The organism is Paenibacillus sp. JNUCC-31 (assembly GCF_014844075.1).
Lineage (GTDB): Bacteria > Bacillota > Bacilli > Paenibacillales > Paenibacillaceae > Paenibacillus.
On sequence record NZ_CP062165.1, the window covers coordinates 5,765,016 to 5,880,358 of the forward strand.

112 protein-coding genes, 2 tRNA genes, 1 other RNA gene and 5 pseudogenes (1 of these 120 only partly in view) are annotated in these 115,343 nt (G+C 46.5%); 80 read left to right on the forward strand and 40 right to left on the reverse strand.

The features are described 5' to 3' along the window. Positions 1 to 42: 42 nt before the first annotated feature. From JNUCC31_RS25410 to JNUCC31_RS25445, 8 genes are all read left to right on the forward strand, one after another. A complete protein-coding gene (locus JNUCC31_RS25410; protein ID WP_192265806.1) occupies positions 43 to 1,221 on the forward strand; it encodes a methyl-accepting chemotaxis protein in 1,179 nt (392 codons plus the stop codon). A gap of 240 nt (positions 1,222 to 1,461) precedes the next feature. Next, positions 1,462 to 2,217 (forward strand): phosphate ABC transporter ATP-binding protein PstB, encoded by a 756-nt coding sequence (pstB, locus tag JNUCC31_RS25415; RefSeq protein ID WP_192265808.1) that lies wholly within the window; start codon positions 1,462 to 1,464, stop codon positions 2,215 to 2,217. A 63-nt stretch (positions 2,218 to 2,280) separates the two neighbouring features. Next, the gene (phoU, locus tag JNUCC31_RS25420; protein WP_192265809.1) at positions 2,281 to 2,940 is read left to right on the forward strand and encodes a phosphate signaling complex protein PhoU; all 660 of its coding nucleotides are present in this window, start codon (positions 2,281 to 2,283) and stop codon (positions 2,938 to 2,940) included. Between the two features lie 218 nt (positions 2,941 to 3,158). Continuing rightward, a complete protein-coding gene (gene polA / locus JNUCC31_RS25425; protein WP_192265810.1) occupies positions 3,159 to 5,813 on the forward strand; it encodes a DNA polymerase I in 2,655 nt (884 codons plus the stop codon). A gap of 115 nt (positions 5,814 to 5,928) precedes the next feature. Further along, positions 5,929 to 6,759, forward strand: a complete 831-nt coding sequence (mutM, locus tag JNUCC31_RS25430) for a DNA-formamidopyrimidine glycosylase (protein ID WP_192265811.1) — start codon at positions 5,929 to 5,931, stop codon at positions 6,757 to 6,759. Between the two features lie 153 nt (positions 6,760 to 6,912). Beyond that, positions 6,913 to 7,686, forward strand: coding sequence for a manganese efflux pump (locus tag JNUCC31_RS25435; RefSeq protein WP_192265812.1), 774 nt, complete (start codon positions 6,913 to 6,915; stop codon positions 7,684 to 7,686). A gap of 9 nt (positions 7,687 to 7,695) precedes the next feature. After that, the gene (gene coaE, locus JNUCC31_RS25440) at positions 7,696 to 8,292 is read left to right on the forward strand and encodes a dephospho-CoA kinase (protein ID WP_192265813.1); all 597 of its coding nucleotides are present in this window, start codon (positions 7,696 to 7,698) and stop codon (positions 8,290 to 8,292) included. After that, on the forward strand, positions 8,289 to 8,852 hold the full coding sequence (locus JNUCC31_RS25445) for a lytic transglycosylase domain-containing protein (RefSeq protein ID WP_192265815.1): 564 nt from the start codon (positions 8,289 to 8,291) through the stop codon (positions 8,850 to 8,852). The genes coaE and JNUCC31_RS25445 overlap by 4 nt, the downstream gene beginning before the upstream one ends. A 156-nt stretch (positions 8,853 to 9,008) precedes the next feature. Here JNUCC31_RS25445 and JNUCC31_RS25450 read toward each other — a convergent pair whose 3' ends face one another. Then, on the reverse strand, positions 9,009 to 9,230 hold the full coding sequence (locus JNUCC31_RS25450; RefSeq protein WP_017689472.1) for an alpha/beta-type small acid-soluble spore protein: 222 nt from the start codon (positions 9,228 to 9,230) through the stop codon (positions 9,009 to 9,011). 114 nt (positions 9,231 to 9,344) lie between these two features. On the opposite strand from JNUCC31_RS25450, the gene nrdR reads away from it, so the two are divergent. The 9 genes and pseudogenes from nrdR to JNUCC31_RS25495 all read left to right on the forward strand — a co-directional run bounded on the left by nrdR (position 9,345) and on the right by JNUCC31_RS25495 (position 20,376). Next, entirely contained in the window at positions 9,345 to 9,812 is a 468-nt protein-coding gene (nrdR, locus tag JNUCC31_RS25455) for a transcriptional regulator NrdR (protein ID WP_024629154.1), read from the forward strand. A gap of 180 nt (positions 9,813 to 9,992) precedes the next feature. Next, positions 9,993 to 10,068 (forward strand) — tRNA-Ala (locus JNUCC31_RS25460). A gap of 255 nt (positions 10,069 to 10,323) precedes the next feature. Continuing rightward, positions 10,324 to 10,527 carry a winged helix-turn-helix domain-containing protein gene (locus JNUCC31_RS25465; RefSeq protein WP_192265817.1) on the forward strand — a complete coding sequence of 68 codons (204 nt, stop codon included), beginning with the start codon at positions 10,324 to 10,326 and terminating at the stop codon, positions 10,525 to 10,527. A gap of 369 nt (positions 10,528 to 10,896) precedes the next feature. Further along, positions 10,897 to 14,238 (forward strand): IPT/TIG domain-containing protein, encoded by a 3,342-nt coding sequence (locus tag JNUCC31_RS25470; protein ID WP_228469243.1) that lies wholly within the window; start codon positions 10,897 to 10,899, stop codon positions 14,236 to 14,238. Between the two features lie 391 nt (positions 14,239 to 14,629). Next, the gene (locus tag JNUCC31_RS25475; RefSeq protein WP_192273323.1) at positions 14,630 to 15,439 is read left to right on the forward strand and encodes an alpha/beta hydrolase; all 810 of its coding nucleotides are present in this window, start codon (positions 14,630 to 14,632) and stop codon (positions 15,437 to 15,439) included. Between the two features lie 59 nt (positions 15,440 to 15,498). Beyond that, positions 15,499 to 16,020: a MarR family winged helix-turn-helix transcriptional regulator gene (locus JNUCC31_RS25480; RefSeq protein WP_192265821.1), complete on the forward strand. Its 522-nt coding sequence runs from the start codon at positions 15,499 to 15,501 to the stop codon at positions 16,018 to 16,020. A gap of 172 nt (positions 16,021 to 16,192) precedes the next feature. Further along, a pseudogene (locus JNUCC31_RS25485) lies at positions 16,193 to 16,330 on the forward strand (BBE domain-containing protein); the annotation flags it as partial. Between the two features lie 304 nt (positions 16,331 to 16,634). After that, positions 16,635 to 19,331 (forward strand): winged helix-turn-helix domain-containing protein, encoded by a 2,697-nt coding sequence (locus tag JNUCC31_RS25490; RefSeq protein ID WP_192265824.1) that lies wholly within the window; start codon positions 16,635 to 16,637, stop codon positions 19,329 to 19,331. Between the two features lie 124 nt (positions 19,332 to 19,455). Beyond that, on the forward strand, positions 19,456 to 20,376 hold the full coding sequence (locus JNUCC31_RS25495) for an NAD(P)-dependent alcohol dehydrogenase (RefSeq protein WP_192265825.1): 921 nt from the start codon (positions 19,456 to 19,458) through the stop codon (positions 20,374 to 20,376). Between the two features lie 443 nt (positions 20,377 to 20,819). On the opposite strand, the gene JNUCC31_RS25500 is transcribed toward JNUCC31_RS25495, so the two are convergent. Beyond that, the gene (locus tag JNUCC31_RS25500) at positions 20,820 to 21,203 is read right to left on the reverse strand and encodes a LysM peptidoglycan-binding domain-containing protein (RefSeq protein ID WP_192265826.1); all 384 of its coding nucleotides are present in this window, start codon (positions 21,201 to 21,203) and stop codon (positions 20,820 to 20,822) included. Between the two features lie 151 nt (positions 21,204 to 21,354). Here JNUCC31_RS25500 and JNUCC31_RS25505 point away from each other — a divergent pair. The 8 genes and pseudogenes from JNUCC31_RS25505 to JNUCC31_RS25535 form a co-directional block, all read left to right on the forward strand. Further along, a pseudogene (locus tag JNUCC31_RS25505) lies at positions 21,355 to 21,522 on the forward strand (SUMF1/EgtB/PvdO family nonheme iron enzyme); the annotation flags it as partial. A 226-nt stretch (positions 21,523 to 21,748) separates the two neighbouring features. Further along, complete coding sequence (locus JNUCC31_RS25510) at positions 21,749 to 23,395, forward strand: helix-turn-helix domain-containing protein (protein ID WP_192265829.1); 1,647 nt, start codon at positions 21,749 to 21,751, stop codon at positions 23,393 to 23,395. Positions 23,396 to 23,510: 115 nt separating this feature from the next. Beyond that, positions 23,511 to 24,482, forward strand: coding sequence for an iron-hydroxamate ABC transporter substrate-binding protein (locus JNUCC31_RS25515; protein WP_192265830.1), 972 nt, complete (start codon positions 23,511 to 23,513; stop codon positions 24,480 to 24,482). Between the two features lie 12 nt (positions 24,483 to 24,494). Then, positions 24,495 to 25,499 carry a FecCD family ABC transporter permease gene (locus JNUCC31_RS25520; RefSeq protein WP_192273325.1) on the forward strand — a complete coding sequence of 335 codons (1,005 nt, stop codon included), beginning with the start codon at positions 24,495 to 24,497 and terminating at the stop codon, positions 25,497 to 25,499. Continuing rightward, a complete protein-coding gene (locus JNUCC31_RS25525; RefSeq protein ID WP_228469244.1) occupies positions 25,499 to 26,509 on the forward strand; it encodes a FecCD family ABC transporter permease in 1,011 nt (336 codons plus the stop codon). The genes JNUCC31_RS25520 and JNUCC31_RS25525 overlap by 1 nt, the downstream gene beginning before the upstream one ends. Before the next feature lie 343 nt (positions 26,510 to 26,852). Then, entirely contained in the window at positions 26,853 to 26,975 is a 123-nt protein-coding gene (locus tag JNUCC31_RS33890) for a hypothetical protein (RefSeq protein ID WP_267132487.1), read from the forward strand. Continuing rightward, entirely contained in the window at positions 26,972 to 27,247 is a 276-nt protein-coding gene (locus JNUCC31_RS33560) for a helix-turn-helix transcriptional regulator (protein ID WP_228469245.1), read from the forward strand. The genes JNUCC31_RS33890 and JNUCC31_RS33560 overlap by 4 nt, the downstream gene beginning before the upstream one ends. A 60-nt stretch (positions 27,248 to 27,307) precedes the next feature. Continuing rightward, positions 27,308 to 27,624 (forward strand): annotated as a pseudogene (locus tag JNUCC31_RS25535) (NAD(P)/FAD-dependent oxidoreductase); the annotation flags it as partial. Between the two features lie 112 nt (positions 27,625 to 27,736). On the opposite strand, the gene JNUCC31_RS25540 reads toward JNUCC31_RS25535, so the two are convergent. From JNUCC31_RS25540 to JNUCC31_RS25550, 3 genes are all read right to left on the reverse strand, one after another. Further along, entirely contained in the window at positions 27,737 to 28,033 is a 297-nt protein-coding gene (locus tag JNUCC31_RS25540; RefSeq protein WP_192265831.1) for a putative quinol monooxygenase, read from the reverse strand. Between the two features lie 83 nt (positions 28,034 to 28,116). Then, entirely contained in the window at positions 28,117 to 28,767 is a 651-nt protein-coding gene (locus tag JNUCC31_RS25545) for a nitroreductase family protein (protein ID WP_192265832.1), read from the reverse strand. A 28-nt stretch (positions 28,768 to 28,795) separates the two neighbouring features. Beyond that, positions 28,796 to 29,215 carry a MarR family winged helix-turn-helix transcriptional regulator gene (locus JNUCC31_RS25550; RefSeq protein ID WP_192265834.1) on the reverse strand — a complete coding sequence of 140 codons (420 nt, stop codon included), beginning with the start codon at positions 29,213 to 29,215 and terminating at the stop codon, positions 28,796 to 28,798. Between the two features lie 334 nt (positions 29,216 to 29,549). Between JNUCC31_RS25550 and JNUCC31_RS25555 the strand changes: the two genes are divergently transcribed. The 9 genes from JNUCC31_RS25555 to JNUCC31_RS25595 all read left to right on the forward strand — a co-directional run bounded on the left by JNUCC31_RS25555 (position 29,550) and on the right by JNUCC31_RS25595 (position 39,022). After that, positions 29,550 to 30,071 (forward strand): TetR/AcrR family transcriptional regulator, encoded by a 522-nt coding sequence (locus JNUCC31_RS25555; protein ID WP_192265836.1) that lies wholly within the window; start codon positions 29,550 to 29,552, stop codon positions 30,069 to 30,071. Between the two features lie 120 nt (positions 30,072 to 30,191). Next, positions 30,192 to 31,145: an SDR family NAD(P)-dependent oxidoreductase gene (locus JNUCC31_RS25560; protein WP_192265838.1), complete on the forward strand. Its 954-nt coding sequence runs from the start codon at positions 30,192 to 30,194 to the stop codon at positions 31,143 to 31,145. Between the two features lie 139 nt (positions 31,146 to 31,284). Continuing rightward, positions 31,285 to 31,521 carry a DUF896 domain-containing protein gene (locus JNUCC31_RS25565; RefSeq protein WP_192265840.1) on the forward strand — a complete coding sequence of 79 codons (237 nt, stop codon included), beginning with the start codon at positions 31,285 to 31,287 and terminating at the stop codon, positions 31,519 to 31,521. Positions 31,522 to 31,952: 431 nt separating this feature from the next. Beyond that, positions 31,953 to 33,380: an NAD(P)-binding domain-containing protein gene (locus JNUCC31_RS25570; protein WP_192265842.1), complete on the forward strand. Its 1,428-nt coding sequence runs from the start codon at positions 31,953 to 31,955 to the stop codon at positions 33,378 to 33,380. Between the two features lie 177 nt (positions 33,381 to 33,557). Then, positions 33,558 to 34,046, forward strand: coding sequence for a hypothetical protein (locus tag JNUCC31_RS25575; protein ID WP_192265845.1), 489 nt, complete (start codon positions 33,558 to 33,560; stop codon positions 34,044 to 34,046). Between the two features lie 214 nt (positions 34,047 to 34,260). Further along, complete coding sequence (locus JNUCC31_RS25580; RefSeq protein WP_192265847.1) at positions 34,261 to 35,007, forward strand: DeoR/GlpR family DNA-binding transcription regulator; 747 nt, start codon at positions 34,261 to 34,263, stop codon at positions 35,005 to 35,007. Positions 35,008 to 35,009: 2 nt separating this feature from the next. Beyond that, entirely contained in the window at positions 35,010 to 35,921 is a 912-nt protein-coding gene (pfkB, locus tag JNUCC31_RS25585; RefSeq protein WP_192265849.1) for a 1-phosphofructokinase, read from the forward strand. Positions 35,922 to 36,057: 136 nt separating this feature from the next. Next, on the forward strand, positions 36,058 to 38,025 hold the full coding sequence (locus JNUCC31_RS25590) for a PTS fructose transporter subunit IIABC (protein ID WP_192265851.1): 1,968 nt from the start codon (positions 36,058 to 36,060) through the stop codon (positions 38,023 to 38,025). 214 nt (positions 38,026 to 38,239) lie between these two features. Next, entirely contained in the window at positions 38,240 to 39,022 is a 783-nt protein-coding gene (locus tag JNUCC31_RS25595; protein WP_192265854.1) for a class I SAM-dependent methyltransferase, read from the forward strand. Positions 39,023 to 39,024: 2 nt separating this feature from the next. Here the strand turns inward: JNUCC31_RS25595 and JNUCC31_RS25600 are convergent. The 3 genes and pseudogenes from JNUCC31_RS25600 to JNUCC31_RS25610 form a co-directional block, all read right to left on the reverse strand. Continuing rightward, a pseudogene (locus JNUCC31_RS25600) lies at positions 39,025 to 39,270 on the reverse strand (glutathione-dependent formaldehyde dehydrogenase); the annotation flags it as partial. 14 nt (positions 39,271 to 39,284) lie between these two features. Further along, a complete protein-coding gene (locus tag JNUCC31_RS25605) occupies positions 39,285 to 40,448 on the reverse strand; it encodes an oxalate decarboxylase family bicupin (protein ID WP_192265858.1) in 1,164 nt (387 codons plus the stop codon). A gap of 110 nt (positions 40,449 to 40,558) precedes the next feature. Next, the gene (locus JNUCC31_RS25610) at positions 40,559 to 41,428 is read right to left on the reverse strand and encodes an SDR family NAD(P)-dependent oxidoreductase (protein WP_192265859.1); all 870 of its coding nucleotides are present in this window, start codon (positions 41,426 to 41,428) and stop codon (positions 40,559 to 40,561) included. 205 nt (positions 41,429 to 41,633) lie between these two features. Here JNUCC31_RS25610 and JNUCC31_RS25615 point away from each other — a divergent pair, with 205 nt between their 5' ends. Next, the gene (locus tag JNUCC31_RS25615) at positions 41,634 to 42,068 is read left to right on the forward strand and encodes a MerR family transcriptional regulator (RefSeq protein ID WP_192265860.1); all 435 of its coding nucleotides are present in this window, start codon (positions 41,634 to 41,636) and stop codon (positions 42,066 to 42,068) included. 64 nt (positions 42,069 to 42,132) lie between these two features. On the opposite strand, the gene JNUCC31_RS25620 is transcribed toward JNUCC31_RS25615, so the two are convergent. After that, positions 42,133 to 43,065 carry an AraC family transcriptional regulator gene (locus tag JNUCC31_RS25620; RefSeq protein WP_228469246.1) on the reverse strand — a complete coding sequence of 311 codons (933 nt, stop codon included), beginning with the start codon at positions 43,063 to 43,065 and terminating at the stop codon, positions 42,133 to 42,135. A gap of 165 nt (positions 43,066 to 43,230) precedes the next feature. On the opposite strand from JNUCC31_RS25620, the gene JNUCC31_RS25625 reads away from it, so the two are divergent. From JNUCC31_RS25625 to JNUCC31_RS25645, 5 genes are all read left to right on the forward strand, one after another. Continuing rightward, the gene (locus JNUCC31_RS25625) at positions 43,231 to 43,506 is read left to right on the forward strand and encodes an Atu4866 domain-containing protein (RefSeq protein WP_192265861.1); all 276 of its coding nucleotides are present in this window, start codon (positions 43,231 to 43,233) and stop codon (positions 43,504 to 43,506) included. A 25-nt stretch (positions 43,507 to 43,531) separates the two neighbouring features. After that, on the forward strand, positions 43,532 to 44,269 hold the full coding sequence (locus JNUCC31_RS25630; RefSeq protein WP_192265862.1) for an SDR family oxidoreductase: 738 nt from the start codon (positions 43,532 to 43,534) through the stop codon (positions 44,267 to 44,269). A gap of 147 nt (positions 44,270 to 44,416) precedes the next feature. Continuing rightward, positions 44,417 to 45,319, forward strand: coding sequence for a LysR family transcriptional regulator (locus tag JNUCC31_RS25635; RefSeq protein ID WP_062322223.1), 903 nt, complete (start codon positions 44,417 to 44,419; stop codon positions 45,317 to 45,319). A 49-nt stretch (positions 45,320 to 45,368) separates the two neighbouring features. Continuing rightward, positions 45,369 to 46,112 (forward strand): spermidine synthase, encoded by a 744-nt coding sequence (locus JNUCC31_RS25640; protein ID WP_192265863.1) that lies wholly within the window; start codon positions 45,369 to 45,371, stop codon positions 46,110 to 46,112. Between the two features lie 192 nt (positions 46,113 to 46,304). Next, on the forward strand, positions 46,305 to 47,921 hold the full coding sequence (locus tag JNUCC31_RS25645; RefSeq protein ID WP_192265864.1) for a sensor domain-containing diguanylate cyclase: 1,617 nt from the start codon (positions 46,305 to 46,307) through the stop codon (positions 47,919 to 47,921). Positions 47,922 to 48,000: 79 nt separating this feature from the next. On the opposite strand, the gene JNUCC31_RS25650 is transcribed toward JNUCC31_RS25645, so the two are convergent. The 4 genes from JNUCC31_RS25650 to JNUCC31_RS25665 all read right to left on the reverse strand — a co-directional run bounded on the left by JNUCC31_RS25650 (position 48,001) and on the right by JNUCC31_RS25665 (position 51,239). Next, a complete protein-coding gene (locus JNUCC31_RS25650; RefSeq protein ID WP_192265865.1) occupies positions 48,001 to 48,360 on the reverse strand; it encodes a winged helix-turn-helix transcriptional regulator in 360 nt (119 codons plus the stop codon). Between the two features lie 205 nt (positions 48,361 to 48,565). Further along, a complete protein-coding gene (locus JNUCC31_RS25655; RefSeq protein WP_192265866.1) occupies positions 48,566 to 48,961 on the reverse strand; it encodes a DoxX family protein in 396 nt (131 codons plus the stop codon). 66 nt (positions 48,962 to 49,027) lie between these two features. Further along, positions 49,028 to 50,020: a Gfo/Idh/MocA family protein gene (locus JNUCC31_RS25660; RefSeq protein WP_192265868.1), complete on the reverse strand. Its 993-nt coding sequence runs from the start codon at positions 50,018 to 50,020 to the stop codon at positions 49,028 to 49,030. 34 nt (positions 50,021 to 50,054) lie between these two features. Next, positions 50,055 to 51,239 carry an adenosylhomocysteinase gene (locus tag JNUCC31_RS25665; RefSeq protein WP_192265870.1) on the reverse strand — a complete coding sequence of 395 codons (1,185 nt, stop codon included), beginning with the start codon at positions 51,237 to 51,239 and terminating at the stop codon, positions 50,055 to 50,057. A 232-nt stretch (positions 51,240 to 51,471) separates the two neighbouring features. Between JNUCC31_RS25665 and JNUCC31_RS25670 the strand changes: the two genes are divergently transcribed. Further along, positions 51,472 to 51,555 (forward strand) — tRNA-Leu (locus JNUCC31_RS25670). A 255-nt stretch (positions 51,556 to 51,810) separates the two neighbouring features. Here JNUCC31_RS25670 and JNUCC31_RS25675 read toward each other — a convergent pair. Next, entirely contained in the window at positions 51,811 to 52,584 is a 774-nt protein-coding gene (locus JNUCC31_RS25675; RefSeq protein ID WP_192265872.1) for a DJ-1/PfpI family protein, read from the reverse strand. 550 nt (positions 52,585 to 53,134) lie between these two features. On the opposite strand from JNUCC31_RS25675, the gene JNUCC31_RS25680 reads away from it, so the two are divergent. Then, positions 53,135 to 53,977 carry a sialate O-acetylesterase gene (locus tag JNUCC31_RS25680; protein WP_192265874.1) on the forward strand — a complete coding sequence of 281 codons (843 nt, stop codon included), beginning with the start codon at positions 53,135 to 53,137 and terminating at the stop codon, positions 53,975 to 53,977. Next, complete coding sequence (locus tag JNUCC31_RS25685; RefSeq protein ID WP_192265876.1) at positions 53,974 to 54,513, forward strand: PadR family transcriptional regulator; 540 nt, start codon at positions 53,974 to 53,976, stop codon at positions 54,511 to 54,513. Before JNUCC31_RS25680 ends, JNUCC31_RS25685 begins: the two co-directional genes overlap by 4 nt. A 103-nt stretch (positions 54,514 to 54,616) precedes the next feature. Here JNUCC31_RS25685 and JNUCC31_RS25690 read toward each other — a convergent pair whose 3' ends face one another. Then, the gene (locus JNUCC31_RS25690) at positions 54,617 to 54,823 is read right to left on the reverse strand and encodes a hypothetical protein (RefSeq protein WP_192265878.1); all 207 of its coding nucleotides are present in this window, start codon (positions 54,821 to 54,823) and stop codon (positions 54,617 to 54,619) included. Positions 54,824 to 54,980: 157 nt separating this feature from the next. Here JNUCC31_RS25690 and JNUCC31_RS25695 point away from each other — a divergent pair, with 157 nt between their 5' ends. Continuing rightward, complete coding sequence (locus JNUCC31_RS25695) at positions 54,981 to 56,135, forward strand: sn-glycerol-1-phosphate dehydrogenase (protein ID WP_192265880.1); 1,155 nt, start codon at positions 54,981 to 54,983, stop codon at positions 56,133 to 56,135. 377 nt (positions 56,136 to 56,512) lie between these two features. Here JNUCC31_RS25695 and JNUCC31_RS25700 read toward each other — a convergent pair whose 3' ends face one another. Then, entirely contained in the window at positions 56,513 to 57,109 is a 597-nt protein-coding gene (locus tag JNUCC31_RS25700; RefSeq protein WP_192265883.1) for a helix-turn-helix domain-containing protein, read from the reverse strand. Between the two features lie 425 nt (positions 57,110 to 57,534). Between JNUCC31_RS25700 and JNUCC31_RS25705 the strand changes: the two are divergent. The 10 genes and pseudogenes from JNUCC31_RS25705 to JNUCC31_RS25750 all read left to right on the forward strand — a co-directional run. Further along, a pseudogene (locus JNUCC31_RS25705) lies at positions 57,535 to 57,939 on the forward strand (phage holin family protein); the annotation flags it as partial. A gap of 285 nt (positions 57,940 to 58,224) precedes the next feature. Then, complete coding sequence (locus JNUCC31_RS25710; RefSeq protein ID WP_192265887.1) at positions 58,225 to 58,512, forward strand: Dabb family protein; 288 nt, start codon at positions 58,225 to 58,227, stop codon at positions 58,510 to 58,512. Between the two features lie 173 nt (positions 58,513 to 58,685). Then, positions 58,686 to 59,147, forward strand: a complete 462-nt coding sequence (locus tag JNUCC31_RS25715; RefSeq protein WP_192265889.1) for a DUF86 domain-containing protein — start codon at positions 58,686 to 58,688, stop codon at positions 59,145 to 59,147. Positions 59,148 to 59,158: 11 nt separating this feature from the next. Continuing rightward, the gene (locus tag JNUCC31_RS25720) at positions 59,159 to 60,064 is read left to right on the forward strand and encodes a DUF4261 domain-containing protein (protein ID WP_192265891.1); all 906 of its coding nucleotides are present in this window, start codon (positions 59,159 to 59,161) and stop codon (positions 60,062 to 60,064) included. Between the two features lie 187 nt (positions 60,065 to 60,251). Further along, the gene (locus JNUCC31_RS25725) at positions 60,252 to 60,638 is read left to right on the forward strand and encodes a YtxH domain-containing protein (RefSeq protein ID WP_192265893.1); all 387 of its coding nucleotides are present in this window, start codon (positions 60,252 to 60,254) and stop codon (positions 60,636 to 60,638) included. 222 nt (positions 60,639 to 60,860) lie between these two features. After that, positions 60,861 to 61,670 (forward strand): glutamate racemase, encoded by an 810-nt coding sequence (gene racE / locus JNUCC31_RS25730; protein ID WP_282189460.1) that lies wholly within the window; start codon positions 60,861 to 60,863, stop codon positions 61,668 to 61,670. Positions 61,671 to 61,894: 224 nt separating this feature from the next. After that, a complete protein-coding gene (locus JNUCC31_RS25735) occupies positions 61,895 to 63,109 on the forward strand; it encodes a M14 family metallopeptidase (protein ID WP_416234330.1) in 1,215 nt (404 codons plus the stop codon). A gap of 229 nt (positions 63,110 to 63,338) precedes the next feature. Continuing rightward, positions 63,339 to 63,596 (forward strand): hypothetical protein, encoded by a 258-nt coding sequence (locus JNUCC31_RS25740; protein ID WP_062322197.1) that lies wholly within the window; start codon positions 63,339 to 63,341, stop codon positions 63,594 to 63,596. Positions 63,597 to 63,738: 142 nt separating this feature from the next. Continuing rightward, a complete protein-coding gene (locus JNUCC31_RS25745) occupies positions 63,739 to 64,041 on the forward strand; it encodes an iron-sulfur cluster assembly accessory protein (RefSeq protein WP_192265894.1) in 303 nt (100 codons plus the stop codon). 20 nt (positions 64,042 to 64,061) lie between these two features. Then, the gene (locus JNUCC31_RS25750) at positions 64,062 to 64,283 is read left to right on the forward strand and encodes a YuzB family protein (RefSeq protein WP_024629198.1); all 222 of its coding nucleotides are present in this window, start codon (positions 64,062 to 64,064) and stop codon (positions 64,281 to 64,283) included. Between the two features lie 61 nt (positions 64,284 to 64,344). Here the strand turns inward: JNUCC31_RS25750 and JNUCC31_RS25755 are convergent, their stop codons facing one another. After that, entirely contained in the window at positions 64,345 to 64,743 is a 399-nt protein-coding gene (locus tag JNUCC31_RS25755; protein WP_192265895.1) for a hypothetical protein, read from the reverse strand. A 204-nt stretch (positions 64,744 to 64,947) separates the two neighbouring features. Between JNUCC31_RS25755 and JNUCC31_RS25760 the strand changes: the two genes are divergently transcribed. Together JNUCC31_RS25760 and JNUCC31_RS25765 are read left to right on the forward strand one after the other, a co-directional pair. Beyond that, the gene (locus tag JNUCC31_RS25760; protein ID WP_192265896.1) at positions 64,948 to 65,229 is read left to right on the forward strand and encodes a hypothetical protein; all 282 of its coding nucleotides are present in this window, start codon (positions 64,948 to 64,950) and stop codon (positions 65,227 to 65,229) included. Positions 65,230 to 65,402: 173 nt separating this feature from the next. Continuing rightward, a complete protein-coding gene (locus JNUCC31_RS25765; RefSeq protein ID WP_192265897.1) occupies positions 65,403 to 66,233 on the forward strand; it encodes an aldo/keto reductase in 831 nt (276 codons plus the stop codon). A 272-nt stretch (positions 66,234 to 66,505) separates the two neighbouring features. Here the strand turns inward: JNUCC31_RS25765 and JNUCC31_RS25770 are convergent, their stop codons facing one another. From JNUCC31_RS25770 to JNUCC31_RS25785, 4 genes are all read right to left on the reverse strand, one after another. Next, positions 66,506 to 67,240 (reverse strand): DsbA family oxidoreductase, encoded by a 735-nt coding sequence (locus JNUCC31_RS25770; RefSeq protein WP_192265898.1) that lies wholly within the window; start codon positions 67,238 to 67,240, stop codon positions 66,506 to 66,508. Positions 67,241 to 67,400: 160 nt separating this feature from the next. Next, on the reverse strand, positions 67,401 to 67,826 hold the full coding sequence (locus tag JNUCC31_RS25775) for a cytidine deaminase (protein WP_192273335.1): 426 nt from the start codon (positions 67,824 to 67,826) through the stop codon (positions 67,401 to 67,403). An 88-nt stretch (positions 67,827 to 67,914) separates the two neighbouring features. Then, entirely contained in the window at positions 67,915 to 69,915 is a 2,001-nt protein-coding gene (locus tag JNUCC31_RS25780; RefSeq protein ID WP_192265899.1) for an LTA synthase family protein, read from the reverse strand. 213 nt (positions 69,916 to 70,128) lie between these two features. Continuing rightward, a complete protein-coding gene (locus JNUCC31_RS25785) occupies positions 70,129 to 71,280 on the reverse strand; it encodes a THUMP domain-containing class I SAM-dependent RNA methyltransferase (RefSeq protein WP_192273337.1) in 1,152 nt (383 codons plus the stop codon). Positions 71,281 to 71,520: 240 nt separating this feature from the next. Between JNUCC31_RS25785 and JNUCC31_RS25790 the strand changes: the two genes are divergently transcribed. Beyond that, entirely contained in the window at positions 71,521 to 72,153 is a 633-nt protein-coding gene (locus tag JNUCC31_RS25790; RefSeq protein WP_192265900.1) for an O-methyltransferase, read from the forward strand. Positions 72,154 to 72,389: 236 nt separating this feature from the next. Here the strand turns inward: JNUCC31_RS25790 and JNUCC31_RS25795 are convergent, their stop codons facing one another. Then, positions 72,390 to 73,601, reverse strand: coding sequence for an asparaginase (locus JNUCC31_RS25795; protein WP_192265902.1), 1,212 nt, complete (start codon positions 73,599 to 73,601; stop codon positions 72,390 to 72,392). 507 nt (positions 73,602 to 74,108) lie between these two features. On the opposite strand from JNUCC31_RS25795, the gene JNUCC31_RS25800 reads away from it, so the two are divergent. After that, complete coding sequence (locus JNUCC31_RS25800; RefSeq protein ID WP_192265904.1) at positions 74,109 to 75,314, forward strand: cytochrome P450; 1,206 nt, start codon at positions 74,109 to 74,111, stop codon at positions 75,312 to 75,314. Positions 75,315 to 75,418: 104 nt separating this feature from the next. On the opposite strand, the gene JNUCC31_RS25805 is transcribed toward JNUCC31_RS25800, so the two are convergent. After that, positions 75,419 to 76,630, reverse strand: coding sequence for an MFS transporter (locus JNUCC31_RS25805; protein ID WP_192265906.1), 1,212 nt, complete (start codon positions 76,628 to 76,630; stop codon positions 75,419 to 75,421). A 204-nt stretch (positions 76,631 to 76,834) separates the two neighbouring features. On the opposite strand from JNUCC31_RS25805, the gene hemE reads away from it, so the two are divergent. The 6 genes from hemE (at position 76,835) to JNUCC31_RS25835 (ending at position 83,401) form a co-directional block, all read left to right on the forward strand. Continuing rightward, positions 76,835 to 77,899: a uroporphyrinogen decarboxylase gene (hemE, locus tag JNUCC31_RS25810; RefSeq protein WP_192265908.1), complete on the forward strand. Its 1,065-nt coding sequence runs from the start codon at positions 76,835 to 76,837 to the stop codon at positions 77,897 to 77,899. Next, positions 77,892 to 78,842: a ferrochelatase gene (gene hemH / locus JNUCC31_RS25815; RefSeq protein WP_192265910.1), complete on the forward strand. Its 951-nt coding sequence runs from the start codon at positions 77,892 to 77,894 to the stop codon at positions 78,840 to 78,842. The genes hemE and hemH overlap by 8 nt, the downstream gene beginning before the upstream one ends. After that, entirely contained in the window at positions 78,842 to 80,266 is a 1,425-nt protein-coding gene (gene hemY, locus JNUCC31_RS25820) for a protoporphyrinogen oxidase (protein WP_192265913.1), read from the forward strand. Before hemH ends, hemY begins: the two co-directional genes overlap by 1 nt. A 186-nt stretch (positions 80,267 to 80,452) precedes the next feature. Further along, positions 80,453 to 81,871, forward strand: coding sequence for a CapA family protein (locus JNUCC31_RS25825; protein ID WP_192265915.1), 1,419 nt, complete (start codon positions 80,453 to 80,455; stop codon positions 81,869 to 81,871). Between the two features lie 39 nt (positions 81,872 to 81,910). After that, a complete protein-coding gene (locus JNUCC31_RS25830) occupies positions 81,911 to 82,663 on the forward strand; it encodes a glycerophosphodiester phosphodiesterase (RefSeq protein WP_192265917.1) in 753 nt (250 codons plus the stop codon). A gap of 105 nt (positions 82,664 to 82,768) precedes the next feature. After that, a complete protein-coding gene (locus JNUCC31_RS25835; protein WP_192265919.1) occupies positions 82,769 to 83,401 on the forward strand; it encodes a fumarylacetoacetate hydrolase family protein in 633 nt (210 codons plus the stop codon). A gap of 112 nt (positions 83,402 to 83,513) precedes the next feature. On the opposite strand, the gene JNUCC31_RS25840 is transcribed toward JNUCC31_RS25835, so the two are convergent. After that, positions 83,514 to 83,921 carry a hypothetical protein gene (locus JNUCC31_RS25840; protein WP_192265921.1) on the reverse strand — a complete coding sequence of 136 codons (408 nt, stop codon included), beginning with the start codon at positions 83,919 to 83,921 and terminating at the stop codon, positions 83,514 to 83,516. A 321-nt stretch (positions 83,922 to 84,242) separates the two neighbouring features. Here JNUCC31_RS25840 and JNUCC31_RS25845 point away from each other — a divergent pair, with 321 nt between their 5' ends. From JNUCC31_RS25845 to JNUCC31_RS25880, 8 genes are all read left to right on the forward strand, one after another. Beyond that, positions 84,243 to 84,800, forward strand: coding sequence for a MarR family winged helix-turn-helix transcriptional regulator (locus JNUCC31_RS25845; RefSeq protein ID WP_192265922.1), 558 nt, complete (start codon positions 84,243 to 84,245; stop codon positions 84,798 to 84,800). 47 nt (positions 84,801 to 84,847) lie between these two features. Further along, positions 84,848 to 86,296, forward strand: a complete 1,449-nt coding sequence (locus JNUCC31_RS25850; RefSeq protein ID WP_192265923.1) for an aryl-sulfate sulfotransferase — start codon at positions 84,848 to 84,850, stop codon at positions 86,294 to 86,296. Between the two features lie 12 nt (positions 86,297 to 86,308). Next, the gene (locus tag JNUCC31_RS25855) at positions 86,309 to 87,364 is read left to right on the forward strand and encodes an ABC transporter substrate-binding protein (RefSeq protein WP_192265924.1); all 1,056 of its coding nucleotides are present in this window, start codon (positions 86,309 to 86,311) and stop codon (positions 87,362 to 87,364) included. A 28-nt stretch (positions 87,365 to 87,392) separates the two neighbouring features. After that, positions 87,393 to 88,169: an ABC transporter ATP-binding protein gene (locus JNUCC31_RS25860; RefSeq protein WP_192265925.1), complete on the forward strand. Its 777-nt coding sequence runs from the start codon at positions 87,393 to 87,395 to the stop codon at positions 88,167 to 88,169. 53 nt (positions 88,170 to 88,222) lie between these two features. Then, positions 88,223 to 88,960, forward strand: a complete 738-nt coding sequence (locus JNUCC31_RS25865; protein ID WP_416234461.1) for an ABC transporter permease — start codon at positions 88,223 to 88,225, stop codon at positions 88,958 to 88,960. Positions 88,961 to 89,198: 238 nt separating this feature from the next. Continuing rightward, complete coding sequence (locus JNUCC31_RS25870; protein WP_192265927.1) at positions 89,199 to 90,008, forward strand: DUF92 domain-containing protein; 810 nt, start codon at positions 89,199 to 89,201, stop codon at positions 90,006 to 90,008. A gap of 14 nt (positions 90,009 to 90,022) precedes the next feature. Further along, positions 90,023 to 90,601, forward strand: a complete 579-nt coding sequence (locus tag JNUCC31_RS25875) for a TetR/AcrR family transcriptional regulator (protein WP_192265928.1) — start codon at positions 90,023 to 90,025, stop codon at positions 90,599 to 90,601. Positions 90,602 to 90,664: 63 nt separating this feature from the next. After that, complete coding sequence (locus tag JNUCC31_RS25880; RefSeq protein WP_192265930.1) at positions 90,665 to 92,602, forward strand: ABC-F family ATP-binding cassette domain-containing protein; 1,938 nt, start codon at positions 90,665 to 90,667, stop codon at positions 92,600 to 92,602. Positions 92,603 to 93,064: 462 nt separating this feature from the next. Here the strand turns inward: JNUCC31_RS25880 and JNUCC31_RS25885 are convergent, their stop codons facing one another. The 5 genes from JNUCC31_RS25885 to JNUCC31_RS25905 form a co-directional block, all read right to left on the reverse strand. Then, positions 93,065 to 94,105 carry a M42 family metallopeptidase gene (locus JNUCC31_RS25885; protein WP_192265932.1) on the reverse strand — a complete coding sequence of 347 codons (1,041 nt, stop codon included), beginning with the start codon at positions 94,103 to 94,105 and terminating at the stop codon, positions 93,065 to 93,067. Positions 94,106 to 94,224: 119 nt separating this feature from the next. Further along, the gene (locus JNUCC31_RS25890; RefSeq protein ID WP_192265933.1) at positions 94,225 to 94,608 is read right to left on the reverse strand and encodes a LapA family protein; all 384 of its coding nucleotides are present in this window, start codon (positions 94,606 to 94,608) and stop codon (positions 94,225 to 94,227) included. 136 nt (positions 94,609 to 94,744) lie between these two features. Further along, on the reverse strand, positions 94,745 to 96,535 hold the full coding sequence (gene pepF, locus JNUCC31_RS25895; protein ID WP_192265935.1) for an oligoendopeptidase F: 1,791 nt from the start codon (positions 96,533 to 96,535) through the stop codon (positions 94,745 to 94,747). Between the two features lie 200 nt (positions 96,536 to 96,735). Further along, positions 96,736 to 96,921 carry a hypothetical protein gene (locus JNUCC31_RS25900; protein WP_062322137.1) on the reverse strand — a complete coding sequence of 62 codons (186 nt, stop codon included), beginning with the start codon at positions 96,919 to 96,921 and terminating at the stop codon, positions 96,736 to 96,738. 3 nt (positions 96,922 to 96,924) lie between these two features. Then, positions 96,925 to 97,158 carry a hypothetical protein gene (locus tag JNUCC31_RS25905; RefSeq protein WP_017689395.1) on the reverse strand — a complete coding sequence of 78 codons (234 nt, stop codon included), beginning with the start codon at positions 97,156 to 97,158 and terminating at the stop codon, positions 96,925 to 96,927. A 163-nt stretch (positions 97,159 to 97,321) separates the two neighbouring features. On the opposite strand from JNUCC31_RS25905, the gene JNUCC31_RS25910 reads away from it, so the two are divergent. Next, the gene (locus JNUCC31_RS25910) at positions 97,322 to 97,519 is read left to right on the forward strand and encodes a cold shock domain-containing protein (protein WP_017689394.1); all 198 of its coding nucleotides are present in this window, start codon (positions 97,322 to 97,324) and stop codon (positions 97,517 to 97,519) included. Between the two features lie 136 nt (positions 97,520 to 97,655). On the opposite strand, the gene JNUCC31_RS25915 is transcribed toward JNUCC31_RS25910, so the two are convergent. From JNUCC31_RS25915 to JNUCC31_RS25940, 6 genes are all read right to left on the reverse strand, one after another. Beyond that, complete coding sequence (locus JNUCC31_RS25915) at positions 97,656 to 98,825, reverse strand: MFS transporter (protein WP_192265937.1); 1,170 nt, start codon at positions 98,823 to 98,825, stop codon at positions 97,656 to 97,658. 35 nt (positions 98,826 to 98,860) lie between these two features. Beyond that, the gene (locus JNUCC31_RS25920) at positions 98,861 to 100,201 is read right to left on the reverse strand and encodes a multi antimicrobial extrusion protein MatE (protein WP_192265940.1); all 1,341 of its coding nucleotides are present in this window, start codon (positions 100,199 to 100,201) and stop codon (positions 98,861 to 98,863) included. Between the two features lie 213 nt (positions 100,202 to 100,414). Continuing rightward, complete coding sequence (locus JNUCC31_RS25925; protein WP_192265942.1) at positions 100,415 to 101,908, reverse strand: oligosaccharide flippase family protein; 1,494 nt, start codon at positions 101,906 to 101,908, stop codon at positions 100,415 to 100,417. A gap of 80 nt (positions 101,909 to 101,988) precedes the next feature. Then, positions 101,989 to 103,089, reverse strand: a complete 1,101-nt coding sequence (locus JNUCC31_RS25930; protein ID WP_192265945.1) for an amidase domain-containing protein — start codon at positions 103,087 to 103,089, stop codon at positions 101,989 to 101,991. Between the two features lie 20 nt (positions 103,090 to 103,109). Then, the gene (locus tag JNUCC31_RS25935; RefSeq protein WP_192265947.1) at positions 103,110 to 103,724 is read right to left on the reverse strand and encodes a class F sortase; all 615 of its coding nucleotides are present in this window, start codon (positions 103,722 to 103,724) and stop codon (positions 103,110 to 103,112) included. Positions 103,725 to 103,799: 75 nt separating this feature from the next. Further along, positions 103,800 to 104,084, reverse strand: coding sequence for a hypothetical protein (locus JNUCC31_RS25940; protein WP_192265949.1), 285 nt, complete (start codon positions 104,082 to 104,084; stop codon positions 103,800 to 103,802). Between the two features lie 302 nt (positions 104,085 to 104,386). On the opposite strand from JNUCC31_RS25940, the gene JNUCC31_RS25945 reads away from it, so the two are divergent. Both JNUCC31_RS25945 and pfkA read left to right on the forward strand, forming a co-directional pair. Continuing rightward, entirely contained in the window at positions 104,387 to 105,466 is a 1,080-nt protein-coding gene (locus JNUCC31_RS25945; RefSeq protein WP_192265950.1) for a tetraprenyl-beta-curcumene synthase family protein, read from the forward strand. Positions 105,467 to 105,520: 54 nt separating this feature from the next. Continuing rightward, the gene (gene pfkA, locus JNUCC31_RS25950) at positions 105,521 to 106,492 is read left to right on the forward strand and encodes a 6-phosphofructokinase (RefSeq protein ID WP_192265951.1); all 972 of its coding nucleotides are present in this window, start codon (positions 105,521 to 105,523) and stop codon (positions 106,490 to 106,492) included. A 62-nt stretch (positions 106,493 to 106,554) separates the two neighbouring features. Here pfkA and JNUCC31_RS25955 read toward each other — a convergent pair whose 3' ends face one another. From JNUCC31_RS25955 to JNUCC31_RS25970, 4 genes are all read right to left on the reverse strand, one after another. After that, entirely contained in the window at positions 106,555 to 107,919 is a 1,365-nt protein-coding gene (locus JNUCC31_RS25955; protein ID WP_192273339.1) for an MATE family efflux transporter, read from the reverse strand. 217 nt (positions 107,920 to 108,136) lie between these two features. Next, positions 108,137 to 109,318 (reverse strand): putative glycoside hydrolase, encoded by a 1,182-nt coding sequence (locus JNUCC31_RS25960; protein ID WP_192265953.1) that lies wholly within the window; start codon positions 109,316 to 109,318, stop codon positions 108,137 to 108,139. A gap of 161 nt (positions 109,319 to 109,479) precedes the next feature. Next, complete coding sequence (locus tag JNUCC31_RS25965) at positions 109,480 to 109,668, reverse strand: hypothetical protein (RefSeq protein ID WP_029880762.1); 189 nt, start codon at positions 109,666 to 109,668, stop codon at positions 109,480 to 109,482. Positions 109,669 to 109,843: 175 nt separating this feature from the next. After that, entirely contained in the window at positions 109,844 to 110,656 is an 813-nt protein-coding gene (locus JNUCC31_RS25970) for a YitT family protein (RefSeq protein ID WP_416234462.1), read from the reverse strand. A gap of 312 nt (positions 110,657 to 110,968) precedes the next feature. Between JNUCC31_RS25970 and cshA the strand changes: the two genes are divergently transcribed. The 4 genes from cshA (at position 110,969) to JNUCC31_RS25990 (ending at position 114,394) form a co-directional block, all read left to right on the forward strand. Continuing rightward, positions 110,969 to 112,552 carry a degradosome RNA helicase CshA gene (gene cshA, locus JNUCC31_RS25975; protein ID WP_192265956.1) on the forward strand — a complete coding sequence of 528 codons (1,584 nt, stop codon included), beginning with the start codon at positions 110,969 to 110,971 and terminating at the stop codon, positions 112,550 to 112,552. A gap of 184 nt (positions 112,553 to 112,736) precedes the next feature. After that, positions 112,737 to 113,573, forward strand: coding sequence for a YesL family protein (locus tag JNUCC31_RS25980; protein WP_192265957.1), 837 nt, complete (start codon positions 112,737 to 112,739; stop codon positions 113,571 to 113,573). Positions 113,574 to 113,624: 51 nt separating this feature from the next. Beyond that, a non-coding RNA gene (gene ssrS / locus JNUCC31_RS25985) (6S RNA) lies at positions 113,625 to 113,816 on the forward strand. A 185-nt stretch (positions 113,817 to 114,001) separates the two neighbouring features. Next, on the forward strand, positions 114,002 to 114,394 hold the full coding sequence (locus JNUCC31_RS25990) for a DUF1499 domain-containing protein (protein WP_192265958.1): 393 nt from the start codon (positions 114,002 to 114,004) through the stop codon (positions 114,392 to 114,394). Positions 114,395 to 114,468: 74 nt separating this feature from the next. Here JNUCC31_RS25990 and tpx read toward each other — a convergent pair whose 3' ends face one another. After that, positions 114,469 to 114,987, reverse strand: coding sequence for a thiol peroxidase (gene tpx / locus JNUCC31_RS25995; protein WP_192265959.1), 519 nt, complete (start codon positions 114,985 to 114,987; stop codon positions 114,469 to 114,471). A gap of 148 nt (positions 114,988 to 115,135) precedes the next feature. On the opposite strand from tpx, the gene JNUCC31_RS26000 reads away from it, so the two are divergent. Then, a protein-coding gene (locus JNUCC31_RS26000) for a rhomboid family intramembrane serine protease (protein ID WP_192265960.1) crosses the window boundary here: on the forward strand, positions 115,136 to 115,343 show its 5' portion. Its footprint extends 419 nt past the window's final position; the window shows 208 of its 627 coding nt (coding positions 1–208); it begins with the start codon at positions 115,136 to 115,138; its stop codon lies beyond the right edge, outside the window.

Here is a 115,343-nt window from a genome sequence, read left to right on the forward strand (position 1 = left end):
CATCTCAGGACGGAGCTCATACGTAAAGGAGATTGCGCATTTATGCCCATGTTGCTCGAAATGAAGCCTGATCAACGAGAAGAAACGATATATACGCAAGAGGTAATAGCAGCCAGATTGGGTCAAGAGGAAAAGGTAGCAGTTACTTCGAGAAATCAAGTTCACTTAAGGGACTATTGTCGTAAAGTTCCCATGGTTGGGATTCACACAACCTGTGGGGAAGCGGCTGGCATGCTAAATAAGGATCAGGAGTATCCCTGTATTGTATTATGTGACGATCAGATGCATCCGCTTGGTCTATTAATGCGGGAAACATTATACAAGATTTTGAATGGGCGCTTTGCTGCGGATTTGTTTTATCACAAGCCTATTTCGCGTATTTCTGATTCATCCCCAGTTATTGTAGATGTTGGCATGGATGCTTTAGGTATTATTGATATTGCTCTGTCTCGAAGTGAAAAGCAGTTCTACGATTGTTTAATCCTAACGGAAGAGCATAAAGTATTGGGCGTGCTTACGATGCGGGATGTGATGTCCTTGTCTCGCAGACTTCAGCACAAGGCTGGTGAAGAGCGTACACACATCATTAAAGACAGTCGGCAAGAAATTTCCGGAATTAATGATTCGATCACCCATCTCGTACAGGCTGCATGGAATGCAGGAGAAGAAGCCCAACAGATTATGAAATGGTCAGAGCAAGGGGAGAAGAGTCTGCTGCTGGTTGACGCTTCGTATAACCGCGTACATCAGCATATGGAAGGACAACGACAACATGCCAGTGAGATGTTGACTTCGATTGAAACAGGAGCCAAGATGGCGCGTTCCATTCGCTCTCTCGCAGATCAGAGTGGGTTGCTTGCCATGAATGCTTCAATTGAGGCGGCTCATGCGGGTGAGTATGGACTTGGGTTCCAGGTCGTCGCAGGTGAGATTCGTGCTCTGGCCAGACAAACCCGAGAGGTTGCGGGCAATATGTCTTCTTTGCTGGAGAATATAGGTGAATTGACTCAACAGACTGTGGAACTGGTTAGGGCAAGCTCAGCTGAAATCGACGACAGTTCGGTACATGTAACCGCAGGAGAGATGGCATTTAAACAACTGAGCACCTCAGTGGAAGGCATGTCCCGCATTGCAGAGGGGATTGCCACCGAAGGCAAGAAAGCCGGAGAAATGGCGGAACATATTAACAGGAAGCTTCAGGATATGGTAACTGATTCGTAACCATTAATTCCTGCGGGAACGGGTTTAGACATTCCAGACATCATTCATTATCCGTGATTGGATCAATCATGGATGGCTGTGAAAGATGTCTTTTTTACATTCCGTTAACATGAAAGTGATACTGTTTTTACAATGAGAAGGTAGGATGTTATAGATGGCCAAAAGCCAAGTCTGATTATTGGCATCGGTCAACGTAAAGGGAGTCTGGTTGTCCCTGCAGCGAAGGAGAAGTGAACATCCATGAAGGATCTCATTCATATTGATGGACTAAATCTATACTATGATACGCATCACGCGCTTAAAAATATATCGATGGATCTGCCCGAGAGAACGGTTACTGCGTTTATCGGACCATCAGGTTGCGGTAAATCTACCTTGCTTCGTACGCTGAACCGGATGAATGATATGATTCCGGGCGTGCGTGTGGAAGGACAAGTTATGTTGGACGGTTCCGACATTTATAGCAATGAGATTGAAGTGGAGACGCTGCGCAAAAGGGTTGGTATGGTGTTTCAGCAGCCTAACCCTTTTCCAAAATCCATTTACGATAACGTAGCTTATGGACCACGCCTTCATGGGGTGACCAACAAGGCCGAACTGGATCAGCTGGTTGAGCAGAGTCTTGTGCATGCTGCACTGTGGGATGAAGTGAAAGATGTGCTCAAAAAATCGGCACTCAGTCTGTCCGGTGGACAACAGCAGCGTCTTTGTATTGCACGTGCCCTGGCTGTGCAACCTGACGTTCTGCTGATGGATGAAGCGACGTCTGCACTAGATCCAATCTCGACGCTCAAAATTGAGGAACTGGTCAAAGAGTTGCATCATAAGTACACGATTGTGATGGTAACGCACAACATGCACCAGGCAGCAAGGGTATCGGGTCGTACTGTTTTTTTCCTGAATGGGGAAGTGGTCGAGGCAGCTGATACAGAAACTTTATTTTCCACACCGCAGGATTCCCGGACCGAGGATTATATATCCGGACGGTTCGGATAATCAAGCCAAGTTCGAACAATCCCGGTGTGTCCGGAGATGATGGATAAGGAGGACATGAAACCTATGATTCGCAGAAAAGAATTTGATCAAGAGCTGGAGGAACTGCGCACACTGCTTCGGCAAATGGGTGAGCATGTAGGAACGGCACTGGATGGGGCCATTGAAAGTTTACAAACGATGGATGCCGAGAAAGCTCAGGTCATCATCAAGAATGATGCGAATCTGAATGCCCTGGAAGACAAGATTATGGAACTGGGTTCCAAGCTTATCATTACACAACAGCCGGTAGCGAAGGATCTGCGACGTATTATCGTTGCTTTCAAAATCTCAAGTGATCTGGAACGGATGGGCGATCTTGCACTGGATGTAGCGAAGGTGACACTTCGTATGGAGGGACAGCAGCTTATTAAACCTCTTGTAGACATTCCAAGAATGGCGGAAATCGTCAAAGCGATGGTTGATGAATCCATTGAATCCTTCCTGAAGGAAAATACGGACCTAGCCTACAAAATGGCTCAGACGGATGATCAGGTTGACCAATTGTACAGTCATATGATCAGTGACCTCTACTCGTTCATGACAGACCATCCGAATAAAGCGTCCCAGGCCATGCTTCTAATGATGGTTGGACGTTATATCGAACGGATTGGTGACCATGCAACAAACATTGGTGAAAGTACAGTATATCTGGTAACAGGCAAACGCCCGGATCTCAATCAGTAGTTCAACGGAGTACAGTGGTAATTAAAGAATGGTTTGTTTGAAATCAAGGAACTTTCTCCCGGCAGTCTGTGATCAGGCTGTTAGCGGAGGGGTTCCTTTTTTTGCTGGAATTAAATGATGTGAAAAGATGGTTAATCTTTTTGTTGTAACTGGTGTGTATGGTATCATTAGAGTAGATGTAATTGAAGGTTTGACCATACGATACGCGAGGTGCTGGAATGGACAAGTTTATTCTCATAGATGGAAATAGCATTATTTACCGGGCGTTTTTTGCAATGCCGCCGCTGACCAACTCGAAAGGTCTGCATACCAATGCGGTGTACGGTTTTACGACGATGCTGCTGCGATTGCTGGAAGAACACAAACCGACTCATGTGATGGTCGCATTTGACGCGGGGAAAGTCACGTTCCGCCACGAAGGTTACCAGGAGTATAAGGGTGGCCGGGAGAAAACCCCACCGGAGCTGTCTGAGCAATTTCCACTGCTGAAAGAACTGCTGCAGGGTTTTGGCATTGCCCAGTTTGAGCTTGCTGGATTCGAAGCGGACGATATTATTGGAACGTTAACCAAACGTGCCGATGAAGCAGGAAGACAGGTACTGGTTGTATCGGGTGACAAAGATATGCTGCAGCTCGCCTCTGATCATGTTCATATCGGCCTTACACGCAAAGGTGTCACCGACATTGAATTGTATGATCCTGCTCAGATCAAGGAGCGCTATGGCTTGACTCCGTTACAAATCATTGACCTCAAAGGTCTGATGGGCGATACGTCCGATAATATACCGGGCATTCCCGGTGTTGGTGAGAAAACGGCGCTGAAGCTGCTGCACCAGTTCGGATCGGTTGAGGATGTTCTTAACGGCACAAGTGAGCTGAAAGGTAAAATGAAAGAAAAGATTGAGGCTCACGCCGAAGATGCACGGATGAGCAAGCAGCTTGCCACAATCCACCGGGAAGTTCCATTGGAACAAACGTGGGATGATATGCAGTTTGCCGGGTTGAAGGAGGAACTGGCAGGCCCCGCTTTGGCCAAGCTCGAATTCAAGTCTTTGCTCGAACGTCTTTCATTCCGTGGAAGTATAGTCTCTGAACAGGAGGCTGTTCCCGCCGCAGAGGTGCAGTCCTCCATCGCTACAGAGGAAACGATTGGGGAGCTGTTTGGGTCACTTGAATCCATTGATGTGCTGCATGTAGAGACACATGGCGATAACCCGCATCAAGCGAAACTGGTTGGACTCGCGTTAGGTTCAGCTGGAACCTACACATTCCTGTCGCCCGAATTGCTTCAGTCCAGCGCAGCTGCTCCGGTACGGGAATGGCTCGGCAATCCGGAACAGCCCAAGCGCGGCTATGATCTGCATCGTGTCGATTTGGCACTGCATGCGCATGGTATTGAGTTCGCAGGAGCGTCTTTCGATGTGCAGCTGGCTGCCTATTTACTCGATCCAACCGAATCCAATCAGACCATCAGTGGCTTAACCACGAAATATGGCCTGCCTTCCCTTGTGGAGGATGATACAGTGTTGGGCAAAGGGGCAAAATACAAAGTGCCTGACCAGGACATACTAGGTGATTTCCTGTGCCGTAAAGCGGCAGCCGTAGCAGCCATTATTCCACTTCAGGAGCAGGCCTTGGAGAGCAATGAGATGAATGCACTTTTCCATGAGCTGGAGATGCCGTTGTCACGCATCCTCGCAGATATGGAGAAACAGGGAATTAAGGCGAATACGGCAGATTTGAAGGCTTTGGGTAGTGAGTTCGAAGAAAATATCAGCAGATTGATGACGGAAATCTACAAGCTTTCCGGTACGGAATTCAATCTGAATTCACCGAAGCAGCTGGGTGAGATTTTATTCGATAGACTCGGTCTGCCTGTGGTCAAGAAAACAAAGACAGGTTACTCTACAGATGCCGAAGTATTGGAAAAACTGGCTCCATATAATGATGTGGTTAAGCATATTCTGCAATATCGTCAACTTGCCAAGTTGCAGTCCACATATGTAGAAGGATTGCTCAAAGAGATTTCAGACAAGGATGGCAAGGTGCATACGTATTACCGTCAGACGATTGCGGCTACCGGACGTCTGAGCAGTCAATTCCCGAACTTGCAGAACATTCCGATTCGGATGGAGGAAGGCCGCAAAATCCGGAAGGTGTTTGTCCCTTCAGAACCGGGTTGGTCCATTCTGGCAGCAGACTATTCACAGATTGAACTGCGTGTTCTTGCACATATTTCGGACGACGAGCGACTGAAGGAAGCTTTTGTCAACGATATGGATATCCATACGAAAACCGCTTCGGATGTGTTTGGGGTAAAGCCTGAGGATGTGGATGGAGATATGCGTCGTTCAGCCAAGGCGGTAAACTTCGGTATCGTGTATGGAATCAGCGATTACGGTTTGTCCCAGAACCTGCATATTACCCGTAAAGAGGCTGCCCAGTTTATAGATCAGTATTTCGAAGTATTCCAGGGTGTTCGCCGATATATGGACGATATTGTGAAGGAAGCGCGTCAGGATGGTTATGTTAAAACCATGCTGGAACGTCGTCGCTATCTGCCAGAGATTAATGCGAGCAACTTCAACCTTCGTTCTTTTGCAGAGCGTACAGCAATGAATACACCGATTCAGGGAACGGCGGCAGATATCATCAAGCTGGCCATGGTTCAGATGGACGAAGCGCTGCGTGAACGCAAGCTGAAGAGTCGTATGCTGCTTCAGGTACACGATGAACTTGTATTCGAAGTACCTGCCGATGAACTGGAGCTGATGAAAGAGCTCGTACCTTCAGTGATGGAAAAAGCATTAAAGCTGTCTGTACCACTGAAAGCGGAAGTCAGCTACGGTGAAAACTGGTATGAAGCCAAATAGCAGGCCCTGCAAGGCCTTTCCGTTATTTTACAATATGTTTTTCAATTGCTTTTGACACAAGAAGGGTCCCGCTGAGCGCCATCTTCCGTTATAATATAGGGGAGGTGAGAACATCATGCCGGAATTACCGGAAGTCGAAACAGTCAGAAGAACATTGAATCAACTTATTGTGGGCAAGACCATTGACTCAGTTACCGTTAGCTTGCCGCGGATTATTCAGCGGCCGGACGACATAGATGCATTTGCACTAGAACTTGCGGGACATACTGTAATGGGTGTGGAGCGCAGGGGCAAGTTTTTGCGTATTTTGCTGGATGGGCTGGTGCTTGTCTCCCATCTGCGGATGGAAGGAAGGTACGGGGTATACCAACAACATGAGGAAGTGGAGAAGCATACCCATGTTATCTTTCACTTTACGGATGGTACAGAATTACGTTATAAGGATGTACGTCAGTTTGGTACAATGCATCTATTCAGCGCAGGTGAGGAACTGGTATCCAAGCCATTGTTAAAGCTGGGGCTGGAACCGCTCGATCCTGCCTTTACCGTAGATGCATTCCGTGGTGCTGTTGGCAAGCGAACAACCAAAATCAAGGCCGTGCTGTTAAATCAGGCATATGTCGTCGGGATCGGGAATATCTATGTGGACGAGGCGTTATTCCGCGCAGGCATTCATCCAGAGACCATTGCCAAGACGTTAACAGAGGCACAGTTAACCGTTCTGCATGAGGCGATCGTGGCTACGCTTCAGGATGCGGTGGATGCAGGTGGATCTTCCATCAAATCATATGTGAATGGACAGGGCGAAATGGGGATGTTCCAGCATCAGTTGAAAATATATGGACGCAAGTCCGAACCCTGTGTAACGTGTGGTACATTAATCGAGAAGAGCGTAGTAGGCGGCAGGGGAACACATTATTGTCCGAAGTGTCAGCCGCTGCGTTGAATCGGTACCGGGTATGGTAGCATGATCGAAATCGTCAAATTGTAGCACCCTTGGATTCCTCCCTCCATATACTGATATGGCAGAAATAAGCGGGCGTATACCCATACTGGCAACTGCCGGTTGGAACGAGTTCGCACAGGGGAGGAATCCGGGGTGCTGCATCATTTTATTTCATTGCTGGCGCTTGCTTTGGCGCTTAGTTTAGATGGTTTTGGAGTCGGGATTACATACGGGCTGCGGAGAACCAAAATTCCGCTGTTATCCATTGCCGTCATTTCTATCTGTTCGGGTCTGGTTATTGCGTTATCCATGCAGGTGGGTGTGCTTTTGTCTCATGTGGTATCTCCGGACGTGGCTTCGATGGTTGGGGCAGTCATCCTGCTCGGTATTGGCGCATGGTCATTGCTGCAACTCATTCGTAAACAAGGCAAGGAACAGCTGGAGATGGACAATGGAACGGATGAGGGAGCCGAAGCAGGAATAATTCGAAGTGGGAGTAGGGCAGCACCGGAGGCTCTGTCAAAAGGCAGAAATCAGGTGCTTGCGCTTGACCTTGAGCAATCTTCCTCCGGTAGATCTCTGGAACGAATGGTCTTTACAATCGAGCTGAGAAAATTGGGTGTTGTGATTCAGATTCTGCGCAGCCCCTCGAAGGCGGATATGGATAACTCGGGAAGTATATCCGTACAGGAAGCGATGTGGCTTGGCATAGCTCTGTCTCTGGATGCTTTTGGTGCAGGACTGGGAGCGGCATTGTTAGGATTCCCCACGTTGTGGACGGCATTAATTATTGCATTGTTTAGTGGGACATTTCTGTTACTGGGTATGAAGGTTGGCTTGCGCTTCGCTGCTCTGCGTTGGATGCGAAGATTATCTGTACTGCCAGCACTTTTATTAATGATTATGGGAATAATGAAGTTGTTGTGAGGTGAAATAATGAATATTGGCTTAACCGGCGGGATCGCGACAGGCAAAAGCAGTGTGTCCGCCTTTCTCGCCAGTAAGGGAGCGTTGCTCATTGATGCAGATGTTATTGCCCGGGAAGTAATGCTGCCCGGGCATCCCGTTTTGACTGCGGCTGTTCAGCGGTTCGGACAAGCCATTTTAAATGAGGACGGAACACTGGATCGGAAGAAGCTGGGCAGTATTGTTTTTCAAAGTCCGGAAGAACGGAAAGCGTTGGAGGCTATTACGCATCCTGCGATCCGTAAGGAGATGCGCGAGCGTGCTGCTGCATACGAACTGGAGCATCCGGACAAGCTTGTCGTGTCCGATATCCCTTTATTGTACGAGTCAGGGCTGGAGGATGGCTTCGAAGAAGTGATGGTTGTGTACGTCCCGAGGTCTATACAACGGGAACGGCTAATGAGCCGGGATGGAATGACGGCGGAACAGGCTGAGGCCCGAATGGACACGCAGATGGACATTGAAGATAAGAAGCAGCGTGCTGACATTGTCATCGATAACAGCGGCTTATGGTCAGAGACGGAGAAACAGATCAATTCATTTTTGCATCGTAAGGGCTTATTATGAGATTGCTGCGTAAGAAACGGGTTTTATTGTTGATGTTTGTGTCTTTTGTTTTGGTCCTGTTCCTGAATACGAATTGGATGGCCTGGTTCTATCCCATTCATTACAAGGAAGAAATTCGCGCCCAATCGCAGAGTTATGAGGTCGATCCGTTTCTCATCGCTTCCATCATCAAGGTGGAGACCAATTTCAAGACAAGCAAGGAATCGAAGAGAGGTGCCATTGGGCTGATGCAGCTCATGCCGGACACCGCGAACTGGATTATGGAACAAGGCAAAATTCCGGGCACATCGCTGGAAGAATTAAAGCATGAACCTGGAAGAAATATTCAGTTAGGTACTTGGTATTTACGCAATCTGTCAGACCAATTCGATGGAAATGAAGTGGCAATGATTGCCGCATACAACGCAGGTCCAGGCAAAGTAAATTCATGGCTGAGGGATGGTGTATGGGACGGCTCATTCGAGACGGTCAAGGATATTCCGTTTGGTGAGACCCGGCACTATGTACAACGAGTCATTTATTATTATAATCAATATGTAAAGATCTATAATACGTTCTAAGGTAGACTCTTTTCAGTAATATAGGTTTGGGTGGATTTTTAAAGGTTCTTATCTTTGTCTGAAAATCGTTGTTTGAAATATGTAGAAGCACAGAGCAGGCCGGTTGTTCACCGGCCGCCCCATGCTCCTCTGTATTACCGTATTACAATGAAGATATTATTGGTATTGACCTGCCAATTGCTGTTCTGCAATTGTTACCAGACGCTTCGTGATGTATCCACCGATCGAACCGTTCTCGTAAGAAGTCATGTTACCTTGGTATCCGTCTTGTGGAATGCTGATTCCGAGTTCTTGAGCAACTTCATATTTCATTTGCTCGAGAGCTGCGGAAGCTTTAGTTACCACCAGGTTGTTGGAGTTACCATTGCTTTGTGCCATTGCTGTTCACCTCCTCGCGGTTGGTAAAAGTATTATGTGTCGGCAATACGATTTTCATAACTATTGATAACAGGGAATTTGTGGTAAAAAGTAAAACATGGGAAGTGATCTGAATTGAAATGTCCTTATTGCGCGTATCTGGGCACAAAAGTGCTTGATTCAAGGCCAGCCAATGAATCGAAATCGATTCGCCGTCGTCGGGAGTGTGAGCAATGTAGCCGTCGATTTACAACTTTTGAAATGGTGGAAGAAACACCGCTGATCGTGATCAAGAAAGATGGCAGTCGGGAGGAATTCAGCCGGGACAAGATTCTTCGTGGACTGATCCGGGCATGTGAAAAACGTCCAGTCTCTGTAGAGACACTGGAGATGATGGTATCGGAAACGGAAAAGGCTTTGCGTAATACAGCCGATGCTGAAGTCGAGAGCCGCCAAATTGGCGAATTGCTGATGGAACAGCTGTTTCCGGTGGACGAAGTAGCCTATGTACGTTTTGCTTCGGTGTACCGTCAATTCAAAGACATTAATATGTTCATGAAAGAATTAAAATCTCTTTTGTCTAAAGAAGACATCGAGGATTAATGGAGCGGAAAAGGAGAAGAGCATTCTGGGTTACGGTCATGTGTTCCAGGTAAAAGGTTGTTCTTCTCCAATTATTTTGGTTTGCAAAAAAAATGTTGACAGCAAAAGCCGTATTTTATATGATATAGGAGTCGCCTGCGAAGCATTGCAGAGTTGGAAAACGTGGTACATTCATAGTTTGGGGCCTTAGCTCAGCTGGGAGAGCGCATCGCTGGCAGCGATGAGGTCAGGGGTTCGATCCCCCTAGGCTCCACCAAAATAGTAAATGCACGCAGTTCCTCGGAACTGCGTTTTTTGTTTTTTGTATGGACATACGCTGATAGAACGAAGAAAGTGCCATACGAAATAATATTCGATATTTACTGAACGAGAACTCATAATGTTATATAATAGCAGATAACTGGACAAGCATTTTCTTGCTACATAATTTGAATTCATAGTTTCTACAAAGTGCTGTACCTCGCCAATACGGTAAAATAAAAAGAGAGTCAACCGAAGGACGGTATAGACAATGACAACAAAATCAAGAACTATAATCGCCGAGACGATTGTCAGCAAGAAACCAGTCGATGTGGGTTTCGAAGCTCGGCATACCTGGACATTAGCTATCTTGATTGCTTGGATCGAGCGACAGTTTGGCCAGTCGTTAGCAGAAAAAGGTGGATCTAAGTTACTTACACGGCTTGGACTACTTATCTACACCAAAGATACATAAATACTTGCCCACCCAAAACCGGCTGAGAAAAGAGCATTTCGTGAGATCACGCTCCCAGCACTGAAAGAGCAGGTCATGCAAAGAAAAACAGATCACTTACTATTTAATAAACGAGTCGACGATTCGTGCATGTTTGGCGCTGCAATACATGGTTTCTTTAAGTGGCAACTCTCCAACCAGAATTTTTGGTCGGTTTCTAACTTGAATATAAAATCTTTAGTTCATCTTATATAAGTTCGACGGAGGTGAGCCTTTTTTCGTGTAAAATTTGTTCGGAACGGTTTTTTACGGTTGAAATTCGCAGTGAATCCTAACTTAGAGAGTGGGTAACAGGATATGTATAAAACAAGAATAATAAGAAAGTTATTTATGGGTGTAATCATTTTAAGTTTGCTGCCATTGTACGTATTTGACAAGGCGTTTGCCGCCACTCCAACAGCCACCATTGTTGTAGCTGACGAAATTCTGACTTCCCCGTCACTGGTAACGTTTACCTTTTCAGAAGCGGTGACTGGATTTGACCTTGGTGATTTGAGAACAGGTAGCGGCATTCTTAGTGAATTAAAAACTTCTGACAATATCACCTATACCGCAACCCTCACGCCGCCTCTAAGCAATCGCAGCGGCCCCTTCCATATTTCGCTCAATCATTCAGGTGTAATTGCCGGAGGCAATGTGGGGAGCGGAACCACCGTATCTAACAATTACTATGTCGACACAGTTATGCCTTCCGTTACAAGTGTATCTGTTCCTAGCAATGGTACTTATGGTGTAGGAGAGGACTTGAGTTTTACAGTGAACATGGACGAGATCGTTGTCGTAACGGGCATTCCAACAATCTCTATAGTCGTAGGAGCAACGACTGTATATGCAACCTATGCAGGCGGTTCGGGGACAAGCGCGTTGCAATTTAGATATACCGTCCAAACCGGACAATCTGATAGTAACGGGATTACCATAGGAGCCTTGTCACTGAATGGCGGATCAATTAGGGATGAAGCAGGTAACGATGCAGTATTAACGCTTAATAGCGTGGGCAGTACGGCGGGCGTGCTAGTAGATGCAATCCCCCCAACAATAATAAGCCTATCGCCGACATCGGGTCCGACGACCGGGGGCACGATCGTCACGTTGACTGGTACGAAGTTCTCTGGGGCCACCGCAGTGATGTTTGGTGCGACGGAGGCGATGTCCTATACAGTGAACTCGGCGACACAAATCACGGCCATCGCCCCGGCGGGTAGTGCAGGAACGGTAGACGTAACGGTAACGACGATGGGCGGTACATCAACGACATCGGCGGCGGATCAGTATACGTATATAGCCGCGATAGCCGCGCCAACGATCGCGAACGTGTCGCCGGCATCGGGTCCGACGACCGGAGGCACGACCGTGACCTTGACCGGTACGAATCTGACCGATGCAACGGCAGTGATGTTTGGTGCGACGGAGGCGACGTCCTATACAGTGAACTCGGCGACACAAATCACGGCCATCGCCCCGGCGGGTAGTGCAGGAACGGTAGACGTAACGGTAACGACGCCGGGCGGTACATCGGCGACATCGGCAGCGGACCAATATACATACCATGCCGCGCCAACGATCGCAAGCGTGTCGCCGGCATCGGGTCCGACGACCGGAGGCACGACCGTGACCTTGACCGGTACGAATCTGACCGATGCAACGGCAGTGATGTTTGGTGCAACGGAGGCGACGTCCTATACAGTGAACTCGGCGACACAAATCACGGCCATCGCCCCGGCGGGTAGTGCAGGAACGGTAGACGTAACGGTAACGACGCTGGGCGGTACATCAACGACATCGGCGGCGGATCAGTATACGTATATAGCCGCGATAGCCGCGCCAACGATCGCGAACGTGTCGCCGGCATCGGGTCCGACGACCGGAGGCACGACCGTCACGTTGACCGGTACGAATCTGACCGATGCAACGGCGGTGATGTTTGGTGCAACGGAGGCGACGTCCTATACAGTGAACTCGGCGACACAAATCACGGCCATCGCCCCGGCGGGTAGTGCAGGAACGGTAGACGTAACGGTAACGACGCCGGGCGGTACATCAACGACATCTGCGGCGAATCAATTTACGCGGTTTGTTGTTACGTACGCGATCAGCCCGTTGTCGGATGAGTCGCTGAATGCGCTGACCGCAGGGTATGCATCGGGGACGCAGGAAACGAAAACGGTCACCTTGACACGAACGGGAACCGGCGACTTGACGAGCTTGGCGACAGCGCTCGGCGGAACGAACGCCGGCAGCTTTACGATTACGCAGCCGACGGTGACAACGCTCAATAGTGGGACTCCGTCGACGACCTTTACGGTAAAAGCGAATGACGGACTGGCCGCAGGGACGTATAAGGCTACGGTAACAGTGTCTGCCGGGGGCATGACGCCCGTTACCTTTACTGTAACGCAGGTTGTTAATAGTAGCAGTAGCAATGGCAGTGGCAGTGGCAGTGGCAGTAGTGGTGGAACTACTCCTGTTACTTCAACCCATTTGGATATTGACCAAAACGGCATTATGATTGACTGGGCTAAAATCGACAGCAGTAAGCCGTCCGTCACTCTTGAAGTTACACCAAAAGACGGCGTAGCCTATGTCAGAATACCGGCAAGCATTTTAACGAGCATTGAGGGCAAGAACGCTACTTTCTTCATTGAGATTAAGACTCCTTACGGTAGCTATCAAGTGCCTGTGAATCTGGCATCGCTCATTCCGGGGCTGAAGGACTTGTTAGCTAAGAATAACGTGAACAACGATGACATTAGCTTTAAAATCACGTTAACCAACAAGTCTGATGATAAGGACTTCCAGGCAGTATTTGCAAACAGCATGCCGAATGGCCAAGCAATGGGTGCAATTGTAGATTTTCATATCGATATCATCAACACCAAGACGGGACAAACAATCGGAACGGCAGATAAGTTCAGCAAGGCGCTTACAAGAGTGATTCCGATGCCCAAGAGCGTGACCGACATGCCTGCTCAATGGGGGGCATTCCGCTATAACGTAACGACAAAGAAATTGGAGTTTGTGGCAGCTGAGAAAAAACAGATTGACGGCGTATGGGTTGTGAAAATCAACTCCTATTCAAATAGTGTCTACGTTGTGGCACAAAACACGGTAAGTTTTGCCGATGTACAGCAGCATTGGAGCAAATCTGATGTCGATCTTGCTGCTGCGAAAGGACTAGTCGAAGGCGTAGGCGGTGGACTGTTTGATCCTAACAAAGTGGTAACAAGAGCAGAGTTTACCGCTATGTTAGTCCGGGCGCTTGGACGCGACACCTCTGATAAGGACATGGCGCCTTATAACGATGTCAAACCAGGTACGTGGTATTCCGGCGAGGTATCCACAGCGAAGGAGCTCGGACTGCTCGCCTTTGTGAAAGGAAACAGCTTTAACCCTAATCAGCCGCTTACACGAGAGGAAATGGCTAGTATGCTGGCGGCAGTGGGCAGACTTGAACAGTTGACGATATCCAAAGAGCCGGTGAGCCTTAATGGCTTCAAGGATATCGGAAACACGGATATAGCCTATCTTGAGGACGTTCGTCTGATGGTCAAGCTTCATATCATGACAGGCAAGAGCGCAAATACGTTCGATCCGAAGGGGGAGACGACGCGTGCGCAAGCTGCGGTTGTGTTCATCAGGATGCTACTGGCGCTGGGTTCAATCGATAGATAAGAATGGAAAACCCGCTTGAGCAGATATAATACTGTTCAGGCGAGTTTTTTATAACCCGGGCCTTAGCCGCAGATGGGAGAGCGTATCGCTGCCAGAACACCAAAACACATTAGAATAACGTGAACCAAGGGCTGTCTCCGTCATTTCATGACTACGGGGCAGTCCTTTTTTATTCTTGATTCACTCATATGAATCTGGACAGCGCGTAAAAGGGATGTTATATTCTTTCTGTAAGAAACAATATTATTCGTGAAGGAAATTATAAATGATAAACTCGTTATGGTTACTTTGCGAATAATGCATATCAAAAGAAAAATGTATATCATATCAACAAAAGGCTCAAGACGATTAGCCTGTGGATGCTTGAGCACAATGAAGGGATGGAATGATGATGAGCCTTATTGAGACAGCAATTAAATCCTTTGACGGAACCCAGCTTTATTTCAGTAAAAATATTGTAAGCGATGCCAAGGCGGCCGTGGTCATTGTCCATGGCTTGTGTGAGCATGCTGGCCGCTATGATTATTTGACGGACAAACTGAATAACCGTGGGTTTAACGTATACCGTTTTGACCATCGTGGTCATGCAAGATCAGAAGGGCAGCGTACATTCTACAGCGATTTTCATCAGATCATTGATGATGTGAATGTAGTTGTTGAAACAGCCTTGCAAGAGAGCGGCGACATTCCGCTTTTTGTCATTGGGCATAGCATGGGTGGCTTTGCATCTTCTTCATTTGGAACGAAATATCCGGGCAAGGTAAAAGGGATCGTTCTATCCGGAGCACTAACTCGTTACCATACACAGGTTGCGGGAGAACTTCCGCTTGATCTTCCCCCGGGTACGTATTTTCCGAATGAACTTGGAAGCGGCGTATGCAGTGATCCTGAAGTTGTATCCGCTTACACAAGCGACACATTGGTAGAAAAGCAGATATCCGTAGATTTATTTAATAGTTTGGGCTACGGAGTAACGTGGCTGAAAGAACATGCGAAGCAATTCGTCGATCCGGTACTTGTACTACATGGAGCGAATGACGGGCTGGTGAGCGAACAGGACTCTCGTGACTTTTACGGGGATATCGCTTCGACGGATAAAACATTGAAAATCTACGCACATCTCATGCATGAGATCTTTAACGAACCAAGTCGCGATGAAGTCATCGAAGAAGCCATCACATGGATTGAAAAACATATCTGATTTCAGTACATTAGATAGAGAGAGAAAGCGTGAGAATATGAAGGTGAAAGGGATTACGCATGAAATTAGATTGGATGGGCGACCATCGGGATCTTATTGAGAAGATCATTAAGTACGGAAATGCATACTCAAACACGTATAAGTTGCAGCGAAGTTACGGAACAGATATGACGTTCTCTGCTTCACAGATTCAGACGCTCGAATATATTCTGGAAGCGGAGGATCAAGAAGAGAAAATGTCCGAAATGGCTGCTCGCCTCGGCGTAAGCCGCAGTACATTCTCCAAAAACGTTAAAAACTTAAAGGAAAAAGGATTGCTTGAGAAATATCATTTAAGCGGTAACCGCAAAGATATCTACGTAAAACCTTCAGACAAAGGTCGGGAGGTATATGCGAATTACACTGAATTTGTCCGCAAGCTTTGTTTTGATGACATTTTTAAACAGGCAGACCAAATCTCAGAAGCAAACAAGGAGAGCTTTATTCGTATCATGGATCTGCTCGCAGATGTGCTCGTCTGGTATGGTGAAAAAGAACAGGAACCACGCAAGCTCATTAAAATGGATGATGGTGATGCGTGAGTGAATTCAGTTTAAATTTACAAGATGATATCATTATAATCATCGCACATCCGAAAGAGTTCGCCCTCAAGCTGAATAGCCTGAAGGTAAACTCTTTTTTATTTCACACATTAGCCCATTCCCTCCGCTGATGTCCTTCATACAGTATATGCTGCTTATGTTGAATTGCTGCCAAGGAATTAAGGATTCCGGGCCAGTGTACTATGGTACTAACTATGCCAGATTGCAGAGAGTAAAAGCCAAATATGATCCGAAAAATGTGTTCAACAATCCTCAAAGTATTACTCCGGCGCGAAGCGCAAAAGGTTAGATAACTTTCTTGCTGGGGCAGGCCGTCCTCGCAAATAAAACGTGACTTCTTAGTCTCATTATGGACTCCGGTTGTGCAGTCAGTCGGTTGTGAGGCGGAACCGAAGTCTGATGGTGGAAGTTAAATATGAAACCACTCTTCGTTCACTGAGTTAATGGAGCCAACACACCGTGCAGAGTTATAAATGCTACTAACCTGCCATAAATTGGACTACGTATAACCAGTGGGTTAAACTGGATGGAAATAAGGACTATGTCTACTATGTTGTGCCACGTGCCGCAATTTTAGAATGGGGGTTTTGGTCTTGCCTGTTCCTATTTTATTTACCAAATTACATTGTCCTATGCTCCGATCCAAACTGGTCGATCGACCGCGTCTGACCGAGCTTCTAGACGAAGGGGTGCAGCGCAAGCTCACTCTGGTCTCTGCTGCTGCCGGCTCTGGCAAAACAACGCTAGTCAGTCAGTGGCTCGAAACTAGTCCCCATTTGATTGCCTGGATCTCACTGGAAGAAGCGGATAACGATCCGGCACGGTTTCTAATGTATCTCTTTGCTGCCATGAATCACATCGTCCCCTCACTTGACGAGGGAATCACCATGTCTATCCAATCCCAGCAGCTACCTCCAACGGATACGATGATGACCTATCTACTGAATGAAGTTTCTGTTATACCAAATTCTATTGTTCTTGTGCTTGACGACTATCACTTTATTCAATCGGAGCAGATTAACGACGTCCTTGGCTATATGCTGGACCATATGCCATCGCATATGCATCTAATCATTACTACTCGTCAGCAGCCGAGAATGTCCCTCTCACGTCTGCGAGCAAGGAATCAGGTAATTGAGATTAGCGATAGTGATTTGCGTTTTACCTCTACGGAAGCCAATATGTTTCTGACTCAGGTCATGGGAGTGATCCTTTCACAGGAGGACACGATGTTACTTGAAGCCCGGACAGAGGGTTGGATTGCAGGCTTGCAATTAGCTGCCTTATCCATACAGCGATCTTCTGATCCAAAGGCTTTCATGGATTCTTTTAATGGCAATCATCCGTTTATTCTGGACTATCTGGTCGAAGAAGTTTTGGAGCTTCAATCGGAAAGGATACAGACCTTTCTGTTGCGAACCTCCATTCTTGATCGATTATGCGGCCCTTTGTGCGATGCTGTATTTCAGACTGGCAATAACAAAGAATCTCTGCCAGTTGATTCATCTGGACAACACATGCTGGAATGGCTTGAGCAATCCAACCTGTTCGTTGTACCGCTGGACAATGAGCGGCGCTGGTATCGGTACCATCATCTTTTTGCAGATTTGCTTAGAAAAAGGCTTCACCAAAGTTCGGTGAACGGAACAGTTGACCCTGAGAATAGTATTGCAGAAATACATAAACAGGCCAGCATCTGGTATGAGGATAATAATTTCGAACTTGAATCTTTCCACCATGCCGCAGCCTCGGGAGACATTGATCGAACCGCACGCTTGCTGGATGGAAAGGGGATGCCACTGCTCTTTCGGGGGGCGATTGCTCCTGCTCTCCATTGGTTACGTTCCTTATCGGCAACAGAGATGAATGCCATGCCCTCACTATGGGTCATGTATGCTTCTGCATTGTTAATGGCAGGCCATCTGGCAGAGGTTGAGCCAAAACTGAAAGCTGCTGAACAAGCCATTCAGCTCAGAGGTCATGACGGGGTTGACCCCGACATGATTGGTCATATGGCCTCCATACGGGCTACACTGGCAGTCAGCAGGCACGAAACAGATATCATTATTGCGGAATCACAACTTGCGCTGAAAAGCTTGCATCCTGACAATCTGCCAGTCCGTGCAGCTACAGCCTGGACGCTGGGTTATGCTTACCAGCTTCAGGGAAAGAGAGAGGAAGCCGGATTATCTTATATGGAGGCTTTGTTGAACAGTGAAAAAATAGGGCATCACATCATTACAATTATGGCTACACTTGGTCTGGGAAATATACAGGAAGCTGATAACCAGTTGCATCTGGCGGCAGAACACTATCGCCGTGTGTTAAACCTGACAGGCAATCCTCCGTTGCCTATTGCTTGTGAGGCTCATCTGGGACTTGCACGAGTGAATTATGAGTGGAACGAATTGGACGCTGCCACGCATCATGCCCAACAGAGCGTACAGTTGGCCCATCAATTCGGGCAGACAGATCGAGTTGTTGCCAGTGAGATAATTCTCGCGAAGGTGATGGTTGCTGCCTCGGATATAAGCAGAGCTGCTGCTATATTGAAAAAAAATGACGTTATTGCCCGTCAGCAAAAATATGTGAAACAGATACCAGGTATTACTGCTGAATATGTTCTTGTATTGATTCACCAGAACAATCTGGAGGAAGCTGAACGATTGTCTCAGGAGAGTGAGCTCCCTTGCAGTCAGGCCAGGGTACTTTTGGCACAAGGAAAGATTTCGGATGCGCTATCGATAATGGAATCCCTTCTTGCAGATACAGAAGCCAGTAACTCTAAGGATGAGCAACTCAAGGCAAAGATTTTCTTGGCAGTTATATTCCATGAACATGGGATGATTGAAAGAGCCAAAAGCCTTCTGGAGGAATCTCTGGTGATAGCTGAGCCGGCAGGCATGATTCGGATGTTTATAGATGAAGGTGTACCCATGTACAACTTGTTAAAGAAAATGATGCCTCATGGAAACGTACAAAGTTATTGGCACCAATTGTGGATGGCTTTTGAAACAGAACGATTGAGGAAGGGACTCACTTCGGATGAGAATCGAAACATGAAGCAATTGCAGTTAAATGTGTCTGAGCTGAAAAATGATCCTTTGAGCGAGCGAGAGCTGGAAGTGCTGAGGTTAATTGATCAAGGACGATCCAATCGTGAGATTAGTGAGAAGCTTCATATTGCACTTCCGACGGTAAAAGGGCATAATCGGGCTATTTTTGACAAGTTACAGGTGAAGCGTCGTACCGAAGCAGTAACTCGGGCACGTGAATGGGACCTTTTGTAAGATAAAAGGGACAAATGTTTGCGAGTATTGGTCGGAGACATATGTTAAAACCATACTTTAGTATCTACGTCCACATACCTCTTTTCGGATATACTGATTCCAAATCAAGGTATGGAGGAGATGTATGAAAGCTATCGTATGTACCAAATATGGATCACCAGATGTCCTTAAGCTCATGGACATTGCCAAAGATTCCCCCAAGAATCGGGAAATACAAATTAAAATCCACGCAACCACGGTAACATCCGGGGACTGTAGGGTCCGAGGTTTCAAGAGTCCGTTATTGTACTGGATTCCCATGCGTCTGTTTCTTGGCATCAGCAAACCGAGGAATTCAGTTCTGGGTGTGGAGCTGGCAGGAGAGGTTGTAGCTATAGGCGAAGATGTCAGAAGATTCAAGAAAGGTGATCAGGTGTATGCATTAAACGGAATGCGATTTGGTGCACATGCGCAATATATATGTCTGTCCGAAGAGGCACCAGTTGCTCTTAAACCAGTTAACGCGACATATGAGGAAGCCGCAGCCATTCCGTTTGGCGGAACAACTGCGCTACATTTTTTGCGAAAAGGAAAGATCCAGAGCGGACAAAAGGTTCTGATTTATGGTGCTTCAGGAGCGGTAGGCACGGCCGCTGTCCAGCTAGCCAACCATTTTGGATCAGAAGTTACTGGAGTGTGCAGCGGAGCAAATGCCGGGTTGGTGAGATCGCTTGGAGCACATCACGTTATCGATTATACGATGGAAAATTTCGCTGAAAAAGGCCAACGTTATGATTTGATTTTTGATGCTGTAGGGAAAATTTCAAAAGCTCAATGCAGGAAATCAATGGAGTCCGGCGGTAGATATGTAACCGTGGATGGGCAAGGCATTGCCAAGGTAAGTGAAAAGGACTTGTTGCTCCTCAAAGAGCTGACAGAAGCCGGAGCCATCCGGTCAGTTATCGATCGACGGTACCCGTTGGAGCAAATTGCCGATGCGTACCACTATGTGGAGAAAGGACATAAAAAGGGGAATGTAATTATTACGGTTGGACATGAGGGCTGAGAATGAAGATAGGTCCAGCATAAGACAACGGCTTAGCGAACACGCCATAGGGCGTGTTTTTGTGTTGAATAGGCCCTATATTTATTCGGTTTGTGACTAGTTCCGGAGACAATCGTTAAGCTATGTTACCCGAAATGCGGGTATTCTGAAAGTTGCAACTTTATTTTTCAAAAAAGTTCAGATCATACATTGTTAATTTGTTCTCTCTTTAGAAAAAAATACCCTTGAGCACTGAAAAACTCAAGGGTATTTGAATTACATTTCGATCTGAGTTTGGGAAATGTTTAAATTGGAACTTTTCTTTGCCAACATTTCATCATGATAAGCAAGATGGAGAAAGAAACGGCAATGGGCATATCGGTAATCATTTGATTGACCTGGTCGGAAATACCACCGGTAGAGCCTGCTTATTCTATCGTGTAGATTAGCGTAACAGGTATAGATTATGCTTTTTGTCCATGCTGCATCGTCTGTTGTTGTATGGAAGTAGGCATCTCTGAATATGTCTTTTGGCACATCATGTTTGATATGCGCGGGATATACACGATTTCTCCTGGGCTCAATTGACTTGGGTTAGCAAGGTGAGGGTTAGCTTCCTCTAGAATGGAATGAGGCATGTTATATTTATGGCCGATCGAGGCAAGTGTGTCACCTGGATGGCAGCTATGTTGCGCGAATAACATGTCGTCTGAATTACCATCCCTAAAGAATGGGAAGAAAAAGGGTGAAAAGAAGAAGAAAGGGAACAAGAAACGACGGGGGAAAAACGGATGGGGAAACGGTCGAAAGAAAGGACGCCCGAACCCTCCTCCAAATCCACGATCCATAAAAAAAACCTCCTAAGAAATAGTCATTTGTCTATTCACTATATGACCCAGATAACAAAACGTTACTTAAATTCTTCTTCGCTACTCTGAGTAAATCATCAGGGCTTGCGATTTTTGGGAACGTATGGAGTCCGGTTAAAGAATTTAGAGTGTCGTCTGTAACTTGGGAGCAGATAGCTATCGTCTTCCTACAGAAGTGGAATGGCAGTATGCATGTAAAGCGGGAACAACCGGGTATCGCGAGCTTGATGAGATCGCTTGGTATGAGAAAAATTCGGAGGGCTTGGTCCGTGAGGTCTGCAAAAAGGAACCCAAAAGTCACAAGATGAGATTGTGAAAGCCGATCACGTTCTGTACCTTTGTCACGGAATATCTAATTCATGATTACGTTTTCTGTTAATAGTTAAGGAGTCAATCCGGGCGGGTTGCTCTGATTGATAGTATTCTGCAGGAAGACACGATGTTAAAATAGTCTTATACATCCGATAACGGAAATATCTATTTGCTACCCGCTAACAGGCATAACAGTCACGGAGGATAAGAAAATGAACAACTCGGAATGGGCAGAGTCCTATTTTCCAATATATACAGCAGACGGCATTCAATCATTGTATAGTACGTCAACCATGCCTATACATAGAATCCACGAGAACCTGACCGTTCTGTTGGCCGTTTCAAGTGGTAAGGGTTCACTTCATCTCGAGAATCACATGTACGAACTCACCGATGGTATGGTACTGCTTATTCCAGCGAAAAGTGATGTTGTTATACAGGGGGATCCGACGCATCCTCTTCATATATACACCCTCTCCATTAGTACGCAAGAACAGAAGGGGTCACTACCCATGGAAGCCATGGGACGGTCTAGTGTGCTTACAGCAGGAACCCATATTGAGTTTTATGAACCTGCGATTGCAGCACAGCTTGAGGAGCTGTATATGTATCGTTTACCTGGCAACGAAGTCAGACATATGCGCAACCAGATTCTGTTTCATCAAGTTCTGATGAGTCTGTTGGAGCGAATGGAAGCAAGATACATTGCGAGTGAGCAGCCATCCATGGAACGCAGCATTGCATTTATGGAGAACCATTTTAGTGAGAAAATAACAACCGAAGGACTTTCCGAAATTGCAGGGGTCAGTCGCTCTCACTACTCCACTCTATTTAAGCAGCTAACTGGATTTTCGCCTATTGAATATCTTTCGCGCCTGCGTGTTCACCGGGCCAAAGAGTTATTGATTAACGAGTCCGCTTCACTTCGTGAGATTGCGCTGAAGGTTGGATACAAGGATGAATTTTATCTCAGCCGCCGCTTCAAGCAGCAGACAGGAGAAAGTCCTTCAGGTTATACGCGCCAAAAGCCATTTCAACGTGTAGCTGTGTGGTGTGCACCGTATGCGAGCCATATGATGTTACTTGGCTTGGAGCCAACGATTATCATCTCGGAAAGCAGCGAATATGTGAGTACAGAGGGGATGCCCTCCCCTCAAACCATACGTTTTATCCATTCCGACAGTTCACCTGAGCTAGTAAAATCTGCTCTGCTGGAAGCTAATATTGAACTCATTATCGCAGCAAATCTGCATCTGACCCTTAATGAATTAAGCCCTGAACGCCTGCGATATATCGCCCCTATTGCCGAAATACCATGGATGGAGCTCGGTTGGAAAGAGCATCTGCGTTTGATTGCACAGGCGATTCAGAGAAGAGAACAGGCAGAACAATGGCTTTCGGAATTTGAAAGGGAGGAACAGCAGGCACGGGAAGCCATTCAACAAAGCCAGATTGTGAATGAGACGCTGACCATTCTTGTCATAAAACCAGATAGCTTACAAATATATGGAATCAGAAATGTCGGATATGTGATGTATCAATCGCTCGGATTACGTCCTCCGGCCAAGATTGCCCAGGAAATACAGAGGTATGGCGATCAATTTCATTCGATCTCTATCCTACTATCCGAACTACAAGATTACGAGGGCACTCGTATGCTCGTCATAGTTTTTCCAGATGAAAAAGGGTCAAAGGCCCACTCAGAAGTTATATTTAACTCGGAACACTGGAAAGGACTCGAGGCTGTGAAGCAAAATCGGATCTATGATCTAGAGCAGGAAGAATGGGTACCCTACAATCCGGTTTCCATTCGTTTGCAGCTCCGACGAGCTGTATCCTTATGGACGAGCATTCAATAATCCAAAGGTTTTCTCAAACAAAAAGGCATGGTTAGGTTCATCCTGCATGCCTATAATTAGCTATTGTAATGAGAATGATTTTCATATTCAAAGAGAAAAGGGAGAGAGTCATCTAATGAGAAAGCTTTTGGTTCCATTAATATTTGTTCTGGTTTTATTGCTTAGCGCCTGTGGAAGCAATTCAGCCAATGATACAACGGAGAATGCTGCTTCCAACGAATCCACTTCTTCGAACACGGATTCAGCAGTTTCTTCATCCGGATCAGATTCGGGCACGTTCACTTATGAATCGGAGACAGGCCCTGTGGAAGTTCCTTCCCACCCTCAACGTGTGGTTGTGCTGACCCGATTCCTGACAGGAAATGTGATGGCACTAGATGTACCACTGGTTGGCGTGGATGAAATGTCCAAGGAGAACCCGAATTTCGAAGAAAAACTGGCGAATACAGAGGCGGTTACCGACGAAAGTCTGGAGAAAATTATTGAGCTGAACCCGGATCTGATTATCGGCCTGTCTGATATCAAGAACGTAGATAAGCTGAAGCAGATTGCACCAACCGTCACCTATACATATGGTAAGGTGGACTTCCTCCAGCAACAACTGGAGATCGGAAAGCTTGTGAACAAAGAAAAAGAAGCACAGGCTTGGGTTGACGATTTTGACGCTCGAAGCAAAAAAGTAGGGGAGGAAATCAAAGCTAAAATTGGCGCCAATGCGACTGTATCCGTTATTGAAACGTTCAATAAACAACTTTATGTGTATGGCGAAAAATTCGGACGTGGAACGGAAATACTGTATGATCAATTCGGTTTAGGCATGCCAGATAAGGTCAAGGAAGCTACCAAGAAAGACGGATTCTTTGCTGTATCGAACGAAGTACTGAAAGACTACATGGGGGATTATGTAATATTCAGTAAAAATGTCGACGAAGACAATTCGTTCCAGAATACCGAAACATACAAAAATATTGAAGCGGTGAAAAATAATCGAGTATTTGAAGCGGATGCCAAGGCATTTTACTTCAATGATCCACTCAGCATGGAATACCAGCTGGAATTCTTTATCCAACATTTTCTTGGCAAGTAAACAATGAATGCGATGAAAAATAAACGACTTCCTTTTCGGTTTGCAACCAAGCTGCTGGGTAGTGTACTCGTACTTATCGTGTGCTTCATCATCGCTATGATGTTTGGTGCAGAAGAAACGACATTCCGCAATCTGTGGTTGACCCTGACCTCTGCGACTAAGAACGATAATATTCTTATTCTGCGAGAGATCAGACTTCCAAGGGAACTTGCTGCCATGCTGATCGGAGCGGCTCTCGCCGTCTCCGGAGGCATCATGCAGGGCATTACTCGCAATCCACTGGCTGATCCCGGACTGCTCGGTCTGACTTCAGGTGCCAATATGGCACTCGCCCTGGCTTTTGTTTTCATGCCAGCACTCGGATATTTTGGGATTATGGTCGCTTGTTTTGTTGGTGCTGCACTTGGAGCGGCATTGGTTATAGTGCTCGGCTCGATGCGGAGGGGAAGTTTATCCCCTATTCGTGTAGTGCTGGCCGGGGCAGCGGTATCCGCTTTTATGTATGCCATCTCCGATGGCATCAGTATCTTTTTCAGAATTTCCAAGGATGTATCCATGTGGACTTCAGGAGGACTCATCGGAACAACATGGGGCCAGATTCAAGCCATTGCACCTGTCATACTGATTGGTCTAGCCATAGTCCCATTCCTATCCAACCAAATCAATATTCTTAGCCTGAGTGATGAGGTGGCGACTGGACTGGGGCAGAAGCTTGTACTCGTCAAAACAGTTCTGTTCCTGCTGGTCATCGTGCTTACCGGAGCGTCGGTTGCATTGATCGGAAATATGGCCTTTGTCGGTTTAATGATCCCCCATATTGTCCGTAAATTGGTGGGCACGGATTATCGGTATATTATACCCGTATCCATTTTTTCCGGAGCATCGTTTATGCTGCTCGCTGAAACGCTGGGTCGAACGATAAATGCACCTTACGAAACTCCTGTGGTTGCCATTGCTTCCATGCTTGGTTTACCTTTCTTCCTGTTCGTTGTGCGTAGAGGGGGCAAAGCGTTCTAATGACGACGATGTCTACGCGAATTCGTAAGCAACGACTAATTCTGTTCGTGTGTTTGCTGCTGATCCTCATCACGGCTGTGGTAGGTATGAGCTGGGGGTATTCCTCATTGTCCTTCAAAAGGGTAATTCCGGTGTTATTCGGCCAAGGTACATTTAAAGAGGATTTTGTTCTGTTTTCGGTCCGATTACCCCGAATTTTTATTACATTACTGGCCGGTATGGCGCTTGCGCTGTCAGGCTCCATTTTGCAGAGTGTTACGCGTAATGACTTGGCCGATCCAGGTATCATCGGGATCAACTCCGGTGCAGGCGTAGCCGTTGCGATCTTCTTTCTGTATTTCCCGATCGAACCTGGTACGTTCGTCTATATGCTGCCGTTAGCTGCTTTTATAGGAGCATTGCTGACTGCGGCGCTCATCTATATGTTCTCCTTTAGCCGGACCAAGGGACTTGATCCCATAAAAATGGTGCTGGTCGGGGTTGGATTCTCAATGGCGCTGTCAGGCATCATGATCGTCATCATATCTTCGGCGGAACGTTCCAAGGTCGACTTTATTGCCAAATGGATATCCGGAAACATATGGGGGGCAGACTGGCCATTCATTTGGGCTTTGCTGCCTTGGCTGATTGTATTAATCCCGCTTACTTTGTTCAGAACAAGAAGACTTGATCTCATGGGACTGAACGAAGAAACAGCGATCGGAGTGGGGTTGAAGCTGGAGCGGGAACGCTTGGTACTCATGGTGATTGCCGTTGCCGCTGCGGCTTCTGCTGTATCGGTAACTGGTGGAATCGCGTTTATCGGTTTGATGGCTCCTCATATGGCCAAAGCGTTGGTCGGTCCACGTAACTCGTTATTCATACCTGTTGCTGTTCTACTTGGAGGCTGGCTTCTATTAATTGCCGATACGGTTGGGCGCAACCTGGTTGATCCTGATGGAATTGCAGCAGGAATTATGGTCTCCTTAATCGGTGTGCCGTATTTTGTCTATTTATTATTGAAGAAATAATCCAAAAAGCTTTAGAGGAATTGAACACCTAGCTAATCAGGCTATCTTTTGTCGTCAAGACAAGGGGTAGCATTTTTTTTGTAGTTTTGATGGGCAGAAGTAAAACTAGGTTGCTCCGTATGACTTGATTCGTGTGATAAGATAAAATAGGCACAGTTTAAACCGTTTCTAAAAAGATAGGTGGAATTACCATGACAGATGTGGATCAATTAGCTTCAATATTTGCAGATAATTCTTTTAAAATAGATGGAATCAATCGTTTAGTTTTGCAGCCTAAAAGTATATTGCGTGAATTCAGAACATTAAATCATGGATTTCTTTTTGTGATACGGGAGAAGCCAGCATGTCAGTGGATGGAGCGGTATACGAATTACAGCCCGGGTCCGTTTTTCATGCAGCACCAGGCATGCAGTTGGACTCACAAGTGAATGGCATATTATTTTATTTTAAGCCAACCCAAGGGTGATTGAATTACTGGTTATGCTGCAGGAACATGGACATTACATGAATCTGCTGACACTCGATGAGTTAGTTGGGTTACATGGCATGAGTTCAAAGCGTTTCTCCTACTTTTTTCACAAATACACGGGATTTCGCCCCATCGACTATGTCATCCATTACCGCATGGAGAGGGCGGGGGAGCTGTTGAGATCAGGTAATTACTTGATTCATGATGTTGCAATTAGTGTTGGCTGTAAATTTGGTGTTTCTCCTTCGGAATACGCTCACCTGTATTAAGCTTCCATTAGACAATAATACATCTCAGATTGGCGATTTGTGCATTCGCAATTTCAATTATTACATTATACAGTCAAATCGCTCTCCAGCTTCAAGGACAAAACGGTTCTGATCTCGGGTGGTGGTAATGCGGCGATTGATTGGGCGATCGAACTCGCCCTTATTGCCAAGCAAGTCTATTTAACGTATCGGAAAGATACGCTCAAAGGCCATGAAGCTGAAATATCACGTCTGGAGAACAGTCCAGTCGAATGCTTGCTAAAAAAAACATTGAGAAGCTGGTTGCTTCAGACGATCATCAACAGATTGAGACGGTTGTGCTGAAACGTAATGAGGACGGATCTTCATTGGAGTTGGCAGTGGATGAGGTCATCATAATGTTTTTCTTTCAATATCAAAAACCGCTCACCCGTCAGTATGACGAGGAGCGGCTTCTGTTTCACAAGCCGACGATGTTGTCGGTCTGCTTAATTAATGCACGGAGTCGTTTTAATGTTTAACCGCTTCTCCAGCGAATACTTCAACGTTCATTGGAGCGGCCATGAATGCTGCTGCTTGTTGTACAAAAGTCTGGAAATGTTCGCTTGTGTTGTGGGAAGCTGTAGCGGCCTCGTCTTTCCATAACTCAATCATCGTGTAATGATGTTCGCGTTCTGTACTTTTAGCGAGATCATAGCTGATGTTGCCTTCTTCCTTGCGTGTTGCAGTGATCAGCACTTTCGTTGCGTCCAAAAAAGCTTGTTCCTGATCTGGTTTAACTTGCAAGTGAGCGTGAATGATAATCATAATATTCAACCTCCATTAGTGTAATTAGAATGTGGTTATTGTTTCTGAACATAAAGGTGCTGGGACGAAAACATTTCCAAATATTATGCCCAAGTCGTAATTTTCTCAACAGGAAGACGGTAGGAAGGATGACCTTCTTTGGCCGATTTACCGATCGAGATTAACATTACTGGTTGGTAACGATCTTTATCCATACCGAAAGTTTCAGCAATGTGATCTTTCTCATAACCACCGATTGGGTTAGTATCATACCCATGAGCACGTGCAGCCAGCATCAATTGCATGGAAGCCAGACCTGCGTCAATCAGATTGACATCGCGAAGAGCAGAAGCGGGCATGTTATCGTAGTAAGGTTTAACAGCTTTCATTTGCATATCTTTGACTTCTTGTGGCATGTAACCAAGCTCAACCGCTTTGCTGAAGATTTCGTCCATATGTTCCGCATTGTTCATGTCAATGAACACACCAATAACAGCGGCAGAAGTCAGTACTTGATTCTGATTGAATTTGGCAAGGGGAGCAAGCTTTTCTTTCCCTTCAGCCGTATCTACGACCAGAAAACGCCATGGCTGCATATTAACCGAAGAAGGTGCGCGTGAAGCTTCTGCCAGAATTTCTGTCATTTCTTCACGGCTGATTTTCACTTCAGGATCGTATAGTTTTACAGACCGGCGGCCGTAGGTAATTTCGTTAAAATCATTTGTTTTTTGAAAAGTGCTTTGGATTGTACTCATGTAATGGTTCTCTCCTTTATATTTGGGTTTAGAAATTGTTTTGCATACGTTCCAGGAAATCAGCAAGCCGATGAATCTCTTCTTCGCTAAAATCCTGTAGAATCTGATGGATAAAGTTGGTTTTCTCTACCTTATAACCTTCGATTTGCTTCCGTCCTTCGTCCGTAAGGCGGACAAAGGTGACTCGGTTGTCTTCCGGATTTTTACGTCTGGTGACCATCGAATCGGCTTCAAGCTGCTTCAGATGGCGAGTGATCGCCGCACTGTCGATATTAATGATCTTTTGCAACATGGACTGATTAATCTCGTCAACCTGATCCAACTCATGCAAAATCTCAAAGCGCGATGAGCTGATGCCCGTACAGCGTTCGAACTTGGGGCTGATCTTGTTGCCCAGCCCGTTAAGCAGATTGATGATCTGCTCTTCCTTTGAAAAAACACGTGTCATGACTAGACCTCCCGGGTGAATCTCGACCATGAACAACGGCTTATGTGAACAAAATACATAAAGTTGCCATTATACAGTGCCATTACCTTAGTCAGTATCAGTAATATCTGCTAAATTAATCATTGACGTATCAATATTTGATGCATCAATCATTGATGGCTCAATTAATATATCACGACTGTTTTGATTTTGCAACAGGGTAGAAATGTGAAGATGAATCCATTCCAAAGCGGGCAGTCTTCTGGTAGCAGAGGTCCCTTTTGCAATGAATTAAAATTTCCTATATACTTCAAGCTATTGATCAATTAATAACTATGAATGGAGGTTGGTTCTCATGGCTAAAGATGCAACAGTTTCCGTTAATCGTCGTGACGATATCATATCCGCTGCTATTGAGGTGTTTGCAGAGATCGGCTATTTCCGCGCGACAACAGCTCAGGTGGCTGAAAGGGCCAAAATTTCGCAACCATATATTTTTCGTTTTTTCAAAACCAAAGAAGCTCTATTGCTAACAGCACTGGAGGTATCCTGGACAAGAGTGATTGATTCGTTCCGAATTGTGGTGGAGACATCTACTCCTGATCAGTTGGAGAACGAATTGATTGAAGCCTATGAAGAGATTCTTAAATCTCACAAGAACGAAATTTTGCTGCAAATGCAGGCGCAGACGGTTCAGGAAGAAGTGATCCGTCAGGCGATGCAAAAAGGATTTGGTGAGGTACGATCCATGGTGTTAGAGGCTTTCACAGCTGCAGGCATTGCCAATCCGACGCAAAGAACGATGATATTTCTGGCAATAGGCATGTTATGTAATGTATCGACTGCGCTGGATATGCCAGAGCTTAAAGATAGATAGAAAGGGAGAAATAGCCCTTTTTGAAATTTAGTTATTGATCAATCACTAATTATGCGTTATATTGTTTTTAAGTTAGTGATTGATCAATAACTATTTGAAAATGAAAGAGGTTGATTTGAGATGAAAAAAGCAATCGTTATTGGTGCCACAGGCGGTACAGGTGCTGCAATTACAGAAGAACTGGTCAAAAAGGGGATTCCAACGATCGCCTTTGGTCGTTCACGTCAAAAGCTATTGCAACTTGCAGAAGAGCTGGGTTTACCGGATCATCTTCAGATTGCTGTTGGTAATGCTTTTCAACCGGAAGATATTGTTGCTGCTGCTCAAGAAGTGGATATGATGTTTCATTGTGCGAATGTACCGTATCACGAGATGGAGAGCAGATTGATCCCGCTGGGTGAATCTGTGATGCAGGCAGCCGAACAATTGGGGCTGAAGATCGTGGTGATTGACGGGATTTATCCTTATGGCAGAGCACAAATGAAAGAGGTAACAGAGGAGCATCCGAAGCAACCCCATACTCGAAAAGGGAAAACCCGACTGGCTTATGAGCAGATGTTATTTGCTAACAAGTGGACTAAAGCTCAAGTGATGATTGTTCGATTACCGGATTATTATGGGCCAACGGCCAATCAGGCTTCCTATTTGGGATCTACTCTTGAAGCGATAGCGAAAGGAAAGATGGCCTTTTTTATCGGAAATATGAAGACTCCACGAGAATATATCTATTTGCCCGATGCAGCTGTTATGGTCGTGAAATTGGCAGGGAAGGACCACGCTTACGGGCAGAACTGGAACATCCCTGGCTCGGGAACGATATCTGGCAAAGAACTTGTACGAATTGCGCAAAAGGCAGCGGGTACATCCAAACCAGTGATGGCCTTAGGAAGGATTGGGCTTTCATTGATTGGCTTGGGGGAGCCAGTGATGAGAGAAATTGTGGAGATGTTATATTTGACACGAGATCCTCTGGTATTAAGCAAAACGAAGTATGAGCGAAGCATCGGTCCGATTGAGGCGACGTCTTTTGAGGATGGAATTACACGAACTATCCAGGAATTACAAAGGAGATAGCTTAATTATTTGCTCGATTGTAATTGATTAATCAATAAATATTAAATAACTTCACAGACAGGGTCCTATTGACATTGGGATGAGAATCAATTAGATTTACGGATATTCCTCATCATTAAATGGCAAGCGAGGTGATTCCATGATTCCTATTTTGGGACGCATTAACGAATTAAGCAGAAAGCAACGCAGCACTGGACTGACAAGCATAGAACAAGCCGAGCAACACGAGCTCAGACAACAGTATTTGAAGGCCATTCGAGGTCAGGTGCTTACAACGATGCTGGGTATGTCCGTTGTGGACCCTTTGGGCAACGATGTTACGCCTGAGAAATTAACGAATGAGAAATTACAGCGTCGTGAACAGGAAGGCAAGTAGATTTCTCTTTTGCGACTTATTCATGAGACGATGTTCATATCGTTTAACCCTCTTCAGACAGAACGGGTTTAGTCCCCGCTCTGTCTTTTTGCATTTTTTATAAAAATGATCGGAGGGGTACATATGTATTGTTAACACCAACCATTTAATATGAGATGTTTCGTTAAGATGAACAAGTATGTTAGTTATTTTTAGATATGATGACAATAAACCTGCCGTTAACTTCAAAATGAGAAAGAGAACTCATATAATAACGCTAATATATCTAACGTAATTCATGGTCAGCATGAAAATAATTGTCTTATTGCTAATTAATTTACACCAATATGACACAAGATTCCGAAACGACCATACAACAAAGCAATCTAATCCACAACCTAAAAAAGAGAATTACTTGATCATATCGTGCATCTTGAAAGGGCTGATGAATAATGAGTCTCGAATCTTTGAACCAACGTGTAGCACAGGATCTCGCTTTTTTGGCGTATGGTGGAGCAGATTGGATACGCCCGCGAGAACATGCTGAAGGTCACATCTATGATGTTGTTATCGTAGGGGGTGGGCAGAGCGGGTTGGGAGCTGCTTTTGGATTCCTGCGTGAGCGAATCTCCAACATTCTGGTCATCGATGAAAATGCCGCGGGGTTGGAAGGACCTTGGGAAACTTACGCCCGAATGGTAACGTTGCGTACACCGAAACATCTGACCTCCATAGATTTGGGAATACCATCTCTAACGTTCCGTTCGTGGTGGGAAGCGAAAGCTGGTTCTGAGGGATGGGCAGAGGTTGATAAAATACCGCGAAGCGAATGGATGAACTATCTGCGTTGGTACAGGCAAGTGCTCAATCTGCCAGTGTTGAATGAAGTGAAACTAACATTGATTGAACCTGCGGATGAAGGGATACACAGACTGCACATCTCCGGTGCAGGGGCTCCATCCAATGAACTGCTGGCTCGCAAGGTGGTCTTGGCCACTGGCATTCAGGGAGGTGGAGAGTGGCATGTACCGCCTCTGATTGCAGAGAAGCTCTCTAAACATCTGTATGCACATACGTCGGAAATAATCGATTTTGAACAGTTGAAAGGTAAAAGAATTGCCATACTTGGTGGTGGGGCTTCTGCCTTTGATAATGCGAACCATGCACTTGCGGCAGGTGTATCTGAGGCTCACGTATTTGTACGGAGAGAACGATTGCCAAGTGTAAATCCAATTCGTCAGATGGAACAATCCGGTATGATTGAGCGATTTCATGTTCTCTCGGACGAGGATAAGTACGCAGCCATTTCACATTTTTTCAAGTATAATCAGCCACCTACGAATGATACCTTCAATCGGGCAGCTGCATGGTCCGGTTTCCAATTACATCTTCAAGCACCTTGGCTGGACGTGGAAATGAAAGATGGAAAACCGGTCGTGACTACACCGAAGGGCCGTTTTTCCTTTGATTTTCTGGTCATAAGTACAGGCATAGTGAGTGATCCGGCTCTCCGTCCTGAGCTTCGGATGGTCGAAGCGCACATTGCACGCTGGGCGGATCGTTATGAGGCCCCGACTGAACAACGGAATGACTTGCTGGACGCACACCCATATCTTAGTCCCGGATTCGCATTGACCAGCCGAGATGAAGAAGGAGAACATAAGTTGCGAGGCTTGTTTGTTTTCAACTACTCTGCACTTGCGAGTTGCGGTCTGTCCGCTTCAGCGATATCGGGGACACGTAATGCCGTGCCGAAATTGGTTTCGGCTGTAGCAGACCAATTGTTTCTGGACGATCGTGAGCAGATTATGCAGCAATTTTTCGAGTATAATGAGCAGGAATTTACCGCAACCTGGACAAAGAGCGGAGTTGGAATTTGAAAATAAAGAAACAAAGTACTCGAATGAAGGATGTACCTTCATATTGAGTTCCATAAATGACCGTACAGCACGTTAATACGCTGTACGGTTTTATTTTTATCGATGTACATTTACGGTTGCTTGCATAATGTTGTAAAATGTCGAATTATACAGTGTTAAGGCAGGCGATAGATTATTGTGAGAATCATGGATTATGAGGGGTTTAGAACTCATCTGAAGAAAGCATCACGTCAACGAAATGAACCTTTGATCAAAATTGTGGCTTTTCAGGAAAGGTATATGAAGATTGAAGAAATCCAATATTATGATGTAGAGCAGAACTACATGAGCATTCAGGCATGTAATACACTATGGATGAATCTTAAAAATAAATCTTTCCGCAATCTGGTGTCTCATGATTTGAAGTACTTTCAAACCATGGACAACCTTGGACGTCATTCATTGGAAAATCTAATCAGGGAACTGTATGACACGGCTGTTCCTATTTTTCTGGATTACGATCCAGACGACTATTATAATCTACAGCAATTGTCCGAGATTCTAGTAATGGATGAGAACAAGCTAATCGAACAATTGGAGATGGGACGTTTCAAGGGGGCGTTCATCAATGAAGAAGGAAATTGGATAAAACCTAAGCCGGATAAGGTTGAACTATTCTATAATTGAACGTATGAATGCTTGCCAAATAGCGAACGAATATTCATTCTGCAATGGTACGCCGAATAGGGCCGTTGCAGTTTTTTTCTTTAACTGATTGGTTAACGGAGTACCGTTAAAAGTCAGGTGTTGACTGTTTTTGGAGGTTTGTAAATTATTTTGAATGAAAATGATTGTTTTTTGTGGATTATGTGGTACTATAGAAGCAGTTGGAGGAATGAATATGCTGACTGAAGAACGATATGCTGCAATTATAGAGCGCTTACAACAAAGAGGGATTGTGAAACTGCAAGAGCTTGTCGATGTAATTGGAGCCTCTGAATCAACGATTAGACGTGATTTGATTGACCTGGAAAGTCGACAGATGTTAAAGCGTATACATGGTGGTGCTTCTCTGGTGAATGAAAAGACACCGGAACCAGGCATGGAAGAAAAAACGTTCAAAAACATTCAACAAAAAACGACCATTGCTCGTTTAGCAGCACAGGAGATCAACAATGGCGAATGTATCTATCTGGATGCGGGGACAACTACATTAGCGATGATTCCTTTTATTGAAGCTAGGGATGTTACAGTTGTGACGAATGGTCTTTCACACGTAGAGGCACTGGTGAGCAAACGAATACGCAGTTACTTGCTTGGCGGAATGATGAAAATTCACACCAAAGCAGTGATTGGCAGTATTGCATTACAGAACATGGATAATTTCCGTTTTGATAAATGTTTTATTGGAACCAACGGGGTGGATGCCGAAATGGGGTATACGACTCCTGATCCAGAGGAAGCCTTGATTAAAAGACGTGCACATCAATTGTCCGGGAAATCTTATGTACTGGCTGATTCCAGCAAGATTGGGGAAATAACTTTTGCCAAACTGTTTGACCTGGAGGAGGCGGACTTGATCACCGAGCATATGCCGGAACATTGGCGTTCTGTAATCACCCAGAAAACTAAAATAATTGAGGGATAACCATGATATATACCGTGACACTTAATCCTTCCATCGATTACATCGTGGAAGTGGATGATCTGAAGCTAGGTGAATTGAATCGCATGAACCGGGACCTGAAACTTCCCGGAGGAAAAGGAATTAACGTATCAAGAGTGCTTAATCAGTTGGGGGCAGATAACACTGCACTTGGGTTCCTGGGAGGATTTACGGGTCGTTTCATTAATGACAAGTTGCAGGAAGATCAGATCCAGACGGACTTTATTACCATTGCAGATGATACCCGCATTAACATCAAGCTGAAGCATGGAGACGAGACGGAGATTAACGGGCTGGGGCCAGCCATTCGTCCAGAGGAAGCTGAGCAGTTGCTAAACAAGCTGTCTTCATTGCAAAAAGGAGATATCGTCATTCTTTCCGGAAGTATACCGCCTTCGCTTGGAGCAGATTTCTACGATCGTCTCATTAACGTATGCAAGCGAACGAGTGCGGAATTTGTAATCGATACGACGGGACCTGCATTAATGGATGCTCTGGTATATGAACCGCTGCTGGTGAAGCCGAACCATCATGAACTGGCTGAGCTGTTCGGAGTAAGCATCGAGACACAGGAAGAACTGGTGACGTACGGTCGCAAGCTCTTGGAAGCGGGAGCCAAACATGTGCTGATTTCCATGGCTGGAGAAGGTGCGCTGTTGATTACCCAAACGGATGTGTATCACGCGAACGTACCAAAAGGCGTCGTGAAAAACTCCGTTGGTGCAGGAGACTCCATGATCGGCGGATTTGTTGGAACATTTGTATTGAACGAAGATTTGCTTGAAGCCTTCCGCACAGGAGTTGCTTCAGGGAGTGCGACAGCTTTCTCGGATGATCTGGCAACACGGGAGCTGATCGAAGGGCTGCGTACTCAAGTTACCATAACCAAAATATAGTTTCGTGCAAATGGATTTGAAGAAAGCCCCCTTTTTGGAAGAGGGGATGAATTAGATCGCAGATAACAGCGTAACAAGTCAATTATAATCCGGTCTGCATCATGCAGACCGACTGAACTTAAGGGAGTGTACCAAAATGAGAATAACAGACCTGATGATCCAGGATACGATGATCATGGACCTGCAAGCCACAACGAAAGAAGAGGCTATCGATGAACTCATTGCAAGTCTGAACCGAAGCGGACGCATAAATGACCCGGTGCTGTTTAAGGAAATGATCTACAAACGCGAAGCTGAATCAAGCACAGGAATTGGTGGCGGTATTGCCATGCCTCATGCGAAGACCACAGCCGTGAATGAACCTACAGTTGTATTTGCGAAGAGTAGAAAAGGACTTGATTTTGAAGCGCTAGATGATGAGCCGGCTCATATATTCTTTATGATTGCAGCGCCTGAAGGGGCTGCCAATACACATCTGCGCACGCTTGCGGCTCTTTCCAGGCTGTTGATTGATAGCGATTTCATATCTCAGCTGATGAGTACGGATACGCCGGCAGAAGTGACTGCATTATTTGATGCCAAACAGGCTGAGGAAGAAGAAAAGAAAGCAGCCAAAGAGAAAGCGGAAGCGGAGAAGGCGAGTAGTGCTTCCGGTAATACGAATGGTCAGAAACAGAATACATCAGGCGTTATTGTTGGCAATGCAGCATCAGAAGATTTTGTCGTTGCGGTTACTGCATGTCCAACAGGGATTGCTCACACATTTATGGCTGAAGACGCTCTCAAAAAGAAAGCGCAGGAAATGGGCATCAATATTCGAGTGGAGACCAATGGTTCGGAGGGAGCACAAAACGTTCTGACTGCTGATGAAATTGCTCGGGCCAAGGGAGTCATTATTGCCGCAGATAAAAATGTGGAAATGGCCCGTTTTGATGGCAAACCGGTTCTGCAAAGACCAGTCAGCGACGGTATCCGCAAATCCGAAGAGCTGATCCGCAAAGCGGTTAACGGAGATGCTCCCATCTATCGCAGCCAGGAGGGCGGCGGTGGCAAGGCCGAAGGGGAAAGCCAAGGCAAAATGAACATAGGCAGCAAAATTTATAAAGATTTGATGAACGGGATCTCCCACATGCTTCCATTTGTTGTGGGTGGCGGTATTTTGCTGGCGATCTCCTTCTTGTTTGAGCAGCTTGCTAGCCCCGATAATCCGATTGTTCAATTGTTGCAGACCATTGGTGGCGGAACCGGTGCGTTCCACTTCCTGATTCCTGTCCTTGCCGGATTTATCGCAATGAGTATTGGTGATCGTCCAGCACTGATGCCGGGTATGGTCGGTGGATTGATGGCCGTGAATTCGAACGCGGGTTTCCTTGGTGGTCTGGCAGCCGGTTTCCTGGCCGGTTATGTTGTTATCGGTCTGCGCAAACTGTTTAAAGGATTGCCTAAAGCCATTGATGGTTTGAAACCGATCCTGTTGTATCCTGTGTTCGGATTGCTTATCGTTGGTGCTATAAGTTTCTATGTCTTCGATCCAATCTTCGGTTCCCTGAACACATGGCTTGTGGATGCGCTTGGAAACCTGGGTACTGGAAATGCCGTGCTGCTTGGGTTGCTGCTTGGCGGTATGATGTCCATTGATATGGGTGGACCGTTTAACAAAGCGGCCTATACATTTGCGATTGGGGTATTCACATCCAGCGGTAACACAGATGGTGCTTGGATGGCAGCTGTTATGGCAGGCGGTATGGTTCCGCCACTGGCCATTGCGTTGGCTACGACGTTCTTCAAATCCAAATTTACGGAGCAAGAACGTAAATCAGGTTTGACGAATTACGTGCTCGGGTTTTCCTTTATCACCGAAGGTGCCATTCCATTCGCTGCAGCTGACCCGCTGCGTGTTCTGACTTCCTGTATTCTGGGTTCGGCTGTGGCTGGCGGATTGACTCAATTGTGGAGCATTAATGTACCAGCACCGCACGGTGGAATTTTCGTTGCAGCACTCGCCAATCACGCTTTGCTCTTCCTGCTTGCTGTAGCGATCGGTTCGGTAATCTCGGGTCTGGTTCTGGGCCTGTGGAAAAAATCACCTTCCCTCGTGAAATAAATTATGAATGTTTGATCCTGAGGATAATAAATCAGGCTAATCCACATCGCTTCCCCAATAAAGCAGGGCATCTTCTGAGTGAAATTCACTGAGAGGATGCCTTTTTTATTTTGCTTTATGCAGATCTGTGGTAGGATCAATACTATACTAATTAATGAAACTATGTTCCATTTAATGAAACTTAACCCACACTTCATTACAAGGAGGATGTAGAATGTCGGATGTGATTAAAGATGAGGTGCAGAAACAGTTTGCCAAAAATGCACAAAAATATGTAACGAGTGCCCGTCATGCCAAAGGAGAAGACCTAGCTTTGCTTGTCGCTTCGTCACAAGCAAGTCCGGATATGACCGTACTGGATATTGCCACTGGCGGGGGACATGTTGCCAATGCTCTGGCACCGCTGGTTAAGCAGGTGATAGCTTTGGATTTAACGGAGAAAATGCTGGAGGTGGCCGAACGCTTTATTCAGGGTAATGGGCATCTGAATGTAGAGTTTGTCGCGGGTGATGCGGAGAGGCTCCCGTTTAGTAACGATTCCTTTGACCTTGTTACTTGCCGGATTGCCGCACATCATTTTCCGGACGTACCATCTTTTATATCCGAAGCGCTGCGAGTAACGAAGCCGGGTGGCAGATTGTTGCTGATTGACAACGTGGCGCCTGAACGTGATGAGAATGACCGGTTTTACAACGAGATAGAGAAGCGTCGTGATGCAAGTCATGTTCGTGCATGGCGCAAATCAGAATGGATTCGAATGGTGGAGCTTACAGGATACCGGATCGAAGGGATGATTTCCTTCGAAAAACCGTTTTTGTTCGAAGATTGGTGTGAGCGGGCAGGGATGTCAGAGGAGGAGAAGAGAGCACTTGAGGCAAGCATGCTAAGCGAATCGAATGAGATCAAAACCTACTTTAAACTGGAAGAGAGCGGGCGTGGCAGAATTCTTCGTTTTGAGGGAGAGAGTATATTCATTCAGGCAGTAAAATCCAGATAACGCTCGGACAGGAACAATAGGGCTTTATCCTCCAGCTCACATGATTCGGGGATAACAAACGTCATGAAATTCCCATAAGGAACACGCAAAAATTCAGCCTGACTGCCCGGATAATTGCCATAATGTTCTGTAGAGCCGAAATAACCGCCAGTATAAATCTCCGGATTGCGGTTCGAGTTATCGCACTGGCTTTCCATCTCGTGATTGCAATAAAAGCACTCTCCGCAGGAGATGTTAAAAGGCAACACCGAGGTGCATACGATTAAACGACTGGCCATTTTTCTTTACGCAATGCATGAAGCAGTTCGGGAGAAGCATTCAGATTCTCGCGCACCAGATCTTCCGGGGTTAATGCCATCCATTGATTTAGAGAAATATCTTCAAAGCGGTCACTTCTGAAAATTTCCAAAAACCATAATGTGTCTGTGCCTGTATTCTCAATATAATGGCCCATGGCTACAGGTACGTATCCAACATCTCCCGCCCGATAGTCGAAAGTGCGCGCAATGCCGTTCCCTCCAAAAACCGTCATTCGTCCTTGACCAGTCAAATAGTATTGCCACTCATCCGCATTGGGGTGCCAGTGCAGCTCACGCATGCCTCCTGGTTTTATTTCCACCAGGGCTGCGGCAACCGTTGTAGAGATCGGGAAGTTGGTGGAGTCCACAATGCGCACACTTCCTCCTGGTGTAATGGTCGGTTTCTGGGCTAGTAATCGATGCTTGAAGGAGAGAGGCACCGTACCGTAGGGGGACTGGACTTCCTGACTTGCAAGGGAACCAGGGACTTGATCCTGAAACATGTAAACCTGTTCCGTTGGCATGGATTGGAATGCAGATTCGGGTATGCCAAAATTGACTGAAAGTACTTCCGGTGGTGTATGAGCGAACCAATCGGAAATGGACAACGTATTCAGATCGGAGAAAGACCCGTCATCAAATACAAGCAAGAACTCACATCCATCAGCAAGTCCCTGAATGGAATGGGGCAAACCTTTGGGGAAGAACCACAGATCACCCGTTCCTACATCTGCAATAAAATTGCGACCCTGCTGATCCACGGACGTAATACGTGCCGTACCCCAGATCATATACGCCCATTCGGATTGCTGATGCCAGTGCAGTTCACGCACGCCTCCTGGTGTAAGACTCATATTCACCCCAGCAAGTGTTGTGGCGATGGGCAGATCCCGCACTGTGATTTCGCGGGACCAACCTCCATGGTTCAACTGCATATGTGTATCGGAAAAAGACATTCTCAGATTGGGTAATAACCCGTTGTCGGTTACCGGAGGTACCAGCATATCTGGATTTTGTAAATCTCTCATCACGTCACGAGGGCCCAGATCGGGTCCGCCAGCACCGTCTTTTCGGATCGGTTGGGGAATAATTAACGGTTTGCCATTATTGGTGTTTTCATTTTTCATATGTAGACTCCTCCAATTCATCACTTCATCCTATAACTGAAGTCGATATAGAGAAGATTATGAACCAGAGCCTGACCATTATGAGGGACAGGAAAGACAAACGTGATCCTTCACAACGGGGCGACCTTGGAGTCAAGTTGCAAAAACTGCTGCTCATAGATCTCATGTACTCTGCGCAGAATGGCGGGTCCTTGCTCCGTAAAACGCAGGTCTGTGGCCTTATTTTTAATCAGGAATGTACCCGATTTAAAACGGGTTGGGGAAAACGCGGCTTTGTAAAGCAGAGAAGCCCCGTGACTTGGAGGCGGGAAGAACATTCTCATGACCGGCTTTATATAAAACGGCAGTCCAGATTGTTTATTGCCTCGGAGTGTGTTATTGCCCCCGGGATCCACACTCAGCAGTCGAATTCCTTCAGCTCCGGGGCCAGAAGCAACTTCGTATGTCCATAAGGAGAGTGCGAGCTTCGAAGTGGCATAGGGACCGAACAGCTTTTTGAACTTGGCTGGGTGTTCCAAGATGTCCAGATTAAACTGTTTGACCATATTCAACGCGCTCGTGGACGTGTTAATAACCGTTTTGAGGGTACCATTATGGAGAAGATCCTGTAGTTCCATATAAATGATATACGGCACCACAGTCTGTAATTCAAAGTGCATCTCATGCCCCTGATCCGACCACTGAAGATCGTAACCGCTGCCTCCGGCGTTATTAAATAATACATCGATGGCATCTGTTTCGGCCTTAATCTGATTCAAGGCTTTTCTCAGACTGCCATACTGGGTAAGATTAGCCTGGACCCAGCGGAGTTGACCGGAGCGCAGAGCGTTCTGAATACCATGATCCTCCTCTGGAAAAGCGGAACGGTTAAGACCGATGACTTGCCACCCTTCGGCTAACAAGGTGCGAGTTAGTTCAAGGCCAATTCCCGAGGTTGAACCTGTAATTAAGGCTGTACGAAGTGTATGATTTGAACGCATATAAATACCTCCTGGGTGAATGGATTGACAGAACCAATCTGTCTAATGCGCTCATTCTATAATTTGGAGTCGACTCCAAGTCAAGCGTACTGATGACGTAAATTTTTTTTAGTAAGAGGAGTATTTAAACCCATGACAATCTTGACTTGGAGCTGACTCCAAGTTGTAAGATAGAGATAAACGAAGGCAAAGGAGGCCGATGCGGATGAGTGATCATGTCATGTTCTCCATTAAAGAGACGTCAGAACAGGCCGGTCTATCGGAAGATACCATTCGTTATTATGAGAAGATTGGACTTCTCCCCCGGGCTGAACGAAAGCCTAATCGTCATCGGGTATACCGACCGGAGGATATCCAGACGATGAAGCTCATTACGTGTCTGAAAAAAACAGGCATGTCTCTGGATGAGATGAAGCCTTATCTGCAGATGTCGATGGATTCGGATCTGGATGATTTCCCGGATGAGCGTGAATTGCTGATCAACCATCGGAAGAAGATCGAAGCACAGATCGCATCTTTGCAACAGATTGTCGATTTTATCGATGAGAAGATGGAGAAACGAAGTATGTTTCCGGATGAATGTCCGATAATCGAAGAGAATCAGATGTCTGTTTTTGAAAAAAAGAACATGTTCTCCTGATCATTAGAGGAATGAGTTGAACTGAAAAACCCACGTCCATATGACGTGGGTTATTCGCTTCTAATCAGCATTCGATATGGAGTGTATGGCGAAGTCGTTTGATGTCACTTTTTGGGGGGAGACCATACATACGAGCATACTCCCGGCTGAATTGGGAGGGACTCTCATAGCCAACCTGGAATGCAGCATCGGCTGCATCGGTTGACCCTGCAAGCAGCAATCGTCTTGCTTCCTGCAATCGAATCTGTTTTTGATATTGCAATGGGCTCATGGCTGTAACCGCTTTGAAATGATGATGCAATGAAGAAGTACTCATGTTAATCATGGCAGCGAGCTGCTGGATACGAAGGGGGTGGGCATATTCCGATTGAATCACTTCAATGACCTGTGCGATGTGCTGTGCGTGACTGTTCTGAACGGCAAACTGCCGGATGGAATATCCGTGTTCATCCTGAATCATGCGATAAAGAATCTCACGAATCATGAGCGGAGCAAGTACAGGGATATCTTCGGGTGTATCCATGAGTCGAACCAATCGAATGACGGCCTCGAGAAGCGGAGGCTTGGTTGAACTTACAAACAATCCCCTTCGCGTTGAAGGTTCAGGTCTGATATGCGTGGAAGGAAGATTTTGAATCAGATCGAAAATCTGGCCTGAATTAAAATCAAGTCGCAGACATAGATAGGGCCGCTCTGCTGTTGCTTGTACAACCTGACCTGAAATAGGCAAGTTTATGGAAGCAACTAAATATTGGGAAGGGTCATAGGTATAGCTCTCCTGCCCAAGAATAACGAGCTTGGACCCCTGGGCAACAATGCAAAGTGCGGGTTCATGCACGGCATGAATGGGCTGGGAAACCTGGGAAGCACGAATAAATGCAAGCGAAGGAATCGCTGTGGGATAGGACCCCTCTTCAGGGGTAAAACGCTCGATCAACCGGGCCAATTCCTGCTGCTGCTGAATAATGGTTAGGTCCGGTTCCATTTTTGAAAGCATGGATACAGATCCTCCTTTCATCGTACTGGTGTAACCATTTTAGAATGTGTTGGACAAATAGGCAAGAATACTGTGGGTTTATTCTATCGTATAGAGACAGATCCCCTACATAATGAGGGTAAGCCATTGAATCATATGGACAACAGAAAGGAGCTTGGTGGATATATGGAACGGAATATAACAGATGGCAGACAAGGGGGGCAGCACCCTTATGTAGGAATGTGGGTGACGAAGGATGGGTACATCAGGCATGAGCTTCTCCCTGACGGTCGATATGATGAAGCGCGGGGGAAAAGGCAAAGTGCATATCAAGGTCACTATGTAGTCGATGGAGACCATATTGAATATGTGGATGATACGGGCTTTACAGCAGATGGTGATTTTAAGGACGGCGTTCTGTACCATGCAGGCATGGTGTTGCACAGAGTGAATACACGTTAAAAAAACAAGAAGGAGCGAATGTAACATGTCTAACGTAAAAGGAAAAGTAGTTATGATTACCGGAGCAAGCAGCGGAATTGGGGAGGCAACTGCCCGTGTGTTGGCAGAGCAGGGTGCACATGTTGTCATTGGCGCAAGACGTCTGAAGCGTCTGGAAGCACTGGCGACCGATATTCGCTCGGAGGGTGGTTCGGTCGAGTATCAATCGCTTGATGTTACAGAACTGGAAGAGATGAAAGCGATCGTGGAGTTAGCGCTTACTCGTTTTGGACGTCTGGACGTTATTTTAAATAATGCCGGAGTTATGCCGCTTTCTCCCCTAGATTCATTAAAAGTGGATGAGTGGAACCGGATGATTGATGTTAACATTCGTGGTGTTCTTCACGGCATTGCAGCTGGGTTACCCGTCATGAAAAAGCAGGGGTTCGGTCAGTTTATTAATATCGCCTCCATTGGAGCTTACGCTGTGTCACCCACCGCAGCGGTATATTGTGCAACAAAATACGCAGTCCGTGCGATCTCGGAGGGTCTGCGGCAAGAAGTAGGCGGTGACATTCGTGTAACCCTCGTATCTCCTGGTGTGACTGAATCGGAACTGGCCGAATCCATCACTGATGATGAAGCACGCGAGCTAATGAAAGATTATCGAAGCCTATCCATCCCGGCTTCGGCTATTGCCCAAAGTATCTTGTATGCTATCAGCCAGCCAGCCGAGGTGGATGTAAATGAAATCGTAGTGCGACCGACGGCAAGCATGGCTTAGATCTGGGTAATAGACTTAGATGATGTTCCCAATCATTTATTCGGGTTGGGTTTCTTTTTGTATTCTGAAATGGAACTCGCCCAGGTTGCAATATGGTATAGTAATGATCAAAGTAGTGTAGTGCACCAGAGAGAGGGGAATCATGCTTTGACACTGCAACAGTTAAAATATGTGATTGAGGTCGCCACCCGTGGCTCGATGAATGAGGCAGCCAAACGGCTGTTTATTTCCCAGCCCAGTCTGTCGAATGCCATCCGGGACCTGGAGCAGGAACTGCGTATTACTATTTTTGAGCGTACGAATAAAGGAATTACCTTGTCCAAGGAAGGCGTCGAATTTCTGAGTTATGCGCGTCAGGTGGTGGAACAGGCGGAATTGCTGGAGAACCGTTACTTGAATGCGAAGCCGTCCCCACAGCATTTCTCCGTCTCCACACAGCACTATGCTTTTGCCGTGAATGCCTTTGTGAAGCTTGTGCAGCAATATGGACAGGATGAGTATGAACTGGCCTTGCGGGAAACGAAGACGTATGAGATTATCCAAGATGTAAAAAGTCTGCGCAGTGAGATCGGCATTCTTTATCTGAACGAATTTAATGCCAAGGTTATTAATAAGCTGCTCAAGGATGCGGGTCTGGTGTTTAACAGTTTGTTTATCGCCAAGCCGCATATCTTCATTAGTGTGCAAAATCCACTCGCGAAGCAGGAGTCGGTTGCCATTGAACAGCTTCAGGATTATCCGTACCTCTCCTTTGACCAGGGAGAATATAACTCCTTTCATTTTTCCGAGGAGATTCTCAGCACACTTTCTCATCCCAAAAGCATACAGGTTAATGACCGGGCAACGCTGTTTAATCTGCTGATCGGTTTGAACGGATATACCATCTCCACAGGTGTGCTTAGTGCTGACCTGAATGGGAACGAGATTATCCCTGTCCCGCTGGAGTGTGAGGAGTCCATTAATGTCGGCTGGATCAGCCATAAAAATGCTTCGCTTTCCAATCTGGGCATGGAGTATATTGAGGCCCTGCAAGAGGCCATTCAATCATAAATGGATCAAATATATCATTTTGCGTAAAAGTACGAAGGGAGAACAGTTATTGCGAGTTTTATACCGAAATAAAAGTGAGCAGCATGAATTGACGATATATGACACATCCAGGCTTTATGGGGAAAAGGGCCGATTTCGCGTATTGGAGTTCTCAAACGCGGCTGTTCAGGGAGCAATGGATCTGGACGAACCCTCCCGCATGGTGCTGGAGTATCCGAGAGCGATGGTTCACCTGATGGAACGAAATCATCCCGATTATGAATCGGTTTTTGTGATAGGACACGGCATTGGAACTTTATCGACTTACCTGTCTAACCGTCAATTAAAAGTCGCCGAACTCGATGCGGAAGTCGTTGAACTGAGCCGAACTTTTTTTGGATATAGTGGAGGTGAGGTACTGATTGGTGACGGTCGTGAACGATTGCAGCTGGAAGCCCTTGGATCATACGATTATATCATTGTGGATGCTTTTACGGCTACGGGGACACCTTCACAGTTTACATCCAGTACCTTTTTTGCGATGGTGAAAGAAAGGCTGCGGGCTGGTGGAGCGGTACTGTTAAATGTATTCGGGCGTGCGGGCAACGACAGACTTGTGAATGCCATTCACACCACGTTACAGGAGCAATTCACGTACACACGTTCATTCGCTCTGCCCACCGCAACCGAAGCTGTGGATGAGGTCCAGAATCGTATCCTTGTCGGGAGTGACAGGCCTGTTTTAGCTCAAATGAGTCATATGGCAGGTTTTGTAGAACAGCAGCCTGAAGTAGGGTATGTCATTGTGGATTAGTTGAAACTGATTTTTAAAGTGCGATTTGGATACCGTTCAAAAAAAAGTACCATTCCATGTGAGAAATTGTCATCAAATCGTCAATCTTCCGATTTATTTTTCTTAACTTCATAAACTATTTATTTCTTCTTAACAAATTTCGTATAAAATAGAAGGAATATGCCTTGTCATGAAAAACCGGGGGAAGCAATAATGATCGCAGAGAATAAAACATCCAGAGTAAGAAGGAAAGTAAGGGAGATCAAAAAAATCAGCCTTACCGCTCTGTTGAGTGGATTGGTCACCATTGCCGTTTTGATGACATTGACCATCATGTTTATTTCATCTTATACATACCAGAAGCAATCGCTGATTGATAAAACGCTCTCACTTAATTATTCGAGTGCCGTGCAAGTGAGTCAAACGCTGGATTCGTTGTTTCAATCCATGCAGGGCAGTTTGAAATATTCTGCCGACTATTTTCGTGATCTGGACTATTCAGACACCTATAAACTGGGTTCCACACTGAATTTGATTCGTAACAGCAGTAATTATTTCAATGCAGTTACTCTGGTCGATGCATCAGGAATCATTCGAGGCTCTTCGCCTTATTCGGAGAAAAGTCTGGGTCAGCCTATAACTTCCGATGCAGCCAAAAAAGCGTTTCAATCCAGAGAACCCTACATCTCTGAAGCGTACCGCGGACCATATTCGAAACGAAGAATCGTTTTTGTGAGTGAACCGATCTTCAGTCAATCTGGTGAATTTAAAGGTTTGGTTAGCGGGGGAATCTATCTACAGGAAAACAACGTCTTGAATCTGTCATTTGGCAGTCAGTTGAAGACGAGCAATGGTTCTTATTTTTTCATTGTGGATACCAAGGGAACACTGTTATTTCACCCAGACACGCAACGAATCGGTGAAAATATATCCAAAAACAAGGTTGTGCAGAAGTTGCTAAACGACCAGACGGGTAAGGAACAATATAAAAATCTGGCTGGTGTGGATTCACTTGCAGGTTATTACAAGGTGCCGACAACAGATTGGGGAGTTGTCGTTGTATCTCCCGCGCAGATCGTATACGATCAGTTGAATCAACATATTCGCATGCTGCTGCTGTACACCTCTGTCCCGTTTATCATCCTGACGCTTATTGTCATCCGCGTAGCGCGGAAGCTGGCCAGTCCGTTTGTTTACCTTGCGGATTTGGTTAACCAGGTGAATCAGGGCAAAGTGGACCTGCCGGTAATGAAGCCGCATTGGAACAGGGAAGCTGACTTGTTGACGCGCACCGTGCTGAGTGCTTTGGCCAACTTTCGAAGGCAAACAGACCAGCTTACCTATGACGCCAGAACGGATGTATTGACCGGAATGACCAATCGAAGAACGTTTGAAGAAGTCATTGAGCAATGGATTGAAGAAGAAGTTCCTTTTTCCATCGTGGTGCTGGATATTGACCGTTTCAAATCCATAAACGATACGTATGGGCATCACGCAGGCGATCAGGTTCTGAAGCATATCGCGAACATTATCAAGTTGTCGGTTCGTACGCAGGATATATGCTCCCGATTTGGCGGCGAGGAATTTGTCGTGTTATTGAGACATACTGAATCCAAAACAGCATTTCAGATTGCTGAGCATATCCGTGTATCTGTGGAGGAAAGCGTATTGCCCATTGATCGTTCGGTAACCATTTCAGCTGGTATTGCCGAGTATCCGCTGCATTCCACAACAGCGACAGAGTTGTTTCATTTGGCGGATAATGCGTTATACCAAGCGAAGGAAGAAGGGCGCAATCGTACCGTTACGATTCAAACTGTTATGAAATAAAGAGGTTTACGTTCCTCTATATGAAATAAAAAGAAGCTAATCCCGTCTGAGGAAGGGATTGGCTTCTTTGGTCTTTTGTTCAAACCTCATGTGATCTGGCCAAAACCTCATTTGTATACTGTTCTCCCCAGTCACGCATGCTGTAGATAATGGGACGCAGGGTTTCGCCAAACGGGGTAAGGGAGTATTCCACTTTAGGCGGAACCTGAGGATATATTTCCCTGTGCACAATTCCGCTGCTCTCCAGTTCTCTTAGTTGGAGTGTGAGCATTCGCTGGGTGATGTCAGGGAATAATTTTCTGAGCTCATTAAATCTTAATGAACCAGAGAACAAGTGATATAGAATGGCGCCTTTCCATTTGCCTCCGATGACACTAAGGGTTACCTCCACGGAACAGCCATAAGGCGAGGGACACGCGTCGGTCGAATTTTTTTTCAATATAGGTGCACCTCCAGTTCATGGTGGTTAGTCATGGTATCGAATAGAATACTACATTTCATAAATGTACGTATGGTTCATCTACGAGCATATCACTTCTCATGCAGATTATAAACCCCTCTACAGCGAGTTGATGCTAAAACCAACAAAGAACCCCGGTTTCATTTTCCGAAACGTCGAGGTTCTGATGACTGAAATAGTTTAGTTATATCAAGGCGTCCAAGGAGTATGCTCCGGCACCAGCAAGTGCAACACCGATTAAAGATCCAAGCATAACCAGATTGTATTCAAATCCACCGTTCATATTCCAAAGTCCCTTGCCAGCATGGACTTTTACGATGGCAACGAGCATTAAGGTCATAAGTATAATGGCACCAATGGTTGTCCATAAACCTGCCCCAAAAAGGAATCCGCCGATTAATTCGATAAGCCCTCCGCTGACGGCCATAACTTTTGCAGGCTTCAGACCAATTGCGCCAAAAAATTCAGCTGTTCCTGATATCCCCTCGCCGCCAAACCAGCCAAACAGTTTCTTGCATGCATGACCCATCATAATGAAACCAATAACAAGTCGAATGATAAGTAACCCGGTGTCCAGCATTGTGTTAGTTCCTCTTTTTCTCTGGATTATATAAAATGGTGGAACCTGTATTGTATTCGTGTAGCGTCAGATCAGTGATGCTAGGATGGTATCACATAACGCCATGGTTCCGATATTATCCTTGCCGCTGGAATGTGGAACAGACTTGTTCTTGCAGCATTCCATGAAATGAGCCATCTCGCCTACGAAACCACGCAGATAAAGGTCTCGATAAGCCCCTGACATGGGTGAACCGGAAGGGGTATACACCGTGTCTCGTTCCTCAAGGGACTTCCAAGGGAGGCTACTCCCTGTACGAGAATGATGAATTGTAAGTGTATTAATCTCATCCGCAGACGCAAATCCGTCGTCAAAGGTGACCAGTACACTTTCGCTTTCCCGTGACCATGCGCTCATACCAGTAAAGTACGCACTGCCAACCACACCATGCTCAAATTTCAGGGAAATGCTCTGGTTAATACGTTCTCCATTCTTAACCGTAGTGCCTGTGACCTGCACGGCTTCCCCAAATAGAAAGCGCATCAGATCGACCATATGAATGGCAGCAAGCTTCATGAATTGTTCCTCATCTTTGCAGAACGGTGTGCTGTCTACAGCGAATTTCATTTGGAAAGAACGTACTTTACCCATTGATCCGCCCTCAATCAGTTCCTTGAGCTTCATGTAGACTGGAGCATAACGTTTCATGAATCCAACCATGACGACCACACCTGCCTTCTCGGCAGCTAGGGCCACAGCGGCAGCTTCAGCAGCATTCCATCCGAGAGGTTTATCTACATATACATTTTTGCCAGCCTGAATACATTCAAGGACAAGGGCCGTCTGGTCTTGTGGTTGTGCCACAACAACGATGCCATCACAGTCTTCATTCTGCAACATCCGTTGTGCATTGTCATACGCTTTTCCTTTGCTGCCAAAACGCGTGAGGGCTGCTTCGGATCGCTCAATACTGCGAGTAGTGATGGCCTGAATTTCTGCTCCGGCTTCAACAGCAGACGGGTATATATTCGTGGATGCATGGAATCCAGCACCGATAAAACATAGTTTGACTTGACTCAAGAGGATCTCTCCCTTTATTCATGATTAGCAGAAATTAGATGGTGTAGCTCAAATGCTTCAGCATCTGTCCGGCTATAGTGTTGTTGACGGTTTGAGGAACCGGCTGAGGTCCAAGTACGAGATGTTGACGTTGCTGCACAAGGTAGAGCAGGGAAGCCGCTTGCAGGGACAAGCCCAGATCCATCGTTTCAACAGGGTTGCCGCTGCCGCCAGCCAGGTTCAGCATCTCGCCCTGGGTAAGCAGCATAAGTCGACGTCCGTTAGATAGTGTGAACTGTTCGATGTCCGCTGTCAGTTGTTCCGTATGTTTCGCATCCTGGCGGAGATGTTCCAAATCCATTTCCCATGAGAAATGTCCGGCATTGGCGAGAATCGTTCCATCATTCATCTGGTTAAAATGTTCCTTTAAAATGGCATTGGGACGTCCGGTGACGGTAATGAATACTTGGGCAAATGCGAATGTATCCTCCAATCGTGCCACTCTGAACCCATCCAGAGCCGCTTCCAGGCCCGCGATCGGATCAGCTTCAACAACGACGACCTGGCTGCCCAGATTACGCAAATATCTGGCAATGCCTCGTCCGCAGGTTCCATAACCAACGATGACGAAGCGCCGGGTAGGCAAAATCAGGTTCGTGGTACGCATGAAGCCTTCAATAATGGTCTGTCCGACACCGTGTTCATTTTCCATGATTCGTTTGAGTGGACTGTCATTAATGACAATGATCGGAAAAGGAATATTCTCTCCCGTCTCTTCACGCAGCAGATTGGCCCCCGTCGTCGTTTCCTCCGTACCCCCAATCAGAGAGTTATTGTCATAATGTTGGATGAGGGTGCGCGCCAGATCAGCTCCATTATCCATGAGCAGATGGGGGTGGTGCTGTAGTACACTATGGATATTTTGCAGGTGCTGATTGCGCCTGTCTGCACGTTGGCCATAAACGATGATGCCTTCTTCTTGCAGGGCTGCAGCGACGGTGTCTTTCGTTGTGCCAGGGCTGCCAGTCAATACAACCTTGGCTCCACCGGCCTGAAGTGTTCGGCATAGAACAGCAGTTTTGGGCTCTACATGAATACAGATACCGATGGTTAAACCAGCAAAAGGCAACTCTTTGGCAAACTGGGATTTTAATTCGCCAAGCAGGGGCATATGCAATTCGGTCCAGTGAATGCTTCGTTTTCCTTGTTCAATACTCTCGTGTGTTGAGTTGAGAATCATACAAAACTCCCTTTCTGTGCAAGGTAGAGCGTATCCCGAAGGACGCTTGGTCAGCTTCTTATCTACCATAGGGAGTTTAAATGCGCTAAAAAAGGACATATGTCCTTTTTGTTGAAAGTTACAAAAAAATAGTTGCAATCATATTTTAGAGCATGTATACTCTTAATTACGGTAAAACAAGCAATTGCTTGACCGAAATGCTTTTCATCCATGATGAGAAGATACATATCATGCGGTCGTGGCGGAATTGGCAGACGCGCACGGTTCAGGTCCGTGTGGGCTAACCCCCGTGGAGGTTCGAGTCCTCTCGACCGCATCACTTTTATAAAGAAGCTCTTGAATTGTCCTCGTGACGGTTCAGGAGCTTCTTTTATTTTGAGATTTACAAGGTGTTCTACAACATAATTCCAAGGAGATAGCGATAACACTTATTTGAATGAGCATTAAAAGCAACAGCAGCCTGGCTAGGTCTTTCGCATCCAGGTCCGTTGCTGTTGCTTATATGGGATTGTTCTTTCACTTTTCGATATTGTTTATTGAAATGGCAGAGGGTTGCTTTTTTTTTAGTAGCCTATGGATTCGTATTAAAGTCGACTGGCACAATGCCTTCAGCTTTCCACACTGTGCCTCTCTTCTCATACTCAAACAACTTTTCTACAGAATTCGCGACTTGGGGTCCTAATTCACGGTCGACCAAATACAAGGCCACGTCAAGTCCCGAAGTCACGCCTCCCCCGCTCACGAAACGAGGACTATCTTCAACGACTCTTGCCTCAATCGGAATTGCACCGAGAGCTCCTAACGCAGCCATGCCCATATGATTGGTAACAGCATGTCTATCTTTTAATAAACCTTTCATTGCAGGCAGTAATGTACCTCCACATACGGTAGCCACAGTAATTTCCTTATTGTTAAAAGCTTGTTTTAACATATCCGGTAAGCCTGTCTTCATGGCTTGCCTTAATATATTCGGAATGGCATCTTCCGAATCTCCAGCGGGCTTGCCCGAAGCGCCAGGGACCAAAATAATTCCCGGGCGCTTCGGGTCTAATACGGTTTGCGCTTCGAGTGCAGGTCCGTTCAGACCACTCGGTACAGAACGTTTGCCTTCTGCGGATACCAATTCTACAGTAATTGCTCCTTTGGAGTACATTCCGGCAGCAGCGAATACTTCGTATGGCGCTAAAGCGTCCATTAAATCGAAACCATCGAATAATACGATCTGAACATGCGTGCTTTTGTCTTTGAATGTATCATTACTTTCTTTTATTTTCGCACTTGCTGCAGGAGCAACTAGACAAAGAACCAGTGCAAAAGGCATAAGCAATCCCCATATTTTTTTCATCTTTATCCCTGTTCCTTTCGTATAGCTTAAGGCAAAAAACGGAATTGAATCCGTTTGCTTTAAGCGATTTTTTTGGAGTTCTTTTTTTAGCAGTCCCGACGCCATGACGTTAGCAGATCTTTAAGCCTGTGTCATCCTCCTTCATCCGTTTTTGCGTAGAACGAGCCCTCACTCAACTTATTTGCCGTCCGTGTCCGCAAGAAGAATCATAACAAACGGGTATCTCAAACGACGTTGTAAAAAAGTCACAAAACAATAAATAATTCATCACAAATCAGGGGGGCCGTTCGTTTCTTGAGGAAAGATGATAATCTGCATCGGCATTTTTTGCGGCCATTACTTTATTTCATTAAAAAAACAGCTTTAGGCACGTGGTCGGACCCGTGTCAATTCTGGGGGAGAGTTTATTTGTTTGCTATAGTACGTTTTTTAATATGTTTGTTAGATGGAATGGGGCGCTCTAATGTAGTTGACCATAGTCTAATTAGACTATATAATATTTTTTAGTCTAATTAGACCATAACAGTGATGTAAAGGAATGAAGACTAGAATGATAAAGTCATTTTTAATGTTGGGTCAGTCTAATATGGCCGGCCGTGGATTATTGCAGGATGTCGATCCTATCTATAATGAAAAAATAAAAATGCTGCGCAATGGACTGTGGCAGATGATGACAGAGCCAATTAATTACGACCGTCCGGTTTCCGGTGTGAGCCTGGCGGCATCCTTTGCCGATGCCTGGTCGAAAGCGAATCCTGAGGAAGAAATTGGTTTGATTCCTTGTGCGGAAGGCGGTAGTTCTTTGGATGACTGGCATCCGGAACGTATTCTGTTTCAGCATGCGTTATCCGAAGCCCGCTTCGCCCTGCGGTCCAGTCAAATCTGCGGAATCCTTTGGCACCAGGGTGAGAGCGACAGTTATCGTTCGCTGCATGAAACCTATTACGAGAAATTAACCCATATTATCGAGACCCTAAGAAACGAATTGCATCTTGATGAGGTGCCGTTGATCATTGGCGGACTTGGTGATTTCCTTGGGAAGACCGGTTTTGGACAGCAAGCGACAGAGTATCGACAGGTCAATGAACAATTGCAGCACTTCGCTAACGAACAGCACAATTGTTATTTTGTCACAGCGGCAGATTTGACGGCGAATCCGGATGGCATTCATATAGACGCGGTTTCGCAACGTAAATTCGGCTACCGTTATTTCGAGGCTTTTTCGAAAAGATGTCATATCATGGAACCCATCCCTGGGGAGAAGCAGTCACTGAATGTGGAGCGCGACTATTCGAAAACAGAACAGATTTACCTTCATAGCATGGATTTGGCTTCGGGTAAAATCACGTACGCAGAATTCGAGGCGCAAATGGCGAAGGTGATGCAGCCTTGATCCCTTTGCTCATTCTTGGCCTGCTCATCCAAAACCCCGGCGCTCACGGCTATGAGCTGCTGTCCTTAATGGAAAAACGCCATTATAAATACATTGTAAACTTCACCAAAGGCTCGTTTTATTACAATCTGCAGCAGCTCGAAGAAAAGGGGTGGATAGAACAGATTCAGCAGAATCCTTTAACCGGTGGACGCGAAATTCGGAACTTTAAAATCACCGAATCGGGAATGGCTGAATTCGAAGAATTAATGGTCAAATACGGCACCAAATCGGAATATGTGAACCTGCAATTTTATGGGGCTCTGCTTTTTGCCGATGAATACGACAAAAACAAATTGCAGGAACTGATTCAATCACAGATAGACCAGACGAAAACCCGAATCGCCCTCCTTGATGAGTACCTGTCTGACACACAAGAACTTCCAGGGGCAATCAATTACTACCGCCGCATGAACGAAAATTCCCGTTCCCATCACTTGGTTAACTTAGCGTGGTTTGAACAATTGAGAGCGGATATAGAAGGACATAATGCATAATAAAAAACAGCTAATAGGATACAGCTTTTGAAAGTGTATGCCAACCCCCGTGGTTGTTCGGGTACTCTTGAGTGCAACGAAAAAAAGGCTCGCGAAATTGCTCTTAAGGCAAATCGCGAGCTTTTTTGTTTGGTTTATTGAATATGAAATGCTGCACACATAGGCCTGCAATCGCTCCGACAATACCAAAAAGCCCAACACTGGCCATGACTTCATTTGCCTGAAAGCGGAATAAAAAAGCGATGCCGCTCCCCAATGTCGTTCCTGCGAGAAATCCGAGAGAGATCCCTGTTTCTTTGGCTAACTTCATAGGTTCACCTGCTTCGAAATGTGAGTTTAGGATTTGCAAATGTTTGAAACAGGAGGTAAAGTGTGATCAGGAAAAAACTCACAGTTTCCTTCCTTTTTTCATTTTGTGGTTTTATCCGTATTATTATGCATGACATTCTTAAGAGAGGTTGAGGCGAATGAATATGAACGAGCGAATTGCCACATGGAACGAAGAAGCTCAGAAATGTACTTGTGGGCATAAACACCGTTTGGTGCAAATGCGGGTGTATTTGGAGCATGGGGCGATTCAGCGGTTATCTGGCTATTTGTCGGAGCAAGGGTACAGACATGTGACCGTTGTATATGATAGAAATACGGGGCCGGCAGCGGGTTACGAAGTGGTAAAGAACATTCGGGAAGCAGGCGTTCATGTGGATGAGATATGCATGCCAGGGAACAAAGCGGGGGACGTTATTGCTGATGAGGCGGCAATTGTGCAAGTCTTGCTTGGTGTAAAACAGGAAAGCCAGGCCATTATTGCTGCGGGTTCAGGAACCATTCATGATCTGGTGCGATTCGTTTGCTCCAAAATGAACAAGCCGTTTCTGTCTGTACCCACAGCGGCTTCGGTCGACGGATTTACTTCGGCAGGTGCACCTCTTATTGTAAGCAGCGTCAAGCAGACGATCCAGGCGGTACCACCTGAAGTCATTTTTGCCGATATTAATATATTGGAGCAAGCCCCCCAAGAGATGAATGCAGCCGGATTTGGAGACATGCTTGGCAAATATACATCACTGGCAGACTGGATGGTTTCCAGGGATCTTGGCGGCGAACCGTTCTGCCCCGTTGCTTATCGCATGACGGAAGAAGCGTTGAGGAACTGTGTCGATCATGTGCAGGAGATCGCCGAAGGACGGGCTGACGGGGTGACTGAATTGATGGATGCGCTGATCGTTTCAGGCATTTCCATGCTCATTATTGATCATTCTCGTCCTGCATCCGGTGGTGAACATCATCTATCCCATCGATGGGAGATGGATCTGATGGAAGCGGGTCACCGACCCGTTCTGCATGGTGCCAAGGTGGGCGTGGCCAGTTCCCTGCTTACCGTAAAATACAAGGATCTTGCACAAAAATCCGATGAGCCGGCTTTCCGCATTTACAATTATCTGCCGGATGCATCTCAGCTTACAGCATGGCTAGGACACGTAGGAGGCCCTACTACAACAGAACAACTAGGTGTAACCGCAGAGATGGTTGAGCATGCTTGGACCACAGCACATTTGCTTCGCGATCGGTATACAGGATTGAAATACATCAATGAGGTTCTTCATGCGGGTTTAAAATAAAGTCAAAATCATAGGGACCAATTCCATATTATGCTCTTTGTTGTACGTACAAATTATGGGTGGTTATGTATCATGTATAAGACAAGTTTAGTTTGTTCGGAGAGCTGGGTTTATGATGCGAGATTCTAAGTATCATATCATGAGGAATGGTCAATTTCATATTATATAAGGCACTCAATGGATCAGGGCAATCGTTGTACAAGCTAAAATAGAGGATCGTTTTCAGCCTTTTCCTTTTGGGGAAGAGGTTTTTTCTCGTTTGCTGGCAGAGTTTTAACAAATTGTCCGTACAAATATTTCATGAAGATAAGCATGTTAGAAAGGCTCTGTCTTTCCCTTGGGAATGGACAGAGCCTTTTGGTTGTTCGCTCATGTAGTTAGTTATTGTGACGATCTTTCAAGATGACATCTGCGAACAAAATAGTTTTCGGGATGCGGAAAAATTGTTCCGCTTGTTCCTGAAACGTTGCGGAAGGCAGCGTTCCCTGATGCAGCCATTTGCGGAAAGTGCCGGGGTGAACCCCGATCCAGTGGCTGACATCTGTCACCGACAAATCATGGACCATACACAAGCCTGTCAGAATACGGTTGCTAACCGGAGAACGGGTCACCGTACGCTTCATGAAACGGGAAGGCTCGGGCTGACAAATGACCGGGCTTTGACGAACCACTTCTTCATTGAAAAGAATGTGGCGCGGGTAGCCAAGCAGTTGACATGCCTTGTCCAAATTGGTACTGCCGGGTATCCGTCCTTCATACACCCACGCACTGACACTGCGTGAAGAGATGGATAGGTCTTCGGCGAGCTGGGACAACTTGATATCATTGGCCATCAGCACGGCTAGAAGAACACGGTTACGGATTTGACAGCGTGTCGGCTTTCGGAATCGTTTGACACGGACGCCTTTCCCCAAATATTTACGGTTGATCAGAGACCACGCCTGGATGGAATGTTGTTCTGGTTGATTAGGCATATTTCCTCCGATTTTTTTAACCAAATACTACAATAAGTACGGGGGTACTTTCAAGTGCCGGGTGTACCTGATTCAAACAAGCTGGTGCGCGAATCCGCTGCAAAGGAGGAGTTATGAACTAGACTAAACGAAATTCACATCCTAGTATATTCCTAGATTACAATGATTCACTAAATTTAAGGGATCAAATAGATGATGAATAAAAATAAATTAAGTCTAATTACCTATGAATAGGACTATAGTACTTTTCTGCAATTTTTGTTGATATGATGCGGTTTATTTCCCTGTTTTACCCATAAAAAATTCATTTTTGTTAATGGGATAATATTACAATATGCACAAATCTGAAATTAGAAATCCGCGAGTTCAGTCTGATATATGTCCTGTCAAAATCTCTTACTATTGCATAACTTGTATGGAGACAAATGAGAGAAGAGGTGAGTAACGTGAATCCATCGGTAAGTACCTTTGCTGCCATTTCAGGGGCAATCATGACATTTGCTTTTGGTGGATGGGATCAGTTGCTTAGCCTGCTGGCGGTTGCAATGGCTGTGGATTACATTACGGGTCTCGCGGCAGCAGTAAGATCGGGGGACGGATTGAATAGTAATATCGGATTTTGGGGGCTTGCGCGCAAAGGTCTGATGCTGACAGTTATTCTGCTTGCCCACCGAATTGACATGCTGATGGGGACTGACATTATCAAAGGGGGAGCCATCTATTTCTATCTCGTGAATGAGCTTATATCCATTACCGAAAATTATGCCCGCATCGGGCTTCCGTTGCCAAACAAGCTCAGACAGGCTATAGCAGTGCTTAAGAAACAGGAAGATTTATCTGATCGGGAATGGCCCCAACCACAGCCGGATGCGGAGAATAAGAAGACGGAAGAACAACCGTCCGGTGCGGATAAGGAAAAGCAGTCAGACCCGACTGAACAGGGGAATGACAAGCTTCAGTAGAAACCCGGGGCGAATAAAAGTATCTCTGATTAAATTGTCGTTGAAGAGAACGTTTCCAAGTATCCTTTCGTAATAGAGGACGTTATGATATATTTTGGATACACGAAAATTCATTCCTACCAATTAATTATACTTAAATGAGGTGCTTGTCTAATGATTAAACATATTGTGCTGTTTAAAATGAAAGATCGTTCGCCTGAAAGTATTGAAGCGGCTGCCAATGTTCTTCGCAATCTGCAAGGGAAAATTGATGTTCTTATTTCGCTTGAAGTGGGTGTGGACGTGCTTCGTTCGGAGAGATCCTTCGACATTTCACTTACGGCGGAATTTGCATCTCTGGAGGATCTCCAGGCATACCAGGTGCATCCACTACATCAGGAAGTGATCCAATATATGAACCAAGTCAGAGAGCAGTCGATTGCGGTGGACTACGAAATCTAATCTGTTACTCATTTTATTTTGGTTAAAGGGGACTGTGCATGAGCGATTTAAGAGACGTTATGGAATTTTTATATATTTTTATCGTGTTTCTGATCGCTTGTCCTGTGATATTATTTTGGCTTAAGCGAAGAGGAAAACGGAACCGATAATTCAGTGAACGGGACGTGAACAGATTGTATTATGTAAACAGGGAACAAATTGCCCGCCGGCTTGCTGCCATTCCGGATGTGGCCGAGGGCCTTCGCAGCGTGTCAAAAACCTGGGATGGCAGTCTCATGCTGGGTATGGTTCAGGAACGTTGTCTTCATCTGGCCATCGAGATTGTTACCGATGTGGGGAGTTACCTCATAGACGGCTTCATCATGCGTGATGCGAGCAGTTATGACGACATTATACAGATTAACCATGAAGAGAAGGTTTTTGATGATGCAACCTATGAGGTGCTTAGTCGCCTCGTATTGTTGCGCAAGCCGCTGGTACAGGACTATTACAACTGGGAACGTGCTGAACTGCACCCGCTGAGCAGTGACTTGTCAGACGTGCTTGAACGTTTTTCCGAACAGGTCAGTACCTATGTGGAAAAAGAACTCGGGCCATTCCAAACTGCACAGGCCGAGGGACAGAGCAAGGAATGAGGGGAAACAGCATGACGAGCGAATGGAAAGAAGATAGAGAAGGAAAACAAGAAACGAATGACACACCTTCCGGATTTCATCCGGTATATATGATTGAACTTTTATTTCAGGAACGTCCCGAAGTAGACCGTGCACGTTTGCAGGAGGCACTGAATCGTCATACCGGACAAGTCCGGCTTGACGTGAAACAAGGAAATGCAGAGCATACTCCTGAGATGCTGGTTTTCTACCATTTGAACCATAAAGTCTCTTTTCAGGAAGGTGACATTCCCGCACAGACTTGTATGCTTCCGGTTACTGAAATTGCAGATCGTGCCCGTTTTGGAGGGGCTTTGCAGCAAGCCTGGCATTGGCCAGAAGCAGGACAAGCTATGAAAACGATCCAATATTCCATCCGGCTTCATGATATGTTCACGGCTGCCATGCCACGCAAACAGCGGCTTGAATTGTTCCAAAAGACGATTCAGGCGGTCATGGAAGTGTTGCCTTGTGAGGCGTTGTATTGGTATGGCAGTGACAAATTGGTTGAACCGGAAGCCTATATGCAGTCACAGGAACGTGAAGAACATCTCTATGCTGCGATGAATGTGCGTATGTACCAGGCGGGAGGCACTGAGGAACAGCGTCAGCTGGTTATGGACACGGTTGGTCTGTCAGCGCTGGGTGTGCCTGATGTTCAGTGTCATTTCATTGGGCTTGATCCAGATACGGTAGCCCAGACATTATTGGGTGCGGCATATTACATATTTGATCAGGGGGATGTTCTGCAGGACGGACAGACGCTGGGATCTTCCGGCGGACGTCGTTGGCGTTGTGAGCATCAAGCGGCACTGATTGCACCAGGACGATATGTGATTGATCTGGACCCGGGAGAAGAACATACCGCTGCTCCTCTTGAGCCAGCCCGGCAAACCTAGGGTTATTATGCTGTCGTCAGAAGGTGCGGATAAGGAGCCTAGAATTTTTTTTGCTACCCGGAGTGTCAGGTCAAGCCCTTGTTGCTTATACTGCATCAACAGAGTAGGCATTCGCCCGGATTGACGAGCAACAGAGTGTGTTGCTTGGTTAATCGGTACTTCATTAAGGTAAAGGGAGAGATGTGACGTGAAGGATTCAAACAAAAGTTTGTTGTGGGGCGCATTAATCGGTTCAGTTGTAGGTTCGGTGACAGCTCTGTTGCTGGCGCCAAAATCCGGACGTGAGTTGCGTCAGGACATTTCGGAAGGTGCACGCCAGGTGAGTGAGAAAGGTCAGGAACTGGCCAGCAAGGTGGGCGAACAAAGCTCACAGATCGTATCCAAAGTAAAAGAGACGGCAGATGTGGTCATCCAGGATATCCAATCCTGGCGCAATTGCGCTGAAGGGAAAGAGGTGCGCGTATCTGCAGTCATCAGTGATACCGATTCTTCCATTAATTCAGATGCATCGAATGAGTCGGGTATTGAAGTTGTCGCAAAGCTTCCTGTGGATGATTCCAAAGATAACATCTAAAGCAAAGCTTGAAGCGAGCAGGCTTTCCTCCATCTGGGAGGGGAGCCTGCTTTGTTGTGTGTGTAGCGTGAAACTGCTTGCAAGGCATTTTTGTTTGAACCCTGTGATGAAATCGGGTAAGATGTAGGTACCTTTTTGCCGGAAAGTTCATACGGTAGGAAGAAAGCTCTGGAAACCAATCGTTATCAGAACCAATTCAATAAAGAAGGAAGCGGTGTGTTCGTGCAGCAAGCAATCGCTATATTAGACTCCGGTGTAGGGGGATTAACTGTCGCAAAGGAAGTCATGCGTCAACTCCCGCGGGAAAAGATCATCTATTTTGGAGATACTGCCCGGACACCGTACGGACCCCGTTCGTCCGAACAAGTTAAACAATTTACGGAACAAATCGTTGATTTCTTGATCCAGTTCAATCCGAAGGTTATTGTTATCGCCTGTAATACGGCTACTGCAGCAGCGCTCGACTATATTCGAGCCAAGGTGAATGTGCCTGTCATCGGTGTTATTCATCCAGGAGCGCGAGCAGCCATCACAGCCACACGCACAGGACGAATCGGTGTCATTGGCACCGTGGGAACGATTGGAAGTGGTGCGTATACGTCTGCACTCAAACAGTTGTCTCCCTATATTGATGTGGTCAGTCAGGCTTGTCCGGCACTTGTGCCGTTGGTGGAGCAAGGCGAATTCCGTTCCGAGCAAACGACAAGTACGGTGGAGCAATCTTTAGGCCAGATCAAACAGCAGCCGATTGATTGTCTCATTCTGGGTTGTACGCACTATCCTTTTCTCATGGATACCATTCAGGAGGTTATGGGACAGGAAGTGAAGCTGATCAGTTCGGCAGATGAAACGGCGAGGGAAATCAGCACGATTTTGTATGATAAACGAAAATTGGCCAGTGGGGATGAGACACCAGTTCATCAGTTTTTTTGCACAGGGGACCCACGCATGTTCCAGAATATTACTCGCCAATGGTTGGGAGAGCAAATCTCCAAGACGCCAGTTGTATGGCAGGTTACGAAATTATCATAGCTTCATTCTTAAATTCATTTTGTTTGGTGAGCCCGGAACCGTTAGCGTTCCGGGATTTTTTGATATATCAGAACGTACAGGCTACAAGAGTTATGTTGGAATAATTCGCGCGATTCGTGTCACATGACGGACAACCAGATCCGCATACATATTATATACAATAAGTGCACACGTAAGAAAAGGACAGGAGATTACACCGTTTCCTACAGGGAAAGGAGAAGAACATGGAACTGCAATGGATTATTGTTCATCAGGGAGATACCTTGTCGCGTATTGCGGCGGCACACCATATGACCAAGGAGTTACTGGCTGCTCTCAACCCGGAAGCCGCGTCCCAGCCCTATTTGTTGTCAGGACAAATGCTGCGTATTACACCGGGAACCGGGCGCAGGTATGCAGTGCAGCCTGGGGAGAAGGCAGCCAGGATTGCATTGCGTTTTGGGCTCAGTGAAAAAGAATTGCGCGAAGCCAACCCTGAAATTGCGAATGTTTCGGACTGGTGCGGGCGATGTATTCATATTCCGGACTCCAATGGAAAAACTATTGTGAACATGCAAGGGGAGTATGGTTACCGTGAAATGTGCCGTGATATCCGTCTGCTGGAAAAGAATTATTCTTTTATTGCTACAGGTTCGATTGGTACCAGTGTCATGGGTAAGGCATTGCCTTATTTGCGTATGGGCCAAGGTCCCCGTCATATTCATGTCAACGCTTCGGTCCATGCCAATGAGTGGCTGACGACGGCAGTGCTGATGCGATTCGTTGAAGAGTATGCGATAGCATATAGCACCCATACGCCATGGCATCGATTTCAGACAGAGCGTTGGATGCAAGAAACAACGTTGTGGGCAGTCCCCATGGTCAATCCGGATGGGGTTGAGCTGGTTCAGGAGGGTGTGGTGAACGAGCATCCCCTTGCAGAGAAGTTGCTGGAATGGAATAGCGGGCGCTCTCATTTTACCCATTGGAAGGCCAATATACGCGGGGTAGACCTGAACGATCAGTTTCCGGCGCATTGGGAGGAAGAAGCGGCAAGAAGAGGGATAACATCACCAGGACCAAGAGACTATGCAGGAACAGCCCCATTATCCGAACCGGAGGCGTTGGCTCTTGCACAGTGGACTGAACAGCACAACTTTGACGCTGTCGTTTCACTGCATAGTCAGGGACAGGAGATCTATTGGAACTACCGAGATTTGGAGCCCAAGGAGAGTGCGCCATTGTCTCGCAGGTTGGCAAGGGCGTCGGGGTACAAGGCAGTCAAGCTTGGAGGCAGCGATGCCGGATACAAGGATTGGTTTATACAGAAATTTCGAAAGCCGGGCTTCACGGTAGAAGTAGGGTTAGGCGTTAATCCACTCCCCGTTGATCAGTTCGATGACATCTGTGTGGAAGTCGGTATGCTGCTGGCTGAGTTGTTATCGGACGGTGAACAATAACCGCAGTCTTTAGTATATTGTTGATCTGTGTTTTTACATGATCTGGATGAGTAGAGATGAAACTTAATGCTGGTCCACTCGTATAACAGGAACGGGCGCTGTTACCAGCGTTCGTTTTTTGATCTGTACTTTGCAGCAAACGTTCCTGATCACTCTGGATCGGGTAATGATGGGTATGGGTAACGTTTATTGATCCATTACGGTGCATTTATAATACGGAGGGGTTCATATGAAGTGGAGAAGACTGCTGTCGTTCAAACGATGGACACAAGTATTCAAACGGCTGCCCCGTCTGTTGCGGGCCCCGCAAATCCCTTTGGGAGAAAAGCTGCTGTTCATCATCCCGGCGCTGCTATACTGGGTACTGCCTGACGTGATGCCGTTTATGCCTATAGATGATATTGGTGTGACGTTGCTGCTGATGAACTGGTTTGTGAGTCGTGCGGAGCGCAAGTATCCGGTACTTACAGCGGGTGCGTCGTCTTGATCTGATGTAAAATGGGTGGTTTTAACATCGATTTTGCATCAATGTTATTGCGAAGCGCAGTAACTTTCTTTACAATAGATGCTGGAGTTTAGAAATGCTGAAATTGTTGGAACCAGCAATTACGATATAGGAGATGAATGGAATGAACTGCAAAATTACACGTAATGCCGCGAAAGTATTGAAGCTTGAGTTGGACAAGCCTGAGAACGAAGGTAAAAAACTGCGTGTTGTAATCACGCATGCACACGGTGATCATGCTCACTACGGACTCGATATCGATACACCTAAAGAAAATGATACGGTTGTATCTACCGATAAAGAGATTGACGTCATTCTTGAAAATGACCAGCCTTTGCTGGATGGCGTGAAAATTGATTACCTTTACTTCCCTGAAGAAGGTTTCGTTATTACGAACCCATCCAAAGGCAACAACGGCGACCACTAAGGGAGCGAAGAGGGGAACTCATGGCTAACGATATCCGTGTATGCGAAAAATGTAATCATATCAGACTAAAATCGATTGTAGCCAAGTTGGAGAAAATGGCTCCGGATACGGAGATCAAGATTGGTTGCAAATCCTATTGCGGTCCTTGTGCAAAGCGTGCTTTTGTCTTCATCAACGGTCGGTACATCAGTGCTCCGTCCGAGGAAGAAGTACTTGCAAAAGTAGCGAAATTCGTGAAGTAGGAAAAGGTAAAAGAGAGGCCGTGGCCTCTCTTTTTTAGTTGTGGTTGGTAATGGCACAGGATTAAAAGGTGAAGCCTGGCATCATCTCAATAATTTCGAAGGTGTGCTCTTGAAACACAATGGCAATTACAGTATCGCTTTTTTTCAAAAAATGAACATGCCCCATACGCTCTTCTTCCACCTCAACCCATCCGGCTTCGGATAACTTCTCAAAATAATCCGATGGTACATATAATCCCTGTTCTCCTCCGATATGTTTCAATTCATATGTAATGCCTGTTTTAAAATTTGGATTGTCTGAATATGCCGTTAGGCTCATCTGCTTGGCATTCACGGGAACCGGGATCTCCTCATTAATGGAGGAACCTGTATATCCCGTTATTTCATACGTCGCAGGTGTACAGCCGCTGCTAAATAGCAATAAAGGTAAAAGAAGGGAAAGAATCAAATAGTTCTTCATACACATATCTCCTTGTGAAAAAGGTACTTATCAAATAAACGCAGTTAGACCGTAAAAGGTTATGCCCTCATTCATATTCATCTTTAAATTTTACATAGGAGTATCAGAATAATCCGTCATTGTTTTAGCAAAAGAAGAATAAGGATGGCTGTCGTCAACCATCCTAAAGGGGTAACAGGAACATGATCCCAAGGAGGAATACTCATGCCGAAGCGTTATGATTCCAGTTTGCAAGCCGATACAACCGTATCCCAGGCGCAGAATGCAGTGAACAAACTTCATTTTGCCGTTTCTCAGGCAATGTCACATCCAACAGAACAAACCATTGAACAGGCAGAACGCCGTTTGGCGCATACCGAGCAGGCCATGCGTCAAGCTGAACGTTCGCTTGGAGGTCAGGGCGTTGAGTTGGCAGAAGAGATGTTCATTGAGGAGAAGAGAAGATTGAACTCGATCCAGAGTCAGAATGGGCAAGGGGATCAATAGATGTTCCTGTCACATCGAACCCGCAGAGCAGCAGTGCTTTGCGGGTTATTCTTGTCTTTTTTGCACTAGTCGAGTGAAGTGGGTCCGCCCATATGGAATGTCATGTACCGCTTGAATTTCTGTGAGAAGGTTAATAGACCATAAGCAGGCAAATTTCACACAGGAGGTACCGAATGACAAAACATATTTCGGATTGTACGATTCTGAACAACGGCGTGACGATGCCGTGGCTGGGATTTGGAACCTATCGGGCAAAGGGCAAAGAAGTACAGCAAGCGGTGGAGACAGCATTGGAAGTCGGGTACAGGAGTATTGATACCGCTTCGATTTATGGAAATGAAGAAGAAGTTGGGCAAGCCATTGCGAGCAGTGGTATTGCCCGTAATGAACTGTTTGTGACCACCAAGCTGTGGAATGAGGATCAAGGGTTTGATTCGACCTTGAGAGCATTTGAGGCCAGTCAGAAGGCGCTTGGGTTGAATGTGATTGATCTATACTTAATTCACTGGCCTGGCAGAGACCAATATAAGGAGACATGGAGAGCATTTGAACGTCTATACAGTGAAGGAAGCGTACGTGCCATTGGTGTAAGTAATTTTGAAGTACACCATCTGCGCGATATCATAGATGAAGGTGGAACGGTACCTGCGGTGAATCAGGTGGAACTGCATCCGGGTCTGGTTCAACAGGAGCTGCAGGATTTCTGCGGGGAGCAGGGCATTCAGCTGGAGGCATGGAGCCCCATTATGAGAGGTAAACTGAACAAGGAATCGACTTTGAAAAGTCTGGCCCAGAAATACGGGAAAACACCGGCACAGGTTATTCTGCGCTGGGATGTCCAGAACCAGATTGTGACGATTCCGAAGTCGGTTACACCAGAGCGGATTCGGGAGAATGCAGACATTTTTGATTTTGAATTGACCCCGGATGAGCTGAAATTGATTGATGCGCTGGATTCGGATAAACGGACTGGACCGCATCCGGATCAGCTGTTTTGGGATTGAGTGGGGGTATAAAATGAAAGCATAATCCGTTACACTAGGCCACTACGTGTGCAGAACAATCTTTCGATCGCCGTTATCCCCGGATTTTTGGAATTCCCTATCTTCAAAGGGGAAAATCCAGTGATAAATGCGAGCGCTCCGCTTCTCCAGATTTGTTCTGCCCTCTCCGTTTTTGTGTAAATTATGAATTCATCTTATGTGGATGGATGTAAAAAGGAAAGTAAAAAAAGCAGCAGGATTAAGGGATATCCCTTGTTCCTGCTGCTTTTGTATTATTTGGATGAATCGGGTTGCGGAACCTCGCAGCCGTCATCGGTGCATACACCGCTGGCATCTGTGTTAGCTGAGCTGGATTCCACCATGGTGAAAGGGGAGCGTTCGTCCCATGCTTTCTGGATAGCATCAAGGAATACCTCATCCGGTTGAGCACCAGATACAGCGAACTTGCGATCAAAGACGAAGAACGGTACACCCCGGATGCCTAACTGTTCGCCTTCTGCCTGGTCGGCACGCACTTGATCCGCGAATTGATTGCTGGACAACACTTCTGCTGCTGCATTGCGATCCAGACCCACTTCTTCAGCCAACTCGACCAGTACATCGGTATTGCCGACATGTTTGCCTTCCATGAAGATTGCTTGAAATAGCCGTTCGCTCAGTTCCAACATTTTTCCTTGTGTTTCTGCCCAATGGGTCAGACGGTGAGCAGAGAAGGAGTTGGTAGGAATCATCTCATCGATGTTGTATTCCAGTCCGGCCGTGCGAGCATTGGCATTCATCTGGGCATTCATGCCGCGTGCCTGCTCGACACTCATATTGTATTTGGCAGCCAGATATTCCGCGTTGGTTTTGCCGCTGTTCAGTTCAGCATTTGGATCGAGTTCAAAACTTTTGAACTGTAATTTCACTTCATCGCGGTGTGGGAATTGTGCCAATACATTCTCCAAACGACGTTTGCCAATATAACAGAAAGGACACATAAAGTCGGACCATATTTCAATATTCATTCAATAAAACCTCCATCATTTATAAATGAAACCAGTACAGTTACAATTATATAGCTACTTTCCATCAATCGCAAGGTTGTGGTTACAGCCTGCCACCAAAATAAAAAGAAGTGCTGAAGCATGCAACGGATTGCAGCCCCAACACGTGTAGTTTAGCTTCTTACTTATCCCGATATGCTTTAGTCCAATGATAAGGTTGAATTTCGTCCAATCTCTTGTAAATTAAAGCCCCGTCAGGATCGTATACGGCAGCCTTCACGTCTTCTCCCCAGAAAAACAATCGCTCCTGGCACACACCACAAGGGGTGAGAACCTTGAATTCCGAGTTCTCATCATCTCGGGCCACACAGATCGAGTGGGTAACCCGCTCGTTTAATTTGTGCGCTTCCAGATAGGCTCCTGTTTCCATACACAGGTGTGTGGCGTCATTAATCACTTCTGGAGCTACGCTGATTAACAGCGAGCCGGCTTCGGTATGAACGGCAGCTGCCCCACCCCACCCTTGAGGGTAGCGATGTTTGACAAAGTTAGCAGCTTCTTCGAACAGTTTTTGTTCAATATTGAATGGATCTGTATGTGATGTCATGGTCATGCATTAGCTCCATTTCATTGTAGTTTTTCATTATCTTTTGAAAATAGGAATTTACAGCCTTGTCCGTGCTGCTCACGATCTGTCAGGAAGCAGGTTTAGTCGCTTGCTCCTCGCGAAAACGCGAGATCAGGTCAAACGTATTGACCGTATCGGACACTTGCAATCGATTGGTTGCCTCCTCATGACCGGATCCACAAGCATTAATATCCGTTTTGGCACGTGTAGACAGATCATAACAGGAGCCACTTTCATACAGGTAATCATCCGAAGGGATATAGAACAGGGAGCCATCCGTGAATGCACCACTGCGCAATACCACCATGCGTGAGGAACCGTTGTACACATCGTTGCCCATATGGTAGTAGGATTGATCTGATATACCGAGCAGATGCAGCACGGAAGGTGTGATATCCAGCTGTCCGGCAGGCTCGTCAATCGTTCCGGCTGCGGCTCCGTCGGGCAGATGCACCAGCAAAGGCACCTCGTTCATGATTTGCTCCATATCCAGATCGTTCAGCGAGCGTCCGAGAAATTTCTCGTATTGGGGCTGTTCCTCAATGGAATTATCGTGGTCTCCGTAGAACATGAAGATTGTTTTGTCCCATAATCCCCGATTTTTCAGGTCTTCCACCATGCTGCCGAGCGCAGAATCCACGTAATGAACGGATTGCAGATAGTTTCCAAACATCGTTCCGTTGAATTCCCCGACATCCAGCTGCTGTTTATCTTGGGGTAACGCATACGGATGATGACTGCTAAGCGTAATCAGGAATGAATAGAACGGCGCTGTAACCTCACTGCTCATTTTCTCAACCGATTGGCGGAAAAAGGACTCATCCGAGAGGGACCAGCCAAGCGGGTCATCTTGTTCAAAATCATTTTTACTGTAAAACTTGTCATACTTCATATTCTGATACATCGTATAGCGATTCCAAAATCCACTCTCATAGGCATGAAATACATTCGTACTGTAACCCTGATCCTTCAAGATCGAAGGCAGGGAATCGTAGCTGTGGTCTGCGTAACGGACAAACGCTGATCCAACCGACAGTGGATGCAATGAAATATTGGCTCCAAAGTCAGCATCCGATGTTCGCCCCTGACCTGTCTGGTGATAAAAGTGACTGTAGTACTGGCTTTCCTTCATCAGCTCGTTAAAATGAGGCGTAATTTCCTGACCGCCAATGCTCTGACCGATCATAAAATTCATGAAGGCCTCACCTTGGACGATGATCACATTGCTGTCTTTATACTTGCCAAACATCGCATCCTTCAGTGGCTCAGCCTGTTGTCTGCTCGCAAAATAAGCTTCCGCCTGTTCCAGATCGCCAGGATCGACCTCTGGTCCGGAGCCTAACTGGTCTTTGGCAAAGTTGTACAGGTCATAGCCATGAAAAGCAAGAAGTCCGGTAACGTTGTACATGGACACGTTCCACCAGTTGTTATCGAACAAGCCTTTTGCCCAGGTTTTACTATAAAAATAAATTGGACCTACCGCGAGCCCCAGACCTAATACCAAGGCGATGCTGCCTGCGGTGAGTCGGTGACGCATGCTTGTTTTGCCGGAGTGTGACGAGTGAGAGTTCAATTCACTCGTATATGCATTGTAACGTCCACTACGGCGGTGACGTTTACTGAACAGCAGGATCGCTGCATAGGGGATGATCACAAGCCAATCGACAAAGAACAACAGATCACTGGCATAGATGAGTGTAGCAATGCTTTCCCCCAACGCGTCGACCTGTCTGGCTTGCATCAACACTGGAATCGTTAGAAAATCCTGAAAGTAGCGATAATAAACCATATCGGCATATATCAGTGCAGTGAGCAGCAGATGGAGCATAACAAGGGATAGGATCATCCCTCGACGAGGCAGCCACCAGGTCCAGAAGGACAGAATCAGCAGCGAGCCGACGGCGATCACTTTGTCCAGAAGCCCCATTGTGATGTTGTAAGCGTGCAGATTGTGATGGAGCCACATTAATTTAAGGAGCATGAGTATAAGGAAAATAAGATATAACGTAAGTGGATGATTCAGAAGCCCACGCGGCGTAAGGCTGCGTGTTGGCTTATTGACAAGCATATGTCTCCCCCCAGGTGATTGGTTTTGTTAACGGAATGTAAAATAGGGCTCCATTCATTATAGCGCGGTGTCATGGCTTTTCAACTATGCCCAAGGGGGAAAAACCCATGTGGAAGAAGCATCATCAAGATCAATCATATGACTCCCGGAACATATACCAAAAAAAAGCGCCCCAGCCATGGAAGGCCGGGGCACTCTAGTTTTACAACGTTATTATTGTTGTGGTGATTGATTCCGTGGAGGCAGTGGGCCCAGATACTGATAGTATTGGGTCTCGATTCGTCCATTGAACAGCTTGCGACGCTTGTCGGCCTTGCGGCCGAAAGCATCTTCGAAGGATTTGGTCGAGGTGATGGCAAAAAAGGACCATGTCGGCATCTCAAGGTAACTGCGTCCTAATGAACGGATCAGCTTCTGAACTTCTTTCTCTTCGCTCAAGCGTTCACCGTATGGCGGATTGGTAATGATTACACCATATTCACCCTGTGGTCTGGCACGATGAGCAGGCAGTACACTTACTTCAATATCTTTGGCGAAACCGGCACTCTTGATTGCTGCCTGTGCTACCTCAATGGCTTCCGGATCGATGTCGCTGCCTGCAATTTGCAATGGAATGTCGTCGCGAACCGCATCAAATGCTTCCTCGCGGGCTTTCTCCCAAAGCTCTTCAGGGATGACATCCCAGTTCTCGGAGTTAAAGGAACGGCGAAGTCCAGGTGCAATGTTCCAGCCGATCATGGCGGCTTCAATCAGCATTGTACCTGATCCGCAGCATGGATCATAGAAGGGGCGGGATACATTCCAGCGACTGAGCTGAATCAGCGCCGCAGCAAGCGTTTCTTTGAGCGGAGCTTCGGTTACCAGTTTGCGATAACCGCGTTTGTGCAGACCGGCTCCAGTTGTATCCAACGTAAGCAAAGCCCGATCGTTAAGCAGAATAACCTCAATGACATAACGAGCCCCGTCTTCCGGGAACCACTCGGTGTGATGAGTCAGCTTCAGTTTCTCTACGATCGCTTTTTTCACGATTCCCTGTGATGCGGGCACGCTGCTTAGCTGGGATTTGTGGGAGCGACCTTCAACCGGAAATTCGCCATCAGCTGGAATCCATTCCTCCCAAGGTAATGCTTTGGTACCTTCAAACAATTCATCGAAAGTTGTCGCTGGGAATTCACCCATTTTGACCAATACGCGATCAGAACTTCTCAGCCACAGATTACAACGGCAAATATCAATATAATCTCCTGTGAAGAAAACCCGGCCGTTGTCGATCGTAACATCTTCATACCCCAGTTGCTTCAGTTCCCGGGCGACAACAGCCTCGAGTCCCATCGCCGAGGTTGCAATTAATTGCAATTGAGCCATGTGATTCATTTCAACTCCATTTCAAGCGGGAGAAGGGATGTCCTTCTCACAACTGTATAGTGACGGTGCGGCCTTGCCGCTTTCCGTGAAAAAACTTACAATGAGAAATGCGGTGAGCTTATGCATTCACCTTTAGAGGCGATGCAGCAGTCAACCGCCTGTGTTTGACAACAAACATTTATTATAGAACATTGGCATCCATATGGAAAGCAGTCCAAGTGTCCAAGGAGGTTTTTAGCGGTGAATCTGACCCCTGACGAATATGTAAATCAATTATTTCAAGAGGATGATCTCTTGTTGAAGGTAAAAGAAGCCATCCGATCGAACGGAATGCCGGAAGTTTCGGTTGCAGCGGCCTATGGCCGTTTGCTTACTTTTCTTGCAAAGACATCCAAAGCGGAAGCTGCGCTCGAAATCGGCGTGCTGGGCGGTTACAGTGGAATCTGTATCGCTCGCGGGTTGAGTGAGGAGGGCACTCTGACTTCGTTGGAGCTGAAAGAAGAATATGCGGCAATGGCACGTGGACATCTGGAAGAAGGCGGCTTTGGTGACAAAGTCGAGTATCGGATTGGGCCTGCGGCCGATAGTCTGGAGCAACTGGTGAAGGAGGGCCGAACATTCGATTTCTTCTTTATCGATGCAGACAAGGAAAATTACCCTGTTTATCTCGATTATGCCATTAAGCTCGCGCGGCCCGGGGCGGTCATCGTGGGAGATAACTGTTTCCTGCGTGGCCGTACGCTGAATCCGGACAAGCAGGGGCCGGCAGTCCTCGCGGTTCGACGTTTCAACGAGCAGATGGCAAGTGACCCAAGGCTCGTTACAACGATGCTGCCGGACTATGATGGTCTGGCTCTGGCATGGGTGAAGTAAGAATATCAGCTCACAAGGCAAAAGCTCTGATGAACCGGCATTAAAGAGGCTTGTCCATCTCTGACATCGATCCAATGAAATGAACGGTATATAAATGAAACGATGCCCATGTTGCATCATGGATCTTGCATGCAGGAGATTGAAGGGCATCAGACAAAAATAAGAGACGACCAGACCCTGGGTACGAGGGGATGTCGTCTCTTATTTTTTGCAAGATATAAAGTGATTAGTCCTTCTTAAACTTCAGGCGTTCCGTAAGTCTCAAACCATTTTTTGATTGTATCAAAATCATCACTGAAGGACAGTCCAAGCATCAACAAAATGCGTGCTTGCTGAGGGCTGAGGTTGTCCCCCGCAATAACGCCCTTTCCTCCACCATAGACACTGCCTGAACCTGTCCGAGTGGTAGTTACGAAGATCACGCCGTCCTCCACGGCTTTGGTTCGTGCTTGTCCCATCGCTCTGGAGATACCACCTGCTCCGGTACCGGAGGTGACGATTCCCTTGGCGCCGCCTTTCACAAATCCTTCAATGGCTTCGCCTCCAGCTTCCTGATAGGAGATGGCTATTTCCACTTTGGCGAGATCTGCTTTTGAGATTTTGCTCAGATCAAATGCCGGTTTCGCTGTACCTTCAGGCTTCAAGGCGCGTGCAGGGGCGCGGTAAATTCGAATGTTCTCTTCATCAATATACCCTACTGCACCGAGCATTGGTGTTTCGAACGTATCCGTACGATAATCATTCGTTTTGGTCACGCCGCGTGCCAGTTGAATGGTATCGTTCAACATCAGCACTGTGCCAAATGATGTGGTACGACCACTGCCTGCGAGTTTAATGGCATTGTACAGATTGGCTTGTGCATCCGAGCCGATAACTGTCCAAGGGCGCATCGACCCAGTGATGACAACGGGTTTATCACTTTGTACTGTCATGTCAAGGAAGTAGGCGATCTCCTCCATGGTATCTGTACCGGTAGTGACCACAACGCTGTCATATTGAGCCAGCGCCTTGTCTACGGTTTGGGACAAATCATAGAGATCAGCCATGGTATAAGAGCCTGAACCTGAATTTCCGAATTGGAGTGTGCTAACATCTGCAATCTTCTGTTTGTCCGGTAAGGCGTCAACCATTTCTCCAATCGGAAGTGTACCTGCCTTATAGTTCTGGAAGCTGGTCGCATCCTCGGATTGACCTGCGATCGTACCGCCTGTTCCAATAACCAGAACATTAGGCAGGGCGGATTGTTTGAACGATGCCGATATGGCAGGAATGGTCGTATTGCGAGCCGGGGTGGATGATGCAGTCTGAACTGCACTGGTTGTACCGCTCACTTCTACCGTAGCAGCCTGAGCTGCATAGGTTCCGATTGGGGACAGGGAGATGGTCAGAGCTGTTAACGCGGCTGTGCTCCATACAGCCCAAGGACGAAGATGTGAAGTTTTTTTCATGAATAGCACTCTCCTTCAGGTTAGTTTCGTGTGATGTTTTTTGAGGATGATATGTATTGAATTCAAATTGATTGTATTTCATGTTAAGTAATATGACAATATTAGATATCGGTAGAGTAATCGGTTACATTAATAGATATATTGAGTATACATTGTATTTATGAGGTTTTATGGACGAATATAAGAAGATAAAAAAGAGAGCGAGGAATATAAAATCATAATAATTGTATTAATAACGTCATATTTCATAACATACGGGTCTTTTGTCCTGATAGAGTATAGATCAATTTTGGGGAAAAGTGTTGTAGGATCATCAATAGCAGAATTGATCTTGTCACAACGGATATAGAGGTGCAAAAGTTAGCAAGTTTTGACTATTTTTGTAATACGTTCTAGGAAAAGAGGCTCAATTATTGCCAAAAATTTGTATGCTCATCGCGTTGAGTCTATAATATATGGTGATTTCAATATGTAAATAAATATATATTAATGATTGGAGGAGAAACGATGAACCGAGCACCCAGAAAGTATGCCAATTACATTCCGATCCGGGAACTGGAGGTGGTGGAGCAACAATTATTTCCCTTCCCGGTGTACGCTGAACTTCGTGACAACACTCCAGTCCGCTATGACAACCATCGAGAATGCTGGGATGTTTTCCGTTATGAAGACGTGCAATATGTGTTGAAAAACCCAAAACTGTTCTCTTCCGAACGTGATCGCGCAAACGCCAGCATGCTTACTACAGATCCGCCGAAGCACAAGCAATTGCGGGATCTGGTTAATCAGGCGTTCACGCCTAAAGCGATCGAAGCGTTAGCTCCGCGTATTCAGAAAATCGCCGATGAGTTACTGGCTCCACATCTGCCAGAAGGTTGTATGCGGCTGATCGATGATCTCGCCACACCACTTCCGGTTATCGTGATCGCCGAATTGATTGGAGTCCCTGCTGCCGATCGCCAGAAATTTAAAGACTGGTCTGATGCACTCGTGAAAGGCGCGCGGGATGACAGTGATGAAGCCTTCCAGGAATTGATGGAAGAAAAGAAGCGGAATCAACAGGAGTTGGCGAGCTACTTCACGGCCATCATGGAAGAAAGATGTCAGCGGCCCAAGGATGATCTGATCTCTTTGCTGCTTGCTGCAGAGATTGAAGGGGAGAAGCTAACGGCAGAGGAAGTGATCGGATTCTGCATCTTGTTACTTGCTGCCGGCAATGAAACCACTACCAATCTGATTACCAATGCCGTCCGGGTTCTCTCAGAGCAACCCGAGCTTCAGCAGCAGCTGAGAGATCACCCCGAACTCATTCCCTCAGTGGTAGAGGAAACGTTGCGTTACTATCCGCCAATTGTGGCTATTGGGCGTATTGCCAAAGAAAACGTAGAATTGAACGGACAAACGATCAAGGCGGGAGAACAGGTCATTTCCTGGGTAGGATCGGCCAACCGGGATAGCGCTCAATTCGATCAGGCTGAGAAGTTTGTGCCTGACCGCAAGCCGAACAGACATATGGGTTTTGGTTTTGGAATTCACTTTTGTCTCGGTGCGCCGCTTGCACGGCTCGAGGCGAGGGTTGTACTTCAGACCATGCTTCGGCAAATGAAAGACATTCAGCTTGTGCCGGAAACTATTTTGAAGCCCATTCAGAGTGCCTTTGTATTTGGTGTCAAAGAATACCCGATTCAATTCACAAGCCATCTGACTCAATGAATTCACGTTGAGGTTTGAACAAATGAATGCCAAAAGCCGCTTCCATGCCTAATAGGCGTTGGAAGCGGCTTTTTTCTAAAAACAATATGATTTGAACCGAAGCGTCAGGATTCTCTGAGCAGAGGGGGCTTTTTGTACAGTTTGAGCCTAACCCACACCATGTTGAGCAGCAGCAGTCCACCAGAGACGATGAACAGTCCTTCGATGCCGATGAACCCGGCCATAAAGCCGCCGATTACGGCTCCAAGCATGTTACCGAGCGCGAGTGTGCTCGTGTTAAAGCTGAATGCCCGGCTAATCATGCTATCTGGCGTATAGGAGCGAATGAGCGCGTTGACACTCGGAAGCAGGCCTCCCATGAACACACCCATCATGAAACGGACGATGATGAGCTGCCATACTGTCTGCACGAAAGCTTGAGGTATAAGCATGAGCCCTGTTCCTATAAGAGAGAACGTTAGTACCTTGTGTGAACCTATCCTGTCACTGAGCTTCCCGAGAATCGGGGACATGGCCATGTTGGATAGTCCCGTGACAGCGCCGACAAGCCCTGCCCAGAAGGCCACATTGACATCCGAACCGTGTAATTTCTGTACATACAGCGGCAAGAGTGACATCGGACTGATCATGGCAAATTGCAGCAGGAATGTTACAGCGAACAACGCAGGCAATTGCGATGACTTGTTCAGCTCCTTCAGACCGGACAATACGGATTGTTCCGGCAGTTTGGCTGCTTCCTTACGGTCAAACTTCTCTCTAACCAGGAACATGGCGAGCATAGAAGCTGCGAAAATCAGTCCGCCTGTAATATAGAAGATAGGCCGGAAGCCGACCGCATCAGCGAGTAAGCCGCCAATCAATGGACCCAGAATCGTACCTGCAACCTGACCGGACTGGCTGATCCCCATGGCAAACCCCATACGATCTTTCGGTGTTGTGCCTGATATTAACGCTACGGCTGCCGGGTTGAACCCCGAAATTGTACCGTTGAGCAGGCGTAATAAAAGAAGCTGCCATGGGCTCTGTGCAAAACCCATTAGGGCGATAACAATCGCCATTCCGAATCCGGAACGCAGCAACATAATTTTTCGACCGTATTTGTCAGACAATTTGCCCCACAAGGGCTGGAACAAAAATGAGGTGAGGAAGTTGGCAGCAAATATAAATCCCGCCCAAATGCCAATCTCATGCTCACCGACCACGCCCAGATCCTTGGCAAGATAAAGGGACAAAAATGGGGTAATCATGGTCATGCCCGAGTTGACCAGAAATTGTCCAAACCAAAGCACAATGAGGTTTACTTTCCACGTTTTCAAAGTGCTTTCACTTCCTTTCCGATCGTTTCTGCAACGTTTGAAAAAAACACGATTCTTTCATTATAACATAATTGGCATATGGATGAGGGGATGTAAGGAATGTCATAGTATTGTCATTGGAACAGAACGACACGTGGTTGTTACCGCTCTTCAAAAAGGGCATAATGTTAATTATGAGTCCAAAAACTATTGGAGGCTTCTTACATGAGCTATAATGATCGTCTGATTCAAGCCAGCTTCAAACAGCAGGTGGACCGTGTTCCCGTGTGGTACATGCGTCAGGCTGGGCGTTATGATCCCGAATATCGCAAGATTAAGGAAAAGTATTCTTTGCTCGAAATTTGCCGTCAACCTGAGCTAGCAGCTGAAGTTACACTCATGCCGGTACGTAAACTCGGTGTGGATGCGGCTATTTTGTATTCCGATATTATGAATCCGGTTGCTTCTCTCGGTATTGATTTTGATATTGTCAAAAACATTGGACCGGTTATAGATAATCCAATTCGCACAGCAGCCGATGTGGATCGTTTGCGTCCGATTGATGTTGAAGGTGATCTTTCTCACATTCTGGAGACCATTCGAATTCTGGACAAGGAACTGGATGTACCGCTGATTACGTTTGCCGGTGCTCCTTTCACCATCGCCAGCTATTTGATAGAAGGCCGACCATCCAAAGGGTACATACGGACCAAAACGATGATGTACAGCGAGCCGGAAGTGTGGCATAGATTGATGCAGAAATTGGGCGATATGGTGATTACATATGTCCGTGCACACATTGCGAATGGCGGAAAGGCATTTCAACTGTTCGACAGCTGGGTAGGTGCGCTATCGCCAGACGACTTTAGAACGTATGTGTTGCCGACGATTACTCGTATCTTTACCGAATTATCGGATTTGAATGTACCGAAAATTTATTTTCCGGGTGTGGCTTCCGGTGAATTGCTGCCAACCTTGCATGATCTTCAAGCTGATGTGATTGGGCTCGATTGGAGAGTGTCGATCTCCGAGGGACGCAGACGATTGGGTGGGAAATTTGCCGTGCAAGGCAATCTGGACCCATATGTGCTGACTGCGCCGATGGATCTGATCAAGCAGCAGGCCAAAGTGATTATTGACGAAGGCATCAAGGAGCCGGGTTATATTTTTAATCTGGGGCATGGGTTATTTCCTGAAGCGTCCCTGGATAAATTGAGAGAACTTACGGCGTATATTCATGAATATTCTGCTGAAGCTTTGAAGACTGGGGTGACGGTTACTAATGACTGATACAGTAGGTGTACTGGTGATGTCGTATGGCACACCTAAGAACATGGAAAGTATTGAAGCGTACTACACACATATCCGGAGAGGCCGTCCGCCTGAGCCGGAACAACTGAAAGAACTGACTGACCGTTATGAGGCGATTGTTGGGGGGGTATTCCCTCTACGGGAAAACACGGATAATCAGGTTAAGGCTCTTCAGGAGACGTTAAACAGGGATGAACGTTCCAATGAGGTTGAATTCCGTTGTTATCAAGGGCTGAAGCATGCGTATCCGTTCATTGAGGATGGTGTGGAACAGATGGCGAAGGATGGAATTCAGACCGCAATAGGTATCGTGCTTGCACCGCATTTCTCCACAATGAGTGTAGGCAGCTACATCAAGCGTGCTCGCGAGAAAGCGGAAGAAATGGGTATTCAGATGTCCTTCATTGAGAGTTACCATTTGCATCCAAAATTGATTCAGGCTTTATCCACTCGTGTCAGTGCCAAATTGGATGAGTTCGAGGAAGCGGGAGCCAAACGCGGGGATGTACGAGTACTTTTCAGTGCACACAGTCTGCCAGCGCGGATTGTGGATATCGGTGATCCATATCCGCAGCAACTGCTGGAGACGTCGGAAGTTATTGCTTCCCGTCTAGGGATTACGAACTGGCAATTCACTTGGCAAAGTGCGGGGCGGACAGCGGAGCCATGGCTGGGTCCTGATATTCTGGACACGCTTCAGGATCTTGCTCGTGAACAGGTGGAAGATGTGCTTGTGGCACCGATTGGATTCGTATCGGATCATCTGGAAGTGCTCTATGATCTGGATATTGAAGCCAAAGCGATTGCCAAAGAGATCGACATGCGCCTCATGCGTATCGATTCTCTCAATAGCGATCCTCTTTACATGGAAACGTTAAGTGATGTCATCATTGGCCAATGGCAGCAAGGAACGGATGTATAATGGAAGACCCTAAACGTCGTGTCGTTGTTGTCGGCGGAGGTCTGACCGGCCTGAGCGCGGCATTTTATATTCGGAAGCACTACCGGGAAGCAGGGATTGAACCCGTAATTACCCTGGTTGAGAAAAGTTCTTCCATGGGTGGCATGATTGAGACGCTGCATCGGGATGGATTTGTTATTGAGAAAGGACCGGATTCTTTCCTTGCCCGCAAAACGGCGATGATTGACTTGGCTAAAGAGCTGGAAATGGATCATGAACTGGTCAGTCAGAATCCCGAATCCAAAAAAACATACATCATGCAGCGTGGCAAGTTACATCCCATGCCAGCAGGACTCGTTCTTGGTATTCCGACAGAGTTGAGACCGTTTCTGAGAAGCGGCCTTGTATCTCCGGCAGGCAAGCTGCGAGCATTAATGGATTTTGTCATTCCTCCACGTCGTACAACGGAGGATGAATCGCTCGGCTACATGATTGAACGCCGCCTTGGAGCGGAAGTGCTGGAAAACTTGACTGAGCCGTTGCTTGCGGGTATCTATGCAGGTGATATGCGCCGATTGAGTCTTCAGGCAACCTTTCCACAATTCGGGGAAGTGGAGCGGGATTACGGCAGTTTGATCCGTGGAATGATGACTGGCCGCAAACCAGCAGAGACCCATACGGGAACGAAGAGAAGTGCTTTTCTGAACTTCCGTCAAGGATTGCAGAGCCTGGTTCACGCGCTTGTTCATGAATTGCAGGATGTGGATCAACGACTGAATACTTCGGTGCAATCGCTGGAGGTTCTGTCTGGAGAACAGGCCAGATACAGGATTCAACTGAATAACGGAGAGCAACTTGAGGCGGATGATGTTGTCATTACGGTGCCTACGTATGTTGCATCCGAACTGCTGCAACCCCATGTGGACACAGCAGCTCTGGATGCAATCAATTACGTATCGGTAGCGAATGTGGTGCTTGCTTTTGAGAAAAAGGATATCGAACACGTATTTGACGGATCAGGTTTCCTCGTTCCACGCAAGGAAGGTCGCAATATTACGGCATGTACCTGGACATCAACCAAATGGCTGCATACCAGCCCGGATGACAAGGTGCTGCTGCGTTGCTATGTTGGCCGTTCGGGAGACGAACAAAATGTGGAGCTCCCGGATGATGTACTGACGGATCTGGTGCTTAAGGACTTGCGTGAAACGATGGGCGTAGAGGCAGTTCCGATCTTCTCGGAAATCACCCGGCTTCGCAAATCGATGCCGCAATATCCGGTAGGTCATCTGCAGCACATTGCAGCACTCCGAGAGGAACTGGGCAGCAAATTGCCGGGTGTATATATTGCTGGCGCTGGTTATGAAGGTGTTGGGTTGCCTGACTGTATTCGACAGGCGAAGGACATGTCGGTTCAAGCGACACAACGGATTATTGCACAATAATGAAGTACATGGCTGTCTCGATCGTAGAGTTTTTCTACAGGATAGACGGCCTTTTTTTCACCATAAAGCATAAAATTGGGAAGAAGTCGTACTCTTCAATATTTGCAGTTCAAAGGAATCATGGAAATCCAGAATATGCCTGATATATAATATGATGAGGATTGCCGTGAAGAAGAGGAGTTGCCTATGTATCCCCCAAGATCAAAACGAAGTGTGCAGAAGAAAAAAGAAAAACGCATTCGCAAACGCCGGATATGGATCATTAATCTGGTATTGATGGCAGCCATTGGACTCGTCGGTATCTACTATGCAGTAGGCATGCAGGAACAGCAGACGGACCCGGCGAACCAAGAAACGGTTGTGAGTCAAGAGCCCGTGAATGAAGATGATTCCAAAGGCGGAGACCAGCTTCACTCCCCTGACCCGAATTCGGAGCCAGACCATACTTCCGATGAAGATTCGAGCGGTTCTAATGAACAGCCAATCGGAAATTCCGATGATAAGTCGGATGTGAATACACCGGATGCAACAGGTTCTGAGACTACAGGGAAAACGGATTCAGGAACGAAAAAACCGGTAGAGAATGCGACTTCCTCCAGTACAAAGGAAAACGACGGTGCCGAAGCAGGGGCAACGAAACCATCGAAACCATCGGATTCTGCAAAGGATGTAACCATTAACTTTGTTGGGGATATCCAATTTTCGGGCAAAGTGGCCGAATTGTTGGATAAGAATGGGTATGACTATCCCTTTGCTAAGCTTGGCAACTTGTTCAAGGGAGACGATCTGACCATTGGAAACCTTGAAACCCCCGTAACCCTAGGTGGAACTGGTGCAACAGACAAAACCTATGTATACAAATCTTCGCCCAAAGCGCTCGCAGCGATGGCTTCAGCGGGTTTTGATGCTGTGAATCTAGCCAACAATCATATTCTAGATCAAGGTGTAGAAGGCTTGGTCGATACATTAACTTATCTTGAGGAATATGGCATAGCGCACGCAGGGGCGGGTATGAATAGGGGGGAGGCCTATGCACCTGCATATCTGGAACGCAAAGGCATGAAGATAGCACTGCTTGGATTCAGTCGGGTTGTGCCTGAAACAAGCTGGAAAGCGGAAGGGAATCGGGCAGGTGTTGCCGAGACCTACGATTCTACTGGAGCGGTAAAAGCAATTCAGGAAGCCCGTCAAAAGGCAGATCTGGTCATTGTTGTTGCACACTGGGGAGAGGAACGGGTCAGCACACCGAATAATGACCAGACCCGACTGGCACACGAATTTGTAGATGCTGGAGCCGATCTGGTCATAGGTGGGCATCCCCATGTCTTGCAAGGGGTAGAGTACTACAAAGGCAAATGGATTGCATATAGTACAGGCAACTTTATTTTCTCGAAATCAACGACAGAGGAAACATGGAAAACTGCGGTCTTTCAGGCGAGCTGTAGTAAGGATGCCAAATGCAGCATGAAGGTTATCCCTTATGAGGCAGGGTTGGGTCAGGCCATTCCCATGGTAGATCAAGCCAACAAACTTCTGCTGGAGCAGATGACGCAGCTCTCTCCAGGTATTCGTTTTGATGCGAACGGAATCGCATCGGCAAGTTAATATGCATTTTATTTATTTATTTATTTAGGAGGGGATGAAATGAACAATCTTTGTGTAGCACACCGCGGATTTTCGTCCATCGCACCAGAAAATACGATGGCTGCATTTTTGCTTGCTATGGAACAGCCTGAAGTTCAGTGGATGGAGCTGGATGTACAGTTATCACGTGATGGTGTTCCGGTAGTTATTCATGATTTTACTTTTGATCGGACTACTAATGGAAAAGGATTCGTTCGGGAGACGGACTGGTCAGATATACAGCAGCTGGATGCCGGTTCTTGGAAAGGAAAAGCCTATAAAGGCGAGCGAGTTCCCGCTCTTAGTGAAGTATTGGATCGTTGCTGTGGCAAAGTGCGTTTGAATATCGAACTGAAAACGCAAGGAGACATGTATCCTGGTCTGCCGGCAGCGGTCATTCATGAGGTAAGGAAGAGACATATGCAGCATGACGTGGTGATTACTTCCTTTGAACCTGCGGCTCTGGTGGAAGTCAAGAAGCTGGCTCCGGAGTTCAATACGGGCCTGATCATTGATGCACGGCCAGGTGATCTGGCAGCAGTACTGCGACAAATGAAATGCAGTTTTCTCTCCATCGGGTATACCAATGTGGACAAATCGCTGATGCGCGAGATGCGTAATGAAGGCATTCAGGTCATGGCCTGGACAGTGGATGACAAAACCATTATGAAACGGCTTGCGGCCATTGACCCGGAGCTGATGTTATGCACAAACCGGCCTGATGTATGGGAGCAGGCTTTCCAGGAAACGAGCAGTCGATTTTTCAGGCCCTAAACTCCAATTTTTTGCATAGCAGAAATATGATATGTACTTATATAATAAAAAGATGAACATGCTTCATATACGCTAATGAATTCGATAAAGGTGGTCGCAAAATCCATGCTGACAAACATTCGCAATGTATACTGTGTAGGACGGAATTATAAACTTCATGCAGAAGAATTGGGCAACGCCATTCCGGATGAACCGATGATCTTTATGAAGCCTTCTCATGCAGTGGTACCTTTGAACGGTGAAATGCTTCAATTGCCTGCTACAAAGGGCGAAGTTCATTATGAGGCTGAACTGGTCGTTCAAATCGGCCGAGGTTATGAGCCGGGTATGGCTGTGGATGAATTGGTTGGTTCGTATGCGTTCGGCATTGATTTTACATTACGTGATGTACAGACGGTCATCAAGAAAAAGGGCCATCCGTGGACAGCAGCCAAAGGGTTCAAGAACTCGGCTCCGGTTACTGCATTCCAGGCATTTCCGGGGGTAAAGGCACTTCTTGAGAAAGACTTTACACTCACCAAGAATGGTGCCGAAGTTCAACGGGGGAACATTCGTAACATGATCTTCAGCCTTCAGGACATTGTGGATTATGTAGGTGATCATTACGGTCTGGGCCCTGGAGATGTTATCTTCACAGGGACACCAGAAGGCGTTGGACCAACAGCTGCAGGAGATGTGCTCGAATTGGCTTGGGGTGGCGAATCCCTAAGTAAATGCACCATTGGGGCAGCACAATAAGCATTATACATCCAACCAACTTACAGTAAATATAAAATCGGCGAAGGGGCGTATGTACGCTCCTTTTTGCTATGTCGTCTTTGCAGCGAAATGACATGCCGCTGTGTGCAACTTACACCAAGGTGTAGGCTGCATTGGCGCTCTCCGTTACCAACTCTTCCAGTTCAGCGGTCTGTACTGCGTGTTGCTCCGGGCTGATACTTCCACTTGCGAGACGCTGGTCCAATTGCTCTCTAAGTTGCCTTACCTGTAGAGAGATGACCTCATTGATATCCACACCATTCTCCTCCGCAATCATTCTCAATGATTTTCCGACGTACAGCTCCTGAACCAAATCTTCCTCTGACGCTTGATTAAGAGCACTTAATAATTCGTCTCCACTTCCGTCCTTGGTATCTAAATTAACGATGGACCATTTAGCCAGAGGTATGGGAGAGATGGCCGATTTACCCCAGGCTGTCCCAGCGAAAGACATGGTGACCATCATCGTTCCTACGATCATTACGCGTTTCATGTTCATTTGTGCATCCTCATTTCATATGTCGTTCTGAGAATAGTGTAACCGGGAAAGCTGAAGTGAAACTTAAAACCAGATAAGTAATTCCAAACCACACTGGCATGGGCGGTAAAATAATATTTTAATTCATACTTGACAGGTTGGGTTAGTAGGTTATATGATGAACTCAATTATTTTAACACTCATTAAATGAACAGTGAAATAAATTGAACTGAAGCGAGCTGATTGGACCACCAAAGGCTCCCGGGACTACTCCACTATGGAATGTCCTCGGGAGCCTTTTTTTCGTATGGTTATGACGTTTCAGACGACAAGGAGGAAGGAATGAGCGATAGAGACTGGGAAGCGCTGGAGAAGACAGATTGGTTATTTCGCAAAATGGTCAGACGATTTGTAAAAGAACGAGATCGAATATCCGTGGAAGGCATAAGCCTGCCCGGTATGCTCATTCTGCACAAAATCATTCGTGAAGGGGAACAGCGTTTGGGGGATTTGGCTGAACAACTGGATTTCACTTCAGGTGCCATCACAGCCTTAACCGACAAGCTGGAGAAAAAGGGACTTACAATCCGCAGACGCAAGGAAGATGATCGGCGGACCGTTTTGCTGGACATTACTGCCAGTGGGCGGGAGATGTATGCTCGTAACAGCAATATCGGTGCCCGATGTATCACGCTTCTGTTTGAGGGTTTTACGACGGAGGAGCTGGAGCAGCAAAGCCAATTCTATGTGCGGGTATTAACGAATCTGGAGGGCTTCTCGGATACCCTGCTGGAATTGGCAGAGAACAACGGGAGTCAGGAACACGATCCTTCCGCAAAAAGAGACCTTGAACAGAAGCAAAGGGAGAATACCGGAACGAGCAATTATCTCAGTTATTAACGCTTCATCTGATAGTGAGCATAAACCACTTTAAGGAGAGATGATTAATGGGACACTCAACGATATATCCTACCGGGGCAACCCTATATAACCCGGATAAAGCTTGGGGCGGTTATACCGTCTATCAGGCAGGCGAAGAAGGCGTTGTGCTGATCGACATGAATGGCAAAGAGGTTCACCTGTGGAAAGGGCTGCTGGGCTTTCCGGCCAAAGTGTTCCCTGGCGGCTTTGTATTGGGCAGCACGGGCCGAAGAGATCCGAAGTTCGGTATCCAGGACAATGTCGATCTGGTTCAGGTGGATTGGGAAGGCAATATTGTATGGAAGTACAACAGCTACGAACACATTGAAGATCCGGGATATGATCCGCTGTGGTACGCACGCCAGCACCATGATTTCCAGCGGGAGGGCAATCCGGTCGGGTATTACGCTCCTGGGCTTGCACCGAAGACACAGGGCGGGAAGACTCTGATCCTCGCGCATAAAAATGTGAGCAATCCGTCCATTTCGGATAAGCCTTTGCTTGATGATGCGATTATAGAAGTCGACTGGGAGGGAAATGTATTATGGGAATGGCTGCCGAACGAGCACTTTGAGGAACTGGGATTCGATGAGGCAGCCCGTAATGTTCTGTTCCGTGACCCGAACACGCGCTCATTTGGACATCTTGGTGGTGGGGTGGGCGATTGGCTACATATTAATTCAGCTTCTTATGTTGGTCCAAACCATTTCTATGAAAATGGAGATGAGCGGTTCCATCCCGATAATGTGATCTGGGATGCCAGAGAAGCGAACATTATCGCAATAACGGATAGACAGAGCGGTAAAATTGTATGGAAACTGGGGCCAGATTATTCTTTGCCTGAAACGCAGCATATGGGGACCATTATAGGGCAGCACCATGCACATATTATTCCTCAGGGTTTGCCCGGAGAAGGGAATCTGTTGGTATTCGACAATGGAGGTTGGGCAGGTTACGGCCTTCCAAATCCCGCTTCTCCCTATGGATTGAAACATGCGGTGCGCGATCACTCTCGTGTGCTTGAGATTAATCCGGTGACCTTGGAAATGGTATGGCAGTATACATCGGCGGAAGCAGGTTTCTCTGTCCCCACCGATTCCTATAAGTTTTACAGCCCATACATCAGTTCGGCCCAGCGCCTGCCTAACGGAAACACGCTGATTACCGAGGGCTCCAACGGCAGATTGTTCGAAGTTACATCGGAGCATGAGCTGGTTTGGGAGTATGTCTCCCCTTATAAGGACGGACGGAATACCAATATGGTCTATCGTTCGTATCGCGTGCCTTATCACTGGGTGCCGCAGCTGGAGAAACCGCAGGAAGTTGCCATTGAAGCCATTGATATCTCTACCTACAGGGTGCCGGGAGCGGCTCCCAAAGGCTCTGTATCCGTTGTGACCGTCGAGGTAACACTGCCGTTTGTTGAAGGTGCTGCCTGTGTTGCCACGTCAGACGAAGGCAAGCAGGGCAGCTAAGAGCGAGGAACAATGAATAGAACGAATGGGGTGCATATTGTGAGAAAACCAGCCATCCGAACTGGTGCATTATTAACGCTCTTATCCATGATATTGATATTGTCGGGTTGCTCTTCAAACGGAACGGTATCCGAAGCAAAAGGCGCCTCCGGCAAAGATGCCAAAAACGTAAAAATTCGGATTGCAGATACAAGTACCAACCCAATGTTCAGGATCGCGATCGCCAAAGGTTTTTTTGAAAGCCGTGGTATTGATGCAGAAAGTGTTACGTTCGGCTCACCGGCTGAAGGTGTAAATGCGTTATTTATCAAGCAGGTGGATATTGCCTATGGGGCTGATTTTCCTGTATTGAACGCGTTGGCCAAAGGAGAATATTCCGTCATTGCATCCGCAGGTCAAGCGACAGATGAAGCAGCAGCTGCCTGGAAGCTGTATGCCAAAAACGAAATTCAGAGCGGAGCAGATTTGAAAGGCAAGAAAGTGAGCTTCATCCGAGGCACATTTATCCCCTATCTGTGGGATGAATATCTGAAAGATCAGGGATTGGTGCTGAGTGATGTGACCCAGGTTGGCCAGGGCGCTTTTGATGAGTCCTACATCGCACTGAAACAGGGGGAGCTGGACGCCACCTGGGTGATCGGGTCTGCTTTGACCGATAAATTCGATACGCTTGAAGGGGTGCATCAGTTAACCGATATGTCCCAGACGCCTGTACGCCTTGGTATGGGGCTTGTTGCAAGCAATGAATTCATTCAGGCGAACCCGGAAACGGTGAGTGCGTTCCTTGCAGGGCTGGATGAGGCTTCCGCTTATGCTCAGGCGCATCCCGAAGAAGTTGCAGACTTAATGTATAAGGAAACCAAGCAGCCCAAGGAGGCCACTTTGAAGGATCTGCCCATCAATCCATGGGAGGTCGGATTCACTCAGGCAGCCTATGACAGCTTGGCAGGGCAGAAGAAGTATATGGTAGAGAACGGGATCATTGAACAGGATTTTGATCTGGATAGCAAACTCAATCTGGGACCCCTTAAGCAGGTGCTTCCTGATAAAGTGACTTATACGCAATAATTTTTCCAAATGGATTGGAGGTATTCTTATGTCCTTACCCGCAGATCAGCATACCATTCGTATTGAGCAGCTTCGAAAAACGTACAATGCCCCAAGCCGTGGGGATGTGCACTATATTATCAAGGATGTCGATCTGGTCATCAAGGGAGGAGAATTCTTTGTTCTCCTTGGTCCCAGCGGCTGCGGCAAATCCACACTTCTGAATATGATAGCAGGTTTTATTTCCAAGTCGGGTGGACAGCTTAAGGTGGATAACAAGGAGATTGAAAGGCCAGGCAAGGATCGGGCAATGGTATTCCAGCAGGCAGACTCTTCTCTCTTCCCGTGGCTCACCGTCAGGGAGAATGTTGAATTTGGGCTTAGGATGTCCAACATGCCGAAGTCTCAGCGGCGTACGATTTCAGACCGGTATATCCAGCTTGTTGGACTGGGTGGTCATGAGGCCAAGTTTCCGAAGGAATTGTCGGGTGGTATGAAGCAGCGGGTTCAATTGGCCCGGGTACTCGCGAATGATTCGGCTATTTTGCTAATGGATGAACCATTCGGAGCGCTGGATGCCATGACCAGGCGGACGATGCAAAAAGAGCTGGTGAACATATGGCAGGAAACCCACAAGACCGTTATTTTTGTCACCCATGATATTCAGGAAGCATTGCTGCTGGGCGAGCGGATCGGGATTATGTCGGTAGGGCCTTCTTCCAATATAACGGATCTGTACCATAATACACTGCCTTACCCTAGGAATATTGCTTCATCGGAGTTCAATAACCTGTACAATCAAATTCAAAGCCACTTTGAAGAATAACTGAGGTGATTTGCAAGATGCGATGGTTGGAGAAAAAATGGGTGTCCATCCCGATGCTGTGGGTAACGGTTATTCTGATCTGGCAGCTCGGCGCCATTCTCTATGGACCTGATGTAATCCCAGGTCCTTGGGATACGGTCCAGGGAGCTCGAGAATTGATTGCTGACGGTACGCTGATGCAGTATATTGGAATCAGCTTCACTCGTGTGCTAGCGGGATGGGTACTCGGAAGCGTAATCGCCATTCCGATAGGACTCATCATCGGCAAGGTGCATCTGATTCGGTTGTTCGTTGAACCTTTCCTTAATTTTATCCGTTTTATCCCGCCGATTGCGTTTATTACTTTATTTCTGGTCTGGTTCGGCATTGGAGAACAGTCGAAGATTGCCCTCATCATGTATGCAACATTCTTCATTGTTGTGCTGAACACACTAACAGGTGTGCTCTCCATTGAAGAAGACAAAATCCGTTCGGCCCGCAGTATGGGGGCAAACGAATGGCAGATTTTGCTGCATGTGATTGTTCCGGCGACGACCCCTTATATTTTCACAGGTGTGCGATTGGCAATGGGTACGTCCTATATGGCCATTATCGGTGCAGAGATGATTGCTTCGAATGAAGGGGTAGGTTATCTGATTTGGAATTCCCGCTTATTCTTTCGGACGGATTGGATTTTTGTCGGCCTGATTTCTCTGGGCTTTATGGGATTTCTCACTGATCGGTTGTTTAACTGGTTTGGTCGCAGAGTTCTCCATCGTTATGCTGTAATTAGTAGTGCAAAACGGGTCTGAACGGGAGAGTAACCATGATAAATACCTGGGGTCATGCAGTAAAATGCGTGCCTGATTAATCCTAATTTGACGATTCAATTTAAACTTGATTTGGCAGCTTTTCACGTTGCCGAATCAGGTTTTTTGTTTGCTGAATTCAGGGGTTTCGGCATTGGGATCAAACCGTGGTATAATTAAAATTCAAAAATACAATAAAACGTCATGTGGGCCATTTATACTGCCACATGGAGGAGAACTTATGGACTGGATGATTGGCGCCGTATGCGCTTTTATTGTGGCGGGTGCTGCCTATGCGAAGAAGTCGTTAACTCTGTCTGGCTGTCTGGCAGCGATCTTCATGGGAACCATATATTACGGAGCGGGCAACCTGTTCTGGTTTGGAACACTGCTGTTGTTTTTCATTACCTCAACGCTGTTCTCCAAATTTCGCAAGGATCGCAAGCAGGAGCTTGAGAAATCGTATGCCAAGACAGGCAATCGTGATGCTGGACAAGTTATGGCTAACGGTGGAATCGGCATGTTTCTTGTTCTGGGGAACTGGATTCTTCCACACCCCGCCTGGATGTATGCTTTTATTGGTGTCATGGCTACCGTTACATCAGATACATGGGCGACCGAATGGGGGAGTCTCAGCCGCAAGCCGCCACGCTCTGTCGTGACGGGGAAGGTACTGACTCCAGGTACTTCTGGAGGAGTTTCTCTGCTTGGAACACTGGCTGCTGCAATAGGCGGAGCTTTGATAGGCGCGGGTGCGTTCTTATTTTCCTGGATTGCCGGGATCGGAGGTCTCGGTCTGCTCAGCTGGACGTGTGTCGGTCTTGTGGGCGGACTGGCTGGAGCTTTTGCCGATTCTTATCTGGGAGCAACGGTTCAGTATATGTATCGTTGCACGGTGTGCGGGCGCGAGGTTGAGGTAAGCGAACATTGTGGACATCCAACGGTCCGTTCACGTGGCTGGGCATGGATGAGTAATGACTTGGTGAACGTTCTCAGTTCGGTTATCGGTGGATGTTTGGCAATCGGTCTGGGGATCATTTTGGCGTTGTAGGGAGGGAGTGCATTTTGAGCACTGTGCACGGAGACAAATCGGAGGCTATTTTGGATGCGGCTTACGGTATTTTCGGTTCAAAAGGATTCTATGAAACGAAAATGTCCGATATTGCAGATGAAGCGGGCATTGCAAAAGGCACTATTTATTTATATTTTAAAAGCAAGGAACAATTATTTATCGCGGTTTCCATGCGGGACTGCAACAGTTTTATCAGCAGGCTTGACTATGCTCTGAAATCACATGAGAATACAGGAGATAAACTTGCCGCGATCGCCAAGACTCATCTTACGTATTATTATGAGCGCCGCAATCATACCAAGCTGTTTTTTATGGCCCCGAATAACGATCCGGATCTGATGAAATTCATGAAAGCATTTATGAACGAATATATGAGCATGGTGTGTGCGGTACTGCAAAGTGCAAATGTACCTGAGCCTGTGCTCTTGGCGGAAGCTTACATCGGAATTCTCGACCGGCTGAAGATGGATATCATGTTGAATCCGGAGTTTAACGAGGAAGATCTGAACAAACGAATTGCCTTTGCAGCAGCTCTGTTTCTGGACGGATGCCGTTCTTTTTTGCAAGTATAACCTGAATTTAGCAAGTGAAGCTTGATATTGAATTTCATTTTACAGAGAAGTAGGTAACGAGCAATGAACATAATGACGGTAGAGCAAGTTGCGAAAAGTTATGGTGAGAAAATATTGTTTAAAGATGCCTCATTCGGCATGGGCGACCAGGACAAGATTGGTGTCGTTGGAGTCAACGGAACCGGGAAGTCCACATTTTTGCGCGTCATTGCAGGCATGGAGCCACCGGATGAAGGGCAGATCTCGATTGGGAATGATGTACGCATACAGTTCCTGGCACAGAATCCGCAGTTTAACCCGGATAATACCGTACTGCAACAAGTTTTCGAGGGAGACAGCCTGGAGATGAAAACGGTACGTGAATATACGGAAACGATGGAGCTAATAGAGCTCAATCCTTCTGATCCTGCTTTGCAAGAGCGTTTGTTGCGTTTGAATCAGCAGATGGAGCAGCTTCAGGTTTGGCAGATGGAAAGTGAAGCGAAAAGCATTCTGTCCAAATTGGGCATCCGTCAATTCGATGCCTTGATGGGCACGTTGTCTGGTGGACAACGTAAACGTGTGGCGCTTGCCTCTGCACTGATTCATCCTTGCGAGCTGCTCATTCTGGATGAGCCTACGAACCATATCGATAATGATTCCGTGGTTTGGCTGGAACAATATTTGCAAAAACGGCGCGGCGCCCTGCTCATGATTACGCATGATCGTTATTTCCTGGATCGTGTAGCGAATGTGATGCTGGAGCTGGATCATGGCCGTTTATTCCGATATGAGGCTAACTATACCCGCTTTCTGGAATTGAAGGCTGAGCGGGAGGAACGTGAATCCGCATCGGAACAAAAGCGGCAAAACCTACTGCGTACAGAGCTTGCATGGATTCGTCGCGGTGCCAAAGCGCGGACAACGAAGCAAAAGGCGAGAATTGATCGCTTCGAACAATTGAAAGACCAACAGGGACCCAATCGCTCAGGCTCATTGGAAGTATCCGTCGGTTCCACTCGTTTGGGCAAAAAAATACTGGAGATCGAACATCTGTCCAAATCGGCGGATGGTCGTAAACTGATTGAAGATCTGAGTTACATTGCAGTACCGGGTGACCGCGTAGGCATTGTTGGTCCAAATGGCAGTGGTAAATCGACCTTGCTGCAGATGATCTCCGGGAAGCTTGAACCGGATTCAGGTGAGGTAGTTGTAGGTCCTACGGTTAACCTGGGTTACTTCACACAGGAACACCAGGAGATGAATGAATCTTTGCGGGTCATTGAATACATCAAGGAAGTGGCCGAGAATGTGAAAACGGCTGACGGTTCTCTCATTACGGCAGCACAAATGCTGGAACGTTTCCTTTTCACCCCTGCGTCACAGTGGACACCTATCTCCCGTCTGTCTGGTGGAGAGAAGCGTCGTCTGTATCTGCTGCGCGTATTGATGGCAGCGCCCAATGTGCTGCTGCTGGATGAGCCGACGAATGACTTGGACATCCAGACACTCGCTGTGCTCGAAGATTACCTGGATGATTTTCCGGGTGTGGTATTTGTCGTATCCCATGACCGCTACTTCCTCGACCGGACCGTGGATAAAGTGCTGTCTTTTGAAGGTGACGGTGTTGTACGCGTGCATGTTGGCGACTACAGCGAGTACGCGGAATGGATGCTGAAGAATGCACCAGGATCTTCTGCGGAGAATGATGCGGGTGGGGCAGCGACCAAGGCGAAGCCAGCTGCGGAGGAAAGCAAGCCTGCTGTATCAGCAGCCAAGCCGAAGCTGAAGTTCAGCTTCAAGGAACAGCGTGAATATGATCAGATCGATGAGAATATTGAGAAGGCCGAAGCCAATCTCGCCCGAATTAACAAAGAGATGGAAGAATCATTCAGCGATTCTGCCCGTCTGCAGGAGTTAATGGCGGAGCAGGCTGAGGCAGAGAGCCATCTGGAGGAACTGATGGAACGCTGGACCGTTTTGAATGAGCTCGCTGAACAGATTGAGAAAAGTAAGTCTTAACATATCCCAATGAATCGTCCTCTCTTCAAAAGTGACTTGTAGTTGCTTTTTGGGAGTAGGACGATTTTTTTGTGATGAAGTCAATGGATTTATAGAAACGAACGAGAAATGGAATGATCGGCTGGAAAGGCTGAATCAGGAGGGTAATTATGGATGTGGGAAGAGGTATCGTTCGAAAGATGCTGCATGTATTGAAAAATGAAATGAGTGAACACTAGGCACAGTTAGAGCTGTTGGAACGTAGGTATCGTGAATATGTTGAACGAGCGGATTGAGATATTTCAAAGAAAAAGGACACTTTCAGCGCACCGAAACGATGCTGCCAGAAGTGTCCTTTTTTTACTTGATAGTGATTAACTACACATGATTAGAGTCGGCATACCGAACAAGATCGTCATTACTACGTGAATCATTCATTCAAACGATGTATGGCCACATCACTCAGTTGACCGCATTCAAAATTTACTTGGTCGTAATATAAGCAGCAAGCAGTCTCGCTGTATTCAAGACGGCATCTTTATGCGTACGTTCCATGGAATGGGAAGCATGAACTCCTGGACCAATCAACGCTGCACGGATGTTATTTCCTCCACGCAATGCTGCGCTGCCATCGGAACCGTATTGGGGATAAATATCAACCACATATTCAAGGTTCGCTTGTTTGGCTAGTTCAATCAAACGGGTCGTCATGTCATAATCATATGGGCCGGAAGAATCTTTGGCACAGATGGAGACATCCGTTTCTTTACAGCTGAGGTCATCACCCATAGCGCCCATGTCTACAGCGATCAATTCGCTGATTTCTGCAGGAATATAAGAGGCGCCGTGTCCAACTTCTTCGTAGTTCGAGATGAGCAGCGAAACGTTATGCAGCGGTTTCCAGCCTTCCCGATGTGCAGATTCCAGAATACCGAACAGGGCAGCTACACTAGCCTTATCATCGAGATGACGCGATTTGATATATCCGCTAGGCGTAATGACCGCACGCGCATCGAAGGAAATAAAGTCCCCGACAGAGATACCCAGTTCCAGAACGTCTTCCTTGGATGAAACTACTTCATCAATGCGAACTTCCATATGGTTCTCACTTCGCTCAAACGTACGTGCATCCGGGTAGACGTGTACAGACGGATGAAGGGAGAGAATGGTGCCTGTATAGGTCTTTCCATCGCGTGTATGAATGATGCAATACTCATTCTCAATACTGTTCATCGTAAATCCACCAACAGAAGTCAGCTTTAATGTACCGTAAGACGTAATGGAACGCACCATGGCTCCCAGCGTGTCGACATGTGCGCTGAGTCCGATTGTTCTGGATGAATCCTGTCCGGGCAAGGTGAGTACAACTCCGCCTTTGTTGTTCAATTCACAAGTGATATTCAGTGATTCGGCTTCCTTGCGGATCATCTCGATAATATGGTGGGTATAACCGCTCGGACTGGGAGTATCCAGTAATTTTTTTAGAAAAGACAGGACATAAGATTCATCAATGGTAAAATTCATGCTGAAATTTCCTCCTCGTTAATATGAGTATGTAAAAAGGTGCTCAAAAAAAGGATAAAGCCTGCCTAGCGGAATGCACAAGTTCCATTCCTGATTGCCAGCAGGCTGCATCTGATGTATTACAACGTACCCTTCGGGTTACCTTTGCGCTGACTCTGAATGGAGTCTGGCTCTGCAGAAACGCTATCCGATTCGGTGGTTCCGAACGAATCCATCGTTTTAAAAGAGTCCAGCGAAGCGCTGTTTGTTGTGGAGCTTTCCAATTCGGATACACGTAATTTCAATTGCTTGTTCTCGCGTTGCAGACGATATTGGCGGAAGATGCCATAAGACCCTACAATGATTCCCCCGATTAGGGTACAGCCCAGAATCAGCAGGATCAGTGGGATTTGAACCGTATTGAACAGCAGGTTAACTTGTACGGAATCGACATTAATAACGGCAAAGATTCCCGTAAGCAGTGCAAAAACAAGACCCGCAATGAGAGCCCATTGCATTTTCATGGTGGTGCCTCCTTGTTGAACAATTCAGGACTATGTATGCAGTTACCCTAATTCAAAGGCCTTGCATCTTGCTTGATTATAAAATCCCTTGCCCGTTGGGGCAAGGGATTCAGGTCACATAGACGAAAAAGCAACCCTATTTGGTTAATTGTTCCATTTGCTCGATCAATTCCTTGAATACACTCATCGCTTCGCGAATGGGCTCTGGCGTCGACATATCCACTCCTGCTTTTTTCAGAATGTTGATGGAGTAGTCACTGCCACCGCTCTTGAGGAATCCAAGATAACGGTCCACAGCAGGTTGTCCCTCTTCCAGAATCTGCTTTGAGAAACTGGTCGCTGCCGAGAAGCCAGTCGCATATTTGTACACATAGAAGCTGTTATAGAAGTGGGGGATACGTGCCCATTCCATCTCGATGTCTTTGTCTACAACCATGCTGTCCCCATGGTATTTGACATTAAGGTCATAATAAATTTCGGAAAGCAGCTGTGGTGTCAGGGCCTCGCCTTGTTCAGCACGCTCATGAATGATTTTTTCGAATTCTGCAAACATGGTTTGACGGAATACGGTTGTACGGAACTGATCTGCATAATATGTGAGCAGGTACAGTTTTTCCTTAGGATCTGTTGATTTGTTGAGCAGATAATCCATCAGCAAAGCTTCATTGGTTGTGGATGCGACTTCTGCCAGGAAAATGGTGTACTGGGCATCACGATACGGAAGCGTAGTGTCCGAATAGTGGGAATGCAGAGCGTGACCCATTTCATGAGCCAGCGTAAACATGCTATTCAGGTTGTCTTTGTGATTCAGCAGGACATAAGGGTGCGTGCCATAGGCACCCCAGCTGTATGCGCCTGAACGTTTATTTTCATTTTCGTATACATCAATCCAGCGGTCATCATAACCTGCTTGCAGTGCATCTGCATAATCCTTGCCAAGCGGTTTCAAACCATCTTTAACGGTTTGTTTCGCTTCTTCGTAGGTGATATCCATTTTGTACTCATCCACCAGCGGGGCGAAAAGGTCATACATATGCAATTGGTCTACACCGAGCAATTTTTTGCGCAAGTCCATGTAACGGTGCAGCAGCGGAAGGCTCTCGTGAATGGTATCGACAAGATTGGTATAGACATCCTTTGGAATGTTATCTCCGTAGAGAGACATTTCCATGACAGAAGGGTATTTCCGAACATTGGCATAGAACATGTTTTTGGTTACATTGGCGTTCAGGGATGCAGCAATGGTGTTCTTCTGTTTGGCATACGTCTCGTATACCGCCTTGAAGGCACGTTCACGGACTTCACGATTCGGGTTTTCAAGAAATTGAATATAGCTGCCATGGGTGAGCTCAACTTCTTTACCCGTCTCATCCTTGATTTTGGGGAATTTGAGATCAGCATTGTTCAACATGCTAAAGATGGTCTGTGGTGCCTGGGACAGATTGCCCACCTGTGCAAGCAGCGCTTCTTCCGCCTGGCTCAGTACATGCGCCTTTTCCCGCTTCATCTCTTCCAGTGTGAATTTATAGGCAGAGAGTTTCTCGTTAGAAATAAGAGCGTCCAACTGGTCATCGGGAAGGGAAAGGATCTCAGGTGTGACATAGGAAAGGGCTTCACCGACCCGCACACTTAATTTTTGTGCTTTTTGGGACAGATTTTGATATGTAGGATTCGCTGTGTCTTCATCTTGATGCATCCTTGCGTACACAAAGAGGCGTTCGGTTTTGAGGCTGATCTCATCTTCGAGTTCGAAGCAGCTCTTAAGGGCCTCAGGTTTGTTTAATTTACCTTGAAATTCGGAGGCTTTCTTGGTCAAAGACGATACTTCTTCATATTCCTGATCCCAAGCTTTCTGATCAGCAAACAAATCTTCCAATTTCCAGGTTTGTTCAGTTGGTACCTCGGAACGTTTCAATAATTGACTCATGGGAATCCTCCTTTGATGAAGTGATGAATATATAGACGAAGCTGCCTTCGTCCCACTCGCTTGTGCGGAAAGGGACGAAGGAATCAGACTAAGTACCAGCAAAATGAACAGCGATTTTCGGTATTTCAAAGGTCCTCCTCCTCACTATACGAATAATCCCGTATAGTATGACCGGAGAAGCATTGAAATATTTGACGAAGCTAGGCTCCCATGTTGTACAGGAAGTAAACAATCAGGAAGAAAGCAAAACAAATCAGTAGGGTGGCGGTCAGAGCCATGCCCCGTCTCAGACGATCAGGGATGGAGTTGCGCCCCAAAATTAATGCAATTCCCAAGCAGAAGGCGAGAATGATGAAGATGACGACATTACTTGAATCAAGCTGCATCGATCAGACCCCTTTGAAGGCAGCCATCAGTTGACGCCATTCATCCTCACGGTTCTCAAAGTCAGCTTTCGGGAAGCGACGTTCAGCCCAGTGCATCAATGCAGGTCGACTGAGGAAGGTATGGCATTCCTCGCCCCATTCTTCGGATATTTCACGAAGCACAAGATATTTGCCTTGTACTTCAACGGTCATCATATTCCACTTGTCTGTTTTGTATATTTCATGTTTTTTTATCATAGGTAGTCTCCAAACTAACGGTTTTGGTAAAATGATACCGTACCCTACGATTCAAAGCAAATTTTTTCGGCTTTTAATGAAAAGATAAATTGCAAATTGGAAATTCATACAGTATAATGAGGGTATTCGCCATAGATGGCGATATTTTTAGGAGGTTGTTCATTTGAAAGGTACAGTTAAATGGTTTAACGCAGAAAAAGGCTATGGCTTTATTTCAGTTGAAGGCGGCGAGGACGTATTCGTACATTTCTCCGCAATCCAAGGCGACGGCTTTAAAACATTGGAAGAAGGTCAAGCGGTAGAATTCGAAATCACTGATGGAAACCGTGGTCCTCAAGCAGCTAACGTAAACAAATTGTAAGAATATTTCCGGTCAAACGGATTTCTTATAAATGATTGGCTTTCAGCTGAATATAAGAACCCAAGCACAGTCCCCATATGGGAGGCTGTGCTTTTTTTGATGGCATCCGTTCCAGGTTAATTTGTTTTTCAATCGACTAATTTCGATTCATCATGCCAGGCCAGAGCTTCATTGAAAATCCGACAAGGGCAGCAAGGCAGAAGGACATCGCCGTGAGATAAAACGTTTGTCTACCTGCGTGTTCGAGCAGCAATCCCCCCAGTGTTCCGCCGAGCAGACCAGAAACGCTGGACCATACAATGGTGAGTAAGGCCATTCCGGTAGCGCGGTAGTCATCCGGAACTAAGCGGGTGATATAGCGAACTGCAGTGACGTAGAAAATGCCGAATGTCACGCTGTGCATCGTTTGAATGGCAACAACGGCAGCAGGCGTATCCGAGATGGACATCAGCAATAATCGAATCGTATACATGAGGGCAGCGATAGCGAGTAAGGGAAGTTCCTTGTAGCGATTGCCGTATTTGCTGAGCAGCAAAAATACCGGGATTTCACTTACGGATGAAATTAGAAGTGACCAGCCGATCAGCCCTTCACTGGCCCCCAGCTCCTTAAGCGTTAGGGTAAGAAAGGCCTCGTTCATCCGATGCCCCAATGCAAGCAAAAAGACGCAACCAAAAAAGGTGAGCACATCCCTGCGCTTCAAAATCGCCCATAACCCCGAAAGGTCCATTTTACTACTGCTGTTCGAAGGTTGCTCTTTTAACTGAAGGCCGATCAGCAATGTCGTTGCAGCTAAGCCAATGCAGACCCACATGGTCCATCCCGGACCAAAAGAGCCAAGAAAATACCCGATGCTTAATGCAAAGAAAGCATATCCGATGGAGCCGAAAACCCGAATGGAAGTAAAGTTGCGGCCATACTTGTTCGCTGTAGTGATCGCCATCGTATCGGATAGTGGATACACCGGATAGTAGAAAAAGTAAAACAGGGTCACCAGCACAAAAACCTGACCAAACGTTGTGGCATTGGCGAGCATCACCCCAGTTATCAGTTGCCCGGCAAGCAGGATAATCATGACTTTGCGTACGGTTTTGTATCGGTCGCTGGCCATGCTCCAGAACATATTAGAAAATACGGAAACGAGAGGACCAATTCCGTACAGGTAACCGATCTCGGCCCGGCTGAATCCCAGATGACTAAAATAGAGCTGGAAATACGATACTACCAGAACAGTGGAACCGAAGATGGTGAACATGAGTGCCCGCAGCCAGGTTTGATCCGGCCGGGCGGTGTGACTTGATTTCATGATGAAAGACTCCATTCCTTGACAACGTTTAATTTTTATCCTTTGAGGGAAGATGATTTCCCGGATGAGGGTACAGACATCGTAGGCTCCTTCTGTGTGCGCCGGATGACAAGCCAGACAATGACAAGCTCGGCGAGCAGGCCGAGAGACTGAGCCACTGCACCGATCATACCATTCCACGCCGGGAAAATGCTGACCAAAATAAGCAAAACGATCACAGTACAGATCGCATTGGCGGTCTGGGAGCGAAACATCGTTTTGGTCTGTCCGCGCAGCAGAATCAGGCCGTTGCTGAAGTCAAGAAAAGGTGAAATCAGCGGAAACAATACAAAAGCACGCAGTGTCCACAAGCTTTGCTGTAGCAGATTACCCTGAACGCTCATTACATTTTCAAGAACCCACGGACCAAGTGGGGTGTAGGCAATGGATACGGTCATCGCAAAGGGGACAAACCCCGTTATTAGTGCAAACTTCTTCACGAGTTTGGCATCAATCAGATAGAAATTCAGTACGATCTGGTGGATGTATGTAAAAAAGCTTAACATCAGCTGCATCAGGCTGCTTGCCACGGCGAATGACGAAATGGCCAGAGCAATCCCGGTTGTTTTGCCAAGGACGATATTAATGACGGGTCCGATGAACAAAGCGACAAAACTGGATAATAGCAGGGGTTTATAAAAGCGAAAAACGTCTCCCTTATGTTCAACAGGATGATCCTCGAGCTTGGCTGGCATCTTGCGCTTGATACTGTTTCCTTCAAGAAAACTGACTAATGCCTCAATCATCATGCCGGCAGCAAAGATGATAGCGCCTACACGTCCACTGTCAATACTGTCAGTATAAATGAAATACAGGGACAGGCCGTACATGCCGGCAAGTCGGAATAACATGCCGATGGTCAGCCATTTGGTCCGATTATTCGTTATAATGATGCCTTGGTAAATATTGCGAATAACCGAAAAAATACTGACATACATCAGAATCTCGTAAACGTCAATCACTTTGGATAACAGATCAGGGCTTACACCAAACAAATATTTGAAAACACCTGTACCAACTGGAGAGTAAACGATGAGAAAACCGATCAGCAGCACACAGGCTAGAAATATTTTGGTCACAAATGTGAGGGCTTGAAAGGAAAGACGGTCCCGGACCAACGCCGAACAGGTCTGACGCAGCAGGGTGGAGGGGCGTTCCGTGAGAGTCAGCAGGCTACCAGCGATGGCATAACTGGCGATTACCGTCTCCGGATGAGCGGAACGTGCGAGCGTGCTGTTAATGATAACGTGAGAAATGGTGACGAGAGAGGCGGAAATGCCAAGCGGCACAAAAAAAGAAAATAACCGTCTCCACGAAAGTGATTCACTTGACGACATGTCAACGACTCCTTTGATGGACGAAATAAGATGCCCGCCAGCAACTGAATGCCGACGGGTCCGCGAGCGATCCGATTCTTTTGGAAGAATAAAAACATTATATTCTTGAAGGGATATGATGTAAATAGATAGGGAGGCGTGGTTTGCGAGTGAAGTGGCTGTTCAGCCTGGTTTTCTGCAAGCGTTTTCCGAACGGAGACGAAGAAATGCATGTCAGCTTCTGAAGCGATAGTGGATCATCAGATAGACTCCATTCAACAAGAAAAATAGCAACATGTTTGGAAGAATGGAATAGTTTCCCCAGTTCACGGGCAGGATGATCCAATCTCCCAATCCAATTACAAGGGCCGAGATTGCTGCTATGACCAGAGTATGAACAGCCAGACTGCCCATGTGAATTTCTTTTAGCACGTTTCTCAACCCGATCAGATTGCCAGCCATGATGGTTAATTCCATCAGCAATACACCGGCAACAGCACCCAAAAGATGAAATCCATCAAGAGGGATCAGATAATAATGGGAGAGGGTAGCCACCGTGATGCCGATTGTTGTTCCGATCAAACTGACTTTTTTGTTCTCCTGTGCCCACAATATACTGGTAGATACCTCACGGATACCAACAAGCAGAGGAATGAGGCTCAAACAGCGAATCAGCTCAGCGGTTTGTGTAGAATTAAAAAAGAGTTGTGACAGGCCCCGATTGAATATCCACAAAAAGGAGCTAGAGATGATCCCTGAAATCCACACCAGTTCCATAGCTTTACGGCTGTTCTTCACAAAATAAACAAAACGCTGCTCTTGCCAGGCGAGAACAAGTTTCATGGTCAGGGTATGTGAGATGGCCGCGGTTACAGTAGTGGGCATGTACACAACGAGCAGTGCCATCCCCGTAAGCAGACCGTACATTGCTGTGGCTTGTGTGGAGGTATATCCTGCGGTTTGCAATCTTAACGGAATAATGATCGCATCAAGCATATCGGAAAAAGGAATCAGCAGTCGGGTGACAGATATGACCAATGAGCTCTTGATGAGCCAAAGGCCGTCCGAAGCCCCTGTAGGAGTCAAAGGTTGTATTCCATTTTTTTGCCCGACATGACGCAAAAAAAGGAGCAGTACCACAAACGCAGCAATTCCTCCGATTGCCGTCCCAATCAAACTTCTTCCCACAGCAAACATTACACCCTTAGGCAGCCACAACCAGGTAACGCCCAGCATAATCCCGATACGAACAGCTTGTTCCATCAGCTCCGAGACAGCAATGACACCATAATGCTCAAGACCCTGCAAATATCCCCGAAGCAGGTTTAACAGGGGGACGACAAATATGGCCAGGGACAGGGAGCGTATAAACGGCTCCAGGACAGGATTCCCCAGCCACCTGGAAATGCTTGAAGAGTATGCGAGTGTAAGCAAACAGAGCGTTCCGCCAATGAGCACCAGCAAGACGGACAAACGCTTGAACCAGATCCAGCCAAGTGCTGGCTGCCTGGCCGTGTACATGGCCAGGGAGGTGGGAAGCCCTCCCGTAATCAGCATGAGCATGAAACCGAAATAAGAATAGGCAATCTGGAACAAACCTATTCCTTCCGGCCCCGCCATGCGGGTAAGTATAATACGTCCAATCAGACCCATCGCTTTGACCAAGGAGACCGCACCAATACGGATGCCTGTCTGCTTCAGACCAGGGGGGATGTTCATCCAGTTCATCCACTTCACTCCATCCAACACGAACATCTTGTCCATGATCTATATGATCCAAAGGAGTCAAGTATGTGCGTTTCGGGTGATCAGTCCTGAATATGGATGAGGATATAGGTCGTCTTATTGTCCCAACCCAGATCAAAAGGTGCCTGAAATCGGTCAGCTGTATGGGAATTGACGAGAGGATAACCGCGCTGATCAAATCCGGTAACAACAGAGAAATGATCCACATCATTATTCATAACATGGGCGATAAGGTCCCCAGCCTCTAACTCTCCTATGGCTCCATACGGGTGTGTGGCCGTTTTTGCGACCAGCTTCGAAAAGGAATCCTTCGCGATTGTTTTGCCATACCCGGAGTACAGCAGGAAGTTTTTGAGTGCATCTGTCTGTACCCACGTCCTGGTGCCGCCTTTGGAAAAATGGTATCTCCATGGCCCTCTCATGGGAAGTCTTCCGCCTTCCGTCGGGTCCCCGAGAGCTTGTGAAGCAAAATTGGTACAGTCGCCGCCCAGATTATTATAGTTTTTATATTTGGCATTGTACCGGACCTTGTCGTTGGTTCCCCCGGCCATCCCGGCATATTTGTTTGCGTAGGCTACCGCTTGCTTTCTTTTATATCTCTTGCCGTCCTTCAGTTCAGGACGATGGGGCGGCGAGAGGGGAAGTCCTTCCGAAATGCGATGAGGATTCTCTTCAAGCGGATCAAGATACCATTCCTTCCAAACGATCCACTGGCCATTCACTTTTTTCAAGGTGGCGGCGTGCCATGTTCCGAGTCCGAACGAATGGGGTTGGGAGAGTTGATCTTTATAGGCGTATGTGATTTGCTGCGAATGACCTAGTGAAACGGTAGCCGTTTGGTCCCTGATAAGGATTCGGGAAATATGGATTTTGGAATTACTATCGATAATTTTCATATTACGGTGTTCAGCCCATGCATGGAGATATGTTTTACGATTGACTTCCATTGTGTAGGCGTGACGGCTCAAAGTGGACTTCAGATCATAATAGCGATCCATATCATGTTGCTGTTCTGCTAAGTACTTCGATCTCTGCAAAAAAATATCTTCCAGATTTGTTTTGATCTCTTGTTCCGTTATTGGGGAAGAAGCCTCTACAGGTCTCGAATGAGGTATCTCCAGAAACAAACAGCAAACCAGGAGCATCGTTATCCATTTATACATTTTTTTCTCCTCTTTACATGTTATTCAACCAATCGGGTGAACACGATCAGGCGTTTTTCGTGCTCCTTTTTTTTACGATCGTACTTTCCTGTACATGTAATCAGGTTTAATTGCTTTTCCGGGGTGTCGCCGAATATTTTATCCAAAGGTGCTTGCTCTGTGTAATAGGATTGAACCTGTATTACCTCGTATTTGAGATAATGGTTATCCTGATCAAACAGCAAAACAAGAGAACCTGGCTTCAGATGTTTAAGCGGGTAGAAAACGGCTGGCCCTGTGTAGTTATCCACATGACCGGCAATAATGGCATTTCCTTTTTCTCCTGGCAAAATTCCATCCACATATAATCCTGCGACTTCACTGGACTTGGGTACTTGTAGATGTCCATCCTCTGATAGATGAATGGGCGTAATTGAAGTGCTCAAATGTACCGAAGGAATACACAAACGAACAGGTTTCTTCATAATCCTGACATTCTGCAGCCCTGTATTGGACTCCATCGGAGTACCGAGAACTGCTTGTGGTGCTGTTGTTTCAAAAGCGGAATGATTCGCAGTGCTCCCCATAGGAGACAGAATCAGGGAAACAATCATAAGGTAAATTACAATAGCGGATAATGGGAGGTTGTTTTTCATCCAATTCTCATCCTTAATGATTTAATAGAAAGACAAGAGAAAAGAAAAAATATTCTTTTCTCTTGTTGCTTTTTTTTACTCGCTGACTCCGCCATATCCTGTTTTGGGAAGAGCTTTTGGTTTAACGCTTTTTGCATGGATTTTGTGCTCTTTTTTGGCGGATTCTTGATGCAGCTTGTGTTCTTTGCCTTTATGCGATTTCGTGTGCAATTTGTGCTCTGCTTTGTGTTCTGCTTTGTGTGTGGATTTCTCCATTTTGTGCATCGGTTCAGTTGCAGCGGATGCAGAAGCAGATACAGAAGCACCGGAAACAGCCAGCATCAGACAAGCAGATAGTGAAACAATGGTTGCTTTATTCATACTTGAATTCCTCCCTGTGGGTAATTTGCATTGCAGAATTTAATATCTCCAAGCCTTACATGATTATTGATTGTATTTTTTGCCAGTGATTTTAATAGTTGGAAATGATGTAGTGCCTTTTGATAAGTTGAGTTACAAGTGACGCAAATGGTTGGGATTATTTTGCAGCAAGTGGTTAGCAGATGTGATTTTATGTGCGGATTATGAGGTAGATCATTTGTACAATTAAGGGGATCATATTATAATGAGATTGGTTAAAAATCGCTCTAATACGTATTCAACCAAGTGGAGGCACATTTATTTTGAGCCAATCAAATCGAAATCGTCATCAATATCCGCGTGGACCGCTGGCATTGATGAGAGGGGTGTATAAGTACACCATTCCGGAAACGCGAAAGGAACTGAATGGATGGCGTGCCCAGGCGGAGAAAATTCCGAATGAGGAATTGCGTAATCAGGCACTTGCCAGTCTCCGGGACAAGCAATTCCACTGTGAAGGTGGAACCGTATACGCTTTACCTGATTTGCCGAACAGGCACATTCTGATTCCGCTGATCGTTTCATATCAGACTATTAGTGATTATTTGGACAATCTTTGTGATCGCAGTACATCGATGGACCCGAATGATTTTCGGCTTCTCCATCAATCCATGCTTGATGCGGTAGATCCCGAGGCAACTCCTGTCAATTATTATGCGCTCCGTGAGGAGCAGGATGACGGTGGGTACCTGCGGAATCTGGTGACTACATGTCAGGAACTGACTCGTCAGCTGCCTGGCTATGCATCCGCCAAGCCTCAAATTCAGGATCTGGCAGGCCTATACACGGACCTGCAGGTATATAAGCACATCAAGCCGGAACTGAGGGAAACGGCATTGCTCGAATGGTGGTCGGAGCATCGCCACCGTACACCTCAGTTCCGCTGGAACGAATTTGCTGCCGCTACGGGCTCTACGCTGGGCGTATTCATGCTGTTTCTGGCTGCAAGTGACGGTCATCTGACGGAAGAAGAGGCGGCTTCAATCCATACTGCCTATTTTCCTCATGTATGTGCATTGCACATTATGCTCGATTACTTAATTGATCAGGATGAGGATCGGATCGGGGGAGATCTCAACTTCTGCAATTATTATGAGAATGTAGAGACAATGCTGGACCGAATTGCTTTTATTGTGGAGATGGCCCGCAGTGATGTGCAGAAGATTCCGGGAAGTTCGTTCCACCGAATGATTATTGAAGGATTGCTTGCCATTTACCTGTCTGATCCCAAAGTCAGCGAACAGCAGGAAGTTCGCGTCGTTTCCAAGCGTCTGATGAAAAATAGTCCGATGACACGAGTATTTTTCTTTATCTTCAGCCGCTGGATCCGAAAGCATATGTAAGTCAGGCGTATTGTGGTGGGGGCCTGAAGTGAAACTAGAGGAGGAAGAAACATCATGACAGCAGTAAAGAAAATCGCAGTTTTAACGAGCGGTGGTGATTCGCAGGGGATGAACGCGGCTGTTCGTGCGGTTGTTCGCAGCGGACTGTTTCACGGTCTCGAAGTATACGGTATTCAACGTGGCTACCAGGGTCTTTTGAATAACGATATTTTCCCAATGGATCTCCGGAGTGTAGGGGATATCATCCAGCGTGGGGGAACGGTTCTGCAGTCTGCGCGTTGCAAAGAGTTCTATACCGCTGAAGGTCAGCAAAAAGGCGCAGACATTCTGCGTGCACGCGGCATTGATGGTCTGGTTGTTATTGGTGGAGACGGTTCATACAACGGCGCCAACAAACTGAGCAAGCTGGGCATCAACACGATGGGCCTTCCAGGAACAATTGATAATGACGTTTCATTCACCGATCATACCATCGGATTCGATACGGCAGTAAGCGTAGTGGTAGATGCGGTTAACAAATTGCGTGATACGATGTCTTCACACGAACGTTCTTCCATTGTTGAAGTTATGGGCCGTCACTGTGGCGATATCGCATTGCATGCAGGGCTTGCATCCGGTGCAGAAACGATTCTTGTACCTGAAGTTCCGTTTGACATGGACGAAGTGGCCGACCGTATGAAAGCCAACTTTGCACATGGTAAACGTCACAGTATCGTCATCGTTGCTGAAGGTGTGGGCAAAGGGGAAGATGTAGCAAAAGAACTGATGGAACGTTGTCCTACGTATGAGCCGCGAGTAACTGTACTCGGTCACATTCAGCGTGGTGGAACGCCAACTCCGTTTGACCGTAACCTCGCCAGCCGTCTGGGAGACTTCGCTGTTCGCAGTCTGATTGCTGGTGAGACGGACAAAGGTTGCGGTATTATCAAAGGTGAATTGACCTTGACCGATATCGATAAAGTGGTTAACACGAAAAAAGATTTTGATATGGAAACGTATGAGCTTGCACAACGCTTATCTCAATAGCATAAAACCATAACCAAAAGAGCACAGTCCCTTCTTGCCGAAGGCTGTGCTCTTTGTTATATTCATTGTTTATGTTCAGCCAGATGTACCGAGGCTTTCTGCTGCACAAGGAACAATCTCCAGAGAAGTGCCGTTGCTCCAACAGCCAGACCGGTGATCAAGCCCACCCAGTACCCAAAGGCTCCAAGTGAGGTATACGTGGCTGTGATATAGCCAACCGGCAACCCGATGATCCAATACGCGACAAACGTGATAATCAGGGCTGGATTCACGTCTTTATAACCCCGAAGTGCACCCTGCGTCGGGGTAGCAATCGCATCGGAGATTTGGAAGAATATGGCGTAAATCAGGAAGTGTTGGGTCAAAGCAATAACCTCGCGATCATTGGAATACACCCCCGCAATTTGTTCCCCGAATACCAGTAATACCACAGCTGTCAACAGAGAGAGCCCGATAGCACCTCCGATGCCCAGGAGACTGTATTGTCTAGCGTCTCTCACACGGCCTGCACCGGCCTCATAGCCCACAAGAATCGTGAGGGCCATACATATACTCACCGGCAGCATATACAGCGTAGAGGCAAAATTCAGGGCCGACTGGTGGGCAGCAATCGTAATGGTGTCGAACCGGCTCATTAATAATGTGACTGCTGCAAAGATGGAGGTTTCAAAAAAAGTAGCGAAACCGATGGGGACGCCGATCTTGAGCAGCTCTTTCCATTTGCTCAATGAAATTTTAGGCATTTGCCGAAAGATACCATACTTGGCAAAGGGCTCAACCCGGTGTACAAAAAAGAGGCTGATGAGAAAAATAAGCCAATATGTACTTGCTGTAGCCACACCTGCTCCGACACCTCCGAGTTGGGGAAAGCCCCAGCGTCCAAAGATGAGCAAATAGTTCAGGAAGATGTTTACTGGCAGCGAGACCAAAGTGATCATCATGGTGATCCGCGTCTGTCCCAATGCATCCATAAAGCTGCGAAGCACCGTGTAGCCGAAGAGTGGAATAACCCCAAAAGCCAGTGCACAAAGGAAATAGAAAGCGACTTGGCCAACCCGTGGCTCCAGCGGCATGCCGTTCAGAATGGGTTTGAGCAGCATGGTTCCTGCTGCAAGGACGACGATACCTACCGCAACACCGAGGTATAACGCCTGTACAACGCTGCTACCAATCTTGTCGTTGCGCTTCGAACCAAGCAGATGGGAGACAACAGGGGTGATTCCGATCAGAATACCACTAAGGCCTGTCTGCACCGGCATCCACAGACTTGTGCCAATGGCCACACCCGCGAGATCAGCAGGGGAGAATTTGCCTGACATATTGGTATCGAAAAATGACATCGCAGAGAGCGCGATTTGTGTGGTGAAAATGGGTAGAAATATAATCAGGAATTGTTTTATTTTCTGAGAAAAGCTTGTGGTAGTCATGTTCACTGGCGGTGCCTCGCTATTCTTTAAGAGTTATCACTAAACTGTCATATACGGACAGCTATTTATTGTAGTGGATTTTGCCCGATTTGAATAGGGAAGGATCATGTAGTGCGGAAGTTTAAATGGAGAGCAATGAGGTCTGAGGGCCATATTAAAAACCTCGTTCCGTCTCAGACGGAACGAGGTCGTTGGATGAAATGAGAAGAAGAGTGCATTATTTATAGTTTACATCTGGCGTATATCGATTGGAGGCATTCCAGAGCAAATACTCATCCACATCCATGTCTTTCATTGCACGAATTTGGTCCTCCACCTGTTTTTTGCCGTATTTGATATAATGTCCGCTACCCAGCCAACTTGCGGTAAAGTCCTGAATCCACGGGCGAATCACGGGTTTGAGTTCCTTGGTTGGGTCCAGTTTCTTGTGCGTGTCTTCCATCGAGCCTTTAATCGTGGTGTACGGATCTTTATCAGGGTCTTTCACACCATACCAGCCCGTGGAGTAATGACTTGGATAAACCATTGGCGAGATGACATCCACGTTTTCGGATATTTTAACAAAATCCTGTCCAATGCCTTCTGCTGCGGGCACAGAGGCTGCATAGCCGAAGATATCGACCGAGACCCGAACACCAAGCGGAGCGAGTTCTTTACGTGCATACTGTACAAATTCGGCTACGATATCCACTCGGGACTTGTCGGATTTGATGTACTTCAGTTTGTCTGCACGCGTTTCGAAACCTTCCGGGAACCGAACGTAATCGAACTGGATTTCCTTGAATCCCAGTTTGGCGGCTTCCTTGGCAATCTCTATATTGTAATCCCAGACTTCCTTGCTGTAGGGATTAACGAAGCTGTCACCCTTTCCGTTGGCCCATATGGAGCCGTCCTTATTGCGGAAAGAGAGCTCCGGATTTTTCTTGGCCAGAATCGTATCCTTGAAGACGACAACACGGGCAATCGGGTAAACCTCATGTTTTTTCAGACGTTTCATCAACGCATCAATATCGCGAATAAAGGGTTGGGATTTGCCCATCTGCTGCAGGGTTTTGTTTTCCGTAGGGAAGGTTATGTATCCGAGATCGTCCTTAATATCAATGACCATGGAATTGAGTTCTGTATCATCCATCAGATCAAGCAATTGTGTCATACGGGCACCACCCGCGCTGTAGGCCGTTACATAAATGCCTTTGACAACAGGTGCGTCGGGTTGTGGGTCAATTTTGGCAGGCGGGTTATCTGCATCAATAACGACCTGATCTTTTTGAGATTGAATGATGGCGGTGGTAAAACTGTTTGTTATTGATTGAAGGGGTTGAGTCCCTTGATCGACTGTAACGGGTACAGCACTAAAGCTTCCCCAGGCCATAGCCAGTAAAGCCCATAACATGTTCATTCATTTTCACTCCCTTATGTGCATTCCATGTTTGAATTATACAATAAAGCCTCTGGGCTTTTAACCATATTCATCAAGTAATGAAACACACATGGAAAAAATGAAAACCGCTTCCTGTTGAGGATAACCTCACAAGAAGCGGCGTGACCAATCTAAAAAAATTATTGAATGTAAATCTCATTTTGATGCTCACAAATACTGTACTGAATGATTTCCATAGCGTCTCCCTGTTCAAGGATGCCCAGCCCATCCCGGAGAACGATCAGTGAGTCGAGCTCATTCGGTTTTAAGAAAGGGAGCATTTCCGGGCACCATCTGTTGACGATTTCAAACAGTTTTACCGTTTCCATATCCACAATAATCACCCTTTCCTACTCGAATTCCAAAATGGTAAGTCATTCGGCGCGAATCGGAAAAGCACATGGTTCTGTGAAATTGAAGGGCACATCCTGCTATACAACATATTTAGGAGCCGTACACCGTTATTATACCACAATGTTTTGAATTGTTAACCGTACATCTGCCTCAACTTCTGCGGAAAGAGCCCATAACACCGACCGTTTCCACAATGTTAACAAAGGCGTTCGGATCTGTTTCCTTGATAATACGTTTGATTTCAACAAGCTCGTAGCGAGTAGTCACTGTCATTAACATGTCCTTTTCGATGTCGGTATATGCCCCTTGGGTTTTGATTTTGGTAACCCCCCGAGGGCGAATAAGCAATTTTTTTAACATCGCTTCCGTTTCATTCGTAATGATGTACAGTGTTACTTTGACATGGCTGATATGGATCAGATCCAGTACTTTGCCCGTGATGTAGATCGACACCATGGAAGCAAGTGCAATGTTCCAGTTGTTATTCAGATAACCTGCCAGCATGATAATCGAACCATTCATCCCGGCCATCACCGTCCCAATCGGGAAGTCGCGATGACGAGTGAAAATGGAACCGACGATGTCGAGTCCGCCCGTCGAGCCGCCGACTCTGAAAGATATTCCGGTTCCCAATCCTACAAGCACACCTCCGAAAACACAGCTTAGAAGGGGGTCTGTAGCCACAACAAAAACAGGCAGAAGCGCAATGAACCAGGAAGTGGCTGCTACCGAGAGAATACTTAATGTAATGAAACGTCGTCCAAGAATAAACCAACCTGCAATGAGCAGGGGAATGTTAAGAACAAAATACATGATACTAAGATTCAACTTAGTGAAATAACCCAAAAGCATGGAAATACCGGATACCCCGCCGCTAAGAAGCTGATGGGGAACCAAAAACCAGTTGAAGCCGCAAGCAATAGCTGCAGCACCCAATACAATTACTGAAAAGTGCCAAATCATTTTGGGCAATTTAATCACCTCATTTATATTTAAAACCAGATTGCTGGTAATCTTGATTTGTTTTGTGATATAATGATTTGTGGATATTCTTGAGTAGGAAACTTTTTCCAAATGGAACGATAAAATTTGAAATGTTTCAAACGCATGTATGTAGTTTTAGTCTTATGTTGGGGACCCATTCACGAATTATGACGGTTTATGAAAATAATTTGACCTGATGGGATAACCTATAAATATTAACGCTACTTAAGAATACAGACAACAAAGTGGATTGTCCACCATGTCCACCATATAGAAGGAGTATGAATAATTTTGACAAATTTAAATTTCACAGACTTCAATCTTGAACCACTGGTGCTTCAAGCGATCACCGAACTTGGTTTTGAAGAGGCAACTCCGATTCAATCCAAATCAATCCCTCTTGCTCTTGAAGGCAGAGACTTGATCGGTCAAGCGCAAACAGGTACTGGTAAAACTGCTGCATTTGGTATTCCATTGATCAGCAAAATCTCCAAAAGCGATGAAAAAATCCGCGCCCTCATTATGGCACCTACGCGTGAACTTGCGATCCAAGTTGCCGAAGAAATCGAAAAACTTACCCGCTTCAAAGGTTTGCGTTCCCTGCCTATTTACGGAGGACAAGATATCGTTCGTCAAATCCGTGCTCTGAAAAGAAAACCACAGATCATCATTGGTACACCAGGACGTCTCCTGGACCATATCAACCGCAAAACAATCAAGCTTGATGATGTACAAACTGTTGTATTGGATGAAGCAGATGAAATGCTCGACATGGGTTTCATGGAGGATATTCAATCCATCCTGAAACAAGTTCCGGACGAGCGTCAAACGATGCTGTTCTCAGCTACAATGCCTCCTAATATTCAAAAATTGGCTCAACAATTTTTGAACAACCCTGAGCATGTATCCGTGATTCCTAAACAAGTAAGCGCACCTTTGATTGACCAAGCTTACATTGAAGTGCCTGAGCGTCAAAAATTCGAAGCACTCAGCCGCTTGCTGGATATGGAATCTCCTGAACTGGCGATCGTATTCGGACGTACCAAACGTCGTGTTGACGAATTGGCTGAAGCGCTGCAAAAACGTGGATATTCGGCTGATGGTCTTCATGGTGACTTGTCCCAAAACCAACGTGATACAGTAATGCGTAAGTTCCGTGACGGCAGCATTGATGTACTTGTTGCAACAGACGTAGCTGCTCGTGGTCTCGACGTATCCGGCGTAACTCACGTTGTGAACTTTGACCTTCCGCAAGATCCGGAGAGCTATGTTCACCGTATCGGCCGTACAGGTCGTGCAGGTAAAGAGGGTGCTGCTTGGTCTTTCGTTACACCGCGTGAGATCGACCATCTGCACTTTATCGAGCGTGTAACACGTCATCGTATTCCACGTAAACCACTGCCAACAATGGCAGAAGCAGTTGAAGGTAAACAACGCTTGACAGCTGAGCGTCTGCTCGAAATCGTACAATCTGGTGAACTGAACGAATACAAAGGTATCGCGATTCAAATGCTTGAACAATATGATTCTGTTCAACTCTTGTCGGCTGCACTGAAGCTCCTGACAGGCGACAAAAAAGATGCTCAAGTTGATCTGACTCCTGAAGATCCGATCCGTGCGAAGCGTCGTAAACCTGATGTTCGCTCTGGCGGACGTAAACCATCGGGGTACAGCGGAAACCGCAGCAGCGGTAGCAGCGGCGGTGGTTACAACCGTGATCGCAACAGCAGCGGCGGCGGACGTGGTGGCTACAACCGTGATCGTAACAGCAGCAGTGGAAGTGGAAGCAGAGAAGGTGGTTACAACCGTGACCGCAAACCGCGTCCAAGTAACAATGAAGGACGTCGTCCTGCCAAAGATTCTTCTTTCGAATAATATACAAGATTGAATTGGGAAAATGGGGCGGGTGACCGCTCCATTTTTTTATATGCGTATTAACGCATGGAAAGGTTCAGTTTGATCTCTTTTCGGGAAGGGCTGGCTTTTCCTATCTATAATAAGGTATATTAATATTATTAGACTTCAGGTTAGACGCAAGGCTGCGGAGGAGGAGAAATGTTTGGAATTTAAAGGAGCTATGGGTGGGATCTACCGGCTTACAGAGTGGATTACGAGACTGGCCGCAACCAATCTGTTGTGGGCTATTTGTTCGTCTCCGTTCTTGTTTTTCTTGATTATGAAGCTGCTCGTGATGCAGCAGAACCTCGCCAACGAATCACTGCAAATGAACTGGGCTATAGCCATTGTGGCACCGCTTACACTATTCCCGGCCACATCGGCCTTATTTACGGTTGTGCGTAAATGGAATATGGGTGATACGGATGTACCAATCTTCCGTACTTTTTTTGTAGGCTACAAAGAGAATTACAAACAAAGTTTAATTGGGGGCATTTTCTACACCCTGTTGTTCGCCATCATGTATCTGGATTATACAGTTTACATGACACAATTCCGTAATATGCAGCTGGTTGGAATTATTATGCTAGTACTGCTGCTGTTGCTATTTGTCTCGCTCTTTAATTTTTTCTCAATGGTTGTTCATTATCATATGTCCATCGGATTGATTATCAAAAATGCGGTTCTGTTGACGCTGATCAGACCATTCCGTGTATTCTCCACATTGCTGGGAAGTGGACTGTTGTTCTACATTGGTTTTCGTTATCCGGTCTTGTTCGTTTTCTTCATTATTAGTATCATTGCCTGGTTCGCTTTCTTCAACTTCTATGCAACGTTCAACAAGATGCAGGAACAGATGGAGAAGATGCAACTGAAGAAGGAAGAAGAGGAAGCTGCAAAAGCTGCAGAACAGGCGGATGGCTCAGTTGAGACGATCGAAGCTATTGAACAAGCTGAACCGAAATCATCTGACGAAAAACACGATAATCTTCACAAATAAAACATGAACGGGCACCATTTACTTTTTACACAGTTAGGGATATAATAATTGTACATCCTGCGATGTACGTTTCGGTTATTCGTTGTTTTGAACCAATGATGATGTCTTCGGGAGATCAATACAGAATGTTGCTGAAACGCCCTGTCTATATGACATGGGGACTTCAAAAAACATTTTTGCGGCCACCCACCTGCTAAGCAGGTTCATAAGACAATGTAGCCGGACGGCATAGGCGGGTTCCTCTTTTATCATGTACAGCACCCTGACTCTTCCTCTTATCCAGGAATGTTGGGGTGCTTTTTAGTTGGATTTTTTGTTGAGTTGACTGTATTTTTGTTAAAAGTGCTGCATACCCTTTTGTTACTACAAGAACAATGTTACACTAGACTACATAAATGGAACGGTTACATTCAAAAGGAGGAAGGGTCTTGACCTTAAAGAGAACGCTCGTCGGTATCATCCGCAGCATGGAGGGAACCAGCGATCGAGCCAAGGATCCCAAATTAAAAACGCGATATTATAACTTATCCAAAGACAGAGCCTGGGAAGAAGTGTCTTCGACACTCAAAAAAATTCCGGGTTATAAAGTGTTGCATGAAGTGCCTTCTGTGGGAGAGGTTATACTGGAGAAGCGGACTACCTTTGGACGGACGATGGATATTACGGTTTCCGTTATATCGGTAAGTCCTGTACGTAGTGCAGTCGATATGTATTCGGCTTCACGTGGTTCACTCGGAGACCTGGGTTCCAATTATCGCACGATTATGAACTTGTTCTCCGTACTGGATAAGAAGCTGAGTAAGTATAAGTCCAATGATTGAAATAGATGGCTGCATAACAAAAAGCGAGAGAAGGTGAGCCTTCCTCGCTTTTGTTCTGAACGTAGGGTTACCTTCTACAGCAGAGCTTTGACAGCAGCAATGGCTTGCTCGAAGTTAGGGGAGTCTGTCATTTCAGGCAGATATTCCACATATGTAATTCGATCTTCGGTATCAAGCACAAAGATGGAGCGCATGTCCAATTGGAATTCTTTGATCAGAACACCATAGTCTTCACCGAATGAACGTGTTTTGTAATCGGAAAGGGTTACAACGCGATCGACTCCGGCTGCTCCGCACCAGCGTGCTTGTGCAAATGGAAGGTCAACGCTGACTGTCAATACGACAACATTGTCACCAAGGTCGCCAGCTTCAACATTGAAGCGACGGGTTTGGGCATCGCAAACGCCTGTGTCCAATGAAGGAACAACGCTGATTAATTTAATTTTACCTGCGAAGTCTTTCAGTGATGCATCTTCGACCAGATTTTTACTCAATGTAAAATCGGGTGCTTGATCGCCCACTTTCAACTCGGGTCCGATCAATGTAATAGGGTTGCCTTTAAATGTGGCTGCGCCTGTACGTTCTTGTGCCATAATAATGTTCCTCCTTATAAGTTGGTGATCCGTGCCAAAATCCATTATAATCTTTTATGAAAGGCATTGTCCAATTCGGGCGAAGGATCATTAGAGTGGATCGGACTGATAGGCCGATCTGAACAGGGTGGAGTGAAAGCAGAAACGTATGATATTTATAAGGTATGAGAACTGGAAAAGTTATTTGAATTTTTTCCCATTGACGTCGATTCTTTTAATTGCCAATGTTGTTATGTTTATCGTGTTAAGTTTTAATGGTGGTTCGACAAACAGTATGACCTTGCTTAAATTTGGGGCACTTACAAATCACGAGTTATTCGCAGGAGAATGGTGGCGTTACATTACGTCCATGTTTT

Coding starts and splice junctions, on each gene's coding strand:
- JNUCC31_RS25580 (WP_192265847.1), top strand. CDS start 34,261: ATGCTGACTGAAGAACGATATGCTGCAATTATAGAGCGCTTACAACAA.
- JNUCC31_RS25795 (WP_192265902.1), bottom strand. CDS start 73,601: ATGAAAAAAACTTCACATCTTCGTCCTTGGGCTGTATGGAGCACAGCC.
- JNUCC31_RS25760 (WP_192265896.1), top strand. CDS start 64,948: ATGCCGAAGCGTTATGATTCCAGTTTGCAAGCCGATACAACCGTATCC.
- JNUCC31_RS25615 (WP_192265860.1), top strand. CDS start 41,634: ATGAGTGATCATGTCATGTTCTCCATTAAAGAGACGTCAGAACAGGCC.
- JNUCC31_RS25780 (WP_192265899.1), bottom strand. CDS start 69,915: ATGCTTGTCAATAAGCCAACACGCAGCCTTACGCCGCGTGGGCTTCTG.
- JNUCC31_RS25870 (WP_192265927.1), top strand. CDS start 89,199: ATGGACTGGATGATTGGCGCCGTATGCGCTTTTATTGTGGCGGGTGCT.
- JNUCC31_RS25970 (WP_416234462.1), bottom strand. CDS start 110,656: ATGATTTGGCACTTTTCAGTAATTGTATTGGGTGCTGCAGCTATTGCT.
- JNUCC31_RS25845 (WP_192265922.1), top strand. CDS start 84,243: ATGAGCGATAGAGACTGGGAAGCGCTGGAGAAGACAGATTGGTTATTT.
- JNUCC31_RS25800 (WP_192265904.1), top strand. CDS start 74,109: ATGAACCGAGCACCCAGAAAGTATGCCAATTACATTCCGATCCGGGAA.
- JNUCC31_RS25920 (WP_192265940.1), bottom strand. CDS start 100,201: ATGTCGTCAAGTGAATCACTTTCGTGGAGACGGTTATTTTCTTTTTTT.
- JNUCC31_RS25605 (WP_192265858.1), bottom strand. CDS start 40,448: ATGAAAAATGAAAACACCAATAATGGCAAACCGTTAATTATTCCCCAA.
- JNUCC31_RS25955 (WP_192273339.1), bottom strand. CDS start 107,919: ATGACTACCACAAGCTTTTCTCAGAAAATAAAACAATTCCTGATTATA.
- JNUCC31_RS25475 (WP_192273323.1), top strand. CDS start 14,630: ATGAGCCTTATTGAGACAGCAATTAAATCCTTTGACGGAACCCAGCTT.
- JNUCC31_RS25610 (WP_192265859.1), bottom strand. CDS start 41,428: ATGCGTTCAAATCATACACTTCGTACAGCCTTAATTACAGGTTCAACC.
- JNUCC31_RS25665 (WP_192265870.1), bottom strand. CDS start 51,239: ATGATTCTCAACTCAACACACGAGAGTATTGAACAAGGAAAACGAAGC.
- JNUCC31_RS25470 (WP_228469243.1), top strand. CDS start 10,897: ATGGGTGTAATCATTTTAAGTTTGCTGCCATTGTACGTATTTGACAAG.
- JNUCC31_RS33890 (WP_267132487.1), top strand. CDS start 26,853: ATGTCAGTGGATGGAGCGGTATACGAATTACAGCCCGGGTCCGTTTTT.
- JNUCC31_RS25925 (WP_192265942.1), bottom strand. CDS start 101,908: ATGAACTGGATGAACATCCCCCCTGGTCTGAAGCAGACAGGCATCCGT.
- JNUCC31_RS25825 (WP_192265915.1), top strand. CDS start 80,453: ATGTATCCCCCAAGATCAAAACGAAGTGTGCAGAAGAAAAAAGAAAAA.
- JNUCC31_RS25515 (WP_192265830.1), top strand. CDS start 23,511: ATGAGAAAGCTTTTGGTTCCATTAATATTTGTTCTGGTTTTATTGCTT.
- JNUCC31_RS25735 (WP_416234330.1), top strand. CDS start 61,895: ATGGAACTGCAATGGATTATTGTTCATCAGGGAGATACCTTGTCGCGT.
- JNUCC31_RS25445 (WP_192265815.1), top strand. CDS start 8,289: ATGAGATTGCTGCGTAAGAAACGGGTTTTATTGTTGATGTTTGTGTCT.
- JNUCC31_RS25500 (WP_192265826.1), bottom strand. CDS start 21,203: ATGGATCGTGGATTTGGAGGAGGGTTCGGGCGTCCTTTCTTTCGACCG.
- JNUCC31_RS25830 (WP_192265917.1), top strand. CDS start 81,911: ATGAACAATCTTTGTGTAGCACACCGCGGATTTTCGTCCATCGCACCA.
- JNUCC31_RS25560 (WP_192265838.1), top strand. CDS start 30,192: ATGAAAAAAGCAATCGTTATTGGTGCCACAGGCGGTACAGGTGCTGCA.
- JNUCC31_RS25915 (WP_192265937.1), bottom strand. CDS start 98,825: ATGAAATCAAGTCACACCGCCCGGCCGGATCAAACCTGGCTGCGGGCA.
- mutM (WP_192265811.1), top strand. CDS start 5,929: ATGCCGGAATTACCGGAAGTCGAAACAGTCAGAAGAACATTGAATCAA.
- JNUCC31_RS25885 (WP_192265932.1), bottom strand. CDS start 94,105: ATGAATTTTACCATTGATGAATCTTATGTCCTGTCTTTTCTAAAAAAA.
- JNUCC31_RS25905 (WP_017689395.1), bottom strand. CDS start 97,158: ATGATAAAAAAACATGAAATATACAAAACAGACAAGTGGAATATGATG.
- pfkB (WP_192265849.1), top strand. CDS start 35,010: ATGATATATACCGTGACACTTAATCCTTCCATCGATTACATCGTGGAA.
- JNUCC31_RS25570 (WP_192265842.1), top strand. CDS start 31,953: ATGAGTCTCGAATCTTTGAACCAACGTGTAGCACAGGATCTCGCTTTT.
- JNUCC31_RS25540 (WP_192265831.1), bottom strand. CDS start 28,033: ATGATTATCATTCACGCTCACTTGCAAGTTAAACCAGATCAGGAACAA.
- JNUCC31_RS25625 (WP_192265861.1), top strand. CDS start 43,231: ATGGAACGGAATATAACAGATGGCAGACAAGGGGGGCAGCACCCTTAT.
- JNUCC31_RS25710 (WP_192265887.1), top strand. CDS start 58,225: ATGATTAAACATATTGTGCTGTTTAAAATGAAAGATCGTTCGCCTGAA.
- JNUCC31_RS25775 (WP_192273335.1), bottom strand. CDS start 67,826: ATGACATCACATACAGATCCATTCAATATTGAACAAAAACTGTTCGAA.
- JNUCC31_RS25860 (WP_192265925.1), top strand. CDS start 87,393: ATGTCCTTACCCGCAGATCAGCATACCATTCGTATTGAGCAGCTTCGA.
- JNUCC31_RS25765 (WP_192265897.1), top strand. CDS start 65,403: ATGACAAAACATATTTCGGATTGTACGATTCTGAACAACGGCGTGACG.
- JNUCC31_RS25770 (WP_192265898.1), bottom strand. CDS start 67,240: ATGAATATTGAAATATGGTCCGACTTTATGTGTCCTTTCTGTTATATT.
- JNUCC31_RS25480 (WP_192265821.1), top strand. CDS start 15,499: ATGAAATTAGATTGGATGGGCGACCATCGGGATCTTATTGAGAAGATC.
- JNUCC31_RS25850 (WP_192265923.1), top strand. CDS start 84,848: ATGGGACACTCAACGATATATCCTACCGGGGCAACCCTATATAACCCG.
- JNUCC31_RS25595 (WP_192265854.1), top strand. CDS start 38,240: ATGTCGGATGTGATTAAAGATGAGGTGCAGAAACAGTTTGCCAAAAAT.
- JNUCC31_RS25690 (WP_192265878.1), bottom strand. CDS start 54,823: ATGAAGTTAGCCAAAGAAACAGGGATCTCTCTCGGATTTCTCGCAGGA.
- JNUCC31_RS25840 (WP_192265921.1), bottom strand. CDS start 83,921: ATGAACATGAAACGCGTAATGATCGTAGGAACGATGATGGTCACCATG.
- JNUCC31_RS25550 (WP_192265834.1), bottom strand. CDS start 29,215: ATGACACGTGTTTTTTCAAAGGAAGAGCAGATCATCAATCTGCTTAAC.
- JNUCC31_RS25630 (WP_192265862.1), top strand. CDS start 43,532: ATGTCTAACGTAAAAGGAAAAGTAGTTATGATTACCGGAGCAAGCAGC.
- JNUCC31_RS25510 (WP_192265829.1), top strand. CDS start 21,749: ATGAACAACTCGGAATGGGCAGAGTCCTATTTTCCAATATATACAGCA.
- JNUCC31_RS25940 (WP_192265949.1), bottom strand. CDS start 104,084: ATGAATAAAGCAACCATTGTTTCACTATCTGCTTGTCTGATGCTGGCT.
- hemH (WP_192265910.1), top strand. CDS start 77,892: ATGACTGATACAGTAGGTGTACTGGTGATGTCGTATGGCACACCTAAG.
- JNUCC31_RS25645 (WP_192265864.1), top strand. CDS start 46,305: ATGATCGCAGAGAATAAAACATCCAGAGTAAGAAGGAAAGTAAGGGAG.
- JNUCC31_RS25740 (WP_062322197.1), top strand. CDS start 63,339: ATGAAGTGGAGAAGACTGCTGTCGTTCAAACGATGGACACAAGTATTC.
- JNUCC31_RS25465 (WP_192265817.1), top strand. CDS start 10,324: ATGACAACAAAATCAAGAACTATAATCGCCGAGACGATTGTCAGCAAG.
- JNUCC31_RS25745 (WP_192265894.1), top strand. CDS start 63,739: ATGAACTGCAAAATTACACGTAATGCCGCGAAAGTATTGAAGCTTGAG.
- JNUCC31_RS25855 (WP_192265924.1), top strand. CDS start 86,309: ATGAATAGAACGAATGGGGTGCATATTGTGAGAAAACCAGCCATCCGA.
- JNUCC31_RS25700 (WP_192265883.1), bottom strand. CDS start 57,109: ATGCCTAATCAACCAGAACAACATTCCATCCAGGCGTGGTCTCTGATC.
- JNUCC31_RS25410 (WP_192265806.1), top strand. CDS start 43: ATGCCCATGTTGCTCGAAATGAAGCCTGATCAACGAGAAGAAACGATA.
- JNUCC31_RS25785 (WP_192273337.1), bottom strand. CDS start 71,280: ATGGCTCAATTGCAATTAATTGCAACCTCGGCGATGGGACTCGAGGCT.
- JNUCC31_RS25965 (WP_029880762.1), bottom strand. CDS start 109,668: ATGGAAACGGTAAAACTGTTTGAAATCGTCAACAGATGGTGCCCGGAA.
- JNUCC31_RS25520 (WP_192273325.1), top strand. CDS start 24,495: ATGAAAAATAAACGACTTCCTTTTCGGTTTGCAACCAAGCTGCTGGGT.
- JNUCC31_RS25835 (WP_192265919.1), top strand. CDS start 82,769: ATGCTGACAAACATTCGCAATGTATACTGTGTAGGACGGAATTATAAA.
- hemE (WP_192265908.1), top strand. CDS start 76,835: ATGAGCTATAATGATCGTCTGATTCAAGCCAGCTTCAAACAGCAGGTG.
- polA (WP_192265810.1), top strand. CDS start 3,159: ATGGACAAGTTTATTCTCATAGATGGAAATAGCATTATTTACCGGGCG.
- JNUCC31_RS25890 (WP_192265933.1), bottom strand. CDS start 94,608: ATGAAAATGCAATGGGCTCTCATTGCGGGTCTTGTTTTTGCACTGCTT.
- JNUCC31_RS25620 (WP_228469246.1), bottom strand. CDS start 43,065: ATGCTTTCAAAAATGGAACCGGACCTAACCATTATTCAGCAGCAGCAG.
- JNUCC31_RS25545 (WP_192265832.1), bottom strand. CDS start 28,767: ATGAGTACAATCCAAAGCACTTTTCAAAAAACAAATGATTTTAACGAA.
- pstB (WP_192265808.1), top strand. CDS start 1,462: ATGAAGGATCTCATTCATATTGATGGACTAAATCTATACTATGATACG.
- JNUCC31_RS25960 (WP_192265953.1), bottom strand. CDS start 109,318: ATGAACATGTTATGGGCTTTACTGGCTATGGCCTGGGGAAGCTTTAGT.
- tpx (WP_192265959.1), bottom strand. CDS start 114,987: ATGGCACAAGAACGTACAGGCGCAGCCACATTTAAAGGCAACCCTATT.
- JNUCC31_RS25525 (WP_228469244.1), top strand. CDS start 25,499: ATGACGACGATGTCTACGCGAATTCGTAAGCAACGACTAATTCTGTTC.
- JNUCC31_RS25655 (WP_192265866.1), bottom strand. CDS start 48,961: ATGCTGGACACCGGGTTACTTATCATTCGACTTGTTATTGGTTTCATT.
- JNUCC31_RS25750 (WP_024629198.1), top strand. CDS start 64,062: ATGGCTAACGATATCCGTGTATGCGAAAAATGTAATCATATCAGACTA.
- JNUCC31_RS25930 (WP_192265945.1), bottom strand. CDS start 103,089: ATGTATAAATGGATAACGATGCTCCTGGTTTGCTGTTTGTTTCTGGAG.
- phoU (WP_192265809.1), top strand. CDS start 2,281: ATGATTCGCAGAAAAGAATTTGATCAAGAGCTGGAGGAACTGCGCACA.
- JNUCC31_RS25900 (WP_062322137.1), bottom strand. CDS start 96,921: ATGCAGCTTGATTCAAGTAATGTCGTCATCTTCATCATTCTCGCCTTC.
- JNUCC31_RS25865 (WP_416234461.1), top strand. CDS start 88,223: ATGCTGTGGGTAACGGTTATTCTGATCTGGCAGCTCGGCGCCATTCTC.
- JNUCC31_RS25720 (WP_192265891.1), top strand. CDS start 59,159: ATGACGAGCGAATGGAAAGAAGATAGAGAAGGAAAACAAGAAACGAAT.
- JNUCC31_RS25555 (WP_192265836.1), top strand. CDS start 29,550: ATGGCTAAAGATGCAACAGTTTCCGTTAATCGTCGTGACGATATCATA.
- JNUCC31_RS25450 (WP_017689472.1), bottom strand. CDS start 9,230: ATGGCACAAAGCAATGGTAACTCCAACAACCTGGTGGTAACTAAAGCT.
- JNUCC31_RS25495 (WP_192265825.1), top strand. CDS start 19,456: ATGAAAGCTATCGTATGTACCAAATATGGATCACCAGATGTCCTTAAG.
- JNUCC31_RS25880 (WP_192265930.1), top strand. CDS start 90,665: ATGAACATAATGACGGTAGAGCAAGTTGCGAAAAGTTATGGTGAGAAA.
- JNUCC31_RS25590 (WP_192265851.1), top strand. CDS start 36,058: ATGAGAATAACAGACCTGATGATCCAGGATACGATGATCATGGACCTG.
- pfkA (WP_192265951.1), top strand. CDS start 105,521: ATGACAGCAGTAAAGAAAATCGCAGTTTTAACGAGCGGTGGTGATTCG.
- JNUCC31_RS25680 (WP_192265874.1), top strand. CDS start 53,135: ATGATAAAGTCATTTTTAATGTTGGGTCAGTCTAATATGGCCGGCCGT.
- JNUCC31_RS25935 (WP_192265947.1), bottom strand. CDS start 103,724: ATGAAAAACAACCTCCCATTATCCGCTATTGTAATTTACCTTATGATT.
- coaE (WP_192265813.1), top strand. CDS start 7,696: ATGAATATTGGCTTAACCGGCGGGATCGCGACAGGCAAAAGCAGTGTG.
- JNUCC31_RS25755 (WP_192265895.1), bottom strand. CDS start 64,743: ATGAAGAACTATTTGATTCTTTCCCTTCTTTTACCTTTATTGCTATTT.
- pepF (WP_192265935.1), bottom strand. CDS start 96,535: ATGAGTCAATTATTGAAACGTTCCGAGGTACCAACTGAACAAACCTGG.
- JNUCC31_RS25565 (WP_192265840.1), top strand. CDS start 31,285: ATGATTCCTATTTTGGGACGCATTAACGAATTAAGCAGAAAGCAACGC.
- JNUCC31_RS25675 (WP_192265872.1), bottom strand. CDS start 52,584: ATGAAAAAAATATGGGGATTGCTTATGCCTTTTGCACTGGTTCTTTGT.
- hemY (WP_192265913.1), top strand. CDS start 78,842: ATGGAAGACCCTAAACGTCGTGTCGTTGTTGTCGGCGGAGGTCTGACC.
- JNUCC31_RS25695 (WP_192265880.1), top strand. CDS start 54,981: ATGAATATGAACGAGCGAATTGCCACATGGAACGAAGAAGCTCAGAAA.